Here is a 106,752-nt window from a genome sequence, read left to right on the forward strand (position 1 = left end):
CGGCGACGAACTCGCGTTTGAGTTCCAGCCCGGCGACGAAGAAGAAGACCGCCAGCAGCCCGTCGGCGGCCCAGGTGGCGAGGGTGAGATCGAGGTGCAGCGACGCCGGGCCGACGGTGAGGTCCCGCAGCGCCCGGTAGCCGTCCGCCCAGGGTGAGTTCGACCAGAGCAGCGCGAGCAGCGCCCCGACGAGCAGGAGCGCCCCGCCCACGGTCTCCTTGCGGAGGATGGCGGAGATGCGGCTGGTCTCGCCCCAGGAGCGGCGGGCGAACAGGCTGGTACGGCGCCGGGGGGCGTCGGTCACGGGGTCTCCTCGTCGGCAGGGGTCGCGTCATCCACCGCCGACCAGACTTCCCGGCACACCAGGGCCAACCCTATCCCCGCCCCCGGCCGACGGCCCGACGACCCGGCGACGCGGACGCGCCGGCGGGCCGGTCCACGCGCGCCGGGTACCCCGCCGGCAGCGGCCCGAACCACGACGGCGCCGTGGACGCGGCGACGCCCGGCCGGTCGTCCGGCCGGGCGTCGTCACGGTGCCCAGGTGCTGGGGTCAGAGGCTGAGCTTCTGACCGGGGAAGATCAGCCCCGGGTCGGCGCCGACCACGCGCCTGTTGCGCTCGTACAGCGCCTGCCAGCCACCGGCCAGGTCCCGGGCGTCGGCGATCTGCGACAGGGTGTCGCCCGACCGCACCACGTACACGTCGCCGGTCGCGGCCGGCGCGCTGCGCCGCTGGCTGCGGGTGCTGTGCTGCTCCCGCGAGGACCGCTCGGTGGAGGCGGCCTTCGACGAGTTCCGCGAACTCGAGCGCCGCTCCGACTTCTGCGACTTCTGCGACTTCTCGCTGGTGGTGGCGTAGCTCTTGGTGGAGCCGCCCTTGCGGCCGCAGGTCGGCCAGGCGCCGATGCCCTGACCGTCGAGCACCTTCTCGGCGATGGCGATCTGCTCGCCCCGGCTGGCCAGGTCGGCGCGGGAGGCGTACTTCTTGCCGCCGTAGCCGGCCCAGGTGCTCTGCGAGAACTGCAGGCCGCCGTAGTAGCCGTTGCCGGTGTTGATGTGCCAGTTTCCGCCGGACTCGCACTGGGCGATGGCGTCCCAGTTGACGCTGGCGGCGCTCGCCGGCGACGCCGGCGCCAGGACGGCGGCGACCCCGGTGACCGCACCGACGGCGAGCGTGCCGACGGCGATGCGGCGCGAGCTGACCCGTCGGTGACGGGCGGTGTATTCAGTTGCCATGTGGATTCCTCCACGCCGACGAGGTGAGCTGTCGGGTTCGGGCCGAGGAGCCCGGCCGCCGTGGGCGGCTTCACCCCGAGGTGACGTGCACCGAGGAACGTGTGGGTCCCCCGCTCCATGCCCGCTGACAAAGGTCCCACCGGCCGGCGGCATGGATTAGGCGTTACCGGCCGTGGTGTCCGCGATCGCGAACACGAACGACGTTAGGAACTGTTTCGGGCGATTGCCCACTTCTTGTGAAGTTCTTCACCCGGCTGAGCGACGGGCCCTCGTCTGCAGTTGCAGACGGTCCCCCGGTTTGGACAATGTGCGGGCTCTGCGCGGCGGACGCCCTGTCCGGGGCAAGCCGGAGCTGTTCCGGGTACGCACAATGGACGCCTCAGCGGCGGCTCAGCGCGGGGGCGGCCGACGACAGCCATACGGGCGATCAGCCCCGACAACCGGGTGTCGGCGTAGGACACCTGTTCGACATCCTGCGATAATTCGGCGTGGCCCTCACACCCGAGCAGGCTCGCCTGCACCTTCCCCGCTTTCTCGCGCTGGTCGAGAAGACTGCGACCTGCTGGTACCTACCCGGGCGCGCACGTGAGAACGGCTACGGCACCCGCGTGGTCACGACACATTCGTCGTCGGCAGGTCACGTAGTAACGGCGAGTGCCGCGAATGTGCGAGAGCCTACGCGCGGCAGAAATACGGTTACCAGGGGACGGCAGCCGATCTGAAGAGGCGATGTCGCAACGGGCACGTACGGACGGCTGAGAACACCAGAACGGCCAACCGAACCCGGGACGGTAGGCAACGAACTGAGCGATTGTGTCTCGACTGCCGCCGCGAGGCGGTGTCGCGGTACGAGGCGAAGCGCCGACAGCCGACTCCGAGGAAGGATCAGCAGGGCCTTGGGCCGGACGGCGGCTAGAAGGACCGGACCGTGCCCCCACCGTGACGGCCAGCCACGACAGCGGTGAGGAGACGGGCCAACAGCCTCGGCAAAGCTGCGGACGAACTCCACCGCCGACGAAGTGGTCGGTCCGCGTACCGTGGCGGCCCTGCGCGGCGGTCACGCCGATGCCGGTGGTGACTGGCGGCCGGCCGACGACGCACGCCCGGAGGCAGACGGGGCACGCGGACGCTGCGGCGTGGCGGCACCGGTGGGGACGGGGCCTTCGTCCCGCGCTTCGACGGTCCCGGCCCGGTGGGCGAGCACCGGGCCGGGACCGTCGTCGCGTCAGAGGGTGCGGGCCAGCCGGTCGGCGAGGACCCGGGCGAACCGGGCCGGGTCGGCCAGGTCGCCGCCCTCGGCGAGCAGCGCCATGCCGTACAGCAGCTCGGCGGTCTCGGTGAGGGCGGCGGAGTCGCCGCCCTGCTCGTGCGCCACGCGCAGGCCGGTGACCAGCGGGTGGGTCGGGTTGAGTTCGAGGATGCGCTTGACCTTCGGCACCTCCTGCCCCATCGCGCGGTACATCTTCTCCAGCGTGGGCGTGATGTCGTGCGCGTCGCCGACGACGCAGGCCGGCGAGGTGGTCAGGCGGGAGGAGAGCCGCACCTCCTTGACGCTGTCGGCCAGCGCGCCGCCGAGGAAGGCGAGCAGGGCGGCGTACTCCTTGGTCTGCCGCTCCCGTTCCGTTTCGGCCTCCTGGCGTTCCTGCTCGGTGTCCAGGTCCACCTCGCCCTTGGCGATCGAGCGCAGCGGTCGGCCGTCGAACTGCGCGACCCGCTCCACCCACACCTCGTCGACCGGGTCGGTGAGCAGCAGCACCTCGTAGCCCTTGGCGCGGAAGGCCTCCATGTGCGGCGAGTTCTCCAACATGGCCCGGGTCTCGCCGGTGGCGTAGTAGATCTCCTCCTGGCCGTCCTTCATCCGCTCGACGTACTCGCGCAGGGTGGTGGGCTCGGTGGCGTCGTGGGTGGAGGCGACCGAGACGATGTCGAGGATCGCCTGCTGGTTGTCCGGGTCCTCCAGCAGCCCCTCCTTGACCACCCGGCCGAACTCCGACCAGAAGGTCCGGTACCGGTCGGCGTGCTCGGTGCGCATCTCCTTGACGGTGGCGAGCACCTTGCGGACCAGCCGGCGGCGCACGATCTGGATCTGCCGGTCCTGCTGCAGGATCTCCCGGGAGATGTTCAGCGACAGGTCGTGCGCGTCCACCACGCCCTTGACGAAGCGCAGGTAGTTGGGCATGAGCGCGGCGCAGTCGTCCATCACGAAGACCCGCTTGACGTACAGCTGCACCCCGCGCCGGCCGTCGGCCATGAACAGGTCGAACGGGGCATGCGTGGGGATGAAGAGCAGCGCCTCGTACTCGAAGACGCCCTCGCCCCGCATGTGGATGGTCTCCAGCGGGTCGGCCCAGTCGTGGCTGACGTGCCGGTAGAAGTCGCGGTACTCCTCCTCGGCGACCTCGTCGCGCGGCCGGGCCCAGAGCGCCTTCATCGAGTTGAGGGTGACCGGCTCGGCGTCGGGGGTGACGAGCCGGATCGGCCAGGCGATGAAGTCGGAGTACCGCTTGACGATCTCGCGGATCTTGCCGTGGTCGGTGTAGTCGGCGAGGTTGTCCTCGCTGTCGGCCGGCTTCAGGCGCACGGTGACGGAGGTGCCCTGCGGGGCGTCGTCGACGTTCTCCACCACGTAGGTGCCCTCGCCGGTGGACTCCCAGCGGGTGCCCTCGGTCTGACCGGCCCGGCGGGTGAGCAGGGTGACCGTGTCGGCCACCATGAACGTCGAGTAGAAACCGACCCCGAACTGGCCGATCAGGTCCTGCGCGGCCGCCTCCCGGGACTCCTTCAGCTTGCGCAGCAGCTCGGCCGTGCCGGAGCGGGCAATGGTGCCGATCAGCGAGACGACGTCCTCGCGGGACATGCCGATGCCGTTGTCGCGCACGGTGAGGGTACGGGCCGCCGGGTCGGTCTCGATCTCGATGTGCAGGTCGGCGGTGTCGGCCGCCAGGTCCTTGTCGACCAGCGACTCCAGCCGTAGCTTGTCCAGCGCGTCGGAGGCGTTGGAAACCAGCTCACGCAGGAACACGTCCTTGTGCGAGTAGATCGAGTGCACCATCAACTGCAGCAGTTGACGCGTCTCGGCCTGGAACTCCAACGTCTCGGTCCGGCTGCTCACACCAACCTCCTCATCGGGCTGTTTCGGTCCACGGGACAGGATCCGCGGGAGAAGGATACGAGCTGTCGTGGTCGCCCGGTCACCGCCGGTCGCCGTCCGGGCGGCGGACCAGCAGGCAGGCCTGCGGGGTGGATTCCGTCCGCCCGTCCCACTCCTGCGGCTCCCGGCACAGCTGGGCCCGCACGTCCAGCCCGGCGGCGTCCAGCAGCCGCGCCACCCGCTCGGGCCGGCGGCGGTGGAAGGTGAGGGAGACCGGAAGCCCCCACGCGTCGGTGAGGTGCAACGGCTCGTCGCCGACCTGGAAGGCCAGCAGCAGGTGCCCGCCGGGGGCGAGGACCCGGTGGAACTCGGCGAAGGCGGCCGGCAGCCGGTCGTCGGGCAGGTGGATGACCGAGTACCAGGCGACCAGGCCGGCGAGCGCGCCGTCGGGCAGGTCGAGCTCCAGCATGGATCCCTCGGTGAAGCGCAGGTCGGGGTGATCCCGCCGGGCCTGCGCGACCATGCCCGGCGACAGGTCCAGGCCGGCCGCGTCCAGCCCCAGGTCGTGCAGATGCCGGGTGATCCGGCCGGGGCCGCAGCCCACCTCCAGCACCGGCCCGCCCCCGCCGGTGAGCACCAGCTCGGCGAAGGCCGCGAGCATGGCCCGCTCGAGCGGGCGGGCGGCCAGCTCGTCGCGGACGAACTCGAGGTAGCCGGCGACCATGGTGTCGTAGGAGGTGCGGGTGGCGGTGAGGAAGTCCGGTTCGGTCACGACCGCCGACCCTACCGCCGGGCGGCCGGCGACAGGGTCCGGCGGGACCTGCCGCCCGTACGCGTCGCGCCCCGCCCGTTCCCGGCCACGCCGGCGGGTATTCTGCACCCGGTCCGCAGCCCAGTCGCAGGAGGTCGTCGTGTCCAGGGACACGGAGCGCAAGCTCATCGCCTCCAACAAGAAGGCCCGGCACGACTACACCGTCCTGAAGACGTACGAGGCGGGGATCGTGCTGGCCGGCACCGAGGTGAAGTCGCTGCGGGAGGGGCGGGTGTCCCTGGTCGACGCCTTCGCCCAGGAACGCGACGGCGAGATCATGCTCTACGGCCTGCACATCGCCGAGTACGGCTACGGCACCTGGACCAACCACCAGCCCCGCCGGACCCGCAAGCTGCTGCTGCACCGGGTGGAGATCGCCCGGATCCTGGAGAAGCTGCGCGACGGGGGCGTGACGCTGGTGCCGCTGTCGATGTACTTCAGCAACGGCTGGGCCAAGGTCGAGCTGGGCCTGGCCCGGGGCCGCAAGTCGTACGACAAGCGGCAGGCGCTCGCCGAACGCGACGCCAACCGGGAGATCGCCCGCGAGCTGGGCCGCCGCCTCAAGGGCCGCCGCCCCGCCTGAACACCCGTACGGTTCACCGCGGCGATGTTCCACAAGACTTCTTGTACATCACGTCTTGTACGTCTAGCCTGTTCCCATGTCCGAGGACGAGTCGACCCTGCACCTCACCGATCCGCGCGCCATGCGCGCGCTGGCCCACCCCACCCGCCTGCGACTCCTCGGCGAGCTGCGAACACGCGGCCCGCAGAGCGTCGGCATGCTCAGCGAGCTGGTGGACGAGGCCGTCGGTTCGGTCAGCTACCACCTCGGCAAGCTCGCCGAGCACGGCTTCATCCGGGAGGCTCCCGAGCACGCCCGCAACCGCCGGGAACGGTGGTGGCGGGCGGCGCACGACCGCACCAACTGGGAACCCGTCGAGGTGCTGCACGACCCGGAGCGCAAGCTCGCCTCCGACCTGCTGCGCCGGGCCTCCTTCCAGCGCTACGTGGAGCGGTTCCAGGCCTACCTCGACAGCGAGGCCACCCTCGGCCCGGAGTGGGTGCGGGGGACCACCAGCAGCGACCAGATCATGCACCTGACCCCCGACGAGCTGCTCGAGTTGCGCGGCGAGCTGGCGGAGCTGGGCGCCCGCTGGCGGGCCCGCAGCGATCCCGACCGGCCCGGCGCCCGCACCGTCACGCTGATCTGGCAGGCCTACCGGGGGCCGCAGTGACCGCCGCGCCCCGCCATTGGAGCCCGCTGCTCGGCCTGCTCGTCGGCCACACGGTCTCGCTCACCGGCAACATGCTCACCTACATCGCCCTGCCGCTCTACGTGCTGGCCGAGACGGGCTCACCGGCGGCGACCGGCCTGACCGGGGCGTTCGCCGCCGCGCCGGTGGTGCTCGGCGGCGCCCTCGGCGGCGTGGTGGTCGACCGGATCGGCTACCGCCGGGCCAGCGTCGTGGCCGACCTGGTGTCCTGCGCGACGGTCGCCGCCATCCCGCTGCTCGACGCGACCGTCGGCCTACCGTTCTGGGCGCTGCTCGCGCTGGTCTTCGCCAGCGGCCTGCTCGACACGCCGGGGCAGACCGCCCGGACCGCGCTGCTGCCCGAGGCGGCGACCGCCGCCCGGGTGCCGATCGAGCGGGCGATCGGCTGGTTCGAGGCCACCGAACGGGGCTCGCGACTGCTCGGCGCGCCGGTGGCCGGACTGCTGGTCGCGGCTGTCGGCGCGCTGCCGGTGCTGGCCGTGGACGCCGCCACCTTCGCCGTCTCCGCGCTGGTGGTGGCGCTGCTGGTGCCTCGCGCCATGCGCCCGGCCGAGCCGGCGCCAGAGGAGTCCGGCGGATACTGGCGGAACTTCGCCGCCGGGGTGCGGTTCCTGGTCCGGGAGCCGCTGCTGCGCGCGGTGGTGCTGCTGGTGCTGATCACCAACTGCTTCGACGCGACGAAGAGCAGCGTGCTGCTGCCGGTGGTGGCGACCCGCGAGCTCGGCGGGGCCACCGCGTTCGGCCTGCTGGTCGGCGCGATGGGCGGCGGCGCGCTGGTCGGCTCGCTGCTGTTCAGCGCCGTCGGCCACCGGCTGCCCCGCCGCGCCACCTTCGTCACCACCTTCGCGGTCGCCGGCGGGCCACCCTTCTGGGCCCTGGCCGCCGCGCCGCCACTGCCGCTGGTGGTCGCGATCTTCGCGGTCTCCGGTCTCGCCGCGGGGGCGATCAACCCGCTGATCGGCGCGGTCAAGCTGGAGCGGGTGCCCGCGCACATGCGGGCCCGGGTCTACGGGGTGGTGGGGGCCGGCTGCTGGGCCGCCATGCCGCTCGGCGCTCTCGGCGCCGGCCTGGCCACCGACCGGTTCGGCCCCACCGCCACCCTGGTCACGATCGGCACCGCCTACGTCCTCGTCGTGCTCACCCCACTGCTGGGCGGCCCGTGGCGCCGGATGGGCCGGCCGGCGACGGTGGCCGAGCGGCCGGCCGACCTGGCCAGCACACCCGGCTGAGCCCCGGCCGGCCGCTGGTTGCCGGGGCGGCGCCGGCCCGCGCCGCCCCGGCAATGAACGCGGGACATTCGCCGTTGCGCACCGCAGCCGCGGCGTCGCCGGCGTATCCATGCGCGGCGGCCGCGCCGCGCGCACCCCGGCGCTGCGGCTTAGACTCCGGACATGAGGCGTGGAGCTTGACCAGCGAATCAGTGCGTTCCGTGCCGCCAGGACATGTCTGCTGGACCTTCGACGACACGACGGTCTTCGACACCCGGGCACAGCGGTTCCTCCTCGCCGGCCTCGACGCCGGCGAACGGGTCCGCTACGTCACCGCCGAGCCGGGGGACGTCGCCCTGGCCCGGTGGCAGGGCGTCCCGCGCCTGCGCGAGGCGCTGCGCGGTGGGGCGGCGGAGGTGGTGTCGGTGCGCGACACCTACGGCGAGCGGCACGTCGTCGACCCGGCCGCCCAGGTCGCCGCCTACGCCGCGTTGACCGACGCGGCCCTGGCCGACGGTCACGCCGGCCTGCGGGTGGCCGCCGACGCGACGACGCTCGTGGTCACCGCGGAGCAGCGCGCCGCCTTCACCCGCTACGAACACCTGGTCGACCGCTACATGCGGGTCCGGCCGATGTCGGCCGCCTGCGGGTACGACCGGCGGGTGCTGGACGGCCGGGCGATCGAGGAGCTGGCCTGCCTGCACCCGGCGGCCGATCCGGGGACCACCCTGTTCCACCTGTACGCGGGGCGCGAGGAGCTGGTCCTCGCCGGGGAGCTGGACACCTCCAACCAGGACGTCTTCGACACCGCGCTCACCCGCGCGCACGTCGACGACCCGGCCGGCGAGCTGGTGGTCCGCGCCGACGAGCTGCGCTTCATCGACCACCGGAACCTGATCCACCTGCACCGGCACGCCGCCCGTCGCGGCGGCACGGTGGTCCTGCACACCCCGCTGACCTCCGCCGCCCGGCTGGTCGAGCTGCTGGGGCTGTCCCGCGTCCGGGTCGCGGTGGTGGCGCGATGAGGACCGGCGCGGCCGCCGGGCATCGCGGCTACTTCCACGAGGCCGTCTGCTACGGCTCCGACGACGATCTGCTCGCCGTCGTGGTGCCCTTCCTCACCGGCGGGGTCGCCGCCGGGGAGCCGACCCTGGTCGCCTTCGGCGAGCGCAACACCGCGCTGGTGCGCGCGGCGCTCGGCCCGGACTCCGGGGTGTCGTACCTCGGCGGTGGCGACGTGTACGCGCGACCGACCGCGGCGATCAGGTCGTACCGCCAACTGCTGGCCGACCACGTCGCCGCGGGGGCGGGACAGATCCGCATCATCGGCGAGCTGCCCCCGTCGGCGTTCGGCCCGACCTGGGACTGGTGGGCCCGCTACGAGTCGGCGATCAACCACGCGTACGACGACTTCCCGCTGTGGAGCATGTGCGCGTACGACACCCGCACCACCCCATCCGCGATGCTGGCGGACGTGGTCCGCACCCACCCGCGCACGGCGATGCCGGACGGGCGGCACGTGCCGAACGAGGGCTACACCCCGCCGGAGCTGTATCTGCTGGAGAACCGGCCGATCGTGCCCGATCCGTTGCAGGCGGGCGCTCCGGCCGTCGAGCTGCACGACCCGACACCGGCGCGGGCCCGCGAGGCGGTGCACGAGGCCGGTCGCGGCCGGCTGAAGGTCGACGACGTCGACGACCTGGCCGTGGCGGTGAGCGAGGTGGTGACCAACGCGCTGCGACACGGGCGGCCACCGGTGCGGTTCCGGCTCTGGGTCGGCGAGGACCGGATCGTGGTGAGCGTCGAGGACCGCGGCGCCGGGCCGAGCGACCCGTACGCCGGTCTGCTGCCCGCGGGGGGCGCGGCGCCGGGCGGGCTCGGGCTGTGGATCACCCATCAGTCGTGCAATCACGTCGCGATGCACCGCGGCGCGGATGCCTTCACGCTGCGCCTGACCGCAGGCAACCCGCACGTCACGCCCTGACGGGCGGCGGCCGGCCCGACGGGGCGGGTCAGGCGCGGGGCCGGTCAGTCGCGGAGCAGGTCGGCGTGGACGGCGCGCAGCCGGTCGAGGGTGCGGTCGGTGCCCGGTGGGACGCGCTGGTCCAGCTCGGCCCAGAGCTCGGCGAGGGCGGCGGTGACCGCGCGCAGCTCGGCGGCGTGCCGGCGGGCGCCGTGGCGGTGCGCCTCCTCCAGGCGGCGGGCCCAACCGGCGGTGACGGCGGCGAGGCGCTCACCGTCGGCGCGGGCCTGGGCGGCGGTACGGGCCGCGGCGGCGGGCACGATCGCGGCGACCGGGCGGGAATCGCCGTCGCGGGTGACCAGGGTGACCGTGTCGGTCAGCTCGGCCATGGCGATCAGCTGGGTCAGCCGGGTGCGCAGCTCGCGCAGCGGCAGGGAACGGGGTCGACCACTGTGGTCGGTCAGCGCGGGGGCAGCCATGCCACCCATGCTGGAACCGGGGTACGACATTTACCGTCGTGACGGTCCGTCGGGGCGGCGGCGGTGCGGCCGGAAGGGGGCGGGTGGGCGGCGGCCCGCCCCGCCCCCGGTCGGTCAGCTCGCCTGCAGGGTCACGTCGTCGATGACGAAGCTGGTCTGCAGCGACGAGTCCTCGGTGCCGGTGAACTTGAGGGTGACGGTCTGGCCGGCGTACGCGCCCACGTTGAACGAGCGCAGCACGTAGCCACTGGCGGCGTTGAGGTTGGAGTACGTCGCCAGGGTGGCGGTGCCCACCTGCACGGTCAGCCGGTCGTACGCGGTGCCGGTGGTGGTCTCGGCGGTGTCGATGTGCAGGTAGAAGGCGAGGGTGTACGTCGAGCACCCGGCCGGCACGGTCACCGACTGCGACAGCGTGTCGGTGTGGGTGCTGCCGTAGCCGTCGAGCCACGCCTTGTACGACCCGGTGCGGGCCGGCTGGCTGGCCGAGTTGGTGATCACGCCCGAGGTGGCGGTCCACGGGGTGGTGCCGGACTCGAAGCCACCGTTGCCGATCACCTGGCCGCCGGCGCACCCCCCGGTGCCGGTCACGGTGAGGCTGTAGGTGGCGGTGCGGGTGACCGATCCGGTGCCGGTGACCGTGATGGTGAAGGTGCCGGTGGTGGCGGTCGACGAGGCGCTGACGGTCATCGTGGCGGAGCCGCCGGAGGTGACCGACGAGGGGCTGAACGACACGGTCACGCCGCTGGGCGCGCCGGTGGCGGAGAGCGTCACCGGCTGCGGGCTGCCGCTGGTGGTGGCGGTGCTGACGGTGGCGGTGGTGGACGCGCCCCGGGCCACGCTGCCGGAGGTCGGGCTCACCGACACCGAGAAGTTGTTGGTCGGGGTGCCGGTGCCGACCGCGAGCTGCCAGATGGCGTACGCGACGCCGTCGGCGCTGCGGTTGAGCACGGTCGCGCTGATGTTGCTGGTGGTGTCGCAGGAACGGTGGTAGCAGGGGTCGTACGCGGCGTTGGCGGTGCCGCCCCACTTGGTCGCCTGGGCGCTGGTCTTGCGGGCGCTGGCGCCGGCGGCGTACCCGGAGGTGGGGATGCCGCCCTGCTGGAACGAGTAGTCGTCCGAGCGGCCCTGTCCCTCGACGTTCTCCTCCGGCTGCAGTCCCAGCGAGTCCCAGTACGCCTTGAGCGGCGCGGCGGTGGTGGAGGTGAGCCGGTTGATGAAGTAGCCGCCGTTGGTCGAGCCGACCATGTCGAAGTTGTAGTAGCCCTTGATGTAGCCGCGCTGGGTGGCGTTGAGCGAGTTGACGTAGAACTCCGAGCCGTTGAGGCCCTGCTCCTCGTCGGTCCACCAGGCGAACCGGACCCGCTTGGTCATCGACGGGTTCTGACTCGCCAGCACCAGCGCGTTCTCCAGCAGGGTGGCCGAGCCGGAGCCGTTGTCGTTGATGCCCGGGCCGGCGGAGACGCTGTCCAGGTGCGCGCCGAACATGACGACCTGGTCGGCGGGGCCCTGCGGCCACTCGGCGATCAGGTTGTTCGACGGGTACGTGCAGGAGGAGCAGTACTGCTCGCTGACCGTGTAGCCGGCGGCCTGGAGCCGGGTCTTGAGGTAGTTGACCGACGCCGTGTAGCCGGCCGAGCCGGCCCGCCGGGTGCCGCCGTTGTTGGTGGCGATGGTCTGGAACTGGGTCAGGTGGGCCTGGACGTTGGTCACCGAGATGTCCGGCGCCGCGAGGGCGGCGAGCGGGGCGGCGGCCGGCGGGGTGGCCGTGGCCGGTGGCGCGGCCAGCGTCATCGTCACGGCGGCGAACACGGCGAGGGCGAGGCCCTTCGTCGGCGTGCTACGTCTCATGCGAACTCCTCGTGGGGTCGGCGGGCGTGGCCGGATCCCTGGCCGGGGTCAGGTCGGGGTGGACGGGATCTCGCGGCCCGGGGGTGAGGTCGCGGCGGTCACGCCGGGGAATGAAACACTGACATGTATCAATCTCCCGGTCAACCGGCCGAACGGTGTCACAATCCCGGCCCGTCGAAGAGCACGCCCGTCCCCCGCCTCACGAAAACCCGGCGACCTGCGGTGATGCCGCCACCGGCGGAGTAGCCACCCCGTGTACACACCACGCGTATACTCGGTGTGTATAGTCGCCGGCATGTCCATCGGTCAGACCTTCCTCGGCCTGCTGGAGGAGACTCCCCGGCACGGCTACGACATCAAACGCCTCTACGACGAGCGCTTCGGCCACGCCCGCCCGCTGGCCTACGGCCAGGTCTACGCGACCCTGTCCCGGCTGCTGCGCAGCGGCCTGGTCCAGGTGGAGGCGGTCGAGCCCGGCGAGGGTCCCGAGCGCAAGCGGTACGCGATCACCGAGGCGGGCGTGACCGACGTCGAACGTTGGCTGGCCACGCCGGAGAAGCCCGAGCCCTACCTGCAGAGCACCCTCTACACCAAGGTGGTGCTGGCGCTGCTGACCGACCGCGGCGCCGCCGACCTGCTCGACGTGCAGCGCGCCGAGCACCTGCGGCTGATGCGGGAGCTCACCCGCCGCAAGCGCGACGGCGACCTCGCCGAGCAGCTGATCTGCGACCATGCCCTGTTCCACCTGGAGGCCGACCTGCGCTGGCTCGAGCTGACCGCCGCCCGCCTCGACGAGCTGGCCGCGGAGGTGCGCAGGTGAACCCCACCCCGCTGCTGGCCGCCGAGGACCTGCACCGTCGCTTCGGCGCCACCGTGGCGCTGGCCGGCGCGTCGCTGCGCGTCGACCCCGGCGAGGTGGTCGCCGTGATGGGCTCCTCCGGTTCCGGCAAGTCGACCCTGCTGCACTGCCTCGCCGGCATCGTCCGCCCGGACGGCGGTCGGGTCCGCTACGACGGGCGGGACCTGGCCGAGCTGTCCGACGCCGAGCGCAGCGCCCTGCGCCGGGAGAGCTTCGGGTTCGTGTTCCAGTTCGGCCAACTGGTGCCCGAGCTGACCTGTCTGGAGAACGTGGCGCTGCCGCTGCGGCTGGCCCGGGTCGGCCGCCGGGAGGCCGAGCGCCGGGCGCTGGACTGGCTCACCCGGGTGGAGGTGGCCGAGGTGGCGGGCAAGCGGCCCGCCGAGGTCTCCGGCGGCCAGGGGCAGCGGGTCGCGGTGGCCCGGGCGCTGGTCGGCCGGCCCCGGGTGGTCTTCGCCGACGAGCCGACCGGCGCGCTGGACTCGCTCAACGGCGAACGGGTGATGCGGCTGCTGACCGGGGCCGCCCGGGAGACCGGCGCGGCTGTGGTGCTGGTGACCCACGAGCCGCGGGTGGCCGCGTACTCCGATCGGGAGGTCGTGGTGCGCGACGGCCGCACCCGCGATCTCGAGCCGGTCGCGTGAGCGCGGCCGGACGGATCCGGGGCGCGGCGGCCGACCTGGCGATGGGCGCCCGGATGGCGGTCGGCGGCGGCCGCGACGGGTGGACCCGGGCGGTGCTCACCGCGCTCGGCGTCGGCATCGGCGTGGCGCTGCTGCTGCTCGCCGCGTCGGTGCCGGGCGCGCTCGACGCCCGCGAGGCGCGCGGCGACGCCCGCGACGACCTGCGGATGGGCCAGGAGCTGGCGCCGGCGGCGAACACGCTGCTGCTGGCCACGGCGGACACCGAGTTCCGGGGCCGCCCGGTGCGCGGCCGGCTGGTGCGCCCGGACGGACCCGACGCCCCCGTCCCGCCGGGGCTGACCCGGCTGCCCGCGCCCGGTGAGGCGGTGGTCTCCCCCGCCCTGCGGGAGGTGCTCGACTCCCCCGACGGCGCGCTCTTCGCGCCCCGCCTGGGCGGTGCCCGGGTCACCGACACCATCGCCGACGACGGTCTGGCCGGCCCCGGCGAGCTCGCCTACTACGCCGGCGACGACCGGCTGAGCACCGAGCGGGGCGCCACCCGGCTGGACCGCTTCGGGGGCGGGCTGCCCGGGGAGGGCTTCGGGCCGGTGCTGCTGCTGCTCGTCGCGGTCATCTTCGTGGTACTCCTGCTGCCCATCGCGGTCTTCCTCGGCGCCGCGGTGCGCTTCGGCGGCGAACGTCGCGACCGCCGCCTGGCCGCGCTGCGGCTGGTCGGCGCGGACGCGGTGATGATCCGGCGGATCGCCGCCGGCGAGGCCGCCGCCGGCGCGCTGCTCGGGGTCGCCGTCGGGGGCGCGCTCTTCGCCCTCGGCCGCCAGCTCGTGCCGCTGGTCACCCTCTTCGACCTCAGCGTGTACGCCTCGGACGTCCGCCCGCCGCTGCCGCTGGCGGTGATCGTCGCCGTCGCCGTGCCGGCGCTGGCCGTGCTGGTGTCCATGGTGGCGCTGCGCGCGGTCGTGGTGGAGCCGCTCGGGGTGACCCGGCGCGGCGTGCCGGCACGCCGTCGGCTCTGGTGGCGGCTGCTGCTGCCGGTCGTCGGGCTCGCCCTGCTGTACCCGCTCACCGGCATCCGCGACGACGGCTCCGCCACCACCCGCTACCAGGTGGCGGTCGGCGCCGTGCTGCTGCTCGTCGGCACGGTCACCCTGCTGCCCTGGGCGACGGAGCTGCTGGTCCGCCGGCTGCGGGGCGGGCCGGTCGGCTGGCAGCTCGCGGTGCGACGGATGCAGCTGGACAGCGCCACCTCCGCCCGGCTGGTCAACGGCATCGCCGTGGCGGTGGCCGGCACCATCGGGCTGCAGATGCTCTTCGCCGGGGTGGGCCGGGAGTTCACCACCCCCACCGGGCAGGACACCTCCCGGGCGCAGATCCAGGTGCAGCTGCCGGCCGGCCCGGACACCGCCGGGGCGGTCCGGCGGCTGGTCACCGCCGCCGGGGTCACCGGCGCGAACAGCACCCTCATCACCACCGCGGCCGCGGACGGCGTGGAGAACGCCCTGGTGGAGGTGCGGGTCGGCGACTGCGCCGCGCTGGCCGAGTTCGCCCGGCTCGACCGCTGCGCCGACGGCGACACCTTCCTGGCGCGCGCGCCGGACGGGCCCACCGTCGCACCCCGCGCGACGCTGATCGTCGACGGGACGTCGCGGTGGCGGGTGCCGGCCGACGCTCGCAGCGTCCCGTCCCGGCCCACCCCGGCCGGCTGGGAGCAGAGCGCGGTGCTCATCACCCCGGCCGCGCTGGGCGGCGCGACGCCGGCCGAGCTGCGCGGCGAGGTGTTCCTCCGGCTCGACCCGGACGCGCCGGACGCGGTGGAGCACGTCCGCAACTCCGCCGCGACGATCGACCCGACCATGGCGGTCACCACGCTGACCGCGGTGCGCGAGAGCGATCGGTTCGCCGACGTCCGGCGCGGCCTCTACATCGGCGTGGTGGTCACGCTGCTGCTGATCGCCGCGAGCATGCTCGTGGGCACCCTGGAACAGCTACGGGAACGCCGCCGGCTGCTGGCCATGCTGGTCGCCGTCGGCACCCCCCGTACCACCCTCGGCTGGTCGGTGCTCTGGCAGACCGCGGTGCCCGTGCTGGTCGGGCTGATGCTCGCGGTGGTCTTCGGGCTCGGCCTCGGCGCCGTGCTGCTGCGCATGGTGCAGGCCCCGGTGACGGTGGCGTGGCCCGTCGTCGGGCTCTCCGTCGCGCTCGGCGCGCTGACCGTGCTGCTGGTCACCGGGCTGAGCCTGCCCATGCTGCTCCGGCTGACCCGGCCGGACGGGCTGCGTACCGAGTGACCGCCTCCCCCGGGGCCGCACCGCGCCGCGCGGGCGGCCCCGGGCAGGATGGGGCCATGCGCCTGGTCTCCCTGCTGCCCTCCGCGACCGAGATCGTCTACGCCCTCGGCCTCGGCGGGGACCTGGTCGGGGTGACCTTCGAATGCGAGGTACCGGCCGCCGACCGGGCCGACAAGACCGTGGTCGTCGGCGGCACGGACACCCGGGGCATGGCCCCGGGTGAGATCGACGCGCACGTCCGGGCTCAACTCGCCGCCGGCGCCGACCTCTACACGCTGCACGCCGACGCGCTCGCCGGGCTGGACCCCGAACTGATCCTCACCCAGGACCTGTGCCGGGTCTGCGCCCTGCCCTCCGGGCACGTCGCCGACGCCCTCGACCACCTGGGCTGCCGCGCCGACGTGCTCTCGCTCGACCCGTACACCCTGGACGAGGTGCTAACGAGCATCCTCGCGGTGGGCGATGCCGCCGGCGTACCGGAGCGGGCACGGGCGCTGGTGGACGGTCTGCGCGACCGGCTCGCGGCGGTCGCGGCGGCGGTCGGCGACCGGCCACGGCCCCGGGTGGCGGTGGTGGAGTGGACCGACCCGCCGTTCACCGCCGGGCACTGGATCCCCGACCTGGTACGCGCCGCCGGCGGCGAGCCGGTGGCCACCCGCCCGGGCGCCCGCTCGGTGCAGGTGTCCTGGTCCGAGCTGCGTGCCGCGGCACCGCAGGTCGTACTGGTCACGCCCTGCGGCTTCCGCCTCGACGGCGCGGTCGGCCAGGCCGAGGCGGTGGCGGAGCACTTCCCGGGCACGCCGGTCTGGGCGGTCGACGCCGACGGACTGGTCGTCCGCCCCGGCCCGCGGCTGGTCGACGGTGTCGAGGCGATCGCCGCCGTCCTGCACCCGGACGCGGTGCCCGCCCCGCCCGCCGGCGCGGTGGCCCGGGTGGCCTGACCGCCCGACCGGCGCGACCCAGGTACTCCGGCGGGGGTAACGGCGGGGCCCTCGAGATCAGGTCGCATTTTCCGAGTCTCAGGACGGCGTGTCGTCTCGGGAAATGCGACTGGATCATGGAGATCGGGCAGGGCGGCGGTGGGGCTGTGCGGGCGCGGGGGGGGGGGAACTGGGCGGGCACTTCGTGGGTCCGGCGAAACCCGGTCAGCCCGCCCCGCCCGGACCGGCCGTTGAGGACTGTTACTCCGCTGTTACGCCCCGGTGGGACGGCTGTGGCGGATCGCGCCGACCGTCGTACTCACCGGCCGATCGGGCCGAACGTAACGGCAGGGAGGACACCATGCGATCCACGAGGACACTGGGGGCGGTGGCGACGGTCATGCTCGCCGTCCTGCTCACCGCCACGGCGGCCACCGCGGGAGCGCGGCCCACGACCACCGGCACGCAGGTCGCGCCCCGGGCGGTCACCGGCGCGCCGTACTGCGGGATCACCTGGGGCAGCCTGGAGAAGACGACCGGCCCGCTCAGCAGCGCCCCGCTGACCCAGGTACGTACCGGTCGGCACGACTGCTTCGACCGGGTGGTGTTCGAGTTCGCCGGCCCGGTGAGCGGCTACTCGGTCGCCTACGGCGAGACCTGGACCGAGGGCGAGGGGCTGGCCCTGTCGCCGTACACCGCCGGGGACGCGCTGCTGCGGGTCTCGCTGCGGGCACCGGCGTACGACGACCAGCACGTGGCCACCGTCCCGTACCGGGTCGGCGAGCACGCCGCGAACGTGCTGCGCTACTCGACACTGCGGGACGTCGTCTTCGCCGGCAGCTTCGAGGGCTACACCACCTTCGCCGTCGGGGTGCGGGCCCGGCTGCCGTTCCGGGTGTTCGTGCTCGCCGGCCCCGGCACGCACAGCCGGATCGTGCTCGACGTCGCGCACCAGTGGCAGGAATGACCAGCCGTCGGGGCGGGGGTCCGGCGTCGACCGGCCCCCCGTCACCGGCCGTTGCGGCAGGACCGGCCGATGACCTCCCGGGGCTACCCTGAGGACGTCATGGACGGCCGCGTGCTGCTGGTCGAGGACGATGCCTCCATCAGGGAGGTCACCGCCCTCGGTCTGCGGCGGGCCGGCTTCCGGGTCAGCACCGCGGTCGACGGCCGCGCCGCGCTGGCCGCCTGGCGGGCCCAGCCGGTCGACCTGGTGGTCCTCGACGTGATGCTGCCCGGCCTCGACGGGCTGGAGGTGTGCCGGGAGATCCGGCGCACCAGTGCGGTGCCGATCCTGATGCTCACCGCCCGCACCGACACCATCGACGTGGTCGTCGGGCTGGAGTGCGGCGCGGACGACTACCTGCGCAAGCCGTTCGACCTGCCGGAGCTCGTCGCGCGGGTACGCGCCGGGCTGCGCCGGGCCAGCGCCGTCGTCGAGGAGACCATCCTGACCGTCGGCGGGCTGGAGATCGACCCGAACCGGTTCGTCGTCCGCAAGGCAGGCCGGGAGCTGACCCTGACCGCCACCGAGTTCCGACTGCTGCTGGAGCTGGCCCGCCGGCCCGGCCAGGTGTTCACCCGCGAGCTGCTGCTGGACCGGGTGTGGAACCACTCCCACCTCGGCGACTCCCGACTGGTCGACGTGGCGGTGCAGCGACTGCGCGCCAAGGTGGAGGACGATCCCGCCGAGCCCCGGCTGGTCCGCACGGTGCGCGGTGTCGGCTACAAGCTCGCCACGGCATGACGGGAGGATGGCGCGATGGCCACGGGCGCCGTACCGCCGGGTCGGCTCCGCCGCCGGTTGACGGTGGCGTTCGTCCTCGTCGCCGGGGTCTCCGCCGGGGTGCTCGCCGGCGGGTCCTACCTGATGCTGCGCCAGGCCCGGCTGGACGGCTCGGTGCAGCGGGCGGCGGCCGACGCCCGCTACCAGCTCGTCCTGGCCGGGCAGTTCGTGCCGCTGACCGACACCCGCCGCGCCGAGCTGCTGACCAGCTTCGAGGGCAGCGGCCGGCACGTGCTGCTGGTCGCCGATGACACCCGCGCGTCGCACCCCTCGTACGCCCCCACCCCCGGCCCGCAGCTACGGGCCGCCGTCGCCGACGGTCAGCTCGGCTACGAGCGACTGGACGGCGCCGGTGGACGGCACCTGCTGGTGGTCGGCGGACGGATCCCCGGCTCGACCGCCGAGCTGTACGCGGTCACCGACGAGAGCGACCTGGTCGGCGGGCTGGACCAGCTGCGCACCGCGCTGGCCGTCGGCTGGCTGGCGGTGGTGGCGCTCGCCGCGGGCGTCGGGCACTCCCTGGCCCGGCGCACCCTCGAACCGGTGGGCCGGGCCAGCCGGGCCGCCCGGGCCGTGGCGGAGGGGTTGTTGGCGACCCGGCTGCCGGTGCGCGGCCGGGACGAGTTCAGCGACTGGGCCGCCGCGTTCAACGACATGGCGCAGGCGCTCCAGACGAAGATCGACGACCTGTCCCGGGCCGAGGCCCGGGAGCGGCGGTTCACCGCCGACGTCGCGCACGAGCTGCGTACCCCGGTCACCGCCCTGGTGGCGGCGGCCTCGCTGCTGGCCGACCGGCTCGACACGCTGCCCGACGACTCCCGCCGCGCCGCCGAGCTGCTGGTCGCCGACGTGGTCCGGCTGCGCACGCTGGTCGAGGAGCTGATGGAGATCTCCCGGCTGGACGCCGGCCGGGAGGCGGTCAGTCCGGCGTCGGTGACCGCCCTCGCCCCGCTGCGCGACCTGGTCGCGGCGCACGGCTGGGCCGGCCGGGTCGTCGTCACCGGCGACGAGGCCGTCCTGCGCACCGACCCACGCCGGCTGGAACGGGTGCTGGCCAACCTGGTCGGCAACGCCGTCACGCACGGCCAGGGCGAGGTCCGCGCGAGCGTGACCCGCGCCGGACCGCTGCTCGTGTACGAGGTGAGCGACCAGGGGCCGGGGATCGCCGCCGAGCACCTGCCGCACGTGTTCGACCGCTTCTACAAGGCCGACCCGGCGCGCTCGGGTCGGGGCAGCGGCCTCGGCCTGGCCATCGCCCGGGAGAACGCCCGGCTGCTCGGCGGCCGGCTCACAGTCCGCAGCACCCCCGGCGTCGGCACCACGTTCCAGCTGGCGCTGCCGGTGACCCCGCCCGACGCCGACCCGGAAGGAGAACCGTGAACCGGCTGCCCGCCCTGCTCGCCGCGCTCGCGCTGCTGCTCGCCGGCTGCGGCGACGCCCGCTCGGGCACCCTCGGACCGGCCCCCCGCGCCGCCGCGCCCGGCACCGCCACCGCCCCGGCGACCGCCCCCACCACCCCGCCGAGCAACCCGACCGGCGTCCCCGGGCCGACCGCCACCCGGTCGACCGGGCCGGTAACGCCGCCGCGGACCGGGACGCCGTCGCCGGCCGGCACGGGCACCGTGACGGTGCAGCTCTGGTTCGCCCGGGCCGGGGTGGTGGTGCCGACCCGGCGTACCCGGCCCACCACCGTCGCCACCTCGCGGCTGGCGCTGGCGGAACTGGCCGCCGGACCCACCTCCGCCGAGGCCGCCGCCGGCCTGGCCACCCTGGTACCCGCCGGCGTCGAGATGGTCCGGATAGCCGAGGGCACCGCCACCGTCGCCCCGCCGGAGTCCTTCGCCGACACCGACGCCCGGACGCTGCGGCTGCGCCGGGCGCAGGTGGTCTGGACGCTCACCCAGTTCCCCACCGTGCGCCGGGTGGCCTTCGCCGGTAGCGGCGTCGTGCTGGCCCGCACCGACCTCGCCGACCTGCTGGCGCCGATCGTGGTCACCGAGCCGGCGATCGGCCAGCGGGTCGCCGGGCCGGTCACCGTCGCCGGCACCGCCGACGTGTACGAGGCGACCGTCTCGATCCGGATCCTCGACGGCAGCGGCCGGGTTGTCGGCACCGGCTTCACCACCGCCACCTGCGGCAGCGGCTGCCGGGGCGACTACCGCGGCGGCGTCGCCTACCGCCTGGCGACGGCCGGCCCCGGCACGGTCGAGGTGTACGAGGTCTCGCCCCGCGACGGCTCCCGAACCCACGTGGTGGCCGTGCCGGTCCTGCTGGCCGCCACCGCCTGACTCAGCCACAAAACGGACTCGTTTCCCGACCCCACTGCGACAGATCTCATCGGTCGGTCGTCGCCGGACCCGGGATCGAACCGAGCGGGCCACCGTTATGAGCAGCGGCTGGACCCACGTCCTCCGGCGGGGACCACAGTGGATGGCTGTCGAGACCGAGACGGGATTTGAACCCGTGTGTACGGTTTTGCGGACCGCCCCCTGGCCACTCGGGCACTCGGTCGGGTTGGTGGAGCAGTGCCCCCGGCTGGATTCGAACCAGCGACCCCCAGGTTCGGAACCTGGTGCGCTCTCCACTGCGCCACGGGAGCATGAGCAGCGCGGACGGGATTCGAACCCGCAACGTGTCCCGGGTGAAAGCCGGGCGACTCTCCCACTTCGTCCACCGCGCCATTTCGCGTGCCCGGGGTGCGATTCGAACGCACACTGTCGGTTTCCTGAAAACCGCGCCTCCTGCCTGATTGGGCTACCCGGGCCTGACCATTGATCACCATTCGTGCCCTCGCCGCGATTCGAACGCGGAACCTGCGGCACCTCATGCCGCCGCCTCTTGCCAGTTGGGCCACGAGGGCTCGTGCTGCGAGCGGAAGACTCGAACTTCCAACCTCCCGTTCCAGAGACGGGCGTGCTGCCTGTTGCACCAGCTCGCATGGGTTCCGCTCCCGCGTACGGAATACGGACCGTGCCCCGACCAGGATTCGAACCTGGGCTCTCCCGCTTCGTAGACGGGCGCGCTCTCCGCTGCGCCACCGGGGCGTACGACCGGCGCCTCCCCCCAGGGGCGCCGGCCGTGGCCTAACCCTTCACGCAGACCACCTGCTTGAGGTGCGCCACCACCTCGACCAGGTCGTCCTGCTGCGCCATCACCTTGGTGATGTCCTTGTACGCGCCGGGGATCTCGTCGACCACCCCGGCGTCCTTGCGACACTCCACCCCGGCGGTCTGCCGGACCAGGTCGGCGGTGCTGTACGTCCGCTTCGCCTGCCCCCGCGACATCCGCCGCCCGGCGCCGTGCGACGCCGAGCAGTACGCGTCCGGGTTCCCCTTGCCGCGCACGATGTACGATCCGGTGCCCATCGACCCGGGGATGATGCCCAGGTCCCCCCGACCGGCCCGGATCGCGCCCTTGCGGGTCACCAGCACGTCCACCCCGTCGTAGCTCTCCTCCGCCACGTAGTTGTGGTGGCAGCTGATCGGCTCGCCGTAGGCGACCTGCGGGAACTGCTCCCGGACCACGCCGCAGAGCAGCGCCAGCATGACCGCCCGGTTGCGCCGCGCGTACTCCTGCGCCCACCAGAGGTCCCGACGGTAGGCGTCCATCTCCGGCGTGCCGGCGAGGAACACCGCCAGGTCGCGGTCGGGCAGGTCGGTGTTGTGCGGCAGCTTCCGCGCCACCCCGATGTGCCGCTCGGCGAGTTCCTTGCCGATGTTGCGGGACCCGGAGTGCAGCATCAGCCAGACCTGGCCGGCGTCCGGCCCGCCCTGCTCGACGCAGACCTCGATGAAGTGGTTGCCCCCACCGAGGGTGCCCAGCTGGTGCTGGGCCCGGCTCTCCAGCTGCGCCACCTTGCGGTCCAGCTCGCCGAACCGCTTCCAGAAGGCGTCCCAGCCGGCCTGCTCCAGGCCCCGGATCCGGCGCGGGTCGACCGGGTCGGCCCGCTTGGCGAAACCGACCGGGACGGCCGCCTCGATCGCCGCGCGCAGCGGCGCCAGGTCGTCCGGCAGGTCGGCCGCGGTGAGCGAGGTACGCACCGCGGACATCCCGCAGCCGATGTCCACGCCGACCGCCGCGGGCGAGACGGCCTGCCGCATCGCGATGACGGAGCCGACCGTGGCGCCCTTGCCGAAGTGCACGTCGGGCATGACCGCGACGCCGTGCACCCAGGGCAGCGCGCCGATGTTGCGCAGCTGCTGCGCGGCCTGCGGCTCGATGCCGTACGGGTCGGTCCAGACCCGTACCGGCGCCCGGGTGCCCGGCAGCGGGGTGAATGCCATCGTCTTCTCCTGTGTCGTGGGGGTGCCGCCCCGAGCGGGGCGGCGGAAGGCTCGTGGACCGCCCGGGAATCGAACCCGGCGGGAGTGGCTTGCAAGGCCTCTCTGCGCCCCAGCGCGCAGCCCGTGGGATGGGAGTGTTTCCGAGCGGCTGGCCGGATTCGAACCGGCGATCTTCGCCATGGCGAGGCGACGCGCTACCACTGCGCCACAACCGCGTGTCGTCACTACGTAGGCCGTACGGGGCTCGAACCCGTAACCTCCCGGCTGAGAACCGGGTGAGCTGCCAGCTTGCTCCAACGGCCCGTGCGGGGTGCTGGTCGCACCCCGTGTCGTACCCCCGGCCGACGCGCTCGCGGCGCCGGCCGGGGTTTCTACTCATGCCATCCACTGTGGAGTTGAGAAGAAGCGACGTCGCCGGCGGTGCCGGGACATGAGGCAGGGGTGACAGGACTCGAACCTGCAACCGTCGGGTTTGGAATCCGGTGCTCTTCCGGGTTGAGCTACACCCCTCGGACGGGTGCCGGGTGACGAAAAAGCCGCCCGGTCCCCGGTGGGGTGGGCGGCTGCGCTGTCGCGCTGGCGCTATCCGCGCCGCCACCCTCGCCGCCAACCACACCGGCCCTGGAGCAGGCCCCGGGCTCGTTCGCCCGCGGGCAGCATGGCACCGCCGCGCGGCATGGACCGCGTGGTCTCGGTGCTGGTCTGCTGCTGCACGGCGGGCTCCCCGGAGTGATCGGTGTGGCGTTGCGGCATTGACGGTAGGCGAGGCTTCCGGGCCGCCGCAACGGATATTCCGAGAACTGTTCGGCGGCTGCCGAAGGATTCCGCCGCTACCGTCGCAGCCCGAGGCGAGGAAGGAGACGTCGATGGGGCTGGCGGAGCAGGTGGCGCAGCGCTTCCGGGAGGTCAACGGGGACCATCCGATGACGGCCGCCGACGACGCGTACGTCGACGCGCAGTTCGTCGTCCTCGAGGAGCTCTGCGCGGCGCACGGGCGCGACGTCGACGACGTACGCCGGCTGATGCTGGACCGGCGGTTGCCGCTGCCGGGCTACCTGCGCTCGGACGGCGCGCAGATGGTGCCGGCGGACCTGTTCTCGCTGGCGGACCGGGCGGGCGGGCCGGCGGCGCTGCGGGCCTGGTTCACCGCGCACTGGGCCGACCCGGCGGAGGGCGCGGCGGAGTGGGACGCCTACCTCAGCGGCCGGTACGTGTGCCTGCGGTCGGTGACGCCGGAGACGATCCGGCGCAAGGACGAGCTGACCACGGCGATCCGCGCGGCGGTGGACCGGCCGGAGCCCGGCACCGGGTGGGCGCGACGGCTGCACGCGCTGGTGGACGAGATGGACCGGCTCGAGCCGGCCTTCACCGACTACGACCGGCTGCGCTTCGGCGGCCCGACCTCCCGCGACAGCTGCGTCGACGCGGTGCGGGCGCGCTTTCCCCGCCCGCCGGCCGGCGGGCGCACACCCGGCGTGACCGGCTCAGCGGGGTGATCGCAGAACCTCGTCGCGGACGAGCCGGACGAGGCCGGGCTTCACGGCGGTGGTGGCCACCCCCATCGCCCGGCGGGAGAAGCGCCGCTGGTCCAACTCGCGCAGCATGGCGGCGGCGAGGTCGGCCCGGGCGGTGAACACGCCGTCGGCGCTGCCCTCGGCGACGAGATGGTCGGTGACGGTGGGATGTTCGAAGAGGCCGGACGGGCGCACGATGGTCCAGTCCAGGTCGCTGGCCCGGACCACCTCCTCCATCCGCCGCATGTCCTGGTGCACCTGTCGGACCAGCACCCGATTGACGTACGGGTCGAGGACGTGGTTGAAGAAGAACGCGTTGCTGGGCCGCCAGCCGGGGTCCAGCACGCTGGAGCTGACCACCATCAGCCGCCGTACGCCGTGCCGTCGCATCGCGGTGACGACGGCGGTGGCCGCCGCCGAGTAGGTGGTGACCGGTTTCCGGCTGGGCGTGACGCCGAGCGCGGAGAGCACGGCGTCGGCGCCGGCGACCGCCGGCTCGATCGCGGCGGGGTCGGTGGCGTCGGCGGCCACCACGGTGAGGTGGTCGTGCCGGGGCAGTCCCCGGGGGCGGCGGCTCACGGCCGTGACGTGCTGGCCGGCGGCGAGGGCCTGCCCGGTGAGCTGCCGTCCGGTGGGTCCGCCGGCGCCGATGACGACGATGCGCATGTGTCCACTCCTCCTCCGAGGCCCGGACGGTCCGGGTCGCTCGGTACGCGTTGACACTGCGGGTCCCGGGCGGCATGTTCAACGGTGATGAATAAATCCCGAGGACGTCCACGCGGCAATCCGCCGACCCGCGCCCGGATCGCGGAGGCGGCCCGGACGCTGTTCCTGGAACGGGGCTACCAGGGCACCACGCTGCGGGCGGTGGCCGCCGCGGCCGCCGTCGACCAGGCCCTGGTCAGTTACCACTTCGGTTCCAAGCAGGGCCTGTTCGGCGAGGTGATGCGGGTGCACTGCGCGCAGTCCCGGGCGCTGGCCGACGCGCTGCCGGGCGACCCGGCCGGGCTGGCCGACCGGTTGCTGCAGGCGGTGGTGACCCTGTGGGACGACGCCTCCGCCACGGACGAGCCGGCGCCGGACGACCAACTCCTCGGCCTGGTGCGCGAGTACCTGGACCGGGAGGTGCTGGTCCGGCTCGCTGAATTCCTCGGCGGCCCCGACGCGACCGAGCGCGCCACCGCGGCGGTCACCGTGATCGGCGGGCTGATCTACACGCGGTACCTCCATCCGCTCTCGGCCGCGTCCGGCCTTTCCGCCGCCGACGTCCGGCGGATCCTCGGTCCGGCACTGCGCGCGGCGCTGGCGCCCCGGCACCGGTCCGGCCGTCTCCGGCCGCCCGTCCGTCACCCCTCACCCGTCGATCAGGATCGCTTCGCGAGCATCTCGAGGTAGTGCGGGTTGGTCATCACGCCCAGCACGTTCCCGAACGGGTCCACCACGGATGCCGTGACGAATCCGGCACCGCGCTCCCGGATCGGGTCGTACTCGCGGGCGCCGGCCGCCAGCAACCGGGCCACGGTGGCCGGCAGGTCGTCGACGTGCCAGTGGACGGTCGCCCCGCCCGGGCGGGCCGTCGCGCCGGGCGGGGCGTACCGGCTGTCGATCAGGCCGAGTTCGTGCTGGTGGTCGCCGAGGCGGAACTCGTAGTACCCGGGCCGCCCGTCGGCGCCGGCCCGCTCGAAGTAGGGCTCGACGCCGAGCAGGCCGGCGTACCAGGTCTTTGCGGCCGGCAGGTCCTCGGCCCAGAAGCTGACGGTGGCGATGCCTCGCAGCATGGTCGTTCCTCTCCTCGATCGGTTCCTCGCCAGGAACGCTACGAGGCATCGCGGAAGGTCCCGTGGGCCGGCTCAGCGGACGATCTTGAATTGGAACCTCGGGGTGTTCAGGGTGCCCATCAGCCGCAGCCAGACCGGCAGCAGCATCTCGGCGCCCCGGGCGCCGGTGATGTCGCCGAGATCGATGACGTCGGTGTGCCCGAAGCCCTCCAGCAGCCCGGTCACGGTCCGCTTGGCGCCCGCGTCGTTGCCGGCGACGAAGACGGTGTGCTCGCCGCCGGCGAGCGCCTTCGGGTCGACCATCAGCTCGGCGGTGAGGGTGTTGAGGCCCTTCACCACCTTCAGCTCGGGGTACGCGGCCTGGATCCGCTCGCCGAGGGAGTCGGTGTCGGAGACGAACAGGCTGGGCGGGAACCCTCGGGAGAAGTCGAGCGGGTTCGAGATGTCGAGCAGCACCTTGCCGGCCAGGTGCTCCGCGCCGGCGGCGGCGAGCGCGTCCAGCGATACCGCGCCGGAGGTGGCGTTGACGACCAGCTCGGCGCCGGCGACCGCGTCGGCGAAGGTGGCCAGGTCGACCCGCGGGTGGGCCTGCGCCCACCGGGAGTAGGGCGGGTTGCCCATGCCGTCGGGGTCGGTGCGGGCGAGGGTGGCGGCGACGTCCCTCGTGCCGACCGTGACCTCGTGGCCGAGCTGCGCCAGCCGTCCCGCCAGGGCCTGCCCGACCATGCCGGTGCCCAGTACCGCGATCTTCATCGTGCGCTCCTGCCGTCGTCGGAAAGCCGGTCCATCCGGCCGCTGACGAAGCTAACAGACAGGTCTGTCTACCGGCAATGGCCTTGGGAAGATACGCCATTCCCCACCACACCGGGTCGGGTGGGCAGACCAGTCGGTATGCTGGCTGACCACAGCGACGGAGGTGTGGTGACGATGGCAGCGACCGGCCCGACGACAGGGCCCCGGCAGGGCGCGCGCGACCGCATCCTGGACACCGCGTTCCGGCTCTTCTACGCCCACGGCCCGCGCGGCGTCGGGGTGGACACGGTGATCGCCGAGTCCGGGGTGGCCAAGGCGACCCTCTACAAGCACTTCCCGCGCAAGGACGACCTCGTCCTGGCGTACCTCGACAAGGTGGATCAGGCCTGGTTCGGCGCGCTGCGCGCCGCCGCCCGGGAGGCCGGCGACGACCCCCGCGACCAGCTGGTCGGAATGTTCGACGCGCTGGGCTCGGCGTGCCGGCGGGAGGGGTACCACGGCTGCGCCTTCATCAACACTGCCGCGGAGAGCGCACCCGGCAGCGACGTGCACGCCCGCACCGTGGAGCACAAGGCCGTGGTCCGGGCCTGGGTCACCGACCTGGCCCGCCGGGCCGGCGCCGCCCAACCCGACCGGCTGGCCCGGCAGCTGACCCTGCTGCTCGACGGTGGGCTGGCCGCCGGGGTGCTCGACGCCGACCCCGCCACGCCGGCGGCGGCCCGCGCCGCCGCCGAGGCCGTCGTCGCGGCCGCCTGCCCGCCGCGTCGAGCCGGCTGAGCGGGCCGACCGCGGCGCCGACCGCCACCGGGCCGACGGCCCGGCACGCCGGGCGACGGCGGTGGAACGGCCGACGGTGGCGCGTAGCATCCACGCCCATGGCGCGGATCCGCTGTGACTTCTTCTCCGAGGCGCTGGGCATGGGGACGTCGATGACAGTGCTCCTACCGGAGCGCACCTCGACGCAGATCGGCATGGCCGGCGCCGCCCCGGCCGGCGATCCGCCGGTGCTCTACCTGCTGCACGGCCTGACCGACGACGACACCATCTGGACCCGGCGCACCGCGATCGAGCGGTACGTCGCACCGCTCGGCCTGGCCGTGGTGATGCCCCAGGCGGGGCGGAGCTTCTACGCCGACGAGGAACACGGCAACCGCTACTGGACGTTCCTCACCGAGGAGTTGCCGCAGGTGTGCCAATCGTTCTTCCGGCTCTCCGAGCGCCGGGAGGACACCTTCGTCGCCGGCCTGTCGATGGGCGGGTATGGCGCGGTGAAGTGGGCGCTGCGCCGACCGGACCGGTTCGCCGCCGCCGCGAGCCTCTCGGGCGCACTGGACGTGGCCCGCCGGCGCGACCATCCGACCCGGCCGGTCGACCCGGCCGTGTGGCACACCGTCTGGGGCGACCGGGACGTGCCGGGCGGCGACGACGACACGGTGGCGCTGCTCGGCCGGGCCGGCGCCGACCTGCCGGCGCTCTACGTCGCCTGCGGCACCGAGGACTTCCTCCACGAGGACAATGTCCGCTTCGTCGAGGCGGCACGGGCCCGGGACGTCCCGGTCACTGTGGACTTCTCCCCCGGCGACCACGACTGGGCGTACTGGGACGACAAGATCCGCGACGTGCTGGCCTGGCTGCCGCTGCCCGGCGCGGAACCGACCGGTGCCGAGGCCCCGCCGGCGGGCAGCGCCCGACACTGAGCCGGGACGCCGCACCGGCGGCGGGGCCGCAGGGCCATCACGCCCCGACGGAGCCGTCGATGCCCTCGCGGAGGAAGTCGGCGTGGCCGTTGTGCCGGGCGTACTCGTGGATCATGTGCAGCATCACCAGCCGCAGCGAGACGTCCTCACCCCACCGCGCCTGGTGCCCGGTGACGTCGAGGGACTCGGCCTCCCGCTCGATCCGGCGGGCGTGCTCCACCTCCCGCTGCCACACCTCGAACGCATCCGCACCGGTCGAGCCGGTCGGGTCGTACGCCTCCTGGAAGTCGCCGGTCGCCGACCAGATCAGCGGCACGTCCTCGGCGTCGATCACCCGCCGGAACCAGGTCCGCTCCACCTCGGCCATGTGCCGCAGCAGGCCGAGCAGGGTCAGCGTCGAGGGCGGCATGGACCGACGCCGCAGTTCCTCGTCGGACAGCCCATGGCACTTCATCACCAGGGTCGCCCGGTGGAAGTCGAGGAACGCGCGCAGCGTCTCCCGCTCCCCGGCGCGCAGCGGCGGGCCGATCCGTTCCATCTCCACAAGGGCTCCTCGGACGCGGTCGACGGGACGGCGGTGACCGGCCGTCGAGGGTTGGCAGGGGTCGGCGGGAAGCCTAGTCTCAGCGGATCGATCCGCCCTCGAAGGGATCATGGGATGCCTCCCCACCTCACCCGATCCGCGCTGGTCGCCTCGGCGGTCACCACGGTGCTGGTCGCCGGCGGCACGACCGCCTCGGCCGCCGGCGACCCCTACGACCACACCGCCACCGCGACGGTCTTCGCACCCAACCCGGTGCAGCAGCTCGGCGACCAGTCGCTGACCGACCAGAAGGACGCCGACTACGCCGCGCTGGCCGGGGCGTACCGGTCGGTGACGCTGACCAACCTGGACTCGTCCGGCACCCTCACCGGCCGGTACGTGGTGGTCAAGAGCAAGACCGGCACGCCCGCCCGCGCCGTGGCCGGCGGTTACCCGGCCTGGCACCGCGACGCCGACCAGTTCGAGCAGGTGATGGGCTACCACTGGGTGAACACGGCCCAGGCGTACCTGCAGTCGCTGGGCTTCGGCGGCACGCTGCGCCCGGTCAACCAGCGGCAGATCGAGCTGCGCATCGACCAGTTCGGCGGCGACAACTCGTTCTTCCGCGAGGACAAGGCAAACATCACGCTGGGCAAGGGCGGGGTCGACGACGCCGAGGACGCCGAGGTGATCGTCCACGAGTACGGCCACTCGGTGCAGGACGGGCAGGTGCCGGGCTTCGGCACCACACTGGAGTCGGGCTCGATCGGCGAGGGCTTCTCCGACTACCTGGCCGTGGTGGTGACCAGCTGGGCCACCGGCACCCCGACCCGCACCCCGGAAGCCTGCGTGGCCGACTGGGACGCGGTCTCCTACACCCGTACCGCGCCGCACTGCCTGCGTCGGCTCGACGAGGCGAAGGTCTACCCGGGCGACGTGCAGGGCGAGGTGCACGCCGACGGCGAGATCTGGTCCGCGGCGCTGTGGGACATCCGCGCCGCCCTGGGTGACCGCCGCGCCAGCACCGCCATCGTCGAGGCACAGTTCGACTTCGCCGCCGACACCACGTTCCGGGACGCGGCGCTGGCCACCGTCGCCGCCGCCGGGCGCCTGCACGGCGCGTTCGCCGCCGCGGCGACCCGCGCGGCCTTCGAGGCCCGCGGCATCCTCTGAGCCGACCGGCCGGGGCGTCCGTCGAGGCGCCCCGGCCCGGGCTCACCGCGGTCGCAGCGACGACACCGCCACCGGGAAGTCGAAGTACCTGTCCCGGTACGGCTCGTCGGCGTACCGGTAGTGCCACCACTCCCGGTCGTAGTTGACGAAGCCGGCCTGCTCCATCAGCCGGCGCAGCAACTGCCGGTTCTGTCGGGGCGTGCCGGTGATCCGCGGGTCGTCGGTGTGGGCCCGGGGGTCGAAGCAGTCGAAGCCGGTGCCCATGTCGACGCCGCCGTCGGCGAAGCGTTGACCGGCCGGCGCGGTGCAGGCCACCAGCGGCTGCCCCGGGCGGTACGGGGCCCCGGGCGACGCCGGCACCGGCTCCAGGGTCAGGTCGAGGGTGCTGCCGCTGCTGTGCGAGGTGGGCGAGCCGATGTAGCCCTCGTCGAAGAGTTTCGACTTGGCGACGTGGGGATAGAACTCGGCCTTCGTCTTCTCATCGGCGGGGTCCTTCGCCCAGCGGACGAAGTCGTCGGCCGCCCGCTGGGGTCGGTAGCAGTCGTACACCCGCAGGCTGCGGCTCTGGTCACGGGCGGCGGCCTGCACCCGGCGCAACGCCTCGGCCGCGGTGCGGGTGAGCAGGCAGAGCGGTTCGCGGTAGCCGTCGACCGGCCGGCCCACGAAGTTGTGCGCGGTGGCGTACCGGATGTCCACCGTGATGCTCGGGTCGACCTCGGAGAGCAGCACGAAGTCGGCCGGGGCGGGTGAGCCGCTCGGCGACGGCGTGACCGCGCTGGGCCGCGGTGCCGGGCCGGGAGGTCGCTGGCAGCCGGCGACCGCCGCCACCGCCAGCAGCAGGGCCAGCGCCCGGGCGACCCGCCGCGCGCCGGACGGCGGCACCGCGCCGGGCCGCTCCCGGCCCGCGGGTGTCACCGCGCGGGTGCCGGCCCGGGCGGGGGTCACGCCCGGCGTCCCGCGGCCGCTCGTCGGCGACGCCGCCCGGCCAGCGCGCCGACGACCGTCGCCCCGAGCAGCAGCAGCGCCGCTCCGGCGAGCGGCCCGGGCCGCGCCCACCGGGGTCCGAGCGGGTCCACCCGCGCCGGTCCGCCCGCCGCGGCCAGCGGCGGCGGGGTGGCGGTGGCGGTGGGCGGCGGCGCGGCCAGCTCACCGGGGCGGACCAGCCGGCCGACGGCGGCGGCCCGGGGCAGCGCGAAGCCCCAGTCCAGCAGCGCGGCGCCCTGCTCCCAGCCGCGCCGGTCGGTCGCCTCCGCGCCGAGCAGGGTCACCACCAGCCGCCGCCCGTTGCGCTCCGCGGCGCCGACGTAGGTGTGCCGGGCCAGGTCGGTGTAGCCGGTCTTGCCGCCGAGCGCGCCCGGATAGCGGTAGAGCAGCTGGTTGTCGTTCTGGATCTGGAACGCCTTCTCCCGCAGCGCCGGCTGCGCGGGCACCACCGCCTCACGGGTGGCGTCGTAGCGGCGGAAGTTGGCGTCGGCGAAGCAGGCCCGGGCGATCAGGGCCAGGTCGTAGGCGCTGGTGAACTGGCCGGGCCCGTCCAGCCCGGACGGGGTCACCGCGTGGGTCTGCAACGCGCCCAGGCGGTGGGCCTCCGCGTTCATCGCCCGGATGCCGCCGGCCTGCCCGTCGGGGCCGCCGCCGAGCCGGGCGAGCGCATTGGCCGCCTCGTTGCCGGACTTCAGCAGCAGCCCCAGCCAGATCGTCTCGATCCGGTAGCGACCGCCCTCGACCAGGCCCACCGCGGAGCTGCCCGGTTCGATGTCGAGGTCCCCGGCGGTCATGGTGACGACCTGCCGGGGGTCGAGTCGGGGCAGCATGGTGGCGGCGAGCAGCAGCTTCTGCACGCTCGCCGGGGTGGCGTACTCGTGGGGCCCGCAGCCGCCGAGCACGGCGCCGCTGTCCAGGTCCGCGACCAGCCAGGAGGTCGCCGGCACGGCCGGCGGCGCGGGCGACCCGGCGGGAGTCACCAGGCCCGGGGTGGCCAGGGCGGCCCCGCCGACGGCCCGCTGCGCCGGGTCCGCCCGGGGTGGCGTCGGCCGGGGCGGCCGGGACACCGACGGTACGGGCGGGCACGGGCCGGTCGTGACGGCGCCGGTCCCGGTGGTGTCGGGAGCGGTGCGGGCGGGGGCGGCGACGGCCGGGGTGCCGGCCGGCGACAGCAGGACGGCGGCGACGGCGGCGACGGCGGCGACGATCCGACTGGTGGTTCTCACTCTGTCGCAGGGTAGTGAGGCGCGGCGGTCCGCTCCCCCCTTCCGCGGAATCACCGCCGGCGGGCGGGGCCGGGCCGCTAGGATCCCGACCCCGCCGCGTCCGGGTCAGTGCCGCCGGGCGACCTTGCAGATCTCCACCGGCTCGGCGGGCGCGCCGTCGACCGGCGCCGGGTCCTCCGGGGTGGGCGCGATCCCGGCGGCGGCGATCCGGTCGAGGGTGGCGAGACCGGCCGCGTCGACCGAGCCGAAGACCGTGTAGTTGGGGCGCAGCGCCGAGTCGGCCTGCACCAGGAAGAACTGGCTGCCGTTGGTGTCCGGCCCGGCGTTGGCCATGGCCAGGGTGCCGCGGGCGTAGAGCCGGCGCACGCCGGTCGGGTCGGTCGGCGCCGGCGGCAGGTCGGTGGGCAGCTCGTCGGCGTACCGGTAGCCGGGGCCGCCCTCGCCGGTGCCGGACGGGTCACCGCACTGGAGCACCTTGAGCGTCGGGTACGCGGTCAGCCGGTGGCAGGGCGTGCGGTCGTAGAACCGGTGCCGGGCCAGGTGCAGGAAGCTCTGCACGGTGCACGGGGCCTGCTCCCGGTCCAGGGTCAGCCCGATCGGGCCCTGGTTGGTGCGCAGGGTGACCCGCACGGTGCCCCGATCCGGCGTTCGCCGGGGGTCCGGGGGCAACGGCACCGGCCGGGCCGCGGGCTCGTCGGGCGTCTCGGTGTACGCGCACGGCCCGTTGGTCGTCCGCGGCGGCGCGGACGCGTCGGCACCCGGCGCGGCGACCGCGGCGGTGCCGCCGGCGACCACCAGCGCGGCCGAGGCCAGCGTCACGCCGGCGAGGCGGCGCAGCGTCGGGGCCACGGACAGCCGCGGCGGGGTGGCGGGCGGTCGGGGTTCGCTCGACACGTGGGGTCCTCCCTGGACTCGTGGTACCAGAAAGACCGGAGTCTATGGAGGTGTCGGCCGGTTGTCGACGCCGGTCAATCCCACTGGACCGCGCGCCGACGGGGCCGACGACGGCGTCGCCCGACCGCCAGCAGCGCGGCGAGCAGCCCGACCAGCCCGGCCGAGCCGCCGACCACCGCCCCGCCGAGCCACTCCGGGGCGCCACCGGACGACCGGCCGGCGGCCACGGCCGCTCCGGCGTCCGGGCCCGCCGACGGGGTCGCCGCGACGCCGTCCCCGGTGACCTCCCCCGGCTGCACCAGCCGGCCCACCGAGGAGTCCGGCGGCAGCGAGAAGCCCCAGTCGAGCAGCCGGGCGCCCTGCTCCCAGGCCCGTACCGGCCGTCGTTCGGCGCCCAGCAGGGTGACCACCAGCCGCCGGCCGTTGCGCTCGGCGGCGCCGACGTAGGTGTGCCGGGCCAGGTCGGTGAAGCCGGTCTTGCCACCGAGCGCACCCGGGTAGCCGTAGATCAGCGGGTTCTCGTTCTGGATCTGGAAGCCGCCCTTGCGCAGGCCGGGCTGGGCGGGGATCTGGGCGCGTTCGGTCAGCGCGTACCGCCGGAAGGTGGGGTTGGCGAAGCAGACCCGGGCGATCAGCGCCAGGTCGTAGGCGCTGGTGAACTGGCCGGGGCCGTCCAGGCCGGAGGGGGTCACCGCGTGGGTCTGCAAGGCGCCGAGCCGGCGCGCCTCGGCGTTCATCTCCCGTACCCCGGCCTCCGCGCTGCCGGCGCCGAGCCGGGCCAGCAGGTTCGCCGCCTCGTTGCCGGACTGGAGCAGCAGCCCGAGCCAGACCGTCTCCACCGGGTACCGGCCGCCCACCAGCAGGCCGACTGCGGAGCTGCCGGGCTCGATGTCCAGGTCCTCGCGGGTCACCGTGGCCACCTGCTTCGGGTCCAGCTTCGGCAGCATGGTGGCGGCCAGCAGCAGCTTCTGCACGCTGGCCGGGGTGGCGTACTCGTGCGGGCCGCAGCCACCGAGCACCGCGCCGCTGTCCAGGTCCGCGACCAGCCAGGAGGTCGCGGTGACCGGCGGCGGCGCGGGCGTGCCGGGCGGCACGACCAGGCCGGCGGTGGCCAGCGCCTCCCCGCCCACCGCGCGGTGCGCGGGCACCGGTTCCGGTGGGGTCGGGCGGGGCGGCCGGGTCACCGCCGGCGTCGGCAGCTTCGGGCAGGGCGCGGTCACGCCGGGAGCCAGGGCTGTCGGCGGCGCGGCGTCCACCGGGACGGCGGTCCCGGTGCTGAGGAGTACGGCGACGGTGGCGGCGGCCAGGACCCGGGCTCTCATGGTCAGGCACCATACCGAGGCCGGCCGGCGGGCCCGGCAGGCCTCACCCGGGCAGCCCGGAGCCGGCGAGCCCGATCTCGGCGAGGTAGTCGTACAGGGTGGCCGAGGCGCGCAGCCGCCGCAGGCTGCGCCGGTGCAGGTCCTGCTCGCGCCGGGCCAGCTCGGCGTGCACCCGCTGGGGCCGGCCGCTGGTGCGCATCTCGTCGAGGACCGCCGTCACGATCTCGAACGGGTAGCCGCCCCGGCGCAGCAGCGCCACCACCTGCGCGGCGCGCAGCTCCGCCGCGTCGTACAGCCGGTAGCTCGTGCCCGGTTCGCGCGCCGGCCGCAGCAACCCCCGCTCCTCCCACAGCCGGAGCTGGGAGGTGCGGACGCCGACCAGGTCCGCGACCTCGCCGATCCGGGCGCCGCGCCGGGGCGCGGGCACCACGACCGGCGGGCTGACCACCACCGTCTCGAAGGCACCGAGGACCCGGCGGATCTCGGTCCGCTCTCGGTCCAGTTCGGCGTGGCCGGCGTCCAGCGCCGTCAGCGCCGCCGCCAGGTCGCCCCGGTGGACCGCGAGCATCACCTCCCGGGTACGCGCCCAGCCGTGCCCCTCGGCCATCCGGCGCAGCACGGCGAGCGCGCGCACGTGCGCGACGGTGAGCACCCGGTAGCCGCTCGGGGTGCGCTCGACCGGTGGCAGGACTCCCTCGTCGAGATAGTTGCGCACCTGCTGGGTGGAGATCCCGGCGGTGGCCGCGACATCGACCACCCGTAACCGCCCGTCCTTCACGGGGTTCACCCTATCGCCTGCCACGTCGTTTGAGACTTTCCGTCCCACATCGCGCGGCATCACTCGCGAAACCGACGTCAAAGATTACACAGGAACTTCAATGAGACGATCGAACCCATGGAGCAGCCAGCGCGGAACGCCGCCGACAGCCACGACGTCATCGAGGTACGAGGTGCCCGGGAGAACAACCTCACCGGGGTCTCGGTCGACATCCCCAAGCGCCGACTCACCGTCTTCACCGGGGTCTCCGGATCCGGGAAGTCGTCCCTGGTCTTCGGCACCATCGCCGCCGAGTCACAACGCCTGATCAACGAGACGTACAGCGCCTTCCTGCAGAGCTTCATGCCGAGCCTGAGCCGGCCGGACGTGGACGCGCTGCGCAACCTGAGCGCGGCGATCGTCGTGGACCAGGAGCGGATGGGCGCCAACTCCCGCTCGACGGTCGGCACCGCGACCGACGCGTACGCGATGCTGCGGATCGTGTTCAGCCGGCTGGGTCAGCCGCACGTCGGGCCGGCCGGCGCGTTCAGCTTCAACCTCCCCGAGGGGATGTGCCCGACCTGCGAGGGGCTGGGCCGGGTCTCCGACCTCGACGTGCACGCGATGGTCGACGTGGAGCGGTCGCTCAACGACGGGGCGATCCTGGTGCCGAACTTCGCCGTCGACTCCTGGTACTGGCAGACCATCGTCGGGTCCGGCCTGTTCGACCCCGACGCCAAGGTGCAGGACTACACCCCGCAGCAGTGGCAGGACTTCCTGCACAAGCCGGCCACGAAGATCAAGGTGGGCAGCAACAACTGGACGTACGAGGGGCTGGCGGTGAAGGTGCGCCGGCTCTACCTGACCAAGGACCGCGAGTCGATGCAGCCGCACGTCCGGGCGTTCGTGGACCGGGCGGTCACCTTCGCCACCTGCGCCGACTGCGGCGGCGCCCGGCTCAACCCGGCGGCGCTCTCCTCGCGGATCGCCGGGCGGAACATCGCCGAGTGCTCGGCCATGCAGGTCAGCGACCTGGCGGAGTTCATCGGCGCCGTGGACGACCCGTCGGTGGCTCCGCTGGTGGCCACCCTGTGCGAGACGCTGGACTCGCTGGTGGAGATCGGCCTCGGCTACCTCAGCCTCGACCGGGAGTCGGCGACCCTCTCCGGGGGCGAGGCGCAACGGGTGAAGATGGTCCGGCACCTGGGCTCCAGCCTCTCCGACGTGACGTACGTCTTCGACGAACCGACCGTCGGGCTGCACCCGCACGACATCGCCCGGATGAACGACCTGCTGCTGCGGCTGCGCGACAAGGGCAACACGGTGCTGGTCGTGGAGCACAAGCCGGAGACCATCGCGATCGCCGACCACGTCGTCGACCTCGGGCCCGGCGCCGGGTCGGCCGGCGGCCGCATCTGCTACACCGGCAACGTCGCCGGCCTGCGCCGCTCCGACACCCGCACCGGACGCCACCTCGACCACCGGGTCACCCTGCGCCACCCGGTACGCCGTCCGACCGGGCAGCTGCCGATCCGCGGCGCCGACCTGCACAACCTGCGCGACGTCGACGTCGACATCCCGCTCGGGGTGCTCACCGTGGTCACCGGGGTCGCCGGCTCGGGCAAGAGCTCCCTGATCCACGGCTCGCTGCCGGGCCGGAGCGGGGTGGTCGTGGTGGACCAGTCCCCCATCCGGGGTTCCCGACGCAGCAACCCGGCCACCTACACCGGACTGCTCGACCCGATCCGCACCGCCTTCGCCAAGGCCAACGGGGTCAAGGCGGCCCTGTTCAGCGCCAACTCCGAGGGCGCCTGCCCGACCTGCAAGGGCATCGGGCTGGTCTACACCGACCTGGCGATGATGGCCGGCGTCGCCTCGGTCTGCGAGAGCTGCGAGGGGCGCCGCTACACCGACGAGGTGCTGACGTACACGCTGCGCGGGAAGAACATCAGCGACGTCCTCGCCATGTCGGTCACCGAGGCCCGGGAGTTCTTCCCCGGCGGCCAGGCCCGCGCCGTGCTGGACCGGCTGGCCGACGTGGGCCTGGGCTACCTCAGCCTCGGCCAGCCGCTGACCACCCTCTCCGGGGGCGAGCGGCAACGGTTGAAGCTGGCCATCCACATGGCGGAGAAGTCGAGCACGTACGTGCTGGACGAACCCACCACCGGCCTGCACCTGGCCGACGTCGACCAGCTGCTGGCCCTGCTGGACCGGCTCGTCGACGACGGCAACACGGTGATCGTCATCGAGCACCACCAGGCGGTGATGGCGCACGCCGACTGGATCATCGACCTCGGCCCCGGGGCCGGGCACGACGGCGGCCGGATCGTGTTCACCGGCACCCCCGCGGAGCTGGTCGCGCAGGGCGACACGCTCACCGCTCGCCACCTACGCGAGTACGTCGGTGGGTAGCGTCGCGGCGGGACCGGCTCAGCCGGTGGTCACCGGCTCCTCGACGCCGGCCCGGTCCCGCCACCGCTGCACCACCAGCACCACCGGGCCGACCATCAGCATGGAGAGCGCGGCGGTCACCAGGAAGACGTCCAGGAAGAGCGTCGCCAGCACGCTGAGCACCGCCAGCGAGAGGGTGACCCGGCCGAGGTGACCGGGAATGGACAGCGGGCGGCGGTGCGTACCCCGGTAGTGGGGGTCGGCTGCGGCCATGGTGGTACCTGCCTTGCGTGGAGAGCGACCAGGGACGGCGACCGTCGCCCGCCGCCGGCCCTGGTGCCGCGCCGACCGGCGGCGCGGCTGATCATCGTGGCCGGGTAGTACCCGCCCTGAGCTGCGGGAACCGCCGAGGTAACCAGTACCACACCGGGCGCACCGGCCGCCGGGTCACGCGCCGACGTCATCCCAGCCGGCGCAGCCAGCGCCGCTGCCAGGGCGTCTCCACCGCCCGCGGGTGGTACCGCTCGCGTACCCAGCCCACCGCCCGGTCCGGCGGAAGGCCGTCCAGGACCGCCAGGGCGGCGAGCGCCGTCCCGGTCCGGCCGATACCGCCGCGGCACGCCACCTCGACCCGCGCGCCGTCGTGCGCCCGGCGCAGGGCCTCGGCCAGCGCGTCGAGGGCGTCGGCGCGGTCGAGCGGCAGCCAGAAGTCGGGCCACCGGATCCGCCGATGCGGCCAGGCCGGCGCCGGGCCCGGGGCCAGGAGCAGAGCGAAGTCGGCGGGCGAGGCGGGATCGCCGACGCGGCGCCCGCGCACGGTCGCGCCGCTCGGCAGTACGACCATCCCGGTCGTCTCGGACCAGTCCACGCCGGTGATTCTGCCGCGTACGAGACAGCGCCGCCCCCGGCCCTGGTGGGTCGGGGGCGGCGCTTGGGGTGTCGGTGTGCAGGTCGCCTCTCGGCGAGTGGCACGACGCGGCTCCAGCCGAACGGTATTCCGCGAAGGCAATTTAGGTGAGGCCCGGGGACACTGGACACACCGACACCTGACTCAACAGGCTACCCGCTCCGGGTCTTCCACCCGGCTTCGTGACGCCCACCACTGCTGTGGCCGCGTCACCGGGCCGTCCCGCCGGCGCGCCGGCCCGGGCTTCCGGCTCCCCGGTGGTGTGGCCCGCCGCTTGCGGCTTGTCGGTGCCGCGCGGCCCTCACCCCCCACACCCATGACCGACATGCACCTTGCCACGTCGCCGATCACCGTACTGATCTCGACCCGGGTCGTCGCAGCGTCACCCACCGCGCCGCGCTTGGGCGATCGTGGACATTTGTTGTCGCCAGAGCGACAACAAATGTCCACGAACCGCTTCGGGCAGAGCGCGCGGGAGACGCCACTGGCCGGCACCCCGGTTCGGGGTGCCGGCCAGCGTGCCGCTCACGTGCGGTCAGCCGTTCCAGTGCTCGGCGACCAGGTCGGCGGCCTGCCGCTCCCACTGCGCGTAGGCGTCGGGGTAGGCCGAGACCTGCACGGTCTGCGCGGCCTCGGTCAGCGGCATGTCCTGCCAGCCGTCGACCTGCTTGAGGCCCTTGAGGAACGCCTTGGTGGCGTACTCGGGGTCGGTGATCTGCTTCGGGCTGCCCCAACCGCTGGACGGGCGCTGCTGGAACAGGCCCAGCGAGTCGTGGTCGTTGCGATCACCCAGGTGGCCCAGGTTCTCCAGCTTCGACTCCTGCAGAGCGGTGGCGATCGAGACCACGGCGGCCCGCTCGTCCATGCCCGACTTCTTCGTCGCGGCGATGATCGCCTTGACGTTGGCGGTCTGCTCGTCGCCCACGTCGATGCGGGACTGCTTGCCCTGCACACCGTGCGGAATCAGCTTGCTCTTGTCGGCCTTGTCGGCCTTGTCGGCCTGCATTACGGCGACGGCCTTGGCGTCGACCGGGTTGGCGTGGGCCTCGGTGACGGGGCCGGCGAAGACGCCACCGGCGAAGGCCAGACCAGCGATACCCAGCACGCTCTTCCGCAGAATGGTGGTGTTCATCAGGATGGCTCCATTCGGGGGTTGGCGACGTGTCCAAGGGGGGTCGGACACGCGCAAGCACCACGACGGCGCTCAAAGAGTTCAGGGGAAAGTCTTCGCTCCGGCAGGCTTCACGAGCGGGGCTCGCGGCGCCGGGTCCATGTGTAACGACCGGCGGCCCACCATCATTCCCGGGGCCCGGCATCCCGGGCCGGCCACTCGATCGGGCCAGGCCAGCTGGGGTGCTGTTGCGATCGTCCAGGTGATGTAACGACCCGGGGCCCGTAATCATTCCGGCGCCCGGCATCCCGGGCCGGCCCACGCGTTCGGGCCGGGCCAGTGGGATTGCTGCTGCGATCGTGCAGGTGAGGTAACGACCCCGGCCCGGCCACCATTCCCCCGCCAGGGTGCCCCCGGTCACGGGACGAGCCGCCACTGACTGCCCCAGACCCGGACATCCGTGCACGCTCAGGGGACCCGGTAACCGGACATCCGGCACGCAGAGGCCAGCCGGAACGGCTTAGCCGGGCACGCTGATCCGGCCGGAACCGGGCATCCCGACACGGCGAGCGGCCGGGCGGCGCGGGCCGGACGGGGCGGGCGGCTCAGGAGGTGCGGGCGCGGACCTTGGCCACACATTCGGCGACCACCGACCGGGCGTCCAGGCCGAGGCTCTCGATGGCGACCAGCGCGGTGAAGACCACGTCGGCGAGTTCGGCGGCGACGTCCTCGCGGGTGTGGGTGACCCCCTTGCGCGGGTTCTGGCCGAGCACGCCGATCCAGGCGCCGGCCGCCTCGCCGGCCTCCTCGGTGAGCTTGAGGATGCGGCAGGTCAGCTCCGCCTGCCCGGTGCCGTTGGCGGCGTCCAGCCAGCCCCGCGAGGCCCGTACGGCGTTCCAGATCGACTCGTCCATCGGATCAGTGAACCGGACAGGGGTGACGATCCGTATCCGGGGACGGTCGGCGGGATGACGCCGACCCGGTGGTGGCGACGAGGCCGCCAGCTGGACCGGAAGGGACGTGCGGTGTCATGCCGGAGGCCGTCGAGTCGGTGTTCGCCAGTGTGGTCAGCCGGAACCCGGGCGAACCGGAGTTCCACCAGGCGGTACGGGAGGTGCTGGAGAGCATCGGCCCCGCCCTGGCCCGTCACCCCGAGTACGCGCGGGCGCGGATCATCGAGCGGATCTGCGAGCCGGAGCGGCAGGTCATCTTCCGGGTGCCGTGGGAGGACGACCACGGCCGGGTCCGGGTCAACCGGGGATTCCGGGTGGAGTTCAACAGCGCGCTCGGCCCGTTCAAGGGTGGCCTGCGCTTCCATCCGTCGGTCTACCTGGGGATCGTCAAGTTCCTCGGGTTCGAGCAGATCTTCAAGAACGCGCTGACCGGCCTGCCGATCGGCGGCGGCAAGGGCGGCGCGGACTTCGACCCGAAGGGCCGCTCGGACCGCGAGGTGATGCGCTTCTGTCAGAGCTTCATGACGGAGCTGTACCGGCACATCGGCGAGCAGACCGACGTGCCCGCCGGGGACATCGGGGTGGGCAGCCGGGAGATCGGCTACCTGTTCGGGCAGTACAAGCGGATCACCAACCGGTACGAGTCGGGGGTGCTGACCGGCAAGGGCCTGTCGTACGGGGGTGCGCAGGTGCGCACCGAGGCGACCGGGTACGGCGCGGTGTTCTTCGCCGAGGAGATGCTCGCGCAGACCGGAGACAGCCTGGACGGCAAGCGGGTGGTGGTCTCCGGGTCGGGCAACGTGGCGACGTACGCGATCGAGAAGGTGCACCAGCTCGGCGGGACGGTGGTGGCCTGCTCCGACTCGGACGGCTACGTGCTGGACGAGAAGGGCATCGACCTGGAGCTGCTGCGGGAGCTGAAGGAGCAGCGCCGGGTCCGGCTGGACGACTACGTGCGGCACGTGCCGCACGCGGTGGCGGTCGCCGGCCGTACCGTCTGGGAGGTGCCCTGCGACCTGGCCCTGCCCTGCGCGACGCAGAACGAGATCGGCGGCGCGGAGGCCGCGGCGCTGGTCGCCGGCGGCTGCGTGGCGGTGGTCGAGGGGGCGAACATGCCGACCACCCCGGAGGCGGTGCGGATCCTCGGTCGGGCCGGGGTGCGGTTCGCCCCGGGCAAGGCGGCCAACGCCGGCGGCGTGGCGGTGAGCGCGCTGGAGATGCAGCAGAACGCCAGCCGGGACTCGTGGACGTTCGCCCAGTCGGAGCAGCGGTTGCGGGAGACCATGCGGGACATCCACGCCCGCTGCTGGGCCACCGCCGAGGAGTACGGTCTGCCGGGCGACTACGTGGCCGGCGCCAACATCAACGGCTTCCGCCGGGTCGCCGAGGCGATGCTCGCGCACGGCCTGGTCTGAGCCGACCGCGCTGACCGGGCGGTCAGTCCACATGGGCTGACCGTTCGGTCAGGAGGGCATTGACAGCGTTCGACGGCGGGGCCTAGCTTCAGGACGCTACCGGCCGGTAGGCACCGTCCCGCCTGGCCGCCCGCACGCTGGGGCGGCACCGTCCCCGGGGGAGCATCGATGCTGTCCTCATCCACCCGACTCGTCCGCCGCCTGCTCGCCGCCGGCGCCACCCTCGCCCTGACCGTCGGGCTGGCCGGCGCGGCACCCGCCGCCGCCGACCGCGACGGCTCCCAGCCACTCCCCGGCTACACCATCAGCAACCCGCCGCTCGCGCCGCTCGACGTGCGGGGCACCCCGTCGACCGTCCGGCAGGGGGTGCACCGGCACGCCGGCTACATCATCGAGATCCCGCCGGCGTGGAACGGCGAGCTGGTCATGTGGGCGCACGGCTACCGGGGCCAGACCACCGTGCTCTCCCCGGAGACCCCCAACTACGGCCTGCGGCAACGCCTGCTGGACCAGGGGTACGCCTGGGCGGCGTCGTCGTACTCCACCAACGGCTTCGACATCCGCTCCGGTGTGGTCAGCACCCGGGAGCTGGCCGACCTCTTCGCCGGCACCGTGCGGCGGCCACACCGGACGTACCTGACCGGGGTGTCGATGGGTGGCTACATCATCGGCCGCTCGTTGGAGCAGTACCCCGGCTACTACGACGGGGCGCTGCCGATGTGCGGCGTGCTGGGCGACCACCAGCTCCTCGATTTCTTCCTCGACTACAACCTGGTCGCGCAGGCCCTCGCCGGGGTGCCCGCCTACCCCACCCCGGCGGACTACCTGACCAACGCGGTGCCACGGATCCAGGTCGCGCTCGGCCTCGCCGGGCTCACCCCGACCGGGCCGGACACCACCAACGAACGCGGCAAGCAGTTCCGGGAGATCGTCATCAACCGCTCCGGCGGCCCGCGTCCGGGCGCCGATCGGGCCTTCGCGGTCTGGAAGGACTTCCTCTTCGGGATCAGCACCACCAACGGCGGCGACTCCCCGGCCCAGCGGCCGGGACAGCTCGCCACCAACCTGCTCACCCGCTACACGCCGAACACGCCGGTGAACGTCAACGCCGCCGTCCAGCGGGTCGCGCCGGAGAACGTCCGGCAGCGGCTCTCCCCCACGCTGACCGAGGTGCCGCGGATCGCCGGGCGGCCCACCGCCCCGGTGCTCAGCCTGCACGACCTGGGTGACCTGTTCGTGCCGTTCTCGATGGAGCAGGCGTACGCCCGCGACGCGGCGTGGCACGGCCGCAGCCGGCTGGTCGTGCAGCGAGCCATCCGGGCCAGCCAGCACTGCGAGTTCACCCCGACCGAGGCCGGCGCCGCCTGGGACGACCTGGTCTCCTGGGTACGCACCGGCGCCCGACCCGGCGGTGACGCGGTCGCCGACCCGAAGGCGGTGGCGGCGGCGGACTTCGGCTGCCGGTTCAGCGACCGGGCCGCGTACGCCGCCGGCGTGGGCACCCGCCGGCTCTACTCCACGTGCCCCTGACCGGACCCGGAAACGCCGCTGGCCGGCACCCCGCTCGGGGGTGCCGGCCAGCGTGTCGTTCAGGTGCGGTCAGCTGTTCCAGTGCTCGGCGACCAGGTCGGCAGCCTGCCGCTCCCACTGCGCGTAGTGGAACGGGTAGGCCGAGACCTGCACGGTCTGGGCGGCCTCGGTCAGCGGCATGTCCTGCCAGCCGTCGACCTGCTTCAGGCCCTTGAGGAACGCCATCGTGCTGTACTCCGGGTCGGTGATCTGCTCAACGGTGCCCCAACCCGAGGACGGGCGCTGCTGGAACAGGCCCTGCGAGTCGTGGTCGTTGCGGTCACCCAGGTGACCCAGGTTCTCCAGCTTCGACTCCTGCAGCGACGTGGCGATCGCGACCACGGCGGCGCGCTCGTCCATGCCCGACTTCTTCGTCGCGGCGATGATCGCCTTGACGTTGTCGGTCTGCTCGTCGCCCACATCGATGCGGGACTGCTTGCCCTGCACGCCGTGCGGGATCAGCTTGCCCTTGTCCACGGCCGGCTTGTCCGCCCGCAGCGCGACGGCGGCGGCCCGGGTGTCGACCGTGTCGGTGGTGCCGTGGTTCAGCGGACCGGCGGCGAGACCACCGGCGACGGCCAGACCAGCGATACCGAGAATGCTCTTACGCATCATCGTGTTCATGGGATAGCTCCTCCGGGGGTTGGCGCCACGACTCGACGGGGGTCGAGCACGGGCGCAAGCACCACGACAGGGCGCTCAAAAGATCACAGGGAAAAAGTCTCTGCCCGGCAGGTCATCGCGAGCGGGGGGCTCGTGGCGCCGGGACCATGTGTAACGACCGGGGGCTCACCGTCATTCCGGGGGCTCGCATCCCGCGCCGGCCATGTCATCGGGCCAGCCAGCGGGGTTGCTGCTGCGGTCGTACGGAGGATGTAACGACCCCGGCCCCGCCACCATTCCGTCGCCGGGGTGCCGCCGGTCACCGGACAGCGCGCGCGGCAACCCGGAGACCGGACATCGCCAGCGAGCGGATCCGGACACCCCGCGCGGGATCGGACATCGCGGACGGCGACGACACCGCCGCAGGGGACGCCCAGCCGCCCCGAAGACGCCCGGTGGGGAACAGGCGGCAGCGGCCTACCTCTCGCGCCGCCCGTCACCGCCCGGGCCGGTGGCGACGTTCCGCGGGCCGCTTGGCACCGGGGATACCGGGGGACGCTGCGCCCGGTCGGCGTCCGCCGCGGCGACCGGCGACCGGTCGTCGGGGGGCTGCGGCGGCGAGATCCAGGTGACCAGCACCACCGAGATGATCATGAGGAGGAACCACGACGCGAGCTTCGTCGCCGAGACCGGGTGCCAACCGCCCAACTGGCTGGGATACAGCCAGGCATGCGACCAGGTGGCGATGTTCTCCGCGAGCCAGATGAAGACGGCGACGAGGAAGAAGGCCAGCAGGAGCGGCATGCGCCACCGGAACCGGAAGATGCGGAACTGCATCACACAGCGCCCGAACACCAGAGCGACGACGGCGACGAGCAGCCATCGCACGTCCCGGACGTAGTGGTTGGTGAAGAAGTTGGCATAGATCGCGGCGGCCACGACAGCCGTCGCCCAGCGCCTCGGATAGCGCACGAAACGCAGGTCGAACAGCCGGTTGACCCGGACCATGTAGGAGCCGACCGCGGCATACATGAAGCCGCTGAACAGCGGCACCGCGCCGAGCCGCAGGACGCCGTCGGGCGCGTAGGACCACGAGCCGACGTGCGTCTTGAACAGCTCCATCGCCGTGCCGACGAGGTGGAACAGCACCACCACCCGCAGTTCGCGCAGGGTTTCCAGGCGGCCGGCCACCATCGCGATCTGGATGACGACCGCGGCGAGGGTCAGGACGTCGTTGCGGGCCAGCGGCGCGTCCTCCGGGTACCACAGGTGCGCCGCGAAGATGACCGCCAGCATCGCCCCACCGAACACGCACGCCCAGGCCTGTTTGAGGCCGAAGACCGCGAACTCGGTCAGCCAACCGGCCGGTCCGCGCCGGGGCAGCCGGGCCAGGATCGCGCGGAAGCGGGCATCGATCGCGCGTTCGGCCGTCGTCAGGGTGGCCGGTCCGGAAGGGGTACGCATCGCCGCGACGCTATCGTGCCGGCGCAGCTCAGCCGGCACCGGCGGGGTGCCGCGGCGGAATCACGCCGGGCCCGGTCGCCCGGAGTCGCGGCGAATCCGGTGGAGCAGGCGCCCGTCCCGCCACTACCGTGCGGTGATGCCGCTGCACCCCGACCCCGAAGCATCCACCGGGCACCTGCTGAGCACTGACGACGGCACGCCGCTGGCCCGGCTGTGGCTGCGCGACGACGACGGTGAACGGGTGGCCGGGGAGGTGACGCCGCTGCCGGGAGCGGACGTGCGGGTGCTCGCCGCCCAGGCGCGTCGGGACCTCGCCGGCGCGCGGCTGGAGACGCCGGACGACGCCCTGGCCGGCGCGCTGGTCGCCGGGGGTCTGATGCTGCGCCGGGCCGCCACGGACATGCGGCACGAGCTGACCGACGTGCCGGAGTTGGTGCCGCTGCCCGCCGGTTGGTCCTGGGCACCGGCCGGGTGGGACGACGACCTGGCCGAGGGGCTGGTGGCGGCGTACGGGCCGGACCACCCGGACGGGCGGTGGCAACCGAGCGACAGCGCCGAGGTGCGCGGGATGTTCGAGCGGGCCGATCCGGTCCCACCGCTGCTGCCGGCCTCGGCGCGGGTGATCGGTCCGGACGGTCGCAGCGCCGGTCACGTGCTCGCCGCCGGGCCCGTGCCGTGGATCGAGGACGTGTGCGCCTGGATCCTCAACCTCGGGGTGGCGCCGGCGGCGCAGCGGCGGGGGCTGGGGCGGGCGCTGCTCGGCCACGCGTTGCGCGGGGCGCGTGCGGCCGGGCTGCCCCGGGTGGGGCTGTCGGTGGCGGACGGCAATCCGGCCCGCCGGATGTACGACGAGGCCGGCTTCCGCCCGGTGGCCCGGGTGCTCACGGTGCCACTGCCGGCCGACGACGGGTCTCCGGGCGTCCGGCCCTGACCGGGCGCACCGGCCTGCGCCCGTGAGCGCCGGAACACGTGCGGGCGCCCGTCGGATTCCTCCGACGGGCGCCCGTCCTCACTGTTCCGGGCCCTGCCCGGCGTACGGGATCAGCGTGGCGACCCCATGCCGAAGCGGTTGCGCCGGCGCCAGACCAGGCTGCCCAGCATCAGGACCGCCCCCGCGCCGACGAGACCGCCGCCGACCTTGAGCGGGGTGCCCATGCTGTCACCGGTGACGGGGAGCTGCCTCCCGTCGTGCCTCCCGTCGTGCCCCCCGTCGTGCTTCTTCCTCGGCAGCACCTTGAGGAAGGCGCTGAACTTGCAGCCGGCCGCGGTGAAGGTGTAATTGCCGATTTCGGTCGGCCGGAAGGACACGGTGAACTGGCCCGCCGCGTTGGTCTCCGCGGTGAGGTTCCCCGGGGCCGGCTGCGGGAAGGCCACCGCCGCCATCGCGACGGTGCTGCCGTCGCTGCGGCGGGCCGGCGCCTGACCGGGGATGGAGGCGGCGAGGGGCGTCAGGCTCACGTCGATGTCGACCGTCTGGTTGGGACCGAAGCCGGTGCCCCTGAGCACCACGGTCTCGCCGATCTTGATCGTGGTCCGGTTCACCTTCAGGCAGCCCGGCTTCGGCACGTAGTCGTCGGGCGGTGGCTGGGGCGCGCCAAGGGCCGGCTGCGGCTGCGCCGCCCCCGCCGCGGTCGGCGCCAGCACGACGGCCAGGCCGGCCGTGAGCGCCATGATGATGCGGGATAGCCGCATGGTGGTCTCCTCCTACTGGTTGCAGCTTGGTGCGGAAACAACTTGGGTGGTCCATGGGGTGGCTGTGGGGGTGAGCCAGAGCTCGGGCGTACCGGCGGTGTTCCTGCCGGTCAGCAGGTCGACGTCGAGCGTCCGGGTGGCCCCGGGCGGGACCTCGACGTTCGCCACGCCCACCTGCCGGCGCCGCTCGGTGCCGCTGCCCAGGGCAGCGTCCGCCCCGTCGATCCGGGCGCCCACCACGGCACCGCCGGCGGGGCTGAAGACGTACACCAGGGTGCGGATGGTGTACGGGTCGCCGGCCTTCCCGAGACCGAGCACCGACCTGTTCAGGCCGGACGTCGGCGCCGAGGAACGCAGGCTGAACCGCAGGCGCAGCTGACGGCGGCCCTCGCCCTGGCACTCACCGACCGTCAGTTGCGCCGTCGGCTTCAGGTAGTAGCCGAGCTTCGCGCCGCTGCCGTCGTTGAGGAACACCCCGACGCTGGGCACCGTCTCGCGCTCGGGCAGGATGCCGCTCACCTGGCTTTCGCCGAGGATGTGCTGCTCTCCTGACCGGGCACTCCAGAACAATATCCTTTTTTCCGCTATAGAGCGGTCAAAAGCGGACAAAACAGCCTTTGGGTTGACTTTCGCGGCAAGAAACGCGTCGAAGACGGCGGCGGCGGCCGCCGCGTAGTAGGCGTCCTGCTCCTTCAGGCCCATGCTCTGGTAGGTCTCGGAGAGCAACGTGCGGACGACCGTGTCGGCGGCGAGCTTCGGCCCGCCCGGCACCGCGACCGGGCCGGTCGCGGCCAGCAGGTACGACAGCGCCACCGGATCGACCGCCAACACACCGTCAACAGTGGTGCCGGTACGGAGCCGGACCATTTCCCGGTAGAGCTTCGCCGCGGTCGGGAAGTGCGGGGTCAGGTTGACGTCCGCCGGATAGATCGCGGGCAGGTCGGTGTAGAGCCGGCGCATCTCGTCCGGGAGCGTGGCGACCGGCGGATCGAACCGCCTCAGGTCCACCCCCGCGCTGCCCTGGGTGACGATCTCCACCCGACCGCCGTCGGCACGGATCACCGCGTACGCTCCCCACATGCCGCCGGTGGCGCGCAGCTCCGCCGGGTTCTGCGAGACGAGCAGGTAGGTGCGGCGCCCGTCTGCCCCGAGCAGCGCCGGGAGCACCTTCGCCCCCTGGTCGGCCGCTCCGGTCAGGCCGGCCAGCCGGTCGATCTCCGCCCGCAGGTCGGTCAGGGCCGTGCGTATCTGTCCGACCAGGTTGGTCGTCGGCACCGCGTCGAGGCGGGTACGGGTCTGCCGCACCGCGGCGTTCACGTCGGCCAGCTCGGTCGAGACGGCCCGCAGCCGCGCCACGTCCAGCCGTCCCTCCTTCGGCACCAGGGTGGCGAGGTCGGTGCGCACCAGCGTGGGGAACGCGCGCCGGGCGAGGTCGTCGATGGCGACCGCGATCTGGCGGACCGCTCCCAGGTCGTCACCGGCGTACGGGGAGCGCTGCCCCAGCCACCAGCCCGGGTCGCCGGTGGCGTCCCGGGCGGCCCCGGCCTGCTCCTGGAGCGCCGCGAGGGTGCGTTGGGCCCGTGCGGCGTCCCCGCCGACGATCTGGGCGCTCAACTCCCGGGCGAGACCGGCGGCGTTGAGCAGGTGGGCCCGCGCCTGCCAGCCCCGGAAGGCGACCCATCCGGAGCCGGCCAGGAGCAGGGACCCGACCACGAGTCCGACGAGCGACACCCGCCGAATGCGTGCCCTGGTCCGTCGCCGCAGGCGCCTGCGGCCGCGACGCGACTCACCGCTCTCGGTCACACCGGTCTCCACTTCGAAACGGACACTAATGATGATTCGTCCATTTTCTAGCATGAATAACCAGGCCGACCTGCGGTTTTCGCGGCTTTACCGCCCCAAAAAGGCGTTCTGCGAGGATCGTTCGAGTGGTCAGCGGCTGCGGCGGGCCAGGGCCACCTGGTTGAGCAGGTCCTCGACCCGGTCCACGCCCGCCCGCAGCGACATGTCCCGCAGGTACGCCTCGCGCCCCCGCCGCCCCATTTCCGAGCGCGCGGCGGACGGGATGGTCGAGGCGAGCCAGAACCGGTCAGCCAGCGTGGCCCAGTCCTCGGGCGGGCAGGACAGCCCTGCCCGCGCGCGCTCCACCAGCTCCACGGTGTCCCCGCCGGCGGAGGCGATCACCGGCGCCGCGCAGGCGAGCGCGGCCTGCAGCTTGCCGGGCACGGTGCCGCGCAGCTCGGGCAGGTCGCGGAGCATGACCAGCTGGTAGTCGGCGGCCGCGTACAGCTCCGGCATGTCGACCGGCGACCGGCGCTCCACGAAGCGGACGTTCTCCGCCCGCAACTCGGCGGCGAGCCCCCGCACCCGCCGCTCCTCCGCGCCCGAGCCCACCAGCACCAGGTCCGTCCGACCGTCGAGCGCCGCCGCCGCCCGGACCGCCGTCTCGAGCCCCTGCCGTACCCCGATCGTGCCGGCATGCATGACCACGCACCGGCCGTCGCGCCGGACGAACCCCTGCGCGGCGTGGCTGGGTCGTACCGGCTGGAAGATCTGCTCGTCGGTCCAGTTGAGCACCACCCGCACACGGTCGGCGTCGACCCCGTCCGCGAGCACCATGTCCCGCATGGACGGGGCCGTGACGGCCAGGGCGTCCGCCTCGCGCAGCACCCGACGCATGGTGCTGGCGGTCCGTCCCGGCCGGCGCTGCCGCTGCGCGCCGACCACGTCTTCCTCCAGCCAGAGGTCCTGCACGTGCAGGACGGTGGGCACCCGGCCGAGCATCCTCATCAACGCGGCGGCGGCGAACGTCGTCGCCGGGAACTGGAAGACGTACAGCACGTCGACGTCGGCCAGGTAGCGGCGTCCCACCATCGCCACGCTGCCCGCGAAGGAGAGATGACTGGCCATCCGGGCGCCCGTGGAGCGGTCGCCGCCGGCGTACCGTGGCACCCGTCGCACGGTCAGCCGCTCGCTGCGCGTCAGGTGCCCCCAGCGTTGCCGCCAGCCCGGATAGACGTGCCCGCCTGGATAGTCGGGGAAGCCGGTCAGCACCCGTACCTCGTGCCCGCGGGCGGCCAGTTCCTGGGCGAGGCTGCCCGGGATGAAGGCCGGTTCGGGCGGGAAGTGGTACGACAGGATACCGATCTTCATCAGTGGGTCCCCCTCCGCGGCGGGACCGGCGCGGCAGCCGGCGAACCCGGCGCCGCCGCCACGTACGAGGCCGGCATCCTCGCGGCAACGGCCGACCCGCTGTCGGAACGGGTCGACGCGCCGCTGCGCGCGGTGGTGCGGGCTGCCGTCCGCGCCCGGGGACGGCTGCGACCAGCCGCCCCGGACGCGGACGATCTCGGTGATCCCATCGGCGGCAGGCCGCTCGACCTCCGGCGCTGCCCCGACGAGATCCAAGGGGCCGTGCGACCAGTCGTGGCACTCATCGGCGCAGCCGGGTGAGTTCCTGCGTGTGGTCCGTGACGCGTTCGGCCTCGTTCGACTCGGTCCGGCGGGCCGTCGAGGCCTTGCCCGCGGCCGAATGCGCGCCGGTGCTGGTGATCCGGTAAGCCTCGTACTGGTAGGCGTCCGCCTTGGCCACCTTGGTCATGTTCAGCACGCAGCCGAGCAGGCGTACCGAGACCGCGTGTAGCGACTGGGCCGCCGCGGCGACCTGGCTCCGCGAGGTGCGCCCCTGCTGGGTGACGAGCAGCGCGCCGTCGGCCTGCACGGCGACCACCACGCCGTCGGTGACGGCCAGCAGCGGTGCGGTGTCGATGACCACGATGTCCGCCGACTCGCGCAGCGCGAGCAGCAGGTCCGCCATGGCCTTCGAGCCGAGCAGCTCGCTCGGGTTCGGCGGCGCCGAGCCGCTCGGCAGCACCAACAGGGACTTGTCGCCCCAGCGCTGCACCACGTCGCCGACCTGCACGTCGCCGACGAGCACGTCAGTCAGGCCGACGCCGCCGTCGAGGCCCAGGTAGTCGGCGACCTTCGGCCGGCGCAGGTCGGCGTCGACCAGCAGCACCCGCCAGCCCGCCTCGGCCAGCGCGATGGCCAGGTTGCAGGACATGGTTGTCTTGCCCTCGCCCTGCAGGGCGCTGGTGACCGCGATGACCCGGGCCGGCTCGTGCACGTCCACGAACCGCAGGTTGGTCCGCAGCTTGCGGACCGCCTCGGCGCGGCCGGAGGTCGCCGCATCGCCGACGATGAGCGGCGCCGCCTTCGCGCCGGCCTCGAACGGGATCTCGCCCAGCAGCGGGCTGCCGGTGACCCGTTGCAGCCCGGCGGCGTCGCGCAGCCGGACGTCGACCAGGCCGCGCAGCACGGCGAGCGCGGCGCCGAGCAGCAGCCCGACCAGGCCGCCGACGATCAGGTTGCGGGTGGGTTGCGGGGAAACCGGGCTCGAACTCACCCGGGGGCCGCCGACCACCTCGATCTTGATGGGCGCGGCTCGGCCCTCGGCCGGCGTCTCGACCTTCTGCACCAGCTCCACGAACTTCGCCGCGAGCGACTCGGTCACCTTCATCGCCCGGGTCTGGTCGGTGTCGGTGACGGTGGCGCGCAGCAGCACGGTGCCGGTCTCGGTGGAGGTGCTGACTCGCCGCTGGACGTCGTCCGCGGTGAGGCCGACCGGCGTCTCCGCCACCACGCTCTGCGCCAGGCGGTCGCTGCGGAGCAGGTCGGCGTAGGACTTCACGCGTTGCTGAAGGAAGAGGCCGCCCTGGTAGGCGTCGGTGACGCCCTGGCTCGGCGTGGTGACGAAGAAGGTCACGGAGGCCACGTACCGGGGTGGCGTGCGGACCGTGATCAGCGCGGCCGAGCCGATCGCCACCATCAGCGTGACCAGGACGATCCACCAGTGTCGACGGATCAGGCGCAGGCAGGTGCGTACGTCCATCACGCTCTCCGTTCCGCCGGGACAACTAGCCGGTGAAACTGCACGAAATCCCCCAATACTTCCCAAACGCCATGACAGGATCTATTCGCCGCAAGCTTGCCGAGACACGACCAAATGAATGTAAGCCATCGAACATCCCCAGAGACCTGAATCCTCGCAATCAGGCAACAAACGCAGAGGACACCAATGGACGATGCAGCCTCCCTGGCCGGCACGAACATCCCGCGACGTGACTGGGTCACCCGACGTGCGAAGACCCTGTCTCTGCTAACGCTCGACACCGGCGCATGGTGCGCTGGATTTATGGTCGCCGCCTGGGCCAGGTACGAATTCGGCCTCACGCCCCGGCAGTGCGCCCTCGCACTGGGCACCGCCGTCGTGTGTGCGGTCGTCCACGCCGCCATCGAGCAGGTGCGTTCCACCGCCCGTGGCCGCCACCCGATCGGCAGCATCGGCGAGGCCCGTGACCTGGCCCTGACCACCCTCCTCGCCGCCGCCGTGATGCTGGCCGCCCTGGCGACGCTCACCGAACGCCCGGTACCGGCCAGCGTCCCGGTGACCGGCGGGGCGGTGGCCCTGCTGGTGATGGCCGGCGGACGGGCCGGCTACCGGTGGCGGCGCGACCGCGACGACCGCCCGGTCCAGGGCGCGGAGCGGGCCCTGATCTACGGCGTCGACGCCGCGAGCGAACGCCTCGTACGGGTGCTGGTCGGCGACCCGGACGGCAGCTACCTGCCGGTCGGCCTGCTCGACGACGACCGCGAGCGGCAGGGGCTGCGCCTGGAGGGACTCCGGGTGCTGGGCGGCCGCGAGCAGATCGAGCAGGCGGTACGCCGCACCGGGGCCACCACGGTCATCTTCTCGATCGACGGCTCGGACGCCGAGCTGATGCGCGACGTACGCCGCCGGACCTTGCAGGCCGGGGCCGCCTTCAAGGTGCTCCCCCCGGTCCGGGAGCTGCTCGACCGGCCGGTGCGGGCCACCGACGTACGGGACCTGCAACTCACCGACCTGCTGGGGCGGGCGCAGCGGGTGGCGGAGCTGATGATCGAGCGCAACGGCCTGGCCGGCCGGCGGGTGCTGGTCACCGGGGCGGGCGGCTCGATCGGCTCGGAGCTGTGCCGGCAGATCGCCCGCTGTGAGCCGGGCGAGCTGATGATGCTGGACCGGGACGAGTCGGCCCTGCACGCCCTGCAGATGTCGCTGCACGGCCGGGCACTGCTGGACGGGCCGGAGCTCATCCTCGCCGACATCCGCGACGCCGACGGCATCGCCCGGATCGTCGCCGACCGGCAGCCGGACGTCGTCTTCCACGCCGCCGCCCTCAAGCACCTGACGCTGCTGCAACGGCACCCGGGGGAAGCGGTCAAGACCAACATCCGCGGCACCCTGAACGTGCTGGAGGCGTGCCGGGACGTGAGCGAGTTCGTCAACATCTCCACCGACAAGGCGGCCAACCCGGTCAGCGTGCTCGGCTACTCGAAGCGGATCACCGAGCGGCTGACCGCCCACTACGCCGAACAGGTCGGCGGGGCTTTCCTCAGCGTGCGCTTCGGCAACGTGCTCAGCAGCCGCGGTTCGGTGCTGACCGCGTTCCAGGCGCAGGTCGAGGCGGGGTTGCCGATCACGGTGACCCACCCCGACGTGACCCGCTACTTCATGACCGTGCAGGAGGCGGTGCACCTGGTGCTCCAGGCGGCGACCATCGGGCGCGGCGGGGAGGCGCTGGTGCTCGACATGGGCGAGCCGGTGCGCATCGCCGACGTGGCGCGCCGGCTCGCCGCTGAGGCGGACCGCCCGACGGAGATCGTCTTCACCGGGCTGCGCCCCGGCGAGAAGCTGCACGAGGACCTGTTCGGCGTCGACGAGGTCGACAGCCGGCCGCTGCACCCGCTCATCTCGCACGTCCGGGTGCCCTCGCTACGCCCCGAGGACGTCCACGGGCTCGACCCGTACGCCGACGCGGACGAGCTGATCAAGTGGATGGCGGCGTACTGCGAGGACCTGCCGGTGCGGTCCTCGATGCTGCCCTCACCCCGCTGACGACGACGCCGCGGCGGCGGAACCCGGTGGGGCTCCGCCGCCGCGGCGTCCGGGACGTACGGCGGGGTCAGTGCCGCTCGCGGGCCCGCTCCCCGTCTTCACCCTCGGTCTCCTCCAGCGCGTCGGCGAACGGCTCGGTCAGGTCGTCGCCCGGCACGGCGACCGCCTCGGCGCGGTCCTGTTCGTCGATCCGGCCGCCCGGCGGCGGCTCGGGAGCGGTGGCGCCACCGGCGAAGCCGTACTCGTTGGGCTCGTCATGCCTGCTCATGGGTTATCCTCCCGCTATGTTCGCTTTTGCGTCCTTCCGCTCACGGTAGGCCGTGATCGTCTTACCCGCAGCGCGGCGTCGATAGTCGGTGCGCTGGCGGGCGGGCCGGCGGCGATCCCGGCCCAGAGAAGCTGGCGCAGCAGGATGATCGCCGCAGCGGTCGCCAGCGCGCTCCAGCCGCTTTCCACGGCGAGCCGGAGCAGGCCGGCGGCGACCAGCAGGTCCAGCAGCACCCGCAGCGCGGTACGCCAGGAACGGACGGTGAGCAGGACGACCGCACCGCTGCCCAGCGCGAGGGCGGTCACCACGTCGGCGAGGCCCTCCCTCACGTCGGGCTCCCCTGCTCCGTCCCGGCCTCGCCGACCTGCCGCTGCTCCTGGGCGATCTCGCGGCGCAGGAAGAAGTTCAGCGCGGTCCGGATGGTGGCGATGGCCGCCAACTGCCCGATCTGGTCGAACGTCGGTGACACGGCGGTACGCAGGATGTCCGCGGCGAGCTGGAACTCGAGGCCGAGCGCGAGGAACCGGCCGAGGGAGAGCCGGATCGGGGTGAAGACGGCGGCGCTGCGGTGTCGCAGTCCCTCGACCACGATCCGCAGCGCCGCCCAGAGCGCGCCGACGAAGATCACGGTCGCCCCGACGATCTCCACCACGGTGACCGCGATGCGGTCGCCCTCGCGCAGGAACTCGTCCAGGTCCACCCGGGGGCGTTACCCGCCCCCGCCGGTGCTAGGCCGGGTCAGAGCTGGTCGACCGCCTCCAGGATCAGCCACAGACCGCAGATGGCGAAGAGCACGGCGGCACCGTACCGGATGGCCTTCTCCGGCAGGTGCCGGCCCAGCATCCGGCCCACCAGGATGGCCAGCGCGTCGGCGGCCACCATGCCCAGCGTCGAGCCGAGCCAGGTGCCGAACCAGCCGTACTTGGTGGCCAGCGTGATGGTGGCGAGCATCGTCTTGTCGCCCAGTTCGGCCAGGAAGAACGCGACACCGACCGCGATGACGGCCGACTTGCCGGTCTTCTCCGCCTTGCGCTGTTCCTCCTCGGTGAGCTTGTCCCCGCGCAGCGTCCAGACGCCGAAGCCGAGGAACGCCAGGCCGGCGATCAGCGAGATCCAGCCGGTGGGCAGGGCCGCGTTGAGCCCGTAACCGATGGCCACCGAGGCCAGGTGGACGATCGCGGTGGCGATGGTGATGCCGATCAGCACCGGGACCGGCTTGAAGCGGGTGGCGAAGGTCAACGCCATCAGCTGGGACTTGTCCCCCAGCTCGGCGACGAAGATGACGCCGAAGCTGATCACCAGCGCGGCAAGAAAACCGTCCATGAGAACCTTCCCGATCATGCCGGGAGGAGGTACGGGGCGCCCTCGACCCGGCTGCTACAGCCTGAGTCGAAGGTCTCGCCCGCCCCACCGGGGTGGGGCCGCGTGGCCGGATGCGGAACGCACCAGTGTGTCGACCACGACATTGGGGGCTACTCCCCTTCGCGCCCTCACCCTAACCGATCACGCCGGCCGCCGGCCCGGACGGGTGCCGTAGGTCACCGCGCGCCGGCCGCCGAGGCCGCCCGGCGGGCCGGCACGGCGGCCGCCGGTCAGTCGGCCCGGGCCAGGTTCACCCCGAACAGGCCGTCCGGGTCGGTCCAGAACTCGCGTACGGTGAAGCCGGCCGCCGCCAGCTCCCGGGCGATCCCCTCCGGCCGGAACTTCGCCGACACCTCCGTGCGCAGTTCCTCGCCCGCGGCGAAGTCGACCGTCAGGTCCAGCACCCGGACCCGCATCGCCCGGTCGGCCCGCAGCCGCATCTCGATCCACTCCCGGTCCGGGTCCCAGCGCGCCACGTGGGTGAAGGCCGCCGGGTCAAAGTCCGCGCCCAGCTCCCGGTTGACCACCCGCAGCACGTTGCGGTTGAACTCGGCGGTGACCCCGGCCGCGTCGTCGTACGCCGGCACGATCACCGCCGGGTCCTTGACCAGATCGGTGCCGATGAGCAGCCAGTCGCCCGCCTCCAACGTCGCGCGCATCGCGGCCAGGAACGCGGCCCGCTCGGCCGGCAGCAGGTTGCCGACGGTGCCGCCGAGGAAGATCACCAGCCGCCGCCCGCCGGTGGGCAGCCGGTCGAGCTGGCGGGTGAAGTCGCCGACGATGCCGCGGACCCGCAGGCCCGGGTAGTCGGTGGCGATCTGCTCGGTGGACTGGCGCAGCGCGCTGACCGACACGTCCAGCGGCACGAAGGTGCCGAGGCCGCCCCGGCGGGTGAAGGCGTCCAACAGCAGCCGGGTCTTCTCCGAGGAGCCGGAGCCCAACTCGATCAGGGTCTTCGCGCCGGTCAGCTCGGCGATGTCGGCGGCCCGCTCGGCCAGCACGGCCCGCTCCGCCCGGGTCGGGTAGTACTCGGGCAGCCGGGTGATCTCCTCGAACAGCTCGCTGCCCCGGGCGTCGTAGAACCACTTCGGTGGCAGCCACTTCTCCTCGGCGGTCAGCCCGGCCCGTACGTCCTCCCGCAGGCTGCGTCCCAGGTCCTGGTCTTCGAGGTAGATCTCCAACGGCTCCGCGCCCATGAGGTGTCCCTTCTCCTTCGGCGAACGTCCCTGTCTCCACCTGCGACACTGCTGCGGCGTCACGCTCCCGGCAGGGCGCGCACGCGCACCGAGGTCGAGGTGGCCACCACGAGGTGCCGGTCCGGCAACGACCGCCAGCCCGGGTCGTCGTCGTGCGGTTCGGAGGCCAGCAGCACCGAGTCCGGCGTCGCGAGGACGGACATCGCGTGCCCCGCCACGGTGGCCACCATCGTCCGGCCGTCGGTGAGCAGCAGGTTCAGCCGCGACCCGGGCGCCGCCTCCGACACCACCGCGACCGTCTCCGCGACCGCCTCCGCCGGGTCGGCGCCGGCCCGCAACCGGTGTCGGACCAGCGCCCAGAGCAGGGCGGAGTCGGTCGGGGCGTCGAGGGTGAGCAGGTCACGCACGGGAAGGGTGTCGGCGAGCGGCACCAGCGCGTCGGGCCAGCCCCGCACGACACCGTTGTGGCTGAACAGCCACCGGCCCTCGGTGAACGGCGCGGCGGCGGACTCCTGCACGGGCATGCCGACGGTGCCGGAGCGGACGGCGGCCAGCACCGCGCCGGCGAGGGTCACCCCGGCCAGCGCCGGCAGCGTCACGTCGCTCCAGATGGGCTGGGCCCGCCGGTAGCGCACCGGGTCGCCCTCGCCTGGGTACCACCCGACGCCGAAGCCGTCGGCGTTGACGGTCCCGCCGCCGCGCATGTCCCTGGGTGCCCAGGACTGCCGGACCAGCGAGTCCGGCGGGTCGTACAGCAGGGCGCGCAGGCTCAGCGGAGGCCCAAGGTAGGCCAGGTGCCGACACATCAGGCGGTGCCGCCGATCACCCGTGTGCCTCCTCGGGCCGGGCGTCGCGGGCGCAGCGGAAGCCGCTGAAGATCTGCCGCCGGATCGGGTAGTCCCAGTTGCGGAACGTGCCCCGGCAGGCCGCCCGGTCGGTGCCGAACGAGCCGCCGCGGAGCACCCGGTAGTCGTCGCCGAAGAACACCTCGGAGTACTCCCGGTACGGGAAGGCCGTGAACCCGGGGTGGCCCCGGAAGGTGCTCGACGTCCACTCCCAGACGTCGCCGATCAGCTGGTGCACGCCCAGCGGCGAGGCGCCCGCCGGGTACCCGCCCACCGGCGCCGGCCACAGGTGCCGCTGCCCCAGGTTGGCGCGCTCGGCAGTCGGGTCCTCGTCGCCCCACGGGTACCGGCGGGAGCGGCCGGTGCCCGGGTCCCAGCGGGCCGCCTTCTCCCACTCCGCCTCGGTGGGCAGCCGCCGTCCCGCCCAGGCCGCGAAGGCCTCCGCCTCGTACCAGCAGACGTGCACCACCGGCTCGTCGTCGCGGACCGGTGACCACCGCCCGAACCGCCGGTACGCCCAGCCGTCCCCGTCGCGCCGCCAGTGCATCGGCGCGGTCAGTCCCGCCTCGGTACGGTGCCGCCAGCCGGGCCCGCTCCACCAGCGCGGGTCGTCGTACCCGCCGGCGGCGATGAACTCGCGGTACCGGCCGTTGGTGACCGGCGCGGCGTCGATGACGTACGCGGGCAGGTCGACGGTGTGCGCGGGACGCTCGTTGTCCAGCGCCCACGGGTCGGTGGAGGTGCCCATGGTGAACGGGCCCGCCGGCACCAGCACCTCGTCGGCGACCCGTACCCGGGGCTCGGGCGGCGGGGGCGCGTCCAGGACCGCGGGCCCGGCGCGCAGCTGGTGGGTGGCGAGCATCGTCTCGTCGTGCTGCTGCTCGTGCTGCACGATCATCCCGAAGGCGAAGCCCTCGGCGACCAGCGGACGGTCGGTGAACCGGATGCCGTCCAGCAGGTCGAACACCTTGTCCCGGACCGCCGACACGTAGGCGCGCGCCTCCGCGGGAGGCAGCAGCGGCAGCGACGGGCGGTCCTTGCGGGGCTGCTTGAACGCGTCGTACAGGTCGTCGATGTCGTGGCGGACCGGCTCGCGCCCGCCGACGTCGCGCACCAGCCAGAGCTCCTCCTGGTTGCCCACGTGGGCGAGGTCCCAGACCAGCGGGGACATCAGCGGGGAGTGCTGGCGGGTCAGGTCGTCGTCGTCCACCGCCTCGGTGAGCAGGGCCGTACGGGCCCGGGTCCGCTCCAGCTCCGCCGCGATCCGGCTGCGCAGCACCTCCGCCTGCGTGGCCGGCTGTTCGGTGGTGGTCACCGGTGCCCCCTCTCCGCGGCGGCCCGTCGCCGCCGGATTCCTCGGCTCGTCTCGTCGTGGGTGCCCGGCGGCAGGTCCAGCCGGGGCAGCGCCTCCAGCGCCAGGTCGAGCAGGGCGGCGGCCGCCGCTGCCAGCGGCGGGTCGGCCAGGCCGTACCGGGCGGCGGCATGCCAGCGGTCGGCCACGGGCGCGGCGATCGTGCGGGCGGACCGGGCGGTGTCGGCGCGGTCGAGCAGCGCGGTCAGCACGGCGAGCGGGAGGATCCAGCCCGGACCGGGCTGCGCGTCCAGGTAGCGCACCTCCAGGTAGCCCCTCGGGCGGACCGGCGGGAACAGGGTGCTGACGTGGTATTCCAGGTCGTCCGTGGTCGGTGGGCGGGGCAGCGCCCCGTCGATCCAGTCGGCGAAGGTGATCCCCGGTGGCGGGGTCCAGTCCGGCCCGTCGTGGCGCACGCAGAGCAGCGGCGCGGCCAGCGCGTACTCCGCCCAGGCGGCGACCGGGTCCTCGTCGGGCCGCCGTGGCGACCAGACCGGCCGGGTGCGGGCCGGGTCGATACCCAGCCAGGCGGCCATCCGCGCGGACGCCCAGCCGGTCCGCCGACCGGCGTGCCGGTCGGCGGTGGCGAACGCGGCCACCAGCGGCGGCCCGACCATGTGCACGGTGGCCCAGCGGGCGGCCAGCTCGGCCGGTTCGCCCGCGTCCAGGCAGACCTGGAGGCCGGCGGTGCTGTACATCATGGTCCGCCCGGCGGGGCCCCGACGGTCGAAGACGCCGCGCATCGCCCGGTAGCGGGAGGTCTCGACCACCGGCCGCGGGGCCCGCCACGGGTCGATGCCGCTGCGGCCGAGCACCAGCCCGGCGCGCTCCAGCAGCGCGCTCAGCTCGGCGATGTCGGCCTCGGTGGCCAGGATCAGCGCGGCGACCGACGGTCGGGGCGCGGTGGACACCTCCACCTGCCCGCCGGGCTCCACGGTCACGCTGCTGCTGTGCCGGAGCGGCTCGGCGGGGCTGGTGTCGTCCAGAGTGACGGGGCTGTGCCGCCCCAGCGCCGCCCGCAGCCGCTCCCGGTCAACCGGTCGAGCGGGGTCGGCGGCGTCGTGCACGGTCCATTCCAGTTCGACGCCGGTGAGGACCGGTGGCCCGGTCTTGAAGCAGATCCGGCCCAGGTGGGCCGCGGCGGCGGCCTTCTCGCCGAGCACGGTCGTCCGGTGGAGCTCCGGGGACGTCACCACGAGATGGTCTCCTCCCGACCCGGGGACCCGACGGCACTGCCGGCGCAGGCGGCATCGACCGTCACCGGCCGGCCGCCGCGTCTCACCATCTTCTGTCTAGCAGACGGAATCCGCGGCCCCGGGCGGGAAGAAATTTCTGTGAAACCTTTTCGACTACTTCTTTCGACTTCGGCGGGCGTCCGGAGTGGGCGCGGGCGGGGCGGCGGGTGAGCGGGACGGCTTCGCCTTCGGCGATTCGTCCGCCTCCGGGGCCTGCTCCGGACGCAGCTCCCGGCAGTACGCCTCGACCTTGCCCGCACCACCGGCGGCGGCCACCAGATCGGCGAACGCGGGGCTGCGCAGCGCGTTCTCGCGCTGCGCCGCCGGCTTCGCCAGGTACGCCCGGCACTGGCCGGCCAGCTTCCCGTCGGAGGCCGGCTTGCCGGAGGCGCCGGGCCGGCCGGACGGGGACGCGGCGGAGGGGCCGGTGCCGGGGGTGGGCGCGCCGGTCGTCGGCCCGCCACCTGACGAGGATGGCGCCGCCGGATCGGAACCGGATCCGCCCGGCACGGAGGCGGGCGGCCGGGGTGCCGGGTCCGGCTCGTCGCCGCGGTCGAGGGTGACCGCGGCGAAGGCGGCGCCGGCCGTGGCGGTGGCGGCGATGCCGGCGACCCAGGCGACCACCCCCGTGGTCACCCGTCGCCGGCGCCGGGACGACGGGGCGGGCGCCGGGGCGGCCGCGCCCGCCGCCACGCGGGCGGCCCGGAACGCGGCCAGGGCGGCCTCCTCGCCGGCCAGCTCACCGGGGCGGCCCGGGGCGGCCGCGGCGGAGAGCAGCCGGGCGAGCGGTTCGTCGCCCGGCGGCGGCGCGGCGGCGGACCGGGCGGCGTCGAGCAGCCGCTCGGCCTCGGCCCGGCCGGCGGGCCGCTCGACGCCGTCGGAGCGGCGGAAGTTCATCCAGTTTCCCCTCACGTCATCCGTCCGCCGGCTCGGCGTGGGACGTGCTCGGCGTCTGCCGGCCCCGCCGCGGGTGGGGCGGGCCGGTCCGCTCGTCGCCACCGGACGGTTGGGGCAGGTCCTGACGTTCCAGCAGCGCGGCGAGCCGGCGCAGGCCGCGGTGTGCGGCGGTGCGGACGGCACCCGGGCGGCGCCCGAGCACCCGACCGGCGGTCTCGGCGTCCAGCCCGATCACCGCGCGCAGCAGCACCGCCTCGGCCTCCCGGGGTGGCAGCGTCGCGATCAGGGCCAGCGCGGCCTCCGTACCGATGGTTTCACCGGCCCGTTCGGCCGTGTCGGCGTCGCCGGCGAGTTCGCTCAACGCCTGCACCGGCACCGGCAGGGAGGGACGGCGACGCTGGCGGCGCAGGTGGTCCATCGCCCGGTTCCGGGCGATCGTGACCGTCCAGGCCCGGAACTCCCCGCCGGTGAAGCTGGGCAGGTCCCGGGAGATCTGCAACCAGGCCTCCGAGGCGACGTCCTCGGCGTCGGCGCCGACGAGAGCGGTGAGATACCGCAACAGGCCCGGCTGGAGGCTGCGGTACAGGAAGCGGAAGGCTTCCTCGTCGCCGGCCTGCGCCGCGGCCACCGCCTCGCTCAGCTCACCGGTCATGCGTCCGCCGCCCCTGCCGTGACCGGCAGGTCGAGCGTGACGCACCCCCGGTGCGGCAGCCGAACCCCCTCGCGCACCAACAGCCCCCCGCTGACCCCATCGCACCCCGCCGAGCGGCCGGGCGGCATGTCTGACACACGCCGCGACAATACGGCGGTCGGCCGAATGCCGCACCGGCACCATGGGCTGGCCCGAGTCGCGCTAACGGTAGGAGTCAATGGACAGGTGGACAAGTCACGGCCCGGCGGGAAAAGAGTGAGAAATATCTAGCTGAACAGTCGGCGAGTCCGCGTGACGGAAAACGGCCGCGGGACGCCCCGGGCCAGGTCATCGTGCCGCGGGCGTCCCCGGTGGGCCGTTACGCCCGGCTTGCCGCCACCGCCCGCGGCCATTGTGACAGTCGGTCCGGGCCCCGTCACCCCCCGTTCGCCGGACCGTCGTGGCACCGGTACCGGCGCCGTCCGGGTGCCGGACCCGACGGGGATATCGCCATGAGTTCTTTTCTGCTCCTCTGGGTACGGTATTCGGGTGTTGTCATCGGAGGTCGTGCTCAGCGGTCGCTACCGCCTGGACGAACGTGTCGCCACCGGCGGCATGGGCGACGTCTGGCGTGCCACGGACCTGGTCCTGGGCCGCCAGGTCGCGGTGAAGGTGCTGCTGCCGGCGCTGGTCTCCGACCCCGACTTCATCGCCCGGTTCCGCGCCGAGGCGCGGATCATGGCCGCCCTGCGCCACCCGGGCATCGTGCAGGTCTTCGACTGCGGCGAGGACCGCCTCGCCGACGGCGGCCGCGCCGACTACCTGGTCATGGAGTTCGTCGAGGGCGAGCCGCTGTCCCGGCGGATCGAGGCCGCCGGCCACCTTGACGTCGCCGAGACGATGTCGATCGTCGCGCAGGCCGCCCAGGCGCTGCACGCCGCGCACGCCGGCGGGATCGTGCACCGCGACGTGAAGCCGAGCAACCTGCTGGTGCAGGAGGACGGCATGGTGGTGCTGGTCGACTTCGGCGTCGCCCGGTCCACCAACGTCACCAGCATCACCAGCACCAACGCGGTGCCGGGGACGGCGCTCTACATGGCGCCGGAGCAGGCGTCCGGCCGTCCCGTCTCCGCCGGCACCGACATCTACGCGCTCGGCGCGGTCGCGTACTGCTGCCTCACCGGCGAGCCGCCGTTCACCGGCGACAACCCGCTCCAGGTCGCGGTGCGGCACCTGGACGACGAGCCGCCGGCGCTGCCGGAGGAGATCCCGGCGCCGGTGCAGGAGCTGGTGTCGCGGGCCCTGGCCAAGGACCCGGCCGACCGGTTCGCCACCGGGGCCGAGATGGCCGCCGCGGCCCGTGCCGCGCTGAGCGACGGCGCCGCGACGACCGCGTTCGTCCCCCCGGCGCTGCGGGGCGCGGCGGCCCCTGCGACCACCACCCGGGGCGACGTGCCGGTGCTCCCGGCGGCCGCCACCGTGGCGCCGGCGCGGGGCCGCGGCCGGCGCGGCTCGCTGGTCGGCGCGCTCGCGGCGGTGCTGGTGGGACTCACCGCGCTGGGCGCGGCGCTCGGCGCGGCCAAGGAGACCGGCGACGGGGCGACCAACATCAAGAGCACCCCGCCGGCGGTGGTACCGACCTACGAGGGGGAGCTGCCGGCGAGCCCCGAGGAGACCGGCGTGGACCAGCCGAGCCGGCCGGACCGCACCTGGAACCCGGGCAACCGGCCCTCGGCCACCGTGACGGCGACGCCGTCGCCGGGGCCGAGCGGGTCGGCCGAGCCGCAGCCGACCTCGGAGCCGACCACCACGCCGGCGAACCCGCCGACCACCACGGCGCCGGCGGACCCGCCGACCACCACCACCGCACCGGCCGACCCGCCGCCGACCACCACGACGCCTCCCGGCGAGGACCCGCCGCCGCCCGGCACCTGACGGCAGCTCGACACCGCGTCCCCCATTAGTCGCAAAATCGGACTTTCAGCCCCATACAAGCCCTAAACTCCCGGGCAGGAGTCACTTACTGCCACGGGAGCGAACGTGCGGGTTGAGAAGCTGGTCGTCATCGGTCAGGGGTACGTCGGTCTGCCACTGGCGATGCGTGCCGTCGAGGCGGGGCTGGACGTGGTCGGCCTCGACGTCGACGCCGACCGGGTCAAGCGGCTCGCCACCGGCGAGTCGTTCGTCGAGGACATCACCGCCGAACGGCTCGGCCGGGCGCTGGGCAGCGGCCGCTACCGGCCGAGCACGGAGTACACCGACGCCGAGGGCTTCGACATCTGCGTGATCACCGTCCCGACCCCGCTGCGCGACGGCGCTCCCGACCTCAGCTACGTCGAGCAGGCCGGCCACGGCATCGGCCGGTACGTCCGGGCCGGCTGCACGGTGGTCCTGGAGTCGACCACCTACCCCGGCACCACCGAGGACGTGCTGCGGCCGCTGCTGGAGTCGGCCAGCGGCCTGCGCAGCCCCGGCGACTTCCACCTCGGCTACAGCCCGGAGCGGATCGACCCGGGCAACCGCACCTGGCGGCTGGAGAACACCCCCAAGGTGGTCTCCGGCGTCGACGGCGCCTCGCTGCGCCGGGTCGACGACTTCTACCGGCGACTGGTGGAGCGGACCGTGCCGGTGGACTCGACCCGGGTCGCCGAGCTGACCAAGCTGATCGAAAACACCTTCCGGCAGGTCAACATCGCCCTGATCAACGAGCTGGCGATCGCCTCCCACCACCTGGGGGTCGACGTCTGGCAGGCGATCGACGCCGCCTCCTCCAAGCCGTTCGGCTTCATGCCGTTCCGGCCCGGCCCGGGTGTGGGCGGGCACTGCCTGCCGATCGACCCGTGCTACCTGTCCTGGCAGGTGAAGCGGACGATGGGCCGGCAGTTCCGGTTCATCGAGCTGGCCGACGACATCAACCACCAGATGCCCGAACACGTGGCCCAGCGGGTGATGGCGGGGTTGAACCGGGTGGGCCGCTCGGTGAACGGGGCCCGGCTGCTGCTGCTGGGCCTGGCGTACAAGAAGAACACCGGCGACATGCGGGACTCCCCCGCGGTGGACGTGGCCCGGCGGCTCAACGACCTCGGCGCCGAGGTGCGCGCGGTCGAGCCGTACGCCGAGCCGCAGCACATCCCCGGCGGGGTGACCGTGGTCGACCTGACCGAGCGGGAGGTCGCCGAGGCCGACGCCGTGGTCGTGGTGACCGACCACGACAGCTTCGACTACGACCTGGTGACCCGGCACGCCCGGTACGTCTTCGACACCCGCGACCGCTGCCGGGGCGCGGTGGTGGAGCGGCTCTGACCCGTACGGTGGTGGCCGGTCCCGCCCGGGACCGGCCACCCGCCGGGTCACTCCGCGCCGAGCGCCTCGACCACCGGCCGGCTCAACGCCCGGCGGGCCGGCAGCACGGAGGCGAGCAGGGCGGCCAGCACCGCCACCGCGAGCATCAGCCCGAGCCGCCCCCAGGGCAGCACCAGGGTGAAGTCCCCGCCGATCTTCGCCACGAAGGCCATCGCCCCGGCGACGAAGGCCACGCCGAGCACGATCGCCAGGGAGGACAGGAGCAGCCGCAGCGCGTCGGCGCGCAACGAGCGCAGGGTCAACCGGATCATCGCGGTCACCGCCCCCGCGCCGGGGCGACCCGGTCGAGGCCGGCGAGCGTGTCCAGGATCCGCTCGGCGGTCGGCGCGGTCAGCTCGCGGACCAGCCGGCCGTCGGAGAGGAAGACCACCCGGTCGGCGTACGCGGCGGCCACCGGGTCGTGGGTCACCATGACCACGGTCTGGCCGAGGGTGTCGACGGCCTCCCGGAGCAGCCCCAGCACCTCGGCGCCGGAGCGGGAGTCCAGGTTGCCGGTCGGCTCGTCGGCGAAGACCACCCAGGGGCGGGTGACCAGCGCCCGGGCGACGGCCACCCGCTGCTGCTGGCCGCCGGAGAGCTCCGCCGGCCGGTGCCCGAGCCGGTCGGCCAGGCCGACCGCCGCCACCACCTGCCGCAGCCAGGCCGGATCCGCCCGCCGGCCCGCGATGGCCAGCGGCAGGAGGACGTTCTCCTCGGTGGTCAGCGCCGGCAGCAGGTTGAACTTCTGGAAGACGAAGCCTGCACCATGGCGAGCCCAGCCACCACGGCGGCCACCGCCGACGGGTGGACCCGGCGCCACAGCAGGGCGACCGCCATGGCACAACCGACCAGCGTGGCGGGCACGCCACCGGGCTGGCTCCCCACCGCGGCCACGGCGAGCAGCGCCACCACGCCGGAAACGAGGACGTCGAAGGCGAGTGAGCGCAGCGGACGGCCGAAGAGGGTCCGGTTCACGGTCACCCAGCGTACGGGCAGCCACCGGCGTCGATTCCCTACGATGTCGCCAACACGGCGGGTGACGACCGGGCGGCAGGCGGCTCGCGGGGTGTTTCCGCTTTCGATCAGGAGCCGGCGCGGTCCGCGACGAAGACGCCCAGCCCCTGGTGACCGTAGAGTTCACCGGTCTCGATGAGGATCGTGACCGCCTGGCGGACCGTCGACTGGCTGCCGACCTCGTACATGTCGGCAAGGGCCTTGGTGGACGGCAGCTTGTGGCCGGGAGGCCACTCGCCTGAGGCGATGCGCTCCCTGATGTCGGCGATGATCCGTCTGTAATGCGGCTCGAACTTGCGTGGTGTGGGCATGCGAAGTACTCCCAGCTAGGCCCACACATCTGATCACGACAGCCGGAAGAACTTCAAGCGCATCGTTGACTTTACCGGTAATGACGGTAAGGTGCCGAAGCGAGGGAAGAGCCCAGCTAGGCACTGAGGTTCCTCCGTCGTCGGAGCAGCGGCACCTTCTGACAGTGCGGGCCTCGCATCCCGCGCCGGCAGAAATGCTGCTCCGACACCACTCGTCACGCCGCCGACTGAGCGGGAGCAGGCCCGGGGCGGGTGCCGGGCTCCGACCGGCCGGGCGCGCGGTCGCGCCGGTCGCCCCCGCCCGCCTCGGCGCCACCGCGGACACATCCCAGGGAGGGACATGGACGACGACATGCCCGGCAGGCCGAGCCGGTGGCACCGGTGACCGCACCGCGGTGGGTCATCCACCTGCCGACCACTCTGACCAGCCAGGACGGGGCGGTCGCTCTGGCGCTTGCCCTGCGCGTCTCGCTGGGCCACGTCACCGCCATCGATTTCGGTGAAACCACCCTCAGCGAGGAGGACCAGCAGTTTCTGCGTACGCGGATCTGGTGTGACGCCAGGCTGGAGGGGCCTGGCCGCTGCCGCCGCTCCGCAGACCACGACGGCACGTGCGCGCCGGGTAGCCAGTGAAGGATCCGACGCCGAACCGGTCAGACCAGCTCGCGCATGCGGTTGATCTCGACGGACTGCTCGGTGGCGACGGAGTTGGCGAACTCGTTGAGCTGCTGGTCGACGCCGACCTTCAGCAGGTCGGTCGCCATCGTGACGGCACCCTGGTGGTGCGCGGTCATCAGCTGCACGAAGAGCCGGTCGAACTCCGCCCCCCGGGCGTCGGCCAGCCGGCGGATCGCCTCGGGCGACTGCATGCCGCGCATGGTGCCGTGGTCGTGGCCGGGCACCTCGGCCGGCAGGCCGCGGGCGCTGAGCCAGCCGCGCATCATGCCGATCTCCGGCCCCTGCGCGCCCCGGATCCGGTCGGCCACCGCCCGGACCTTCGCGCTGCCGGCCCGGTCCTCGGCGAGTTCCGCCATCTCCAGCGCCTGCTGGTGGTGCGGAATCATCATCCGCACGAACCAGACGTCGAGGGAGTTGTAGCGCGGCGAGGCGGTGTCGCGGACCTCCCCGGCCGGGCGGGCGACGGCCGACTCGCCGGGACGGCCGGGGACGATGACGGCGGGGCCGTCGGCCGGCGCCGGGGTGGCGGCGGCGGTCGATCCGGCGGTCGCCGGGGCGGGGCGGTCGGTGGGCCGCAGCGCGAGCCCGATCGCCACCAGCACCACGGCCGCGACTGTGACGACGAGCAGGGTCCGTCCACGTCGGGCGGTCATGCGACTCCCCCTCCGGTCGAGGTCGCAGCGATCGTATCCATTGACGACGGCCCTTTCATGTGACCCAGATCACATCGATGTTCTTCGCCGGACGGTAAGGTGTCCACAATCATCAACCCCTGTCGAAGGGCTCTGCCGATGATCAGATTTTCCCTCCCCCGACGACGCCAGCTGAGGATCGTGAGCCTGGCCGCAGCCGGTCTCCTGGTGGCGAGCGTGGCCACCGCCCCGGCCAGCAACGCCGCCGTGACGCCCGACGCGGAGGCGGTCGCCACGGCCACCACCGCACAGGCCGCCACGGCCACCACCGCCGGCCTCGGCGTGGACGAGATCTCCAGCAGCCCCAACCTGCGTCAGATCGCCAACCTGCCGAAGCAGGCGCCGTTCGACACCCTGGCCTCGCTCGGGACGGACATGGCCTTCCAGGGCCGGTACGCCTTCGTCGGCAACTACAACGGGTTCGTCATCTACGACATCGGTCAGCCCAGCACCCCGAAGATCGTGTCGCAGGTGCTCTGCCCCGGGTCACAGAACGACATCTCCATCTACGGCGACCTGCTCTTCCTCTCCACCGACTCCTCCCGCACCGACGACTCCTGCGCGAGCACCGCGCAGCCGGCCTCGGTCAAGGAGTCCTGGGAGGGCATCAAGGTCTTCGACATCAGCGACAAGGCCAACCCGCGCTACGTCAAGGCCGTCGAGACCGCCTGCGGCTCGCACACCCACACCCTGGTCCCCGCCAAGGACCGCCGCTCGGTCTACCTGTACGTCTCGTCGTACAGCCCGCGGGCCGAGTTCCCGGACTGCCAGCCGCCGCACGACTCCATCTCCATCGTCAAGGTCCCGGTGAAGGACCCGACCGCAGCCGCCGTGGTGGCCACCCCGAACCTCTTCCCGGACGGCGGGTACGGAGGCATCCCGGGGCAGACCTCGGCGACCAGCGGCTGCCACGACATCACCGCGTACCCGGCGAAGGACATCGCCGCTGGCGCCTGCATGGGTGACGGCATCCTGATGGACATCTCCGACCGCGAGGCGCCCCGGGTGATCAACCGGGTGCGCGACACGGTGAACTTCGCCTTCTGGCACTCGGCGACGTTCAACAACACCGGAACCAAGGTCGTCTTCACCGACGAGTTGGGCGGCGGCGGCGCGGCCACCTGCAACGAGGTCGTCGGGCCGAACCGTGGCGCGGACGCCATCTACGACATCACCGGTCGCGGCGACGCCCGGACGATGGTTTTCCGCAGCTACTACAAGATCCCGCGGGTCAACGCGGACACCGAGAACTGCGTGGCGCACAACGGCTCGCTGATCCCGGTGCTCGGCCGCGACATCATGGTCCAGGCGTGGTACCAGGGCGGCGTCTCGGTCTGGGACTTCACCGACTCAACCAAGCCGAAGGAGATCGGGTTCTGGGAGCGGGGCCCGCTGTCGGACACCCAGCTCGTGACGGGTGGCGCCTGGTCGACGTACTACTACAACGGGCACATCTACTCCAGCGACATCCAGAAGGGTCTGGACGTGCTGGAGCTGAACGACTGGCGGACCTGGACGGCCAACCTGGTCCGGTTCCGCGAGCTGAACGTGCAGACCCAGGCCGGCTACCTGAGCTGGTAGGGCCACGTCGCAAGGGCCCGGTCCCCGTCGGGGGCCGGGCCCCTGCGCGTACGGCGGGGTCAGTTGATCGGCAGCTGGTAACGCCGCTCCTTGCCGGTCGCGGTGACCAGGCGCACCTCGCCGCTGCGCAGCCCGTACGTGACCGACCAGCGGGTGTGGCCCTGCCGCACCCGGTCGAGGATCCGCAGCGCCGCCGGGGCGTCCACCCGGGCGCCGGCGCTCTCCAGGGCGGCCGCGATGGCCCCGTACCGACGGTCGGCGCGCCGCTCCTGCTCGGACACGCCGACCACGGGCACGTTGGTCAGCGCCTGCCAGCGGCCCTCGCCGCGCTGGACCCGCATCGCCCCGTCCACGAACTCGACCACGGCCGAGCGGCCGGTCGCGTCGGCGAGCAGGTAGTGCAGCGGCGGCCCGCCGTCGAAGTCCAGGTTGTACCGGCCGAAGACGGCCACCGCCTCGTCCACCGTGGCGGCCCGGTCGAGCACCAGTCGCAGGATGCGCACCGAGCCGACCGTGGGACGGCCCGGGACCGGCGTGACCCTCGCGTGGTCGTCGGCGGCCAGGCCGACCGCGAGCCCGCGCTCGTTCATGCCGTCGAAGGGCAGCAGCGGCGCGTCCAGCAGCCGCCGGTCGCCGGTCGGGTCCGGGCCGATCCCGAGGTACGACAGGTCCACCAGGGACACCGAGGCGTAGCCGTCCGGCGGGTCGGTACGCAGCACCATCGCCGGGTTGGCCGCCCAGTCGAAGTTGCGGGCGAACAGCGGTCGGGCCGGGTCGCCGCTGGCGGCGAAGAGCGAGCAGCCGAACGGGCTCGCCTCGGGCTCGGTGTCGGTGCCGACCGTAGCGTCGTACCGGCCGACGTAGGTCATTTCGTACAACGGCAGTTTGTCGACCCGGCGCAGGCTGGCCAGGGTGCGCCCGACCTCGTCGGCGTCCTGTCGGGAGGCGGCCGGCACCCGGTCGCCGGCCGGCGCGGGCGGGGTGTCGTCGGTGCCGGCGCAGCCGGTGGTGGCGAGCAACAGGGCGAGCCCGGCGCCCAGGAGAGTCCTCCGCATATCTCCGGAACGCTATGGGAGACCCCGGGGGTTGTCCACCGACCGAAGGCGACACCGGTTTTCCGTTTCGGGCATTTGGGTACCTGGATCCGGACGGACGAGAGGAGAAATGCCCATGAAGCGCAACGAATACCACGTGGTGCCGAACGACGGCTCCTGGAAGGTCGAGCAGGGCAGCCGGAGCCTCGGCTCGTACGACACCAAGCACCGCGCGGTCGAGGAGGGCCGCAAGGTGGCGCACGCCAACGAGCCCAGCCAGCTCGTCGTGCACACCGCCGACGGGAAGATCGAGACCGAGTACACCTACAAGGACGATCCCTTCCCGCCCGCCGGCTGACCGGCGCTCCCCCTCCGGCGGCCTGCCGGAATCACCTGGGTCACAGGCGGTTCCGGCAGGCCGCCGGTTCATGAGCGGGCACGGTCGTCGGCGGGCGCCGGTCGCGCCTCAGCCGGCCGGTATCCGGGCGAGCTGCTCGGCGATGGCCGCCTCGGTGAGCTCGGGCCGGCCCCCGGGCCGGCCTGCGGTGGCTCCGGCGGCGGCCACGGCGCGCCGGGCGGTGTGCTCGCGCGGCTCGCCCCGCAGCAGCCCGGCGGTGAGCGCGGCGACGAAGGCGTCCCCGGCGCCCGTGGTGTCGACGGTCGGGGTCTCGCTCAGCGGTACGAAGAGATCGGCGTCCGGCCAGGCGAAGGCGTTGCCCACCCCGGCCACCTCGACGGCGACCAGGGACGGCCCGCGCCCGAGCAGGTCCCGGGCGGCGCGCAGGCCGCCGGCCGGGTCCGTCGGTGCGGCGCCGGTGAGCAGCCGGGTCTCCTGGGCGTCGGCGCGCAGGACGTCGGCGAGGGCCAGCAGCTCGTCGGCGCCGGCCCGGTCCGTCGGCGCCCCGTCGAGCACCACCCGGCGGCCCGCGCGGCGGGCGCAGCGGGCCGCGGCCAGCGCCGCCGCCAGCGGTTGCTGCAGCTGCAGCACCACCACGCGGGCGGTCCGCAGCAGCGCCGCGGCGGCGAGCACGTCCTCGGCGGTGAGCAGGGTGCCCGGTGGCAGATCCTGCACGTAGTGCCAGTGGCCCTTCTCGTCGACCAGGTCGACGATCAGGCCGGTCGGGGTGCCCGGCCGGCGGAGCACGGCCCGTACGTCGACGCCGTCGGCACGGGCCTGGGCCAGCAGCCGGTCACCGACCTCATCGTCACCGACGACACCCAGCAGTCCGACGTGGACGCCGAGCTGGGCAAGGCCGACGGCCTGGTTGGCGCCCTTGCCGCCGAGCAGCTCCCGGCGGCGTCGTACCGGCGCCGTCCCCGAGGCGGCCGGGAGCTCCTCGACCAGCAGGACGAGGTCCCGGGCCACCTGACCCACCACCATCACGTCCGGTTCCGCCACGCCGGGCTACTACCCGCCCGCGCCGCCGGCATGTCCGTCGCCGCCGGGTACCCGGATCGCCCCGCAGGTGAGGCGTCGGCCGCTCGCCGGCCCGGGTTCAGCGAACCGACGTCCCCCGGGTGGGACGCGGTCCGACCAGCCGGCGGACCAGCGGGGCGGCGTTCCACCTCGCCGCCCCGACCAGGTCCCGGGCGTGCTCCAGCACGGTGTAGTCGGGTCGGGCCAGCCCGTCGGCGATGGCCCGGTCCAGGTCGTTGCCGCAGCGGGTGAGCACGCTGTCGAAGTCGCGGCGGACCGGCTCCAGCAGGTCGTAGCCGAACCGGCGGTGCAGCCGGGAGAAGAACGGCTTGTAGAGCCGGGCCCGCTCGTGCAGACCGGAGGAGTACGACATCGGGTTCTTCGGCCGCCGCCGGATGTAGTCGGGCAGCACGTCGGCGAAGGCCCGCCGGACGATCCACTTCTCCTGCCCGTCGCGCATCTTGAGCGCCAACGGCAGCCGCATCGCCAGCTCCACCACGCTGAGGTCGAGGAAGGGCACCCGGGCCTCCACCCCGTGTCCCATGCTGGCCCGGTCGACCCGCTGCAACTCCGTACGGCAGAGGTTGCGGATCCGGTGGAGGAAGAGCCGGCGGGCCCGGCCGGGGCCGGCCCGATGGTACATCGGGTAGCCGCCGAACAGCTCGTCGGAGCCGTCGCCGGTGAGCACCACCTTGATCCCCATCTCGTGCAGTCGCCGGAAGATCGGCACGGAGACCACCGCGTTGATGATGTCGCCGTACTCGGTCAGCTCGGAGATCCGGATCGCCTCCCGGACGTCGGCCAGCCGGATGTCGCGCGGGCGCAGCTGGACCACCTCGTGCGGCACGCCGAGGTCGGCGGCGAGCCGCCGCGCGTACGCCACGTCGGGGCTGTCCGGCACCCCGACGGTGATCGCCACGCAGTCCGGGTGCAGCTCGCGGACGTGCAGCATCGCCAGTGAGCTGTCCAGGCCGCCGGAGAGCACCACCCCGACGGTGAGGTCGGTGTCCACCCGCATCCGGATGCTGTCGCTGATCGCGGCCCGGACGAGCAGTGCGGCCTCGTCCGGGTCGTCCACCTCGGGCAGCCCGTCGCCGAGGGCGAGCAGGTCGAGGTACGCCACCAGCTCCACCCGCCCGCCCGGGTCGGCCCAGCCGTGGTGCCCGGGCGGCACCTCGTCGACCGGGGCGCGCAGCCCGACCAGCGCCTTCACCTCCGAGGCGACGTGCAGGCAGCCGGGCGTGCGGGCCCAGTAGAGCGGCTTGACCCCGAGCGGGTCCCGGGCCAGGTAGACCCGGCCGGTGGCACGTTCGGCGACGGCGAAGGCCCACTCTCCGCGCAGCCGGTGCACCGCCCGCTCACCCCAGCGCAGGAACGCGGCGAGCACCACCTCGGTGTCGCTCGCGGTGCGGAACCGGTGCCCGGCCCGGGTCAGCTCGGCGCGCAGCTCGTGGTGGTTGAAGACCTCGCCGTTGTAGCAGAGGACGTACCGGCCGTCGGCGGAGGTGAAAGGCTGCACGGCGCGGTCCCGGTCGACGATCCGCAGCCGCCGTACGCCGGCGAGCAGGCCGTTCTCCTGCCGGGTCTCGGTGACCTCGCCGCGGGGGGTGAGGACGGCGAGCATCCGGCGGAAGATCGCCGGGTCGGCCTCGGGCCCGGCGCAGAGCGCGATGCCACACATCCGCCTCAGGCCCCCATCTCGGCCTCGTAGGCCGAGCGCAGCCGGGCGCGGGCGCCCGGCGCCAGGCACACGTGCCAGGCCTGCCCCTCGTCGACGACGTTGATCTCGCCGGCGGCCTGCCGGGCGAGCAGGATCTCGGCCAGCGTGTCCCGGACGCCGAAGCGCGCGAACCAGGCCATCTCCACGTCCACCGCCCAGCCGAGGCAGTGCCCGCTGGGCACCATCGCGGCGTACCCGAGGCGGCGCAGCTGGTACTGGTGCTCGGCGCTGCGGACCAGGCTGGTCACCCAGAGCGGCGGGGTGGCCGGCGGGGTGGCCCGGGCCAGCTCGCGGGCCAGATCGTTGAGGAGCGCCACCACCTCGCGCCGGGTGCGCCGGAACTTCACCCCGGCGGTGCGCGGGGTGGCGTCCGGGCGGAGCTTGCGGCGCACCGCCCGGACGCCCCGGCCGAACACGGTGGCCGGCTGCTCCTGGTAACGGAAGGCGAGCAGCCCCCGCCGGCGCAGCCACTCCAGGTCGACCAGGTCCGGATGGGTGTCGACCTGCTCGTCGGTGAGGAAGGTGGCGGTGTCGCGCCACCACATCACGTCGATGCGGGAGAGCAGGTAGATCCGGACCAGCGCGGTGAGGTCGCTCGCCGAGGTCCGCTCGTTGGGCTGGTAGCGGGCCATCTCCAGCAGCAGCGTCTCGCGGGCGCCGATGAACCCCTGCGGGGTCGCGTCGAGCACCGCGGCGATCGCCGGCTCCCGCAACCGCTGGTCGAGCAGCACCTGGCGGGCCGCGCTGGACGTCGCGTCGGCGAGTGCCCCCACCTCCACCAGCAGCTCCGCCACCGCGTCGCGGTACGCGTCGAGGTCCGGCGGGGCGGGCGGCACCGCGCGGGCTCGGCCCAGCGCGGGCGACCGGCGCGCCGGGGCGGGCGAGGAGACGGACGGGCCGGGTTGGGGGCCGGAACTTCGGCTGGGCACGCGCATGGTCGGGTCCTCTCCCGGTACGACACGGTGCGGATGAACCTGAAACACACCGTAAGCACCCGGAACAGGGAAAGTACGAGCAATCCTCCCATCCACTCCTAAGGGCGACGACCGGTCGCTGTCATCCCCTGCACGTCCGCGTACGACGGCAGCGCCGGATCCGGTTCCACCGTCCCCGTCCGGACGGCGTCAGCGGTGCGGACCACGGCGGCCAGCGCCGCCCGGAACAGCAGCGAGCCGGTGCTGACCCGGGCCACCCCGAGTCGGCCGAGCACCGCCGGCGACGGCCCGCCGGGCTGGGCCAGGACGTTCAGCGGCGCGTCGACCGCGTCGGCCAGCCGCCGGACGACGGCCGGGTCACCGACCCCCGGGACGAAGACGCCGTCCGCCCCGGCCCGCCGGTAGGCCCGCGCCCGCGGCAGCGCCTGCTCCAGCGGGTCCGGCAGGCCGAGCCACCAGGCGTCGGTGCGGGCGTTGACGAAGAGCCCCGGCACCCGGGCCCGGACCGCCTCGATCTTCGCCACCATCAGGGCCGGATCGGCGAGACCGCCGTCGGGCCGCCCGTCCTCCAGGTTGATCCCGACCACGCCGAGGGCCGCCAGCTCGGCGGCGTACCCGGCGACGGCCGACGGGTCGTCGCTGAAGCCGGCCTCGACGTCCACGGTCACCAGCACCGGCAGCCGGACCAGCAGCTCGGCGAGGCGGAGAGTCTCCTCGGCGGTGGCCGCCAGCCCGTCCGGCCGACCGGCGGCCGCGGCCACGCCGAGGCTGGTGGTGCCCACCGCCGGGTGGCCGGCGGCGGCCAGGGCGGCGCCGGAGGCCTGATCCCAGGCGTTGGGCAGCACCAGCGGCCGGCCGGGGCGGTGCAGGGCGCGGAAGGCGGCGTGGCGGTCGCTCATCGGGGCACGGCCGGTCGGGTGCGCGCGGGTCCGAGTTCCGGTCGGGTCGCCGTGCCGGACCGGCGCTCGCGCAGCACGTCCACCACCCCGGTGGCCAGGGCCAGCGCGTGCCGTTCGCCCGGGCAGCCGTGCGGGCCGGCGCCGAAGGTCAGCACCGACCGGCCCGGCACGAACCGGTCCGGCGCGGTGACCACCGCCGGGTCCCGGTTCGCCGCGTCGAAGCGCAGCACCAGCTCCGCGCCGGCCGGGACCGGCTGTCCGCCCACCCGGGCCGGGCGGGCGGCGATCCGGCGGGTGGCGCGTACCGGTGGATCGAGGCGCAGCACCTCGGCCAGCAGCGCCGCGGTGGGCACCGCCGGGGCGTACCGGGCGGCGGTCCCGATCAGCGCGGCGGTGGCGTCGCAGGCCTGCACCAGCAGCCCGATCCGGTTGGCCAGCGCCTCGGGCGGCTCCGCCGGAGACATCGCCACCAGCGCCGCGACCGCCCGGTCCGCGCGGCGCACCGCGGCCGGCCCGGCGCCGGGCTGGTAGGCGGCGGCCAGCACGGTCACCGCCGGCACCGCCGCCGCCGGATCGGCCAGGCCGAGCCGGGCCGCCAGCACCCGCAGCGGTACGCCCCGAGCCAGCCGCGCCGACCCGGCACGCGGGTCGCGGTCGAGTTCCTCGGCGGTCAGCCGGGCGGCGTCGCGCCGGAGCCCGTCCGGCGGGCAGTCGGCGAGCCCGGCGACGGCGGCGGCCCGCCGGGCGGGATGCCGGTCCGGCCGGCTGAACCGGGCGACGGTGCCGCGCAGCCAGCCGAGGGTGCCGGGCGGTCCCGGCGCCGCCTCGGGCACCCGGAAGTCCGGATCGGTGAGCACCGCACAGACGTCCGCGTGGCGGGTCACCGACCACACGCCGCCGTCGAGGGTGGGCGGGCCGCAGGCCGGGGTGTCGGGGCCGGGCGGGATCAGGGGCGTCGGGTCGCTCATCCGCCCGACGCTAGGGGCGGATCGCTTCGGCGCCGACCGAACTCTGCCGGGCCGATGCCGGTCTCGGTGGCGGTTTCCGGGGCGGTGATGTCGGCCTCGTCCGGGTCAGGCGCGTCGGGCTGCCCCGGTTCGGGCGCGACCGCCCGGGTCGGGCCGGCTGCCCTGGTCAGGCGCGCCGCCGCCGGCGGGACGACCGCGCGGCTCGGGCCGGCCGGGCCGGTCAGGCGCGCCGCCGCCACCGGGACGACCGCGCGGCTCGGGCCGGCCGGGTCGGTCAGGCGCGTCCGCCGCCACCGGGACGACCACGCGGCTCGGGCCGGCCGGGTCGGTCAGGCGCGTCCGCCGCCGCCACCGTCGGGGCGGGGCGGCACCAGCTCGCCGGCGTCGATCCCCAGCACCTCGGGCAGCGCCGCCACGCCGGCCGGGGTGACCCGCACGCTGCGCCCGGTGCCGCGCGTCGTCCAGCCCAGCTCGGCGAAGCGGCGGCACAGCGCGGCGCCGAGCGCGCCGGCCAGGTGGGGACGGCGTTCCGTCCAGTCCAGGCAGTCCCGCACCAGGGGCCGTCGGCCGCCGCGCAGCGGCGCGACGCCGAGGTCGGCCAGCCAGTCCCGGCCGGTCGGGGTGACCGCGAGACCGCCCGCGCCGTCGAGCAGACCGCGGGTCAGCAGGGCGTCGCGCAGCCGGACGCCGAGCCGCCCGGCGAGGTGGTCGTAGCAGGTCCGGGCGTGGGCCAGCGCGGCGTCGGCGGTGGCCACGCGCAGCGATCCGGCCGGGCGCGGCGCCGGCGACGCGTGCCCGGCCAGGTCCTCGATCAGCTGGGCCACGGCCGGGTCCGCCAGCCGCAGGTAGCGGTGCCGTCCCTGGCGCTCCTCCACCAGCAGGCCGCCCCGGACCAGTCGGGTGAGGTGTTCGCTGGCGGTGGAGGGGGCCACCCCGGCGGCGCGCGCCAGCTCGCCGGCCGTCCACGCCCGCCCGTCGAGCAGGGCCAGGCAGATGCCGGCCCGGGTGTCGTCGGCGAGCAGGGCGGCCAGGTCGGCGAGGCGGCGGCCATCGGTGGGCGCAGCGGTCATCCGCCGATGGTGCCACGGCGACGGTTCGGTGGACGCCGACCCGTGCCGACGCCTTTACATCGTTGTATTCATCGTTGTAGAACTGGACGGGATGACGCACCGACCACCATTCACCCCAACCGAGGCAGGTCTGATGGGTCAACTCCGCCGCGGCGGCGCGCTCGCCGCCGTACTCGGTCTGCTCCTGGCGGCGGTCGCCTCCGCGCCCGCCACCGCCGCAGCCGACGCCCCCGACCGCTACCGCAACCCGGTCTCCGCCGGATTCGCCGACACCTTCGCCGACCCCGTCGTCGTCCGCGGCGACGACGGCTTCTGGTACGCCTACGGCACCACCGACCCGCTGCGCGAGGGCGAGAAGCGGTTCCACCGGGTGCCCACCGCCCGCTCCGCCGACCTGGTCGACTGGACCTACCTCGGCGACGCCTTCGGCCCCGACCAACGCCCGCCGTACGCCACGGCCGACGCCGGCTTCTGGGCCCCCGACGTGCGACGGGTCGGCGACCGGTGGGTCATGTACGTGACCGTCACCGACACCACCGTCTCCCCCGACGGCGGCGACTTCGCCGTCGGCGCGGCCACCGCCCCCACCCCGACCGGTCCGTGGACCTTCACCGACCAGCCGGTGGTGGCGCCCCGTCCCGGCGGCGGCGGTGGCTGGCTCTGGACCATCGACCCGTCGGAGTTCACCGACGTCGACGGGAAGCACTACCTCTACTACGGCAGCTACTACGGCGGCATCTCGGTCACCGAGCTCTCCGCCGACGGGCTGCGCGCGGTCGGCACGCCCACCCTGGTCGCCATCGACAACAAGTTCGAGGGCAGCTACGTGCTGCGCCACGACGGCTGGTACTACCTCTTCGCCTCCACCGCCAACTGCTGCGCCGGCCCGGCCACCGGCTACTCCGTCCAGGTGGGCCGCGCGACGAGCCCGCGCGGGCCGTTCGTCGACCGCGACGGCATCCCGCTGACCGCCTCCCGGGCCGGCGGCACGCCGGTGCTCACCCAGAACGGCAACCGCTGGATCGGCACCGGGCACAACGGGTTCCTCACCGACCTGTCCGGACAGGACTGGATCGTCTACCACGCCATCGACCGGGCCGACCCGTACCTGGACGAGCCGTTCGGCATCAACGAGCGGCCGATGCTGATCGACCGCCTCGACTGGATCGACGGCTGGCCGCAGGTCAACGCCGGCGCCGGCCCGTCCGACGGCGACCGCCGGGCACCGGTGACCACCGCCCGACTCGACGCCCGCTTCGACTCCCCGGCTGCTCTGAGCGGCTGGACCGGCAGCGGCGCGTGGCGGGTCACCGACGGCCGCCTCACCGGCACCGGCGCGCTGACCAGCCGCACGGTGACCGGCGGCGACCTGCGCACGGAGGCCGACCTGCGGCTCACTGGTGCGGCGGCGGCCGGACTGACCGTCGGCCGGGTCGAGGCACGCCTCGACACCGCCACCGGCCGGCTCGTCGCCCGGGAGGCGGGCGGCACGACGGCGAGCGCGCCCCTGCCCGCCGCTCTCGACCCCGCCGACCCGCACCACCTCGCCGTCGAGGTGCGCGGCCGGCAACTCGTCGCCGAGCTGAGCCCGGCCCGGCTCGGTGACCAGCTCGCCGTGGTGTCGCTGCGGCTGACCCGGCCGACGGTCGGCCGGCTCGCCGTCGGCGCGACCGGCGGCGCGGCGGAGTTCGACAACGTCAGCGTCGCGCGGCTGCACCGGCCGGCCCCACCGGCGGTGCCGGAGCCCCGCGTCGGCGGGGTGGTGCCGGCGTACTCCGACGAGTTCGCCGACGGCCTCGACCCGGCCTGGCGCTGGGTCCGCCAGGATCCGGCGGCGACCGTCTCCGGTGGCGCGCTGCGCTGGCCGGTGCAGGCGGCGGACCTCACCGGCACCGGCAACACCGCCGGGGTGCTGCTGCGCGACGCGCCGACCGGCGACTACGTGGTCGAGACGAAGGTGACCCTCGACCTGGGCGAGGAGACGGTCCGCAACTATCAGCAGGCCGGCCTGGTCGCGTACGTCGATGACGACCGGTTCGCCCGGCTGGCCCAGGTGGCGATCTGGAACACCCGCCAGGTCGAGTACGGCTACGAGCTGCCCTTCGCCGGCCAGCCCGTCTACGGCGGGAACATCGTCGGCACCCCGGCCCCCACCACCTGGCTGCGGCTGGCCCACCGGGTCGACCCAGCCACCGGCGAGCACGAGTTCCGGGCCGGCTCCAGCCGGGACGGGACGCGCTGGACGTGGGGTGGGGTGTGGACCTTCCCCGCCGACACCACCCCGCGGATCGGCCTGATCGCGCACGGCGGGGCGCAACCGCCGGTGACCGCGGTCTTCGACTACGTCCGCTTCCACAGATGAGTCCCCGGGCGGGTGCGCGCCGACGTCGCGCCGCACCCGCCCGGCCGGCCCCGCCCGAGGCGGGCGCGCTTCGAGTCGGATTCGAGTCCGGTCTGGAATCCTGCATCGCGCCACAGCCGGTCCCGACTCGGCTAGAACGGAAGGCGGCCCCTTGGGCCCGGCCATCCGCGCCCGCGGCAGGCGTCGACCGGTGCCGTGATCGGAGCGCGCCGACGCACCCGACGGCGGCCGCGACGGCACGACATCCAGGACTCTCGAGGTGACCATGACGCAGGACTCCACCGGCACGATCCGGACCGCACCGACGCCCGACGAGGAACTCGTCGCGCTCCGGCGTGAACTCCGGGCACTCACCGACCACCGCGAGATCTCCGACCTGGTGGCCCGGCTCGGCAGGTGGCTGGACGGCCGCTGCCTCGGCGGCGCGGACGAGCTGTTCATGCCGGAAGCGGTCGCCGTGACGCCGGGCGGCACCGACGAGGGCCGTACCCGCCTGGTCGAGCAGGCGCGGCAGCACCACGCCCACTACCACCGGCTCCAGCACTCGATGGCGCACCTGCTCGTCGAGCAGGACGGCGACCGGGCATCGGGGCAGGCGAACCTGACCGCCGTCTTCGTCGAGAACGACCCGCCGGCCGTCCGGGTCCTCGCCGGCGACTACCGTTTCGACTTCGTCCGCACCGCCGACGGCTGGCGGTTCTCCCGCCTCGAGATTCGACCCACGTGGATGTCGACCGCATCGCAGGTCGTGCTCATCCCCCCGCCCGCCGGGGCCTGACCGGTCAGGCCGCCCGGCCGACGGCACGTACGACGCCGTCGCCCGGGCGGCACGACCGCCCCGCCCGGGCTGAGTGCGTCGACGGGCGACCGGCACGGCGCTGGCTCAGAAGAGCTGGTCGTGCTCGACCTTGCGGGAGCGCAGCAGCAGACCGCCGTCCTCGCCGCGCACGATCACGTCCCGGACGACGCAGCTCGGCGCGATGTCCGGCTTACCACCCGGGCGCGTCGTGATCACCAGCGCGTAGCAGGTCGAGCGGATGCTCCCGTCGTCCTGCGGTTCGAGGTCGATCATGTTGAACCAGTGCCGGCGCTGCACCGGGTCGTTCTCGAACCGCTTGTGGAACTCGTGCAGGTCGGCGGCGATGCCGGCCCGGGTCCGGGCCGGTTCCCGTCCCGGCGTGTGGCCGAACTCCGCGTCCTCGGTGAACGTCTCGGCGTAGGCCTCCAACTTGCGTTCGTCGAGCTGGCGCATCTGCCGCGCGTAGAACTGCTGGACCTCCGTGTACAGCTCGGTGAACGAGGTGGACGTCGGCATGGGTGACCTCCGGGATGGCTGGCCTGGACAGGGGCACCGGAGGGCGGGCCCCGGCGGCACCACGATGACCGTCCGGACTCGAATCCGGCTCGAAGGCCGGGCAGTCCCCGGCCCGGCGGCGACACCCGGCTCTCCAGGCACCCTCGACCGGTGTTCGAGGACGGACGGTGATCCTCGGCGGCGTCACAGTCGGCCGTGCGGGTGAAGGGGAGCCAATGTCGGAGCAGAGCCAGCGAGTCGCGATCGTGTCTGGGGCCACCAGCGGAATTGGGCTGGCGGTCGCCCGGTCCATTGCTCGCAGCGGGGCACGGGTCTACCTCTGTTCCCGCCGAGAGTCGGCGGTCGCGGACACCGTCAAGAGCCTCCAGTCGGAGGGCCTCGACGTCGACGGCCGTAGCTGCGACGTGCGGTCCGCGGAGGACGTCACGCGGTTCGTGAGCGCGGCGGTGGAGCGGTACGGGCCGATCGACGTCCTGGTCAACAACGCCGGACGCCCGGGCGGCGGCGCCACGGCCGAGATCGACGACGAACTCTGGTTCGACGTCATCAACACCAACCTCAACAGCGTGTTCCTGATGACCAAGCAGGTCCTCACCACCGGCGGCATGTTGGCGCGGGGCCGGGGTCGCGTCATCAACATCGCCTCCACCGGCGGCAAGCAGGGTGTGGTCCACGCCGCCCCCTACTCGGCCTCGAAGCACGGCGTGGTGGGTTTCAGCAAGGCCCTCGGCCTGGAGCTGGCGAAGACCGGCATCACCGTGAACGCGGTGTGCCCCGGGTTCGTGGAGACCCCCATGGCCGAACGGGTGCGGGAGCACTACGCGGACATCTGGGGCGTCGACGAGGCCGAGACCCACGCCCGGATCACCGGACGGGTCCCGATCGGCCGCTACGTCGAGGTGGAGGAGGTCGCCGCAATGGTGTCGTACCTGATGAGCGACGGCGCCGCCGCGGTGACCGCGCAGGCGATGAACGTCTGCGGTGGGCTCGGCAACTACTGACAGGTCACGGGACACCGGCCCGGCCGGACACGGATCGAGCAGCCGGACCCGGCACGGTTTCGAGGAGAGGCACCGTCATGACGAGTGACACCACCCGGGCGCCGCACCGGCCACCGGAGGAGACGCCCGACGACCACGACCCCCGGGCGATGCGGGACATGCAGGCCGCGCTGGAACTGGTCCGCAGCAGCACACTGGAACTGCTGACGGGTTTCGGCCGTACCCCGAGCGCCCTGCGCGTGCGAGCCGGCGGCGTGACGGTCGAGGCCGAGTGGCCGGTGGAACCGACCACCGCCCACGCCGCCACCGACGCTCCCGTGGCGGTGGCGGTGGCGCCTCCCCGCGGCTCCACCCCCCTCGCCGTCGAGCCGGACGGCCACCAGGTCCGCTCACCGGCGGTCGGGATCCTGTTCCACGCGCCGTCACCCGGCGCCCCGCCGTTCGTCTCGGTGGGCGACACGGTGAGCCCGGGCCAGCAGCTGGCGATCGTGGAGGTGATGAAGCTGATGATCCCGGTCGAGTCCACGGTGCACGGCACGGTCAGCGCGGTGCTGCACGACAACGGCGAGCCGGTGGAGTACGACGACCCGCTCTTCCTCATCAACGTCCCCGAGGACTCCTGACCGGCCCGCTCCGCCCGGTCGTCAGCATCGCGGACGACCGGGCGGGGCCGGCTGGTCACCGGGAGGCCAGCCCGGCGAGCCGGCTGTCCTCCCCCTGCAGGACGGTCAGCTGCAGGCGTTGCATCTGGACGGTCGGCTCGACCCCGAGCTCACGGGCAAGGATGCCGCGCAGGTTCTGATATGCCTGCAACGCCTCCGCCCGGCGGCCCGACTCGTAGAGCACTTCGATCAACTGAGCGTGGAAGGACTCGTTGAGCGGATGGGCTGCCACGAGGGCACGCAGTTCCGCCACGAGTTCCAGGTGGCGGCCGAGCCGGCGCTCCGCGGTGATCCTCAGGTGGGTCGCCTGGAGTCGCACCTCGTCGAGGTGGGCGATGTGCGCGGCCAGCACCTCCCCGACCGCCAGACCGGCGAACGCCGGACCCCGCCAGAGGTCGAGTGCCGTGCGGAGTTCACGCAGCGCCGCCTCCGGCTCGTCGTCAACCAACAATTCACGCGCCCGTTGCACGAGTCGTTCGAAGACATTCACGTCCACGTCCTGCGCCGCGATCCGCATGGCATAACCGGGCGCCCTGGTCGACACCAGGTCCTGACCGAGCGGTGACAACTCCCGCGCCAACATCCGCCGGCCGTGGTAGATGTACGTCTGAAGGGTGGTGACCGCGCTGCGCGGAGGCTTCTCGCCCCACAATTCCCTAATGAGGGTGTCGACCGCCACCGCATCGGGGCACCGGGCGATCAGCAACGCCAGCACCTGCCCGGTTTTCGACGGGCTCACATCGATCGACCTGTCGTCATCCGTGATGATTTCCAGTGGGCCCAGAACGTTGAACCTCATACGCACTCCCCCGTCGCTCACGGTGCTTATGCCGTCGGTTTCGATAGACCGGAAGGACAGCCGGAAAGCGGTCTGATCCGCACCGCCCCCACGCCGGTGAGAAGTCAGGACGTGCGGCCGATTCCCTTGTCACGGCGATGGTCACCCCCTCGGACCAGCAAAGTGGAGGACCCTCCACTTCCCGCTACTGTGCGCCAGTTTACACATGCTCGCCACTCCTCAGGACCACCCGTTTCCCGATCACCGAGGGCCCGGCAAGGGACTGTTTCCGCAGGAAGAGGCGCGATTTCTCGGCCACGGGCGAGGTGATTGCCTAACTGTGACGAAGCGCACTGTCACATCGATGTCTGTATCCATCAGATATCGCGTCCCGACATACGTAAAGAAGGGGAGGATTCGGACACCGGAATTCGCTTTCATCGTCAGCTATTCACCAGATCAACGAAGTGGTGACGGAAAACCAACAGGAGTCCCCCATTCGGGTGATCACATCGGACCTTCCGACGCTGTTTCGGAATTGACGTCGCGAATACCGTATTGATTGCGGCTCAGTGTTCCGACAGCAACCGATGCACGGGACCGGGCGAGCATCCACGGGGGTGGAATCCGGCACTCGCTCTCGACCCGATCCGGGCCGACGGGCCTCACATGCGCCGGAAATCACGCGCGAACTCCGCGTCTCTTCCCGAACGGTCCGCCCGCGCGATCTTCCGGTCCCGCCGGACACGTCCGCGCACCCGAGAACGCGAATGGGAAGGAACGGCATGGCACACATCAGCAGGAGAAGCCTGCTCAGCGGGACCGCCGCGGTCGCGGGTACGGCCGTGGCGGGCATGGCCACGGGAGCGCCCGCGCAGGCCGCCACGACCACCACGACAACCACGACCCCCGCGCTGACGGTCACCCCGGGCGACCCGCGCTACCCCGACCTCGTCGTCGGCAACAACCAGCGGTGGGTCGCGACGCCCGACGCCGTACGGCTGGTCACCTCGTCCGCCCAGGTGCTGCAGGCGGTGCAGGAGGCGGTCGACGCCGGCAAGCGGGTCTCCGTGCGCAGCGGCGGGCACTGCTACGCGGACTTCGTCTACCACTCCGCCAGCAAGGTCGTCATCGACATGTCGGCGATGAACCGGATCTCCTACGACCAGAACCGCCAGGCCTTCGCGGTGGAGCCCGGGGCCCTGCTCATCGCCGTGTACGAGACGCTGCAGAAGGGCTGGAACGTCACCCTGCCCGCCGGCGTCTGCCCGACCGTGGGCATCGGCGGACACGCCACCGGCGGCGGCTACGGACTGCTCTCCCGCAGCCACGGGGTCGTCGCCGACCACATCGAGGCGGTCGAGATGGTCGTCGTCGACGCGAACCGCGTCGCCCGGCTCGTGGTCGCCTCCCGCGGCTCCACCGACCCGAACCGGGACCTGTGGTGGGCGTGCGCGGGCGGCGGAGGCGGCAACTTCGGCATCATCACCCGCTACTGGTTCCGCTCGCCGAACGCCTCCGGCACCATCCCCGGTCAGCAGCTGCCCCGTCCGCCGCGCGAGGTGCTCGTCAGCAACGTGCCGGTGCCCTGGGTGACCCTCGACCAGGCCAGGTTCACCACCCTCGTGCGGAACTTCGGCACCTGGTACGCGCAGAACGCCGGCGCCGACTCCCCCTACACGGCGCTGTCCGGGGTGGCGTTCATCCCGCACCGGTCCGCCGGGGGCATCGGGCTGCTGACCCAGATCGACGCGGCCGTGCCCGACGCCGAGAGGCTGCTCGCCGACTACCTCGCCGCCGTCACCCGGGACACCGGTATCACCGCCCCCTACCCGCCCCGGCGGCTGCGGTGGCTGGCGGCCACCCGGCTCATCGGCACCAGCAACCCGGCCACCATGCTGGACCCGACGATGCGCAGCGCGGTGAAGTCCGCGTACCTACGCCGCAGCTTCACCGACACCCAGATCGCGGCCCTCTGGCGGAACCTGACCCGCCAGGACTACGCGAACCCCAACGCGACCCTCCAGCTCACCGGGGTCGCCGGCGGCAAGGTCAACAGGGTGGCGACCACCGCCACCGCGTACCCGCACCGCAACTCGGCGTTCCTGGCCCTCTACGAGAACTTCTGGATCAACCCGGCGGAGGACGCCCAGCACGTCGGCTGGCTCCGCGACATCTACGGCCAGACGTTCGCCGCCACCGGCGGCTACCCGGTGCCGAACGACCAGACCGACGGTTGCTACATCAACTCGCCGGACATGGACATCCGCGACCCCGAGATCAACCGCTCCGGCGTACCGTGGTCGACCCTCTACTACAAGGAGAACTACCCCCGGTTGCAGCAGGTGAAGGCCCGCTGGGATCCGACGAACTTCTTCCGGCACTCGCAGTCGATCACGCTGCCCTGACGCGATCGGCGCCGGCCCCGAGAGGGGCCGGCGCCGAGAGCCGCGCCACGAGACGGCGGCGCCGGACCGGGTCCGGCGCCGCCGTTACCGTCGGTCCGTCAGCTGGTCGACAAGGGCCGTGGTGTGCGTGGCGGTCCGGAACCGGGGATCGTCGAGCACCTGACGCAGGAAGTCCACCGTGGTGTGCACGCGGGGCCCGGAGATGCGGAACTCGGCCAGGGACCGCAGCATGCGCGCGATGGCCTCGTCGCGGCGGGGCGCCCAGACCACCAGCTTGGCCAGGAGCGAGTCGTAGTTCGGCGGCACCTCGTAGCCGGCGTGCACATGGGAGTCGACCCGGACGAACGGGCCGCCGGGTGGCACGAACTCCGTCACCAGGCCGGGCGCCGGGGCGAAGTCCCGCGCCGGGTCCTCCGCGTTGATCCGGCACTCGATCGCCACCCCGCGGGGCCGCACGTCGTCCTGCGTGAACGCGAGCGGCTCGCCCGCGGCGATCTTGATCTGCTCCCGCACCAGGTCGATGCCGGTCGCCATCTCCGTCACCGGGTGCTCCACCTGGATGCGGCAGTTGACCTCCATGAAGTAGTAGCTGCCGTCGGGATCGACCAGGAACTCGAAGGTGCCGGCGCCGACGTAACCGGCCGCGAGCGCGCCGTCGACGGCGGAGCGCCCCATCCGCTCGGTGAGGTCGACGGGCAGCTCCGGCGCCGGCGTCTCCTCCACCAGTTTCTGGTGGCGTCGCTGCACGGTGCAGTCCCGCTCCCCCAGGTGCACGGCGTGACCGTACCGGTCGCAGAGCACCTGGATCTCCACGTGCCGGGCGTCGCGGAGGTACTTCTCGACATACACCCGGCCGTCGCCGAAGAGCATCTGAGCCGTCGCCTGGGTCCTGCGGTACTCGTCGAGGAAGCTGTCCCGGTCGTGGACGACCTGCATGCCGCGGCCGCCACCGCCCGCGGCGGCCTTGACGATGACGGGGAACCCGATCGTCGCCGCCAGTTCCTCGGCCGCCTCGGGGCTCAGCGGCTGGACGCTGCCCGGTAGCAGCGGCAGGCCGGCGCGGGTCATCAGGGCCCGGGCCGACGTCTTGTCGCCCAGCTCCGCCATCACGGAGGCGGGCGGACCGATCAGGGTGACGCCGAGCGATTCGCACGCGTCGGCGAAGTCGGGTGACTCGGAGAGGAACCCGTACCCGGGATGGATGGCGTCGGCGCCCGACTGCTCGGCGGCCTGGAGCACGGCAGCCGCGTTCAGGTAGCTGCGGGTGGGTGGCGCCGGACCGATCTGCACCGCCTGGTCGGCGAGCTGGACGACGGCCGAGTCGCGGTCCCGGGTGGAGTGCACGGCGACCGTCGGGATCCCGAGCTCCCGGCAGCAACGGGCGATCCGCAGGGCGATCTCGCCCCGGTTGGCGATCAGGATCTTCTTGAACATGCTCAATGCACCTCTCCGCCGATCGTCAACAGCTCCGCCTCCACGGTCACGGCCGAACCGAACTGGCGGAAGCGGGCCCGCCGGTCGGCGCCGAGCTGGTCGGGGGCGAGCGCGCCCAGCTCGTGCAGGCTCGCCCGCAGGGCCGCGCCGAGCAGCTCGGCGGCACGCAGCGGATCCGCCCCCGTGCCGCCCTCCGGCTCGACCAGTACGCCGTCGACCACACCGAGGCGCAGCAGCTCCCGGGCGTCCAGCCCGAGCGCCGCGGCGGCACGCGGGGCCGCGGCCGGGTCCTTCCAGACGATCGCGGCGCAGCCCTCGGGGCTGATCACCGAGTAGACGCTGCTCGAGAACATCAGTACCCGGTTGGCCACCGCGAGGCCGAGCGCGCCACCGCTGCCACCCTCCCCGATGATCACCGTCACCACCGGCACCGACAGGAAGGCCATCAGGCGCAGGTTCTCGGCGATCGCCACCGCCTGGCCCTGCTCCTCGGCGTCCGCTCCCGGATAGGCACCGGGGGTGTCCACGAGCGTGACGATCGGCAGGTCCAGCTTCTCGGCCAGACGCATCAGCCGGGCCGCCTTCCGGTAGCCGGCCGGCACCGGCATGCCGAAGTTGCGGCGCATCAGCTCGGCCGGGTCGTGCCCCTTCTGCTGGCCGAGCACCAGCACCGGCCGGCCGTCCAGCCACGCGGTTCCACCCACCACCGCTGGACAGTCGCCGGAGATCCGGTCCCCGTGCAGCTCCTGGAATTCGGTGAAGGCGAGGGACAGGTAGTCCAGCGTCGTCGGCCGGGTGAGGTCCCGCGCCTGGGAGACGTGCCGCCACGGGTCCGGCTCGGGCAGCGCACGGTGGTCACGGACGACCGGGTCCGCCGGCGCGGGGCCGCCGGAGCGTACGCCGGTGAAGGTGGCCGCGCGCAGCAGCCGGCCCAGTTCCTGGCGCAGTCGCCCACGCTCGACGATCATGTCGATCATCCCGCGGGCCAGCAGGAACTCGGCCGTCTGGAACCCCTCGGGCAGGACCTGGCGGATGGTCTGCTCGATGACCCGGCGACCGGCGAAGCCCAGCCGGGCCCCGGGCTCGGCGACGATCACGTCGGCGAGCGTCGCGAAGGAGGCGGCCACCCCGCCGTACGTCGGGTCGGTGATCACCGAGACGGTCAGCACACCGGCCCGGTCCAGGGCGCCCAGCGCGGCGCTGGTCTTGGCCATCTGCATGAGCGACAGCGCCCCCTCCTGCATCCGCGCGCCGCCCGAGGCCGTCACGATGATCAGCGGCGTGTGCTCGGCCAGCGCCGTCTCGGCGGCGATGGTGATCAGCTCGCCGACGGCGCTGCCGAGGCTGCCGCCGAGGAAGCGGAAGTCCATCACCGCCAGGATCGCCGGGACACCCTCCACCGTGGCCCGGGCGCACAGCACCGCCTCGTTCAGTCCGGTGCGGGCGCGGGCGTCGGCGAGCCGGTCGGCGTAGGGCACCCGGTCGACGAAGCGCAGCGGGTCACTGCTGGTCACCGTGACGGCCAGCGGCTCGTAGCGCCCCTCGTCGGCCAGCATCCCGAGCCGCTGCTCGGCGGTGAGCGGCAGGTGCAGGCCGCACTCGGGGCAGACCCGGTGGTTGCGGATCAGGCGCTTGCCGTAGACCGGGGTGCGGCAACCCCGGCACAGCAGCCAGTCGGTGTCGGTGGAAACAGCTGTGGTGCGGGACATGTGTTCTCCTCGCGACGGAAGCCGATCGGCGGGCGCAGGGCTCAGATCTTGAACACCTGGTCCGCGTAGGCGCTGGCGGCGGGCGGGAACTGCAGCGCCACGTGACTGCTGGCGGTGTTGACGTCACGCCAGGCGCGCTGCATCGGGCTGCTGGTCGCGTGCCCGGACGTGCCGGCCGCCCGGAACAGCCGGTTGACCGCCTCGACGAGCAGGTCCATGGCGAGCGAGCAGTCCCGCAGGTTGCGGCTGGTCTCCAGCGGGGTGATGCCGGCGCCCTGGTCGGCGGCGGCCGCCGCCCGGTCCAGTAGCAGTTCCGCGGCGTCGATCTCGCCGGCGGTCCGGGCGAGGGTGACGTCCTGCTCGACGCGCCGGGGCGGCACCGGGCCGGACCCGGCGGCGGCGGAGCGGATCTTCTCGGCGACGTGGGCGGTCCAGGCCCGTTCCATCCCGCGCGCCGCACCCAGCACGGGGGCGACGAACGACAGCCCGTTGACCGCCGCTAGCGGCACCACGTGACACGGCTCGGTGGAGGCGGCCGCGGCGCCGGTGAACAGGTGCGCGCGGTCGAAGGACCTGGCGTCCGGGACGAGGACGTCCCGCACGACGACCGTGTTGCTCCCGGTCGCGGCCATCCCCACGTTGAACCAGGTGTCGGTGATCTCGCAGGCGGCGCGCGGCACGGCGAACACCCGCGCCGCCGGCGGGCCGTCGGAGGGGACCTGGCCGCAGAGCAGCGCCCAGTCCGCGAAGCCCACGGCACTGATGTAGGCCCACCGCCCGGAGAGCCGCCAGCCGCCGGAGACGGGCTCGGCATCGCCGGTCGGGCTCAGCGACCCCACCACCACCGCGTCGGGACCGTCCGCCCACACCTCCGCCTGGCCCTCGGCCGGGAGCAGGCCCGCCATCCGGCCCAGGTTCGCCACCAGGGAGGCGCACCAGGCCGTCGCCGTGCAGGCCTCGCCGATCCGGGCGACGGCGCGGGTCAGGTCGGTGAAGGTGCCGGCGTTGCCGCCGTGTCGGGTCGGCGCGAAGTGACGCGCGAACCCGGCGTCGATCAGGGCGTGCACGACGTCCGGGTCGAGCCGGCGGTCGGCCTCGGACGCGGCGGCGCAGCGTGCCGCCACCGCGGCGAGGTCCGCCACCGCGGTGGGCGTGAGACGCGTGGCCGGTGAACTCTGCTCGCGCATGGTGGATGCCTCCTCGGTCCGGGCGGGACATCCGACGGCGCGGTCGGCGGGGGCGGTTGGTCCCGCCGTGCCGTGTCCCGTGGTGACCATCGCCGGGGTCGGTCGAAGACGACTCGACCCCGGCTGGAGCACCGACTACAGACCCAGGCCCAGCAGGTCGTCGAGGCCTGCCTTGATCGCGTCGACCGCGAACCCGCGCTCCCGCCGCTGGAAGGTCAGGAACGTGGCGGAGAGGGGGGCCAGCAGCGCCGCGGCCACGAAGTGGGCGTCCACCCCGGGCCGGGCGAGGCCGAGCAGCGTGACCAGGTGGATGTGGTAGATGGTGTACGGGCCGCTGGTGAACCGGGCCGTCGGCGAGCTGGTCTCGGCGGCGACCAGCAGTTCCCGCTGTGCCTCGACCCGGTCGACGAGCGCGTGCAGGAACGCGCGGACGCGTTCGGCGGGCGGGCCGCCGGGGCCCAGCGGCGGCGGGCCCTGCATGAAGGCGGACTGGAACTGCCGCTCCTCCTCGTCCAGCAGGGCGAAGATCAGCCCGGCCCGGTCACCGAACCGGCGGTAGACCGTGCCCACGCCCACCCCGGCCATCCGGGCCACCTCGTCGAGCGACAGGGCGGTGATGCCGGCCCGGGACACGATTCCCGCCGCCGCCGTCAGGATCTTGCGCCGGTTCCGCGCGGCGTCGGCGCGCTCGACCGGTCGACCAGCGATCGGCAGGCTGAGCGCCACGGGTGTCCGCTCGGCCGGAGGTTGTTCGGCCACCTTTGGCCCCTCCCTCGGTCGGCGCCGACCGGTGCCACCCGGGGCGCGGGTTGCTCCATTGTGCCGGTGCTGCGGGAAAACCACCCGCAGGACCCGACCACCGCCGATCGGGGGATGCCCGATCGGGCGACGGACCGGACGGCAGGACGAGGGTCGTTGCACGCACGCGCCACGACGGTTACTCTCGGCACAAACGGAGGGGGTTCCGCTTAGCTTCGCGCGCTCCCCGCCGTCCTCTGCCCCTCGCCTCGACAGCGGAAGGACGCCCATGACCACGAAGGTCGCCGTCATCTACTACTCCTCCACCGGCAACGTGCACGCCCTCGCGCAGGCCGTAGCCGAGGGCGCCGCCAAGGCCGGTGCGGAGGTACGCCTCCGTCGGGTCCCCGAGCTGGCCCCGGACGCCGCGATCGACAGCAACCCGGCGTGGCGGGCACACCTCACCGCCACCGCCGATGTCGAGGTCGCCACCCACGACGACCTGCGCTGGGCGGACGCCTACGCCTTCGGCACCCCGACCCGTTACGGCAACGTCTCCGCGCAGCTCAAGCAGTTCCTCGACGGCACCGGTCAGCTCTGGGCCGCCGGTGAGCTGTCCGGAAAGGCCGCCACGGCCTTCACCAGCGCGGGCAACATGCAGGGCGGCAACGAGTCGACCCTGCTCGCGCTCTACAACACGATGTACCACTGGGGCTGCCTGATCGTCCCGCCCGGCTACACCGACCCGAGCGTCTACGCCGCACACGGCAACCCGTACGGCACGGGCCACGCCGGCGGCAGCGGCCTGCCGGGCGAGCAGGTGCTCGCCGCCGCCAACTACCAGGGGCACCGGCTGGCCACGGTCGGCGCCCGGCTGCTCGCCGCCGCCTGACCCACGCCGCCCGCACGTCGCACAGATCACCGTCGACGGACACCCCCGGCACGAGGGAGCACCCATGACAGACGTGGCACCGGCCCGGTCCATCGCGGAGGTTCCGCCTGACCGCCTCTTCCACGACGAGTTCCACGACGGATTCCGCACCACCGGGCCGGACGCGCGGTGGTTCCACACCACCGCCGGCCCGCACGTCGCCGACGACGGCACGGTGCGCACCTCGGCCGAGGGGCTGCGGGTGGTCTCCGGAGGGCCCGAGGGGCGCCCGGTCTTCACCCGCACCGTCGCCCAGGACACCACGCCGGGCGCGGTCCCCGGCGTCCTCGACCACGTCAAGTGGCTCGTCTACACCACCCACCGGACCGCGGCCGGCACCCCGGGCTTCGAGGTACCGGCCGGACAGGTCCTCACCGGCACGGCCGTGGTGTCCGGACGCACCCACGGCACCACCGGGCACCCCTTCGGTGACCAGGTCACCGACCCGCAGGACGACCTCCGGCTCGCCTCGACGGGGATCAACGCCGTCGATCCGGAGACGTACGTCATCTTCGACTTCCTGCTGACCAACCGGCGGGTGTACGCCTTCTACGAACGCCTCCCGTTCGCCCGCGCCGAACTGGGCCGCTACGCGGCGTTCTCGTACGGCGTGCCGGTGGCCGACCGGTCACCGGAGGACGAGCACGAGCTGGTCCTCTCGTACGACCGGGACGCGGGCGTCGCCCGCTGGCTCCTCGACGGGCGGGAGGTGTTCCGGCTCGACCGGATCGGTCACCACCTGCCCGGCCGGGAGCACCTGATGCTCGACCACGGCGGCACCGAGGCCCTGGTCGTGCCCCGTCAGCTGAACTTCGGCATGGGGATGCTCACCCTGCTCGACGGCGCCCTGCCCGGGCACTCCCCCGTCGGCCTGGTCCGGCTGGTGGGTGACCCCGGCTTCTACGTCGACCCGGTGGCCGGCGAGCCGACCCCCCAGCGCTTCGTCGACGAGGCGAGCCGCCCGGGCAGTCGGCTCTTCGGTCAGGGGGCGGAGCTGTCGGTCCGTCGCTACACCGTGCAGCGCGGTCCGGCCCGATGACCGGGGCCGACACCGCCTCCCGGCCGGCGACGCGGGTCCCGGTGGGGAGGTTGGCGGGCGTGTGGCATCTCGTCTCCTACTTCGACCTGGACGACGAGGGACGCCGGTCGCCGGGCCCGCTGGGTCCGGCGCCGGCCGGTGTCCTCGTCTACACCGCTGACGGGCACATGTCGGTCAGCATGATGCGCACCGACCGTCGCCCCGCCGGTCCCCCGTCCGCAGTGGCCGGGCGGGACGAGACGTTCATGGGGTACGCCGGCAGCTGGCGGCTGGTGGGCGACGAGATCCGCCACACCGTCCTGGTCAGCGCCCACCCGCACATGGTTGGCACCGAACTCGTCCGCGAGGCGGCCCTGGAAGGCGACCTGCTCGTCCTGCACGGCACGTCGCTGATCTCGGGACGCGCGCAGCGACGCGTACTCACCTGGCGGCGCGCCGCGCCGCCGCACCCGCCCGCCCCGCCGGTGCGGGCGACAACCACCGGTGCCACCGGCACCTCGGAAGAAAGCCGATCGACATGAAGGCCCTCATCGCACAGTCCTACGGACCCGTCGACCAGCTCGTGGTCGCCGAGCTGCCGAAGCCCGACCCCGCACCGGGCCAGATCCTGATCCGGTTGCGGGCGGCGGCGCTCAACCCGCTCGACGTCAAGCTCGCCACCGGCGCCATGAAGGAATTCATGCCGGTCCAGCACCCGTTCGTGCTCGGCCTGGACGCGGCCGGCACCGTCGAGGCGGTCGGTGACGGGGTGACCCGTTTCCGCCCCGGCGACGAGGTGGTCGCCTTCACCCACCCGGTCGGCGGCGCCGTCGCGGAGTACGCGCTGGCGCTGGACGGGCCCGAGGTGGTGGCCCGACCGCGGGCGCTCAGCCCGGTCGCCGCCGCCGCACTGCCGGTCGCCGCGATGACCGCGGCGAACATCGTCGAACTGGCCGATCCGGCACCGGATTCCACGATGCTCGTCGTCGGCGCCACCGGTGGAGTGGGTTCGTTCGTCGTGCAGCTCGCCGCGCAGGCCGGCGTCCGGGTGCTGGCCACCGCCCGGCCGGACGAGGTCGACTACGTCCGCGGTCTCGGCGCCGCGGAGGCGATCGACTACACCGCCGCGGACACCGTGGAGGAGACCCTCCGGGCGCAGCCCGGCGGGGTGGACGTCGTGGTCGACCTGATCAACGCTGGGCCGGGGCTCGCCGCCACGGCGGCGGCGGTCCGGCCGGGTGGGCGCCTGGTGTCGCCGGCCGGCGGCCCGCCCGCCTTCGAGCGGGACGTCACGGCCGTCTACGCGCACATCGAGGCGAGCGAGGGGCTGCTGCAGCGCCTCGTCGACCGGGCGGCCGACGGCGGGCTCGCGGTGGAAATCGGCGCGACGTACCCGTTCACCGAGGCGCAGCAGGCGGTGGCGGACTTCGTCGGCAAGCACACCCGGGGCAAGGTCGTCGTCACCTTCTGAGCGACCACGCCCCCCACGCCGTCCACCGGCCCCACCCGGGTGCCGGTGGACGGCACTTCCGGAACCGACCCGAGAGGCGGTATGACGTGTACGCCTTCGATCCCGAGCTGGCCGAGCCGGCCAGCCGGTTGCCGAGAGTCGACTACGCCGACCTCGGGACGGCGCGGGCGGCCGCCCGCGCCATCGCGGCCCACCAGCAGCCGTACCTGCCGGCGACGCCGGTGCGGGTCACGGACACCCGGGCGCCCGGTCCCCCGGGCGCCCCCGACGTGCCCGTACGGCTCTACCGCCCCGCCGTCGCCGGGCCGGTCCCGGCGCTGCTCTACCTGCACTGGGGCGGCTTCGTCATCGGTGGCGTGGACGGCGTGCACCACACCTGTGTCCGGATCGCCGACCAGGTGGGGGCGCTCGTCGTCTCGGTCGACTACCGGCTGGCCCCGGAACACCCGTTCCCGGCCGCGCTGGACGACTGTCACGCGGTACTGGAGTGGGTCGCCAAGGAGGCGACCGAGCTGGGTGTCGACGCCGACCGGATCGGCGTCGGCGGGGAGAGCGCCGGCGGCGGCCTCGCCGCCGCGCTCTGCCTGGCCGTACGCGACAGTGGCGGCCCGGCCCTGCGGCACCAGTGCCTGCTCTTCCCCGCCCTGGACGACCGGCTCGACACCGTGTCGGCGCGGGCCTTCACCGACACCCCGATGTGGGACCGGGCCAACGCCCTGGTGAGCTGGGGTCACTACCTGCGCGGGCGGGCCGGCGCCGCCGACGTGCCGGCGCTGGCCGCGCCCGCCCGAGCCACCGACCTGGCCGGGCTTCCCCCGGCCTTCGTGGTGGCCTGCGAGTTCGACCCGCTGCGCGACGAGGCGATCGACTACGCGCACCGGCTCATCCAGGCGGGGGTCCGCACGGAGCTTCGTTACTACCCCGGCACCTTCCACGCCTCGATCGCGGTCGCCGAGGCGGCCGTCTCCCGGCGGATCCTCGCCGACCAGGTGACCGCCCTTCGTGCGGGCCTGGCCGCCTGACCGCGACGCCCTGTCGGTCGTCCCGGCTTCCACCCCTCCCTCGGTCCACCGGTCGCGCGCCGACCGGGGTTAGGAGCACATCCGTGACCACCGTGTCCAACGCCGGCGTCCAGACCGTCGGCGAGGAGCCGTACCGGATCGTCTGGGACGACTTCCGGGACGGGTTTCACTGCACCGGGCCGGACGCCCGGTGGAGCCTCTACGGTTTCGGCCCGCACGTCGGCGACGACGCGGAGGTCACCACCTCCGCCGACGGCCTGCGGGCGGTCTCGTCCGGCGTGCACCCGACCACCGCGGAGCCGGCCTTCGTCCGCACCCTCGGGCAGGAGCCGCAGCACGGGCCGGTGGTGCCCGGCGCGCTGGACCATGTCAAGTGGCTGGCCTACCCGCAGCACCTGGCCGGTACGGGCGTGCCGGGCTTCGACGCCGTACCGGGGCGGGTGCTGTCGTTCGAGACGTGGCTCTCGGGGCGCACCTACGGCACGTCCGGCCACCCCTTCGGTGACCAGGTCACGGACCCCGAGGACGACCTGCGGCTGGCCTCCGTCGCGATGCCGGTCCTCGACCACGAGACCGCGATGGTCTTCGACTTCTTCCTCACCAACAAGCGGGTGTACGTGTTCTACGAGCGCCTGCCGCACGCGCGCGGTCAGCTCGGCGACTACGCCGCTTTCCTGCACACCGTGCCGGTGGCCGACCGGACCGTCGACGACGAGCACCACGCGGTGATCGCCTACGACCGGGCGGCCGGCACGGTGCGCTGGTTCCTCGACGGGGAGGAGGTCTTCTCGGTGGACCGCATCGGCCATCCCCTGCCGTCCCGCGAGCACCTGATGCTCGACCACGGCGGCGAACCGACGACCGTCGCCCCCCGGCAGCTCGCCGGAGGGATGGGCATGTTCACCATCCTCGACGGCGCGCTCCCGGGCCGCAGCGCCAGCGGACTGGTCCGACTCACCACCGCGCACGCCCACTACTTCGACCCGGTCGCCGGCGCGCCGCGTCCGCAGGCCTTTGTCGACGGAAGCAGCCTGCCCGGCAGCCGGCTGTTCGGCCAGGGCGCCGAACTGCGGCTGCGCCGCTACGTGATCTCCAGCCAGCCGTCACGACCGTGACGGTCACCGGAACCGAAGGGAAGACCCTGATGCAGAGCAGGACGCTCGGCGAGCGCCTCGTCACCTCCGCGCTCGGCCTCGGCTGCATGGGCATGAGCGAGTTCTACGGCGGCCGCGACGACGCCGAGTCGGTCGCCACCATCCGCCGGGCCCTGGAGCTCGGCGTGACCATGCTGGACACCTCCGACATGTACGGGCCGTTCACCAACGAGGAGCTGCTCGGGAAGGCCATCGCCGGGCGGCGGGACGAGGTGGTGGTGGCCACCAAGTTCGGGGTGGAGCGCCGCCCGGACGACGGCTACTTCGGGCTGAACAGCCGCCCGGAGTACGTGCGGCGGGCCTGCGACGCGTCGCTGCGCCGGCTGGGGGTCGATTACATCGACCTGTACTACCAGCACCGGGTGGACCCGACGGTGCCGGTCGAGGAGACGTGGGGGGCGCTGGCCGAGCTGGTGGCGGCGGGCAAGGTGCGGCACCTCGGAATCTCGGAGGCACCGGCCGACGTGGTGCGCCGCGCCCACGCCGTGTACCCCGTCACCGCCGGCCAGTACGAGTACTCGCTGTTCAGCCGGGAGCCGGAGGCGGACCTGCTGCCGACGCTGCGGGAGTTGAAGATCGGTCTGGTCGCGTACAGCCCGCTGGGCCGGGGGATGCTGACCGGGTCGATCGCGAGCCTCGACCAGCTCGAGCAGGACGACTACCGGCGCGGGACCCCGCGCTTCCAGGGCGACAACCTCGACCACAACCTCGCCCTGGTGGGCCGGGTGCGAAAGCTGGCCGCCGAGCGGGAGGTGACCCCGGGTCAGCTCGCGCTGGCCTGGGTGCTGGCGCAGGGGCCGGACGTCGTGCCGATCCCGGGCACCAAGCGCCGCCGGTACCTGGAGGAGAACGTCGCCGCCCTGGGCGTCCGGCTCTCCCCCGCCGACCTCGCCGCGATCGACGCGTCGACCCCGCCGGGCGCCGCCGCCGGCGAGCGTTACCCGTCCGGCCCGCCGGTCGGTCACCGCTGACCCCGCTGCCGGCGGCGGCCGACCGGCCGCCGCCGCGCCGGGGCGGTCAGCGGATCAGGTACTCCGACGGGTCGAACCGGCGGGTGCGACGCCAGTACTCCTGGGCCGGGAAGGGCCAGTTCTGGGCGGAGCGCCCGGCCCGGTTGACGAACCAGCTGCTCACCTTCGACCAGCCCCAGGCCCGCAGCGCGTTGGCCTCGTCGACCCAGGCGTTGTGCCGCTCGAAGACCTCCGGCCGGACCTCCACGGCGCGGTGTCCGCCGGCGAGCAGCTGACGGACCGCGTCGACCAGGTAGGTCACGCCGCACTCGGAGAAGTAGATGATGCTGCCGCCCTGCCCCGACAGGTTGGTGTTCGGCCCGTACAGGCTGAACAGGTTGGGAAAGCCGGGCACGGTCAGACCGAGGTAGGCCCGGGCGTCGCCGTTCCACGTCTCGTGCAGGTCCCGACCGTCCCGACCGGTGACCCGCATCGGGGCGAGGAACTGCGACGCCTGGAAGCCGGTGCCGTAGATGAGGACGTCGACGGAGCGCTCGGTGCCGTCCGCCGTGCGGACGCCCCGCGGCGTCAGCCGCTCGATCGGGTCGGTGACCAGGCGCACGTGGTCCTGCTTGAGCGTCGACAGCCAGGCGCCGTTGTCCCGCAGCACCCGCTTCGCGCCGACGGGGTAGCGGGGGATCACCCGGTCGCGCAGGTCCGGTCGGTCGGCGAGCTGGCCCTCCAGGTACGTCGCCAGGGTGGCCCGCAACTCCTCGTTGACCGCGGAGATCGCCCGCTCGGTGGGCGGGTAGTCCGGGTCGACGACCCACCCCTCCAGCACCCCGTGCAACCCCGGCGCCAACAGCCAGAACCGTTGCCAGGCGGCGTAATACGGCAGGTGCTCGTAGAGCCAGCGGGCGCCTTCGGGCACCGCGTGGTGGTAGTGCGGCGTGGGCCGCAGCCATGGCGCGTTGCGCTGGAAGACGACCAGTTCCCGGGCCTGCGCGGCCACCTCGGGAATGAACTGGAAGGCACTGGCTCCGGTGCCGATCACCGCGACCCGCTGACCGGTGAGGTCCACCGAGTGGTCCCAGCGCGCGGAGTGGAAGGCCGGGCCGGTGAAGTCGGTCCGCCCCGGAAGGTCGGGCACGTTCGGCCGGTTCAGTTGCCCCACCGCGGTGACCAGCACGGCGCATTCGGTGGTACGCGGACCGTCGGGGGTGTCGAGGTGGAGCCGCCAGCGGCCGGTCGCCTCGTCCCACTCGGCGCCGCGCACCTCGGTGTCGAACCGGATGCGCTCGTGCACCCCGGTCTGCTTCGCGAAGTCCCGGAAGTAGTCCAGCACCGCCTCGTGCGTGGCGAAGTGGTCCGTCCAGTCCAGCCGGGGCGCGAAGGAGTAGCTGTAGAGGTGGCTCGGCACGTCGACCCGGCAACCGGGGTAGTGGTTCTCGAACCAGGTGCCGCCGACGTCGCTGTTCTTCTCGTAGATGGTGACCGGCACCCCGACCTGGCTGAGCCGGTACGCGGCGAGCAGGCCGCTCATGCCGGCGCCGACGATGGCGACCTCGACGTCGTGCCCGGGGGCCAGCTCGTCGCCGTGCCACTGCGGCGCCTTCGGGTCCTCCCCGGGCAGCACGACCTCCTCGGCGAGCAGGGGAAGCAGGTCGCTGGTGTCCCGGCCCATCGCCCAGCTGGTGATGTGCCGCAGGGCCGCCGGGTCGAGCGGCGGCACGGGGGCGCCGTCGCGCAGGCGGCGCAACGCCGCGAACGCCAGCTCCCGGGCATGCGCCTGCTGCTCCGCGGAGAGCCCGCCCTGCGGCAGGAAGAGCCAGCCGTTGGGGCGCAGGTCGTCGCGGAGCACGGACAGGTCGCCGGTCAGGTGGGCCACCGTCATCAGCAGCGCGGGCGCCTCCCCGTCGCGCAGGTGGGTCCGCAACGTCTCGTCGTCGACGGTGACGGGTTTGATCCCCGAGGTGAACGTCATGGCAGGCGCCTTCCGGAAAAAAGTTCGGGAGCGGATGAGGTCAGGGTCGGCTCGCCCCGCCGGCCGGACGGCCGGCGCCGGATTCCGCCGGGTGCGGGCAGTCGCCGCCGCAGAGCGCGCGGAAGCCGCGGTCGAAGTAGACGACCGGCGACCCCTCGCCGGGGAGGAGGACCCGCTGGACACCGCCGACCAGGATCACGTGGTCCCCGGCCACGTGGCGGCTGTCGATGACGCACTCGACGGCGGCGAGCGCCTCGCGCAGCACGGTCCCCCCGCCGTCGGTGCGGACGAAGCCGCCGGCGCCGAACTTGTCCGGGCTCTTGCTGGCGAACCGCTTGGCCAGGTCCACGTGGTGGGCGCGCAGGAAGCTCACCGCGAAGTGGCGGCTGCGCTGGAAGACGGGGAACGAGTTGGCCGACCGGTCCAGGCAGACCAGCACCAGGGGCGGGTCGAGGGACACCGAGCAGAACGAGCTCGCCGTGAAGCCGTACGGGGTGCCGTCCTCGTCGTGCGTGGTCACGATCGTCACCCCGGTCGGGAAGCGGGCCATCGCCTCCCGGTAGGCCGCCGGATCGACCGGGCGGACTCCGTTGTCGCTGATCGTGGAATCAGTTGAGCGCATCGGAATCTCCCGGTCGTCCGCAGGGGTGGAGGGGTCAGGAGGCGGGCCGCGACACGAAGTCGGTCAGCGAGACGGTGATCTCCTGCCGGTTGGCCCGGTACGACATGCAGTAGCTGGTCGGGTACCAGCCGGCCTCCTTCCAGGCCGCGGGGAGCTTGAGCGGACGGCAGGACGGCTCCACCCGCCCGGCGGCGAGGTCCGCCAGCCAGGCCCTGGTGATCATCGGCTCGTAGAAGGTGATGTCACCGCCGTAGGCGCCGTACATGAAGGTGTGGGTGAACGGCTGGCCGTTGAACTCGGGGGCCGTCGGGTCACCGAGGTGGTTGCCCATGCCCGGCACCACGGCGTCGATGTCGAGGTAGTCGGCGGGCAGGTAGCGGGCCGGCACGGGCACCCGCGCCTCGGCGTAGTCCGCGCAGTCGACGAGGTTCCCGCCACCGCACGGCCCGGTGCCGATGGCCGCCGTCTCCGCCCGGTCCTGTTGGTAGAAATGCAGGTCGAAGTGGGGGGTGCCGTAGATCTCGGCCGGGGCGTGCCCGCGCGGGTCCCAGTTCAGCATGGCCCACTGGAACGGGCCACCGACCACGTCCCGGAAGCGCTGCGGCAGGTCGAGCAGGTACTCGTGCTCGTGGACGCACTCGGTGGCCGGGTCGGTCGTACCGTCGCCGTCGACGTCGTAGCAGTGCGCGCCGTCGGTCGGCTCGGTCGGCAGGCCGCCGAGCGCCCGACGGTCGAGGACGAAGCCGAGGCTCACCGGCCGGGCACCGGCGAGCTGGGAGTAGATCCGCACCGTCCCGTCGCCGAGCCGCTTCGACGGGCCGTAGTCGGCGCACGGGCCGGGGTACGAGCGGGTGGCGCGGTAGAGCCGCTCGGCCGCGGCGGGCCGCAGCTTCACCGTCCGCTCCTTCTCCGGTCGCCCGATGACCAGACAGACGTCCACCGGAGCGTCGCCCTTCGCGCCGGACCGCTGCGGGCCGGCGACGAACGCGACCGGCACGGTCCGGGGGTCCAGGGGCGGCGGCGCGACCGTCGTCCGGGCCTGCTCCCCGAGGGCGTGGTGGTGGCCGGCGCGGGCGGGCGCCACCGCGGGGGCGGGGGACGATCCGCCGTCCGGCAGTTGGGCGGCGAGGGTGAGCAGACCGGCGACGGCTGCGGCTGCCGCGAACACCCGGCGGGCGCGCGGCGCGGTTGTCATGGACACAGCGACCGTTCCTAACGTGAGGGGTGCGGGGTGGCGTGGGCGCCGGGTCAGGCCCGGCAGGTCGGCAACCGGCCGTCGTTGTAGGCGACCATCTCGCCGAAGATCGCGACGACGTCCAGCGGCCGGCCCGGCGGGCCACCGGCGATCTCGGCGTACGCGCGGTGCAGGTTGCCCACGATGCGCTCTCCGTCGAGCAGGTGGGCGAACGGCGCGAGGTCCGCCGCCCGCGCGGCCGCCAACGGGGTGAGGCCCTCCGCGTGCGCCGTCGCGGCCAGGTCCCGGACCCAGCGCAGGTAGGCGATGTTGTCCTCGATGGCCTGCGGCCCCGTCACGGGCCCGTGTCCGCAGACCACGGTGCGCGGCTCCAGCTTCCGGAGCCGTTCGAGTGCGGTGAGCGCCCCGGAGACCGAGCCCATCAGGTTGAACGGGGCGGCCCCGGAGAGGACCACGTCCCCGGCGAACAGGACGCGCTCGTCGGGCAGCCACACCACCACGTCGTTGGTGGTGTGCGCCGGCCCGACGTGGACCAGCTCGGCGCGCCGGTCACCGACGTGCACGGTGAGCCGGTCGGCGAACGTCACCGCGGGCAGGGTGACCCGCACGTCGCCCCAGTCGACGTCCGGCCAGAGGCCGGTCAGGGCGAGCCCGGTGTCGGCCATCTCCGTCCGGGCCAGTTCGTGCGCGACGACGGTGGCGCCCGGGCCGAAGACGTGGTTGCCGAAGTTGTGGTCGCCGTGGTGGTGGGTGTTGACCACCACGCGTCCGGGTCCCCCACCGATCCCGTCGACGGCCGCCCGGAGGCGCCGGGCGCGTCGCTCGGTGGCGAGGGTGTCGATCACCAGGACACCGTCGGACCCGACGACGACGCCGGCGTTGCTGACGCACCAGCCGCCGGGCAGCTGGGTGTACGCGAAGACGCCGTCGGCCACCTCGGTCAGCGCGCCGTCCGCGTCACCGGCCGCCGCGGCGGGGACCACCGAAGGGGCGCTCACCGGGACACACCCGCCCCGGTGTGCGGGGCCGGCTGCTCCCGCGCGTACCGGCCGGCGTGCTCGAGCGTGGCCCGGCTGTTGCGGCCGAGCACGTCCCGCAGGTGGCGGCGGGCGTCCGCCGGGGTGCTGCCGGCGCCGAGGACGGCGTCGATCGCCGCCGGGTCGACCGCGACGCTGTGTCGGGCCTGGACCTCCGCGCCGCCCGGACCGTCGGCGAACTCCCACGACCCGGCGTGCCCGAGGAGCATTCCCGGCGGGACGACCTGCTTGTAGACGATCTGGCCGGGCAGGCAGAGCCGGATCGAGCGGGTGGTGTGTGACCGGCCCTCGGCGGTCACCGTGTCCATCTCCATGTCCTGCACGTCCGGCTGCGGTTCGCTCAGCGACACCCGGCCGACGTGCGGCAGCCGCTGCGGCCACAGGTCGCTGCGCCGCACGAAGGCGTAGACGTCGGCGGCGCTGACACCGGGCAGCACGACCCGGTCGGTGAAGGAGAAGACCAGGTCGTCGACCGGGTGCCCGAGCTCGGCGACGCGGGCCAGCGCAGCCAGTTCCCGGGCGCTGTTGGTGTCCAGTGCCTGGTTCATCCACGCCAACTGTTCCTCGCCGCCGTCGACGGTGAACCGGTGGGTCAGCACGACCTCGGTCCGCCCGCCGCTCACCGGCCGGAACGTCCAGTCGCCGCCCATCGAGGTCAACGGTGCCTGGCTGCGTTCCTGCCGGAAGGTGACCCGCAGGCCGGCCGGATCGAGGTCGCGCCGGGACGCCCAGGTGTTCACCCGGCCGTTGACCTGCGCCCAGAGTTCGAACCGTTCGACACCCGGGGTGCGCTCCAGGTGCCGTACGTGCACGGTCGGCTCGAAGATCACGGGCCACCGGCGTACGTCGGCGACCAGCTCGTAGACCACCTCCGGGGGCGCGGCCACGACGTGGGTGTGCACGGTCCGGTGCGGCCGGGACGGGCTCATCGGCTCTCCGACGGCCGGGGTCATGACGTCCGGGCCGCGGCGCCGTTGACGAGGTCGACCAGCTCGCGGGGGGTACGCAGGTCGGCGATCCGCTCGTCGGGGATGCGCACCCCGTACTCCTGCTCGATCCGCGCGGCGGTCTCCATCAGCGCCAGCGAGTCGTACCCCAGCTCCTCGAATTCGACGCCGTCGATGTCGCCGGCGAAGGCCGCCGCGTCCGTCTCGCCGGCGCAGGCGACGAGGATGCGGCGCACGTCGTCGATGGTCATCGTGCTCATGGATGGCTCCTTTGTGGTCGGGGCGTGCGGAAGCGGGCCGGTCATCCGGCGGCGCGGACGACGACGGCGGAGTTGAACCCCCACCGGCCCCGGGCGAGCACGAGGGCGGTGGCGACCGGGGCCGGTCGGGGCTGGTCCAGGACCAGGTCGAGGGCGTACCGCTCGGGCACCTGGGTGGTGCCGGTGGTCGGCGGGATCACCCCGTCACGGATGGCGAGCAGGGCGGCGACCAGGTCGGTGGGGCCGCCCCCGGCGTAGAGCCGGCCGAACATCGCCTTGGGCGCGGTCACCGGCACGCCGCGCGGGCCGAACAGACCGCTGATCGCCTCGGCCTCCGATCGGTCCAACTCGGGCACGCCCGCGGCGTCGGCGAACACCACGTCGACGGCGTCCGGGGCGATCCCCGCGTCGGCGAGGGCGAGCTCGGCGGCCCGGCGCAGGGCGGGCGGGCGCGGCGACCCGGGCGGCGGGTCGAAGGTGGAGGCGTAGCCGGCGATCTCCCCGTACCGCTGCGGCACGCCGCGTTCGCGCGCCGCCGCGAGGTCCTCCAGCACCATGATCGCGCCGCCCTCGCCGGGAACGTAGCCGGCGGCCCGCCCGTCGAAGGGCAGGTAGGCCCGGTCCGGGTCGGTGGCGGCGCTGACCCGGCCGCTGGACACCTGAGACGTCCAGCCCCACGGGTCGAGCGCCGAGTCCACCCCGCCGGTGACCACGAGCGAGGTGCCGCGGCGTACGGTCCGCCGCGCGTGCCCCACCGCGTCGAGGCCACCGGCCTGCTCGGCCACCAGGGCGCTGCTCGGGCCGCGCATCCTGTTCCGGATGGAGATCTGACCGGTGTTCACCGCGTAGAACCAGGCGAACGACTCGTAGACGCTGACCGCCTGCGGTCCCTGCGACCAGAGCTTGTGGAACTCGCGGTGGGTGAACTCGAAGCCGCCGGAGGCGTTCGAGGTCACGACGCCCATGTCGTAGTCGGTCAGCGTGGCCGGGTCGACCTTCGCGTCCGCGATCGCCCAGTCGGCGGTGGCCAGGGCGAGCCGGGTGGAGACGTCGGTCTGCGGCAGCAGCCGGCTCGGCAGGTGCTCCTCCGGCCGGAAGTCGAGGATCTGCCCGGCGAGCGCGGCCGGGTACGCGGCGACGTCGAAGCGGGTGATCCGGCTGATCCCGTTCCGGCCGGCGAGGACGTTGGCCCAGAACCGTTCGAGCCCCAGCCCGACCGGGGTCGCCACGCTCATGCCGGTGACCACCACCGTGCCCGTCATGCCCGCACCTCCGGCCGTCGCAGCACTATCGCACTCTGGAAACCGCCGAAACCGCTGCCGACCGTCAGCACGGTGTCGACGTCCTGTTCCCGGGCGACCAGCGGCACGTAGTCGAGGTCGCACTCCGGGTCGGCCTCGTGCAGGTTGGCCGTGGGCGGTACGACACCGTGCTCGATCGCCAGGAGCGAGGCGGCGATCTCGACGGAACCGATGGCACCGAGCGAATGCCCGACCATCGACTTGATCGAGCTGACCGGCACCTCGTACGCGTGCTGCCCGAGGCTGCGCTTGTAGGCAGCCGTCTCGTGCCGGTCGTTCTGCCGGGTGCCCGAGCCGTGCGCGTTGACGTAGTCGACCGCGGTGGGGTCCAGCCGCGACTCGTCCAGCGCCACCCGGATCGCCTCGGCCATCTCCCGGCCGTCGGCCTTGAGCCCCGTCATGTGGTACGCGTTGCACCGGGTGGCGTACCCGGAGACCTCGGCGTAGACGTGCGCGCCGCGGCGGCGGGCGCTCGCGTACTCCTCGAGCACGAACATCGCCGACCCCTCAGCGAGGACGAACCCGTTGCGAGAGCCGTCGAAGGGCCGCGACGCGTGCTCCGGGTCGTCGTTGCGGGAGGTGGTGGCCTTGATGGCGTCGAAGCAGGCCGCCACGATCGGCGTGACCGGCGCGTCCGAGGCGCCGGCCAGCATCACGTCCGCGCTGCCCTCACGGATCAGTTGGACGGCGTGGCCCACCGAGTCCAGGCCGGAGGTGCAGCCGTTGGAGACCATCGCCACCGGCCCCTCGGCCGCCACCGTCCAGGCCACCTCCGCCGGCATGACGCTGGGAATCAGGTAGTCGAACATGTGCGGCGAGACGTAGTCGGCGTCGACCTCCCACCGCCGTCCGCTGTCGGAGAGCACCAGGTACTCCCGCTCCAGGCTGGTGGCCGCGGCGACCGCGCTGCCCAGACTCACGCCGACCCGGTGCGGGTCCAGCGCGCCGAAGTCCAGGCCGCTGTCGGCGATCGCCTCCCGGGCGCAGACCACGGCGAACTGCGACGCCCGGTCCATCCGGCGGACCTCACGGGGCGTCAGCCCCTCCCGGGCCGGGTCGAAGTCGGCCTCCCCGGCGACCTGGGACCGGTACGGCGACGGGTCGAAGAAGGAGATCCGCCGGGTCGCCGTTCGGCCCGCGGTCAACAGGTCCCAGAATTCCTTGGTGCCGTTGCCACCGGGGGCGCGTACGCCTATCCCGGTGATGACGACGCGCCGCGTCACCGGACACCGTCCGGGCACGTGCAGGCCCTCGAACTCAACATCGCAGTACGTCCCTCACTGCCGGTCGACTACTACCGCGTCCGTGTTCAGCCGCGATGACGAGGGACAGCGTGCGGGGGCGTACTTGAGGCCGGCTTGAAGATCGATGGGGGTCGGGGCGCCGGGCGGCGACGGCCCGGCGCCCCGACCGGTCGGACGCTCCTATGCCGCGTCAAGTGGTTGGGGTGGGGTTTCGAGGCGTCGGTAGAGCTCTCG

At 73.6% G+C, this 106,752-nt stretch carries 102 protein-coding genes, 10 tRNA genes, 1 pseudogene and 1 riboswitch (1 of these 114 cut by a window edge); of the genes and pseudogenes, 40 read left to right on the plus strand and 73 right to left on the minus strand.

The window, feature by feature from the left end:
• The 4 genes from nhaA to V6U89_RS15925 form a co-directional block, all read right to left on the minus strand.
• Positions 1-304, minus strand: partial view of a Na+/H+ antiporter NhaA gene (gene nhaA / locus V6U89_RS15910; RefSeq protein ID WP_334571935.1) — the 5' end (the start) only. 1,004 nt of this gene lie to the left of the window's left edge; 304 of the gene's 1,308 nt are visible here — the first part of the coding sequence; the start codon lies at positions 302-304; its stop codon lies beyond the left edge, outside the window.
• Positions 305-550: 246 nt separating this feature from the next.
• The gene (locus tag V6U89_RS15915; RefSeq protein WP_334571936.1) at positions 551-1,234 is read right to left on the minus strand and encodes a transglycosylase family protein; all 684 of its coding nucleotides are present in this window, start codon (positions 1,232-1,234) and stop codon (positions 551-553) included.
• A riboswitch (cyclic di-AMP (ydaO/yuaA leader) is annotated at positions 1,233-1,407 on the minus strand. (Overlaps the previous gene by 2 nt.)
• 1,052 nt (positions 1,408-2,459) lie before the next feature.
• Positions 2,460-4,346, minus strand: coding sequence for a molecular chaperone HtpG (htpG, locus tag V6U89_RS15920; RefSeq protein ID WP_334571938.1), 1,887 nt, complete (start codon positions 4,344-4,346; stop codon positions 2,460-2,462).
• 79 nt (positions 4,347-4,425) lie between these two features.
• Entirely contained in the window at positions 4,426-5,097 is a 672-nt protein-coding gene (locus V6U89_RS15925; protein WP_334571940.1) for a class I SAM-dependent DNA methyltransferase, read from the minus strand.
• A gap of 139 nt (positions 5,098-5,236) precedes the next feature.
• Here V6U89_RS15925 and smpB point away from each other — a divergent pair, with 139 nt between their 5' ends.
• The 5 genes from smpB (at position 5,237) to V6U89_RS15950 (ending at position 9,602) form a co-directional block, all read left to right on the plus strand.
• Positions 5,237-5,719, plus strand: a complete 483-nt coding sequence (gene smpB / locus V6U89_RS15930) for an SsrA-binding protein SmpB (protein WP_088961840.1) — start codon at positions 5,237-5,239, stop codon at positions 5,717-5,719.
• Positions 5,720-5,795: 76 nt separating this feature from the next.
• Positions 5,796-6,371: an ArsR/SmtB family transcription factor gene (locus tag V6U89_RS15935; RefSeq protein WP_334571941.1), complete on the plus strand. Its 576-nt coding sequence runs from the start codon at positions 5,796-5,798 to the stop codon at positions 6,369-6,371.
• Positions 6,368-7,639: an MFS transporter gene (locus tag V6U89_RS15940; RefSeq protein ID WP_334571942.1), complete on the plus strand. Its 1,272-nt coding sequence runs from the start codon at positions 6,368-6,370 to the stop codon at positions 7,637-7,639. The genes V6U89_RS15935 and V6U89_RS15940 overlap by 4 nt, the downstream gene beginning before the upstream one ends.
• A gap of 200 nt (positions 7,640-7,839) precedes the next feature.
• Positions 7,840-8,643 carry an MEDS domain-containing protein gene (locus tag V6U89_RS15945; RefSeq protein ID WP_334571943.1) on the plus strand — a complete coding sequence of 268 codons (804 nt, stop codon included), beginning with the start codon at positions 7,840-7,842 and terminating at the stop codon, positions 8,641-8,643.
• Complete coding sequence (locus V6U89_RS15950) at positions 8,640-9,602, plus strand: sensor histidine kinase (protein ID WP_334571944.1); 963 nt, start codon at positions 8,640-8,642, stop codon at positions 9,600-9,602. The genes V6U89_RS15945 and V6U89_RS15950 overlap by 4 nt, the downstream gene beginning before the upstream one ends.
• Before the next feature lie 44 nt (positions 9,603-9,646).
• Here the strand turns inward: V6U89_RS15950 and V6U89_RS15955 are convergent, their stop codons facing one another.
• Together V6U89_RS15955 and V6U89_RS15960 are read right to left on the minus strand one after the other, a co-directional pair.
• Positions 9,647-10,060, minus strand: coding sequence for a type II toxin-antitoxin system Phd/YefM family antitoxin (locus V6U89_RS15955; protein WP_334571945.1), 414 nt, complete (start codon positions 10,058-10,060; stop codon positions 9,647-9,649).
• 114 nt (positions 10,061-10,174) lie between these two features.
• The gene (locus V6U89_RS15960) at positions 10,175-11,908 is read right to left on the minus strand and encodes a M28 family peptidase (protein WP_334571946.1); all 1,734 of its coding nucleotides are present in this window, start codon (positions 11,906-11,908) and stop codon (positions 10,175-10,177) included.
• Between the two features lie 295 nt (positions 11,909-12,203).
• On the opposite strand from V6U89_RS15960, the gene V6U89_RS15965 reads away from it, so the two are divergent.
• The 8 genes from V6U89_RS15965 to V6U89_RS16000 all read left to right on the plus strand — a co-directional run bounded on the left by V6U89_RS15965 (position 12,204) and on the right by V6U89_RS16000 (position 20,687).
• Positions 12,204-12,728 carry a PadR family transcriptional regulator gene (locus V6U89_RS15965; RefSeq protein ID WP_334571947.1) on the plus strand — a complete coding sequence of 175 codons (525 nt, stop codon included), beginning with the start codon at positions 12,204-12,206 and terminating at the stop codon, positions 12,726-12,728.
• Positions 12,725-13,408 (plus strand): ABC transporter ATP-binding protein, encoded by a 684-nt coding sequence (locus V6U89_RS15970; RefSeq protein WP_334571948.1) that lies wholly within the window; start codon positions 12,725-12,727, stop codon positions 13,406-13,408. The genes V6U89_RS15965 and V6U89_RS15970 overlap by 4 nt, the downstream gene beginning before the upstream one ends.
• Positions 13,405-15,693 (plus strand): ABC transporter permease, encoded by a 2,289-nt coding sequence (locus V6U89_RS15975; protein ID WP_334571949.1) that lies wholly within the window; start codon positions 13,405-13,407, stop codon positions 15,691-15,693. The genes V6U89_RS15970 and V6U89_RS15975 overlap by 4 nt, the downstream gene beginning before the upstream one ends.
• Positions 15,694-15,749: 56 nt before the next feature.
• Positions 15,750-16,634, plus strand: coding sequence for an ABC transporter substrate-binding protein (locus V6U89_RS15980; protein WP_334571950.1), 885 nt, complete (start codon positions 15,750-15,752; stop codon positions 16,632-16,634).
• Positions 16,635-16,974: 340 nt separating this feature from the next.
• On the plus strand, positions 16,975-17,580 hold the full coding sequence (locus V6U89_RS15985) for an AMIN-like domain-containing (lipo)protein (protein WP_334571951.1): 606 nt from the start codon (positions 16,975-16,977) through the stop codon (positions 17,578-17,580).
• A 99-nt stretch (positions 17,581-17,679) separates the two neighbouring features.
• The gene (locus tag V6U89_RS15990; protein WP_210775238.1) at positions 17,680-18,360 is read left to right on the plus strand and encodes a response regulator transcription factor; all 681 of its coding nucleotides are present in this window, start codon (positions 17,680-17,682) and stop codon (positions 18,358-18,360) included.
• A gap of 15 nt (positions 18,361-18,375) precedes the next feature.
• Positions 18,376-19,779, plus strand: coding sequence for an ATP-binding protein (locus V6U89_RS15995; protein WP_334571953.1), 1,404 nt, complete (start codon positions 18,376-18,378; stop codon positions 19,777-19,779).
• Positions 19,776-20,687, plus strand: coding sequence for a Gmad2 immunoglobulin-like domain-containing protein (locus tag V6U89_RS16000; protein WP_334571954.1), 912 nt, complete (start codon positions 19,776-19,778; stop codon positions 20,685-20,687). Before V6U89_RS15995 ends, V6U89_RS16000 begins: the two co-directional genes overlap by 4 nt.
• A gap of 152 nt (positions 20,688-20,839) precedes the next feature.
• Here V6U89_RS16000 and V6U89_RS16005 read toward each other — a convergent pair.
• From V6U89_RS16005 to V6U89_RS16055, 11 genes are all read right to left on the minus strand, one after another.
• Positions 20,840-20,910, minus strand: a tRNA-Cys gene (locus V6U89_RS16005).
• A 15-nt stretch (positions 20,911-20,925) separates the two neighbouring features.
• Positions 20,926-20,998 (minus strand) — tRNA-Arg (locus tag V6U89_RS16010).
• A gap of 5 nt (positions 20,999-21,003) precedes the next feature.
• Positions 21,004-21,079, minus strand: a tRNA-Glu gene (locus V6U89_RS16015).
• 8 nt (positions 21,080-21,087) lie between these two features.
• Positions 21,088-21,163: transfer RNA gene (locus V6U89_RS16020), tRNA-Leu, on the minus strand.
• 21 nt (positions 21,164-21,184) lie between these two features.
• Positions 21,185-21,259: transfer RNA gene (locus V6U89_RS16025), tRNA-Leu, on the minus strand.
• A 5-nt stretch (positions 21,260-21,264) separates the two neighbouring features.
• Positions 21,265-21,337: transfer RNA gene (locus tag V6U89_RS16030), tRNA-Gln, on the minus strand.
• A 33-nt stretch (positions 21,338-21,370) separates the two neighbouring features.
• Positions 21,371-21,443, minus strand: a tRNA-Arg gene (locus tag V6U89_RS16035).
• A 39-nt stretch (positions 21,444-21,482) separates the two neighbouring features.
• Positions 21,483-22,682, minus strand: a complete 1,200-nt coding sequence (locus V6U89_RS16040) for an RtcB family protein (RefSeq protein ID WP_334571955.1) — start codon at positions 22,680-22,682, stop codon at positions 21,483-21,485.
• 143 nt (positions 22,683-22,825) lie between these two features.
• Positions 22,826-22,897, minus strand: a tRNA-Gly gene (locus V6U89_RS16045).
• A gap of 14 nt (positions 22,898-22,911) precedes the next feature.
• Positions 22,912-22,985, minus strand: a tRNA-Glu gene (locus V6U89_RS16050).
• A gap of 133 nt (positions 22,986-23,118) precedes the next feature.
• A tRNA-Trp gene (locus tag V6U89_RS16055) sits at positions 23,119-23,192 on the minus strand.
• A gap of 356 nt (positions 23,193-23,548) precedes the next feature.
• Between V6U89_RS16055 and V6U89_RS16060 the strand changes: the two genes are divergently transcribed.
• Entirely contained in the window at positions 23,549-24,178 is a 630-nt protein-coding gene (locus V6U89_RS16060) for a DUF6058 family natural product biosynthesis protein (protein ID WP_334571956.1), read from the plus strand.
• On the opposite strand, the gene V6U89_RS16065 is transcribed toward V6U89_RS16060, so the two are convergent.
• A complete protein-coding gene (locus V6U89_RS16065) occupies positions 24,167-24,862 on the minus strand; it encodes an NAD(P)-dependent oxidoreductase (RefSeq protein ID WP_334571957.1) in 696 nt (231 codons plus the stop codon). The two genes, V6U89_RS16060 and V6U89_RS16065, sit on opposite strands and share 12 nt — an antisense overlap.
• A gap of 87 nt (positions 24,863-24,949) precedes the next feature.
• On the opposite strand from V6U89_RS16065, the gene V6U89_RS16070 reads away from it, so the two are divergent.
• Entirely contained in the window at positions 24,950-25,591 is a 642-nt protein-coding gene (locus V6U89_RS16070) for a TetR family transcriptional regulator (protein ID WP_334571958.1), read from the plus strand.
• Here V6U89_RS16070 and V6U89_RS16075 read toward each other — a convergent pair.
• Entirely contained in the window at positions 25,561-25,974 is a 414-nt protein-coding gene (locus tag V6U89_RS16075; protein ID WP_334571959.1) for a VOC family protein, read from the minus strand. The two genes, V6U89_RS16070 and V6U89_RS16075, sit on opposite strands and share 31 nt — an antisense overlap.
• A 72-nt stretch (positions 25,975-26,046) precedes the next feature.
• A complete protein-coding gene (locus tag V6U89_RS16080; protein ID WP_334571960.1) occupies positions 26,047-26,727 on the minus strand; it encodes an NADPH-dependent F420 reductase in 681 nt (226 codons plus the stop codon).
• A 174-nt stretch (positions 26,728-26,901) separates the two neighbouring features.
• Between V6U89_RS16080 and V6U89_RS16085 the strand changes: the two genes are divergently transcribed.
• Positions 26,902-27,504, plus strand: coding sequence for a TetR/AcrR family transcriptional regulator (locus V6U89_RS16085; protein ID WP_334572044.1), 603 nt, complete (start codon positions 26,902-26,904; stop codon positions 27,502-27,504).
• Positions 27,505-27,602: 98 nt separating this feature from the next.
• On the plus strand, positions 27,603-28,424 hold the full coding sequence (locus V6U89_RS16090) for an alpha/beta hydrolase (protein WP_334571961.1): 822 nt from the start codon (positions 27,603-27,605) through the stop codon (positions 28,422-28,424).
• 37 nt (positions 28,425-28,461) lie between these two features.
• On the opposite strand, the gene V6U89_RS16095 is transcribed toward V6U89_RS16090, so the two are convergent.
• Positions 28,462-28,962, minus strand: a complete 501-nt coding sequence (locus V6U89_RS16095; RefSeq protein WP_334572045.1) for a DinB family protein — start codon at positions 28,960-28,962, stop codon at positions 28,462-28,464.
• Between the two features lie 120 nt (positions 28,963-29,082).
• Here V6U89_RS16095 and V6U89_RS16100 point away from each other — a divergent pair, with 120 nt between their 5' ends.
• Positions 29,083-30,120, plus strand: a complete 1,038-nt coding sequence (locus V6U89_RS16100; RefSeq protein ID WP_334571962.1) for a M36 family metallopeptidase — start codon at positions 29,083-29,085, stop codon at positions 30,118-30,120.
• Between the two features lie 42 nt (positions 30,121-30,162).
• Here V6U89_RS16100 and V6U89_RS16105 read toward each other — a convergent pair whose 3' ends face one another.
• The 5 genes from V6U89_RS16105 to V6U89_RS16125 form a co-directional block, all read right to left on the minus strand.
• A complete protein-coding gene (locus tag V6U89_RS16105; protein ID WP_334571963.1) occupies positions 30,163-31,065 on the minus strand; it encodes a M15 family metallopeptidase in 903 nt (300 codons plus the stop codon).
• A complete protein-coding gene (locus tag V6U89_RS16110) occupies positions 31,062-32,330 on the minus strand; it encodes a D-alanyl-D-alanine carboxypeptidase family protein (RefSeq protein WP_334571964.1) in 1,269 nt (422 codons plus the stop codon). Before V6U89_RS16110 ends, V6U89_RS16105 begins: the two co-directional genes overlap by 4 nt.
• 105 nt (positions 32,331-32,435) lie before the next feature.
• The gene (locus tag V6U89_RS16115; protein ID WP_334571965.1) at positions 32,436-33,224 is read right to left on the minus strand and encodes a peptidylprolyl isomerase; all 789 of its coding nucleotides are present in this window, start codon (positions 33,222-33,224) and stop codon (positions 32,436-32,438) included.
• 74 nt (positions 33,225-33,298) lie between these two features.
• Positions 33,299-34,546 (minus strand): D-alanyl-D-alanine carboxypeptidase family protein, encoded by a 1,248-nt coding sequence (locus tag V6U89_RS16120; protein WP_334571966.1) that lies wholly within the window; start codon positions 34,544-34,546, stop codon positions 33,299-33,301.
• A 43-nt stretch (positions 34,547-34,589) separates the two neighbouring features.
• The gene (locus V6U89_RS16125; RefSeq protein ID WP_334571967.1) at positions 34,590-35,324 is read right to left on the minus strand and encodes a MerR family transcriptional regulator; all 735 of its coding nucleotides are present in this window, start codon (positions 35,322-35,324) and stop codon (positions 34,590-34,592) included.
• A 117-nt stretch (positions 35,325-35,441) separates the two neighbouring features.
• On the opposite strand from V6U89_RS16125, the gene V6U89_RS16130 reads away from it, so the two are divergent.
• Complete coding sequence (locus tag V6U89_RS16130) at positions 35,442-37,715, plus strand: excinuclease ABC subunit UvrA (protein ID WP_334571968.1); 2,274 nt, start codon at positions 35,442-35,444, stop codon at positions 37,713-37,715.
• Positions 37,716-37,733: 18 nt separating this feature from the next.
• Here the strand turns inward: V6U89_RS16130 and V6U89_RS16135 are convergent, their stop codons facing one another.
• From V6U89_RS16135 to V6U89_RS16150, 4 genes are all read right to left on the minus strand, one after another.
• Positions 37,734-37,967 (minus strand): hypothetical protein, encoded by a 234-nt coding sequence (locus tag V6U89_RS16135; RefSeq protein ID WP_334571969.1) that lies wholly within the window; start codon positions 37,965-37,967, stop codon positions 37,734-37,736.
• Positions 37,968-38,154: 187 nt separating this feature from the next.
• Complete coding sequence (locus V6U89_RS16140) at positions 38,155-38,538, minus strand: protein-tyrosine phosphatase family protein (protein WP_334572046.1); 384 nt, start codon at positions 38,536-38,538, stop codon at positions 38,155-38,157.
• Between the two features lie 598 nt (positions 38,539-39,136).
• The gene (locus V6U89_RS16145) at positions 39,137-39,733 is read right to left on the minus strand and encodes a hypothetical protein (protein WP_334571970.1); all 597 of its coding nucleotides are present in this window, start codon (positions 39,731-39,733) and stop codon (positions 39,137-39,139) included.
• Positions 39,734-40,317: 584 nt separating this feature from the next.
• Entirely contained in the window at positions 40,318-40,626 is a 309-nt protein-coding gene (locus V6U89_RS16150; protein WP_334571971.1) for a MazG-like family protein, read from the minus strand.
• Between the two features lie 116 nt (positions 40,627-40,742).
• On the opposite strand from V6U89_RS16150, the gene gdhA reads away from it, so the two are divergent.
• Both gdhA and V6U89_RS16160 read left to right on the plus strand, forming a co-directional pair.
• The gene (gene gdhA, locus V6U89_RS16155; RefSeq protein ID WP_179805172.1) at positions 40,743-42,080 is read left to right on the plus strand and encodes an NADP-specific glutamate dehydrogenase; all 1,338 of its coding nucleotides are present in this window, start codon (positions 40,743-40,745) and stop codon (positions 42,078-42,080) included.
• Positions 42,081-42,248: 168 nt separating this feature from the next.
• Positions 42,249-43,610 (plus strand): alpha/beta hydrolase family protein, encoded by a 1,362-nt coding sequence (locus tag V6U89_RS16160; RefSeq protein ID WP_334571972.1) that lies wholly within the window; start codon positions 42,249-42,251, stop codon positions 43,608-43,610.
• Positions 43,611-43,679: 69 nt separating this feature from the next.
• On the opposite strand, the gene V6U89_RS16165 is transcribed toward V6U89_RS16160, so the two are convergent.
• Both V6U89_RS16165 and V6U89_RS16170 read right to left on the minus strand, forming a co-directional pair.
• Complete coding sequence (locus tag V6U89_RS16165; protein WP_334571973.1) at positions 43,680-44,273, minus strand: hypothetical protein; 594 nt, start codon at positions 44,271-44,273, stop codon at positions 43,680-43,682.
• 456 nt (positions 44,274-44,729) lie between these two features.
• Positions 44,730-45,716 carry a DUF817 domain-containing protein gene (locus V6U89_RS16170; protein WP_334571974.1) on the minus strand — a complete coding sequence of 329 codons (987 nt, stop codon included), beginning with the start codon at positions 45,714-45,716 and terminating at the stop codon, positions 44,730-44,732.
• Between the two features lie 136 nt (positions 45,717-45,852).
• Here V6U89_RS16170 and V6U89_RS30195 point away from each other — a divergent pair, with 136 nt between their 5' ends.
• On the plus strand, positions 45,853-46,647 hold the full coding sequence (locus tag V6U89_RS30195) for a GNAT family N-acetyltransferase (RefSeq protein ID WP_442933933.1): 795 nt from the start codon (positions 45,853-45,855) through the stop codon (positions 46,645-46,647).
• 110 nt (positions 46,648-46,757) lie between these two features.
• Here the strand turns inward: V6U89_RS30195 and V6U89_RS16180 are convergent, their stop codons facing one another.
• The 4 genes from V6U89_RS16180 to V6U89_RS16195 all read right to left on the minus strand — a co-directional run bounded on the left by V6U89_RS16180 (position 46,758) and on the right by V6U89_RS16195 (position 52,299).
• Positions 46,758-47,408 carry a hypothetical protein gene (locus tag V6U89_RS16180; RefSeq protein ID WP_334571975.1) on the minus strand — a complete coding sequence of 217 codons (651 nt, stop codon included), beginning with the start codon at positions 47,406-47,408 and terminating at the stop codon, positions 46,758-46,760.
• 12 nt (positions 47,409-47,420) lie between these two features.
• Positions 47,421-49,139, minus strand: a complete 1,719-nt coding sequence (locus V6U89_RS16185) for a DUF4012 domain-containing protein (protein WP_334571976.1) — start codon at positions 49,137-49,139, stop codon at positions 47,421-47,423.
• Between the two features lie 201 nt (positions 49,140-49,340).
• Complete coding sequence (locus V6U89_RS16190) at positions 49,341-50,561, minus strand: glycosyltransferase family 4 protein (protein WP_334571978.1); 1,221 nt, start codon at positions 50,559-50,561, stop codon at positions 49,341-49,343.
• Positions 50,562-50,841: 280 nt separating this feature from the next.
• Entirely contained in the window at positions 50,842-52,299 is a 1,458-nt protein-coding gene (locus V6U89_RS16195; protein ID WP_334571979.1) for a polysaccharide biosynthesis tyrosine autokinase, read from the minus strand.
• 186 nt (positions 52,300-52,485) lie between these two features.
• Between V6U89_RS16195 and V6U89_RS16200 the strand changes: the two genes are divergently transcribed.
• Positions 52,486-54,342: a polysaccharide biosynthesis protein gene (locus V6U89_RS16200; protein WP_442933934.1), complete on the plus strand. Its 1,857-nt coding sequence runs from the start codon at positions 52,486-52,488 to the stop codon at positions 54,340-54,342.
• A gap of 67 nt (positions 54,343-54,409) precedes the next feature.
• On the opposite strand, the gene V6U89_RS16205 is transcribed toward V6U89_RS16200, so the two are convergent.
• From V6U89_RS16205 to V6U89_RS16250, 10 genes are all read right to left on the minus strand, one after another.
• The gene (locus V6U89_RS16205; RefSeq protein ID WP_334571983.1) at positions 54,410-54,610 is read right to left on the minus strand and encodes a hypothetical protein; all 201 of its coding nucleotides are present in this window, start codon (positions 54,608-54,610) and stop codon (positions 54,410-54,412) included.
• 14 nt (positions 54,611-54,624) lie between these two features.
• Positions 54,625-54,939 carry a hypothetical protein gene (locus tag V6U89_RS16210; protein WP_334571985.1) on the minus strand — a complete coding sequence of 105 codons (315 nt, stop codon included), beginning with the start codon at positions 54,937-54,939 and terminating at the stop codon, positions 54,625-54,627.
• The gene (locus V6U89_RS16215; RefSeq protein ID WP_334571987.1) at positions 54,936-55,310 is read right to left on the minus strand and encodes a DUF1622 domain-containing protein; all 375 of its coding nucleotides are present in this window, start codon (positions 55,308-55,310) and stop codon (positions 54,936-54,938) included. Before V6U89_RS16215 ends, V6U89_RS16210 begins: the two co-directional genes overlap by 4 nt.
• Positions 55,311-55,348: 38 nt before the next feature.
• The gene (locus V6U89_RS16220) at positions 55,349-55,933 is read right to left on the minus strand and encodes a TMEM165/GDT1 family protein (RefSeq protein ID WP_334571988.1); all 585 of its coding nucleotides are present in this window, start codon (positions 55,931-55,933) and stop codon (positions 55,349-55,351) included.
• A 269-nt stretch (positions 55,934-56,202) separates the two neighbouring features.
• Complete coding sequence (egtD, locus tag V6U89_RS16225; RefSeq protein WP_334571989.1) at positions 56,203-57,168, minus strand: L-histidine N(alpha)-methyltransferase; 966 nt, start codon at positions 57,166-57,168, stop codon at positions 56,203-56,205.
• A gap of 59 nt (positions 57,169-57,227) precedes the next feature.
• Complete coding sequence (gene egtC, locus V6U89_RS16230) at positions 57,228-57,974, minus strand: ergothioneine biosynthesis protein EgtC (protein ID WP_334571990.1); 747 nt, start codon at positions 57,972-57,974, stop codon at positions 57,228-57,230.
• A 16-nt stretch (positions 57,975-57,990) separates the two neighbouring features.
• Complete coding sequence (gene egtB / locus V6U89_RS16235; RefSeq protein ID WP_334571992.1) at positions 57,991-59,328, minus strand: ergothioneine biosynthesis protein EgtB; 1,338 nt, start codon at positions 59,326-59,328, stop codon at positions 57,991-57,993.
• Entirely contained in the window at positions 59,325-60,560 is a 1,236-nt protein-coding gene (gene egtA / locus V6U89_RS16240; RefSeq protein ID WP_334571993.1) for an ergothioneine biosynthesis glutamate--cysteine ligase EgtA, read from the minus strand. Before egtA ends, egtB begins: the two co-directional genes overlap by 4 nt.
• A 153-nt stretch (positions 60,561-60,713) precedes the next feature.
• Positions 60,714-61,496, minus strand: a complete 783-nt coding sequence (locus V6U89_RS16245; RefSeq protein ID WP_334571994.1) for a hypothetical protein — start codon at positions 61,494-61,496, stop codon at positions 60,714-60,716.
• A gap of 16 nt (positions 61,497-61,512) precedes the next feature.
• On the minus strand, positions 61,513-62,148 hold the full coding sequence (locus V6U89_RS16250; RefSeq protein WP_334571995.1) for an RNA polymerase sigma factor: 636 nt from the start codon (positions 62,146-62,148) through the stop codon (positions 61,513-61,515).
• Between the two features lie 528 nt (positions 62,149-62,676).
• Between V6U89_RS16250 and V6U89_RS16255 the strand changes: the two genes are divergently transcribed.
• Positions 62,677-64,062, plus strand: a complete 1,386-nt coding sequence (locus V6U89_RS16255) for a serine/threonine-protein kinase (protein ID WP_334571996.1) — start codon at positions 62,677-62,679, stop codon at positions 64,060-64,062.
• 105 nt (positions 64,063-64,167) lie between these two features.
• Positions 64,168-65,430 carry a nucleotide sugar dehydrogenase gene (locus V6U89_RS16260; RefSeq protein ID WP_334571997.1) on the plus strand — a complete coding sequence of 421 codons (1,263 nt, stop codon included), beginning with the start codon at positions 64,168-64,170 and terminating at the stop codon, positions 65,428-65,430.
• Positions 65,431-65,477: 47 nt separating this feature from the next.
• Here V6U89_RS16260 and V6U89_RS16265 read toward each other — a convergent pair whose 3' ends face one another.
• From V6U89_RS16265 to V6U89_RS16280, 4 genes and pseudogenes are all read right to left on the minus strand, one after another.
• Complete coding sequence (locus tag V6U89_RS16265; RefSeq protein WP_334571999.1) at positions 65,478-65,741, minus strand: hypothetical protein; 264 nt, start codon at positions 65,739-65,741, stop codon at positions 65,478-65,480.
• Positions 65,742-65,746: 5 nt separating this feature from the next.
• A pseudogene (locus tag V6U89_RS16270) lies at positions 65,747-66,241 on the minus strand (ABC transporter ATP-binding protein); the annotation flags it as partial.
• Complete coding sequence (locus V6U89_RS16275) at positions 66,190-66,450, minus strand: DUF7134 domain-containing protein (protein ID WP_442933935.1); 261 nt, start codon at positions 66,448-66,450, stop codon at positions 66,190-66,192. The gene V6U89_RS16275 and the pseudogene V6U89_RS16270, both read right to left, overlap by 52 nt.
• 101 nt (positions 66,451-66,551) lie before the next feature.
• Positions 66,552-66,794: a GntR family transcriptional regulator gene (locus V6U89_RS16280; RefSeq protein ID WP_334572002.1), complete on the minus strand. Its 243-nt coding sequence runs from the start codon at positions 66,792-66,794 to the stop codon at positions 66,552-66,554.
• A gap of 372 nt (positions 66,795-67,166) precedes the next feature.
• Between V6U89_RS16280 and V6U89_RS16285 the strand changes: the two genes are divergently transcribed.
• Positions 67,167-67,427, plus strand: a complete 261-nt coding sequence (locus V6U89_RS16285) for a hypothetical protein (protein WP_334572003.1) — start codon at positions 67,167-67,169, stop codon at positions 67,425-67,427.
• 20 nt (positions 67,428-67,447) lie between these two features.
• Here the strand turns inward: V6U89_RS16285 and V6U89_RS16290 are convergent, their stop codons facing one another.
• Positions 67,448-68,125, minus strand: coding sequence for a DUF305 domain-containing protein (locus V6U89_RS16290; RefSeq protein ID WP_334572004.1), 678 nt, complete (start codon positions 68,123-68,125; stop codon positions 67,448-67,450).
• A gap of 138 nt (positions 68,126-68,263) precedes the next feature.
• On the opposite strand from V6U89_RS16290, the gene V6U89_RS16295 reads away from it, so the two are divergent.
• A complete protein-coding gene (locus V6U89_RS16295) occupies positions 68,264-69,745 on the plus strand; it encodes an LVIVD repeat-containing protein (RefSeq protein ID WP_334572005.1) in 1,482 nt (493 codons plus the stop codon).
• Positions 69,746-69,804: 59 nt separating this feature from the next.
• On the opposite strand, the gene V6U89_RS16300 is transcribed toward V6U89_RS16295, so the two are convergent.
• A complete protein-coding gene (locus V6U89_RS16300) occupies positions 69,805-70,800 on the minus strand; it encodes a linear amide C-N hydrolase (protein WP_334572006.1) in 996 nt (331 codons plus the stop codon).
• A 115-nt stretch (positions 70,801-70,915) separates the two neighbouring features.
• On the opposite strand from V6U89_RS16300, the gene V6U89_RS16305 reads away from it, so the two are divergent.
• Positions 70,916-71,137 carry a DUF2188 domain-containing protein gene (locus V6U89_RS16305; protein WP_280836726.1) on the plus strand — a complete coding sequence of 74 codons (222 nt, stop codon included), beginning with the start codon at positions 70,916-70,918 and terminating at the stop codon, positions 71,135-71,137.
• Between the two features lie 108 nt (positions 71,138-71,245).
• Here the strand turns inward: V6U89_RS16305 and V6U89_RS16310 are convergent, their stop codons facing one another.
• From V6U89_RS16310 to V6U89_RS16340, 7 genes are all read right to left on the minus strand, one after another.
• Positions 71,246-72,178: a PfkB family carbohydrate kinase gene (locus V6U89_RS16310; RefSeq protein ID WP_334572007.1), complete on the minus strand. Its 933-nt coding sequence runs from the start codon at positions 72,176-72,178 to the stop codon at positions 71,246-71,248.
• 97 nt (positions 72,179-72,275) lie between these two features.
• On the minus strand, positions 72,276-73,877 hold the full coding sequence (locus V6U89_RS16315; RefSeq protein WP_334572008.1) for an asparagine synthetase B family protein: 1,602 nt from the start codon (positions 73,875-73,877) through the stop codon (positions 72,276-72,278).
• A 5-nt stretch (positions 73,878-73,882) separates the two neighbouring features.
• On the minus strand, positions 73,883-74,851 hold the full coding sequence (locus tag V6U89_RS16320; RefSeq protein ID WP_334572009.1) for a hypothetical protein: 969 nt from the start codon (positions 74,849-74,851) through the stop codon (positions 73,883-73,885).
• A 98-nt stretch (positions 74,852-74,949) separates the two neighbouring features.
• On the minus strand, positions 74,950-75,750 hold the full coding sequence (locus V6U89_RS16325) for an isocitrate lyase/PEP mutase family protein (protein WP_334572010.1): 801 nt from the start codon (positions 75,748-75,750) through the stop codon (positions 74,950-74,952).
• Positions 75,747-76,718 (minus strand): cytochrome P450, encoded by a 972-nt coding sequence (locus V6U89_RS16330; RefSeq protein WP_334572012.1) that lies wholly within the window; start codon positions 76,716-76,718, stop codon positions 75,747-75,749. Before V6U89_RS16330 ends, V6U89_RS16325 begins: the two co-directional genes overlap by 4 nt.
• Complete coding sequence (locus V6U89_RS16335) at positions 76,715-76,957, minus strand: hypothetical protein (protein WP_334572014.1); 243 nt, start codon at positions 76,955-76,957, stop codon at positions 76,715-76,717. Before V6U89_RS16335 ends, V6U89_RS16330 begins: the two co-directional genes overlap by 4 nt.
• 90 nt (positions 76,958-77,047) lie before the next feature.
• A complete protein-coding gene (locus tag V6U89_RS16340) occupies positions 77,048-77,788 on the minus strand; it encodes an ArsR/SmtB family transcription factor (RefSeq protein ID WP_334572015.1) in 741 nt (246 codons plus the stop codon).
• A 133-nt stretch (positions 77,789-77,921) separates the two neighbouring features.
• Between V6U89_RS16340 and V6U89_RS16345 the strand changes: the two genes are divergently transcribed.
• Positions 77,922-80,150: a family 43 glycosylhydrolase gene (locus V6U89_RS16345; protein ID WP_334572018.1), complete on the plus strand. Its 2,229-nt coding sequence runs from the start codon at positions 77,922-77,924 to the stop codon at positions 80,148-80,150.
• 265 nt (positions 80,151-80,415) lie between these two features.
• Positions 80,416-80,928, plus strand: a complete 513-nt coding sequence (locus V6U89_RS16350) for a nuclear transport factor 2 family protein (protein WP_334572048.1) — start codon at positions 80,416-80,418, stop codon at positions 80,926-80,928.
• A 105-nt stretch (positions 80,929-81,033) separates the two neighbouring features.
• Here the strand turns inward: V6U89_RS16350 and V6U89_RS16355 are convergent, their stop codons facing one another.
• Positions 81,034-81,465, minus strand: a complete 432-nt coding sequence (locus tag V6U89_RS16355) for a nuclear transport factor 2 family protein (RefSeq protein WP_210777993.1) — start codon at positions 81,463-81,465, stop codon at positions 81,034-81,036.
• Positions 81,466-81,680: 215 nt separating this feature from the next.
• On the opposite strand from V6U89_RS16355, the gene V6U89_RS16360 reads away from it, so the two are divergent.
• Entirely contained in the window at positions 81,681-82,466 is a 786-nt protein-coding gene (locus tag V6U89_RS16360) for an SDR family NAD(P)-dependent oxidoreductase (RefSeq protein WP_334572020.1), read from the plus strand.
• A gap of 77 nt (positions 82,467-82,543) precedes the next feature.
• Entirely contained in the window at positions 82,544-83,089 is a 546-nt protein-coding gene (locus V6U89_RS16365; RefSeq protein ID WP_334572021.1) for an acetyl-CoA carboxylase biotin carboxyl carrier protein, read from the plus strand.
• A 55-nt stretch (positions 83,090-83,144) separates the two neighbouring features.
• Here V6U89_RS16365 and V6U89_RS16370 read toward each other — a convergent pair whose 3' ends face one another.
• Entirely contained in the window at positions 83,145-83,927 is a 783-nt protein-coding gene (locus V6U89_RS16370) for an AfsR/SARP family transcriptional regulator (protein WP_334572022.1), read from the minus strand.
• 764 nt (positions 83,928-84,691) lie between these two features.
• Between V6U89_RS16370 and V6U89_RS16375 the strand changes: the two genes are divergently transcribed.
• A complete protein-coding gene (locus tag V6U89_RS16375; protein WP_334572023.1) occupies positions 84,692-86,314 on the plus strand; it encodes an FAD-binding oxidoreductase in 1,623 nt (540 codons plus the stop codon).
• Positions 86,315-86,398: 84 nt separating this feature from the next.
• Here V6U89_RS16375 and V6U89_RS16380 read toward each other — a convergent pair whose 3' ends face one another.
• The 4 genes from V6U89_RS16380 to V6U89_RS16395 all read right to left on the minus strand — a co-directional run bounded on the left by V6U89_RS16380 (position 86,399) and on the right by V6U89_RS16395 (position 91,403).
• Positions 86,399-87,748, minus strand: a complete 1,350-nt coding sequence (locus V6U89_RS16380; protein ID WP_334572024.1) for an acetyl-CoA carboxylase biotin carboxylase subunit — start codon at positions 87,746-87,748, stop codon at positions 86,399-86,401.
• A 2-nt stretch (positions 87,749-87,750) separates the two neighbouring features.
• A complete protein-coding gene (gene accD, locus V6U89_RS16385) occupies positions 87,751-89,502 on the minus strand; it encodes an acetyl-CoA carboxylase, carboxyltransferase subunit beta (protein ID WP_334572049.1) in 1,752 nt (583 codons plus the stop codon).
• Positions 89,499-90,644, minus strand: a complete 1,146-nt coding sequence (locus V6U89_RS16390) for a hydrolase (RefSeq protein ID WP_334572025.1) — start codon at positions 90,642-90,644, stop codon at positions 89,499-89,501. Before V6U89_RS16390 ends, accD begins: the two co-directional genes overlap by 4 nt.
• 135 nt (positions 90,645-90,779) lie before the next feature.
• Positions 90,780-91,403, minus strand: coding sequence for a TetR/AcrR family transcriptional regulator (locus tag V6U89_RS16395; RefSeq protein ID WP_334572026.1), 624 nt, complete (start codon positions 91,401-91,403; stop codon positions 90,780-90,782).
• 268 nt (positions 91,404-91,671) lie between these two features.
• Here V6U89_RS16395 and wrbA point away from each other — a divergent pair, with 268 nt between their 5' ends.
• The 7 genes from wrbA (at position 91,672) to V6U89_RS16430 (ending at position 97,949) form a co-directional block, all read left to right on the plus strand.
• Positions 91,672-92,274, plus strand: a complete 603-nt coding sequence (gene wrbA / locus V6U89_RS16400) for an NAD(P)H:quinone oxidoreductase (protein WP_334572028.1) — start codon at positions 91,672-91,674, stop codon at positions 92,272-92,274.
• 64 nt (positions 92,275-92,338) lie between these two features.
• Complete coding sequence (locus V6U89_RS16405; protein ID WP_334572030.1) at positions 92,339-93,352, plus strand: DUF6081 family protein; 1,014 nt, start codon at positions 92,339-92,341, stop codon at positions 93,350-93,352.
• Between the two features lie 59 nt (positions 93,353-93,411).
• Entirely contained in the window at positions 93,412-93,873 is a 462-nt protein-coding gene (locus V6U89_RS16410) for a lipocalin-like domain-containing protein (RefSeq protein WP_334572031.1), read from the plus strand.
• Positions 93,870-94,802 carry an NADP-dependent oxidoreductase gene (locus V6U89_RS16415; RefSeq protein ID WP_334572032.1) on the plus strand — a complete coding sequence of 311 codons (933 nt, stop codon included), beginning with the start codon at positions 93,870-93,872 and terminating at the stop codon, positions 94,800-94,802. Before V6U89_RS16410 ends, V6U89_RS16415 begins: the two co-directional genes overlap by 4 nt.
• Positions 94,803-94,888: 86 nt before the next feature.
• Complete coding sequence (locus V6U89_RS16420) at positions 94,889-95,824, plus strand: alpha/beta hydrolase (RefSeq protein ID WP_334572033.1); 936 nt, start codon at positions 94,889-94,891, stop codon at positions 95,822-95,824.
• An 83-nt stretch (positions 95,825-95,907) separates the two neighbouring features.
• The gene (locus tag V6U89_RS16425; RefSeq protein ID WP_334572034.1) at positions 95,908-96,939 is read left to right on the plus strand and encodes a DUF6081 family protein; all 1,032 of its coding nucleotides are present in this window, start codon (positions 95,908-95,910) and stop codon (positions 96,937-96,939) included.
• Positions 96,940-96,968: 29 nt separating this feature from the next.
• Positions 96,969-97,949, plus strand: coding sequence for an aldo/keto reductase (locus V6U89_RS16430; protein WP_334572035.1), 981 nt, complete (start codon positions 96,969-96,971; stop codon positions 97,947-97,949).
• Positions 97,950-97,995: 46 nt separating this feature from the next.
• On the opposite strand, the gene V6U89_RS16435 is transcribed toward V6U89_RS16430, so the two are convergent.
• From V6U89_RS16435 to V6U89_RS16470, 8 genes are read right to left on the minus strand one after another with little or no spacing between them, the layout of a single operon-like run.
• Positions 97,996-99,912 (minus strand): flavin-containing monooxygenase, encoded by a 1,917-nt coding sequence (locus tag V6U89_RS16435; protein WP_334572036.1) that lies wholly within the window; start codon positions 99,910-99,912, stop codon positions 97,996-97,998.
• A 40-nt stretch (positions 99,913-99,952) separates the two neighbouring features.
• Positions 99,953-100,534, minus strand: coding sequence for a flavin reductase family protein (locus tag V6U89_RS16440; protein WP_334572037.1), 582 nt, complete (start codon positions 100,532-100,534; stop codon positions 99,953-99,955).
• 34 nt (positions 100,535-100,568) lie between these two features.
• Positions 100,569-101,735 (minus strand): hypothetical protein, encoded by a 1,167-nt coding sequence (locus tag V6U89_RS16445; protein WP_334572038.1) that lies wholly within the window; start codon positions 101,733-101,735, stop codon positions 100,569-100,571.
• A 47-nt stretch (positions 101,736-101,782) separates the two neighbouring features.
• Complete coding sequence (locus tag V6U89_RS16450; protein WP_334572039.1) at positions 101,783-102,727, minus strand: MBL fold metallo-hydrolase; 945 nt, start codon at positions 102,725-102,727, stop codon at positions 101,783-101,785.
• Positions 102,724-103,695 carry an aromatase/cyclase gene (locus V6U89_RS16455; RefSeq protein ID WP_334572040.1) on the minus strand — a complete coding sequence of 324 codons (972 nt, stop codon included), beginning with the start codon at positions 103,693-103,695 and terminating at the stop codon, positions 102,724-102,726. Before V6U89_RS16455 ends, V6U89_RS16450 begins: the two co-directional genes overlap by 4 nt.
• Before the next feature lie 20 nt (positions 103,696-103,715).
• Positions 103,716-103,973, minus strand: coding sequence for an acyl carrier protein (locus V6U89_RS16460; RefSeq protein WP_210778013.1), 258 nt, complete (start codon positions 103,971-103,973; stop codon positions 103,716-103,718).
• A gap of 41 nt (positions 103,974-104,014) precedes the next feature.
• Entirely contained in the window at positions 104,015-105,235 is a 1,221-nt protein-coding gene (locus V6U89_RS16465) for a ketosynthase chain-length factor (protein ID WP_334572041.1), read from the minus strand.
• Positions 105,232-106,497 carry a beta-ketoacyl-[acyl-carrier-protein] synthase family protein gene (locus tag V6U89_RS16470; RefSeq protein WP_334572042.1) on the minus strand — a complete coding sequence of 422 codons (1,266 nt, stop codon included), beginning with the start codon at positions 106,495-106,497 and terminating at the stop codon, positions 105,232-105,234. Before V6U89_RS16470 ends, V6U89_RS16465 begins: the two co-directional genes overlap by 4 nt.
• Positions 106,498-106,752 lie beyond the last annotated feature (255 nt).

This window comes from Micromonospora sp. CPCC 206171 (genome assembly GCF_036906755.1).
Classification (GTDB): Bacteria; Actinomycetota; Actinomycetes; order Mycobacteriales; family Micromonosporaceae; genus Micromonospora; species Micromonospora purpureochromogenes.

What these genes read in the sequence shown, in the direction of transcription:
- V6U89_RS16340 (WP_334572015.1), bottom strand. Translation starts at nt 77,788, where the DNA reads ATGACCGCTGCGCCCACCGATGGCCGCCGCCTCGCCGACCTGGCCGCC.
- V6U89_RS16080 (WP_334571960.1), bottom strand. Translation starts at nt 26,727, where the DNA reads ATGAAGATCGCGGTACTGGGCACCGGCATGGTCGGGCAGGCCCTGGCG.
- egtC (WP_334571990.1), bottom strand. Translation starts at nt 57,974, where the DNA reads ATGTGTCGGCACCTGGCCTACCTTGGGCCTCCGCTGAGCCTGCGCGCC.
- V6U89_RS16150 (WP_334571971.1), bottom strand. Translation starts at nt 40,626, where the DNA reads ATGGACGAGTCGATCTGGAACGCCGTACGGGCCTCGCGGGGCTGGCTG.
- V6U89_RS15980 (WP_334571950.1), top strand. Translation starts at nt 15,750, where the DNA reads ATGCGCCTGGTCTCCCTGCTGCCCTCCGCGACCGAGATCGTCTACGCC.
- V6U89_RS16250 (WP_334571995.1), bottom strand. Translation starts at nt 62,148, where the DNA reads ATGACCGGTGAGCTGAGCGAGGCGGTGGCCGCGGCGCAGGCCGGCGAC.
- V6U89_RS15965 (WP_334571947.1), top strand. Translation starts at nt 12,204, where the DNA reads ATGTCCATCGGTCAGACCTTCCTCGGCCTGCTGGAGGAGACTCCCCGG.
- V6U89_RS16165 (WP_334571973.1), bottom strand. Translation starts at nt 44,273, where the DNA reads ATGAACACGATGATGCGTAAGAGCATTCTCGGTATCGCTGGTCTGGCC.
- V6U89_RS16135 (WP_334571969.1), bottom strand. Translation starts at nt 37,967, where the DNA reads ATGGCCGCAGCCGACCCCCACTACCGGGGTACGCACCGCCGCCCGCTG.
- egtD (WP_334571989.1), bottom strand. Translation starts at nt 57,168, where the DNA reads ATGGGCGCGGAGCCGTTGGAGATCTACCTCGAAGACCAGGACCTGGGA.
- V6U89_RS16090 (WP_334571961.1), top strand. Translation starts at nt 27,603, where the DNA reads ATGGCGCGGATCCGCTGTGACTTCTTCTCCGAGGCGCTGGGCATGGGG.
- V6U89_RS16180 (WP_334571975.1), bottom strand. Translation starts at nt 47,408, where the DNA reads ATGCGGCTATCCCGCATCATCATGGCGCTCACGGCCGGCCTGGCCGTC.
- V6U89_RS16360 (WP_334572020.1), top strand. Translation starts at nt 81,681, where the DNA reads ATGTCGGAGCAGAGCCAGCGAGTCGCGATCGTGTCTGGGGCCACCAGC.
- V6U89_RS16350 (WP_334572048.1), top strand. Translation starts at nt 80,416, where the DNA reads ATGACGCAGGACTCCACCGGCACGATCCGGACCGCACCGACGCCCGAC.
- V6U89_RS16345 (WP_334572018.1), top strand. Translation starts at nt 77,922, where the DNA reads ATGGGTCAACTCCGCCGCGGCGGCGCGCTCGCCGCCGTACTCGGTCTG.
- V6U89_RS16160 (WP_334571972.1), top strand. Translation starts at nt 42,249, where the DNA reads ATGCTGTCCTCATCCACCCGACTCGTCCGCCGCCTGCTCGCCGCCGGC.
- V6U89_RS16120 (WP_334571966.1), bottom strand. Translation starts at nt 34,546, where the DNA reads ATGAGAGCCCGGGTCCTGGCCGCCGCCACCGTCGCCGTACTCCTCAGC.
- V6U89_RS16430 (WP_334572035.1), top strand. Translation starts at nt 96,969, where the DNA reads ATGCAGAGCAGGACGCTCGGCGAGCGCCTCGTCACCTCCGCGCTCGGC.
- V6U89_RS16370 (WP_334572022.1), bottom strand. Translation starts at nt 83,927, where the DNA reads ATGAGGTTCAACGTTCTGGGCCCACTGGAAATCATCACGGATGACGAC.
- V6U89_RS16245 (WP_334571994.1), bottom strand. Translation starts at nt 61,496, where the DNA reads ATGAACTTCCGCCGCTCCGACGGCGTCGAGCGGCCCGCCGGCCGGGCC.
- V6U89_RS16405 (WP_334572030.1), top strand. Translation starts at nt 92,339, where the DNA reads ATGACAGACGTGGCACCGGCCCGGTCCATCGCGGAGGTTCCGCCTGAC.
- V6U89_RS16435 (WP_334572036.1), bottom strand. Translation starts at nt 99,912, where the DNA reads ATGACGTTCACCTCGGGGATCAAACCCGTCACCGTCGACGACGAGACG.
- V6U89_RS16380 (WP_334572024.1), bottom strand. Translation starts at nt 87,748, where the DNA reads ATGTTCAAGAAGATCCTGATCGCCAACCGGGGCGAGATCGCCCTGCGG.
- V6U89_RS16100 (WP_334571962.1), top strand. Translation starts at nt 29,083, where the DNA reads ATGCCTCCCCACCTCACCCGATCCGCGCTGGTCGCCTCGGCGGTCACC.
- V6U89_RS16140 (WP_334572046.1), bottom strand. Translation starts at nt 38,538, where the DNA reads ATGGTCGTACTGCCGAGCGGCGCGACCGTGCGCGGGCGCCGCGTCGGC.
- V6U89_RS16095 (WP_334572045.1), bottom strand. Translation starts at nt 28,962, where the DNA reads ATGGAACGGATCGGCCCGCCGCTGCGCGCCGGGGAGCGGGAGACGCTG.
- V6U89_RS15990 (WP_210775238.1), top strand. Translation starts at nt 17,680, where the DNA reads ATGGACGGCCGCGTGCTGCTGGTCGAGGACGATGCCTCCATCAGGGAG.
- V6U89_RS15985 (WP_334571951.1), top strand. Translation starts at nt 16,975, where the DNA reads ATGCGATCCACGAGGACACTGGGGGCGGTGGCGACGGTCATGCTCGCC.
- V6U89_RS16075 (WP_334571959.1), bottom strand. Translation starts at nt 25,974, where the DNA reads ATGCTGCGAGGCATCGCCACCGTCAGCTTCTGGGCCGAGGACCTGCCG.
- V6U89_RS16375 (WP_334572023.1), top strand. Translation starts at nt 84,692, where the DNA reads ATGGCACACATCAGCAGGAGAAGCCTGCTCAGCGGGACCGCCGCGGTC.
- V6U89_RS16465 (WP_334572041.1), bottom strand. Translation starts at nt 105,235, where the DNA reads ATGACGGGCACGGTGGTGGTCACCGGCATGAGCGTGGCGACCCCGGTC.
- V6U89_RS16460 (WP_210778013.1), bottom strand. Translation starts at nt 103,973, where the DNA reads ATGAGCACGATGACCATCGACGACGTGCGCCGCATCCTCGTCGCCTGC.
- V6U89_RS15935 (WP_334571941.1), top strand. Translation starts at nt 5,796, where the DNA reads ATGTCCGAGGACGAGTCGACCCTGCACCTCACCGATCCGCGCGCCATG.
- V6U89_RS16315 (WP_334572008.1), bottom strand. Translation starts at nt 73,877, where the DNA reads ATGTGTGGCATCGCGCTCTGCGCCGGGCCCGAGGCCGACCCGGCGATC.
- V6U89_RS16065 (WP_334571957.1), bottom strand. Translation starts at nt 24,862, where the DNA reads ATGCGCATCGTCGTCATCGGCGCCGGCGGACCCACCGGACGGCAGCTC.
- V6U89_RS16290 (WP_334572004.1), bottom strand. Translation starts at nt 68,125, where the DNA reads ATGACCGCCCGACGTGGACGGACCCTGCTCGTCGTCACAGTCGCGGCC.
- V6U89_RS16085 (WP_334572044.1), top strand. Translation starts at nt 26,902, where the DNA reads ATGGCAGCGACCGGCCCGACGACAGGGCCCCGGCAGGGCGCGCGCGAC.
- V6U89_RS16145 (WP_334571970.1), bottom strand. Translation starts at nt 39,733, where the DNA reads ATGAACACCACCATTCTGCGGAAGAGCGTGCTGGGTATCGCTGGTCTG.
- V6U89_RS16040 (WP_334571955.1), bottom strand. Translation starts at nt 22,682, where the DNA reads ATGGCATTCACCCCGCTGCCGGGCACCCGGGCGCCGGTACGGGTCTGG.
- V6U89_RS16265 (WP_334571999.1), bottom strand. Translation starts at nt 65,741, where the DNA reads ATGATCCGGTTGACCCTGCGCTCGTTGCGCGCCGACGCGCTGCGGCTG.
- V6U89_RS16060 (WP_334571956.1), top strand. Translation starts at nt 23,549, where the DNA reads ATGGGGCTGGCGGAGCAGGTGGCGCAGCGCTTCCGGGAGGTCAACGGG.
- V6U89_RS16390 (WP_334572025.1), bottom strand. Translation starts at nt 90,644, where the DNA reads ATGCGCGAGCAGAGTTCACCGGCCACGCGTCTCACGCCCACCGCGGTG.
- V6U89_RS16320 (WP_334572009.1), bottom strand. Translation starts at nt 74,851, where the DNA reads ATGCGCGTGCCCAGCCGAAGTTCCGGCCCCCAACCCGGCCCGTCCGTC.
- V6U89_RS16170 (WP_334571974.1), bottom strand. Translation starts at nt 45,716, where the DNA reads ATGCGTACCCCTTCCGGACCGGCCACCCTGACGACGGCCGAACGCGCG.
- V6U89_RS16195 (WP_334571979.1), bottom strand. Translation starts at nt 52,299, where the DNA reads ATGGACGTACGCACCTGCCTGCGCCTGATCCGTCGACACTGGTGGATC.
- V6U89_RS16365 (WP_334572021.1), top strand. Translation starts at nt 82,544, where the DNA reads ATGACGAGTGACACCACCCGGGCGCCGCACCGGCCACCGGAGGAGACG.
- gdhA (WP_179805172.1), top strand. Translation starts at nt 40,743, where the DNA reads ATGCCGGAGGCCGTCGAGTCGGTGTTCGCCAGTGTGGTCAGCCGGAAC.
- V6U89_RS16440 (WP_334572037.1), bottom strand. Translation starts at nt 100,534, where the DNA reads ATGCGCTCAACTGATTCCACGATCAGCGACAACGGAGTCCGCCCGGTC.
- V6U89_RS16220 (WP_334571988.1), bottom strand. Translation starts at nt 55,933, where the DNA reads ATGGACGGTTTTCTTGCCGCGCTGGTGATCAGCTTCGGCGTCATCTTC.
- V6U89_RS30195 (WP_442933933.1), top strand. Translation starts at nt 45,853, where the DNA reads ATGCCGCTGCACCCCGACCCCGAAGCATCCACCGGGCACCTGCTGAGC.
- V6U89_RS16305 (WP_280836726.1), top strand. Translation starts at nt 70,916, where the DNA reads ATGAAGCGCAACGAATACCACGTGGTGCCGAACGACGGCTCCTGGAAG.
- V6U89_RS16130 (WP_334571968.1), top strand. Translation starts at nt 35,442, where the DNA reads ATGGAGCAGCCAGCGCGGAACGCCGCCGACAGCCACGACGTCATCGAG.
- V6U89_RS16415 (WP_334572032.1), top strand. Translation starts at nt 93,870, where the DNA reads ATGAAGGCCCTCATCGCACAGTCCTACGGACCCGTCGACCAGCTCGTG.
- V6U89_RS15995 (WP_334571953.1), top strand. Translation starts at nt 18,376, where the DNA reads ATGGCCACGGGCGCCGTACCGCCGGGTCGGCTCCGCCGCCGGTTGACG.
- wrbA (WP_334572028.1), top strand. Translation starts at nt 91,672, where the DNA reads ATGACCACGAAGGTCGCCGTCATCTACTACTCCTCCACCGGCAACGTG.
- V6U89_RS16455 (WP_334572040.1), bottom strand. Translation starts at nt 103,695, where the DNA reads ATGAGCCCGTCCCGGCCGCACCGGACCGTGCACACCCACGTCGTGGCC.
- V6U89_RS16190 (WP_334571978.1), bottom strand. Translation starts at nt 50,561, where the DNA reads ATGAAGATCGGTATCCTGTCGTACCACTTCCCGCCCGAACCGGCCTTC.
- V6U89_RS16330 (WP_334572012.1), bottom strand. Translation starts at nt 76,718, where the DNA reads ATGAGCGACCCGACGCCCCTGATCCCGCCCGGCCCCGACACCCCGGCC.
- V6U89_RS16070 (WP_334571958.1), top strand. Translation starts at nt 24,950, where the DNA reads ATGAATAAATCCCGAGGACGTCCACGCGGCAATCCGCCGACCCGCGCC.
- V6U89_RS16205 (WP_334571983.1), bottom strand. Translation starts at nt 54,610, where the DNA reads ATGAGCAGGCATGACGAGCCCAACGAGTACGGCTTCGCCGGTGGCGCC.
- V6U89_RS16355 (WP_210777993.1), bottom strand. Translation starts at nt 81,465, where the DNA reads ATGCCGACGTCCACCTCGTTCACCGAGCTGTACACGGAGGTCCAGCAG.
- V6U89_RS16325 (WP_334572010.1), bottom strand. Translation starts at nt 75,750, where the DNA reads ATGAGCGACCGCCACGCCGCCTTCCGCGCCCTGCACCGCCCCGGCCGG.
- V6U89_RS15955 (WP_334571945.1), bottom strand. Translation starts at nt 10,060, where the DNA reads ATGGCTGCCCCCGCGCTGACCGACCACAGTGGTCGACCCCGTTCCCTG.
- V6U89_RS16300 (WP_334572006.1), bottom strand. Translation starts at nt 70,800, where the DNA reads ATGCGGAGGACTCTCCTGGGCGCCGGGCTCGCCCTGTTGCTCGCCACC.
- V6U89_RS16280 (WP_334572002.1), bottom strand. Translation starts at nt 66,794, where the DNA reads ATGCCCACACCACGCAAGTTCGAGCCGCATTACAGACGGATCATCGCC.
- V6U89_RS15960 (WP_334571946.1), bottom strand. Translation starts at nt 11,908, where the DNA reads ATGAGACGTAGCACGCCGACGAAGGGCCTCGCCCTCGCCGTGTTCGCC.
- V6U89_RS15950 (WP_334571944.1), top strand. Translation starts at nt 8,640, where the DNA reads ATGAGGACCGGCGCGGCCGCCGGGCATCGCGGCTACTTCCACGAGGCC.
- V6U89_RS16295 (WP_334572005.1), top strand. Translation starts at nt 68,264, where the DNA reads ATGATCAGATTTTCCCTCCCCCGACGACGCCAGCTGAGGATCGTGAGC.
- V6U89_RS16200 (WP_442933934.1), top strand. Translation starts at nt 52,486, where the DNA reads ATGGACGATGCAGCCTCCCTGGCCGGCACGAACATCCCGCGACGTGAC.
- V6U89_RS15915 (WP_334571936.1), bottom strand. Translation starts at nt 1,234, where the DNA reads ATGGCAACTGAATACACCGCCCGTCACCGACGGGTCAGCTCGCGCCGC.